We start from the raw sequence: 115,343 nt of genomic DNA on the forward strand, positions 1-115,343 counted from the left end.
GATTATGAAATAAGGAGGTGGAAAAATGAAATCACTAAATTTTCATATAACTTACAAGTTGTTTTTTGGACTTTTATCTTTCTTTACAATTTTTTCATATTATATCTGAAATATAATTTCAGCTCATGAAGTTAATGGAACCTATTTAGGTAATTATGAAATATATACAATAGATTATTTTACAACTTTTACATTGTTATCTAATGTTATTGTACAAGCATGATTTTTATATGCTGCATTGAACCATAAAAATGAAGGTAAAACAAAATTGCTAAGTTATACAGCTGCAAACTCACTTGCAACAATGATTACAGTTACTTTAATAGTTTATAATGCTCTATTAATACCTGTAGAAGGTTTCCCAAGTCATCCGTTTTCTATATTTGTAACTCTTATAGATCATGCACTGGTACCAATTGCATTTATTCTTTATGTAAATATTTTTATGAAAAACAAAGATAAAGTATCTCTTAAAGAATTTTTTATTAAAAAATTTTGAATTCAATTTGTAATGGTTTTATCTTATTGTGTATTTGCAATGGTTAGAGGAGAATTAAGAATTAATTCAGGAGATTATTACTTAAAACAAGGTATTGTTTATCCTTATTTCTTCTTAGATGTACATCACATTGGACCGGGAGGTCTTCCGGGAGTTGTTTGATTCTTTATGGCATTTTTTGCAATTTTAGGTTTATTAGTAGGATTTAGTTTCTTGTATAACTATATAAACAATAAAATTATTGAAAAACCATATTACCAAAAATTAAATAAATAAATAATATACTTTTGATAATTAATATATAATATTAAAAGTGTCAATCGACACATCTTTTGATAGCGTAGTAGTATATGGCCTTTAAAAGAATTTAAATAGAAAGGCAGTGTACTTATGGGATTTGACAATAAAGATAACTTTAGACGTTCAAGAAGCGAAGGTGGATCAAGAGATGGTGGAGATCGCGACCGCGGTGGAGACCGTGGTGGAAGATCTGGTGGATTCGGTGGTCGCGGTGGAGACCGTGGCGGAAGATCTGGTGGATTCGGTGGTCGCGGTGGAGACCGTGGCGGAAGATCTGGTGGATTCGGTGGTCAAGGCGGAAATTCAGGAAGAATTGATAACTTTGAAAAACCTCTATTAGAATTATTAAAAGAAATTAATGAAAAATTAGACATTTTAATAAATAAATAATTATTTAATTAAAAACTTTCAGATATTTTATCTGAAAGTTTTTTTATTATTCATTATTTATCTTGTTTAATTTACTTGTAAAGTTTTTAATAATCAATTATTTATGGTATCTTAAAATAAATGGAGAAAAGATATGAAAAAATTACTTACTTTAATGTCTATAATCTCACTAATAACAGCAACATTAAGTTTTGTCATTTCGTGTGGTATTTTTGGAAAAGGTGAAGAAGGAAACGGAAATGGTGGTAACGAAAATAATGAACAAATAGATAAAGTTTTAGTTGGATATTATTATGACTGAGGAGGTATTGGTCAAGTTAAACCAAGTTTTGAAGAAATTGCCTCTACAAATTACAATATAGTCAACATTTCATTTCTTTATTCAAAAGAAGCTTATTTTATGCCTGTATATGAGCCGATAAACGCAAATGAAGTAAAAGAAGGTATAAAACTTTTACATTCTAAAGGTAAAAAATCACTTATTTCTATGGGTGGTGCAACTGGAAATAAAATGAAGTTTAGAAAAGAACAAAAAGATGAACTTAAAAAAACCATATTAAATGTTGTTGATATGTATGGTTTTCATGGATTGGATATTGATTGAGAAGGTGAATGTCTCTCTGATAGAGAAAGCCAACAAACAACAATTGATGCTCTAATAGAAATTAAAAAAGAAAGACCTGAATTTATAATAACAATGGCACCAGAAATGCCTTATTTAAAAAATTCAACAAAAAATGGAGAGAAAAGTTATATCCCATTCTTAGAAGGTCTTTATGAATACTATGATTGAATTAATCCTCAATTATACAATGGGTGAGCTTTTGGCCCTTATGTTGAAAAAAACGAACAAGTTATTTTAAATCTTCCTGCAGGATATATTTCTAATGATGATATAGAACATAGAGCTGAGTTCTACTACTTAATGACAAAATATTTAACAACGACTTATAGTCCAATTAACGATTTTTACCTAATTGATCCTGATAGATATGTTTTGGGAGCAGCTACCAACGAACCTGCCGGTAGAGGAGCTGCGACTAAAGAATCGATTAAAAAATCATATGATTTGTTATCTAATGAAGGTATATTTACAAAAGGGCTTATGACTTGAGCTTTAAATTACGATTCTTACGAAGGACATTTAGAAGTTAATGGTCAGATAATTAATTGAAAAAAATGAAGTTTTGAGTCTTGGTACAATGATACTCATGGAGAAGAAGCAAATAATTAGTTATAAACAATGATTTGTAAAAACACACCTATTTAATGTATAATTTACTTAATATAAAGATTGGAGAGATTGGTATGGCATTAGACAATAGCGTAAAAAATTTAATTGGTAACCTATTTAGAATAGACAATAACTTAGAATTATTTGCACCTGGTTATTTAGGTTCTAAAAAAACCACTGAAGATAACTTACCTTGATTAGGTTTAAAAAACTTAAATAGAATAGTTTATTTTGCAACAACATTTAACTATTTTTTCTTTGAAACAATGATTGCAGACATCACTATTGCTATGGATGCTAAAAAAAAGGAACCAATAATTATTGAGGTTAGAGATAATTTTACAAATTTGATTGAATTAGAAAAATTAGGTTTTTTACAATCAAAAGTTGAGAACATACCAGCATCACAAATGCTTTTATTAAAAGATCTATACAAATTCATGTTTACAAAATATGAAAAGTTTAATACTCTATTTGAAAATGATCCTAACATTAAAATGTTAGCAAAACACAGTGGTAGTTTATCTGCTCCAGTATTCTTAGAGGAAAAAGAAGTTTATGATTACTACGAAAAAGCTGCAAAGCAAATATTTGGTAAATAGAAATTCCTTTAAAGGAATTTTTTTTAGGTGATAATATGAAAAGAAATGAAGCAATTAGCAAATATAAATGAAATCTACTTGATCTTTATAAAAAAGATGAAGATTTTTTAAATGACTTAGAAATATATATAGAAGCTAATAACAAACTTTTAAGATATAAGAACACTTTAAATAATAAAGATAGTTTTATTAATTTTCTAAAAGAATCAATTAAAGTTGATAGTTATTCATCAAAAATGGGTCACTTTCTAAAGTATTTATATATAGAACAAAAAAACGAAAGATTAAATAATTTAGAGTCAATTTACAATAAGAAATTGCAACATTTTGATGGTAAATTTTCTTGAATAAGCGAAGAGGTTAAAGGAATAGGACAAAGTAAAATTCTGCAATGATTATCTAAAGATGAAGAACTTAAGCATTATTCTAAAAGTTATAAAGAATTTTTTAAACACATAAAATATTTATTACCTCAAAAAGACAGAGAACTAATTTCTAAAGTATCTAACTCAAGCTCGATATTATATGAAATGTATGAAACAATGAGATTTAAGGATAATGAAGAGAAGATTTTGAAATATAATGACAAAGAATATATTGTTAATCAAAAATTTATATCCGATATATATACTTACTCTGATCCTAAAGCAGATCAAGAACTAAGGGCTCTTGCTAGTTTAAAATACAAAGAAGAAATCAATTTAAAAAAACATACCTTTGCAAAAATATATGAATCAATTGTAAAAGAAGAAATTGAATCAAGTAAACTTGTTGGTATGGAGGGCTTTAAGGAAAATTTCTTTGATGAAGATGATTTTTCTTTGAATGATTTTCTGGGCCTTTTAAAATATACTTCAAAAAATTCTGAAGTATATTATAGATATTATGAAATAATAAAAAATTATTTAAATTTAGATAAATTTTATGGAACTGATTCGAGTTTAGAACTTATTAAATTAGAAAAATTAAATTATTCAGTTGAAGAAGCTCAACAAATAATTAAAGAATCATTAAAAGGGCTTGGGGATGAATATTTAAAGAATTTAGAATATTGTTGATCTGATAATAAAGTTGATTATTTTGAAGATGAGAACAAATCTACAGGCGCTTTTACAATTGGAAGTTATAAATATGATTCATTAATATCAATGAACTTTACAGATGATATAGATTCTGTTTCTACATTGGCTCATGAGATGGGGCATGCAGTTCATAATTTATTTGCAAAACAAAATCAGCCAAGACCTTTAAATGGATTCTCAAATATGATTGCAGAAGTTGCTTCTACTTTTAATGAACATTTATTGTTTGATTACTTAATTAAAAATGAAAAAGATGAAAGTAGAAAAATAACTTTAATACAAAATAGGATAGAGTTTATTTTTAATAATTTCTTTTCTGCTGTAGCTGATGCTCAATTTGAATATAATTGCTATGAAGAAATTGAAAAGGGAGGAGTTCTAACTTTAGAAAAAATATCTGATATATTAAAAGAATCCAATAGAAAAATTTTAGGAAAATCAATATTTGATAGATATGACGCAGACAGTTATAAATATAGTTGAATATCGATTTCACATTTATTTGAGCAACCATTTTATATTTTTAAATATGCTGTTTCAATTGCGGTTTCATTTAAACTTTATTCTGAGTTTAAAAATACAAATGATTCAAATAAAATTATAAACTTTCTAAAAGAAGGTGGCAGTTTAGAAATAACTGAATTATTTTCTAAGTATGGATTTGATTGTAAAGATGAAAACTCCTATAAAGAAATAATTAATGAAGTTAAAAGTCTTGTTGATCAATTTGAAGTTTTATTAAATAAAAAAACAACTTAATGAGGTTGTTTTTTTAATATATGTTTTTTAAAAATCTTGTGTGATTTTGTATTATAGAACCTGTAAAAACAATTATTTCTATTGAATAAATATTTATATCTACCAAATCTTGTTCTGAAATTTTATTTTTTCTCTTAAGTAGTTTTGCATACTTCATAATTTCTCTAACAATTAAATTAACTGTTGTAATACTTTCTTTGCTTGAAAAAACTTTTTCAGATAAAAGCTCTATGTATTCATCGTCTTTTAAAATTTTTAAAACATCATTTTTATATAAATTAAAATATTTAATTATTGTCTCGTTTGTTGCTAATAAGGCAAATTCCTGCTTTTTAGCAATATCCTTGCTTTCTATTGAATCAAAAAATGAACAAATTAATTCAATTGATTTAGTTCATCCTAATAGTGAAACATAATCTACTATAAGCTTATGAAATTTAGAAAGTAATCTTGCATTTGTTTTTATTAATTTAAACTTTTGGTTATAAAAATTTGTGTAGTTATCTATTTGTTGAAAAAATTCTTTATAATGATCAAAACTATAAACGTAATTTAATTTAAAATCACCTGGCTTTTTATTAAATTTTATTAGTCAAGAATTAAGTTTTTTTACATTCTTTTCAATATTCTTATTTCAATAAGGAGTTACATTTTTTAAGTTTTTAATATCTTTTTCATTAAGTTTAAATGGCTTAAATGTGCTAATCATTTTATCAAACTTTCTATAAATTGCTATTTTTATTATATATTAATAATATACAAAGAAAAGAGACAACTAATGATTGGAAAGTATGATTTTGACAATGTTAATATTGAAAAAGTTTTATTTTTTTTTGAACCTGCAATACACACAATTAGTGTTTTGCTTGAAGAACAAAAAGTAGAGTTAAAAAGAAACAATATTTTAGATGATTCTTTTTTAAAAGTTTTTAATTTCTTTAAAAATATGGAATTTTTAGATGATTTTAATGAAGGCAAAGATATTATATCTTTTTATTATGATGATTTTTGAAAGCAATTAATAAATATGAATAAAGAACAAGTTGTTGATAGACATAGGTTTTGACCTAATATAATTTCAATACAACAAATAGCTGAGATATTAGATAGATGAATAAAGATTAGTTATGATAATTTAAAAAAAGGTTTGGAAGTATTGAATATACAAGAATGTACTTATGATTTAAAAAGAATAATTGCTAATCATTGTGATAATTTAAAAAGAGTAGAAAATGGATTATTTTTTAATAAGCAAATAAATGAATTGTTAGAAATGTTTAAAAACTCATCACGCTTTAAAACCATTGAAAACTCAGCTGAAATTATTCTTGGTATTTTGGAAGAAAATAACACAAGAAACAATAATATTCATAATATATTTGAGCAAAATTCAGAGGAATACTGAAATACTTTTAATATTCTTACTAGAATATCAATTTTGGCTGGTTTTGCTTTGTTATTAGAACAACCAGAAATTTTGAAACTTTAATTATTTCATACTCAATTTTACAATAAGCCTTATAAAATATTAAATTTATTTTAATATTAAAAAATTATATTAAAATTAGAAGAAAAAATAATATAAATTATTTTTCTAAGCTCTAATTCTATAATTAGAAATATAAAGTAATATATCAATCAAGGTTGGTAGGGTGGGTAGTTGAAAGAAAGGTAAAAAAAAGTGATAAAATTATTAAGCTTAATTGGATCGTTATCTATGGCTTCTTCAGCAATTTTGCCATTAAATCAAATTGTAACAGAACAAAAAAATGTGGAAGTTTTAGAAGAAGATAATGATTATAATAAATATAAAAAAGATGCAATGTATTATATAGATAATGCATTATTACAATTAGGTTCAACTCTATTGTTTAGCCATGCAAATGGAAAACTTGTATATCTTCAAAGGGCATATCCTAGCGTTAGTAAGGCTTTTGATGCTCTAAACAATGTAGAACATACACCTGAGATAGTTGAAGCTAAAAGTAGATTATTAGATGCAGCTAATAAAATTGATCAAGCTGCGAGACTTGGAAATGTAGATGCAATGAATATGTTAATAGGAGAAGCAATAATAAGTTTATCGATTGCTCAAAGAAATATTCCATATCAAGAAAGTGGATATTATAAAAGAGAAGCTATGTATTATTGTGATCAAGCACTACTTCAATTAGGTCAAACCTTATTTTACAACACCGCAAATGGGAAACTTATACATCTGCAAACGGCTTATCCTTATGTTAGCAAGGCTTTTGAGGCTTTAAATAATGTTGAACACACACCTGAAATTTTAGAAGCTAAATATAGCCTTTTAGAGGCTGCTGATAAAATTGATCAAGCAGCAAGACTTGGAAATCCAGATGCAATGAATATGGTGATAGGGGGCGCGATTAGAAGTTTGTCATTAGCACAAATGAATATAGGTTTTTCTGTATTGTAATAATTTTTATTTAATATAAATAAAATATTTTAATAGAGAGTTTTTGTTAATTCAACAACTCTCTTTTTTTCTGTAATAAGCATAACTGAAACTTAAAAAAACATAATTAAGTTATTAATAAAGTATTTTGATGACATAAAAACTCAACATAAATTAAATTAATTGGAGACAATCATATTTTTGAGTATTTGATAGATATGTTTGAGTAATTATAATAACTAACTAAAATTTCTTCAATAATCATTTAGAAAAATCTATATAGTTTGTAAAATCCTATCTTAATAGATACTTTATATTTACCTTTAATTTTGTTATAATACTAACAATTGACTACTAAAGGGAGAACAATATATGCAAGTAAAGAAAATTATAGTTAAAAACTTCTTAAATCCAGGTGAACAAAAGTTTGTATTTAATGAGGATCAAGTTTTAACAAGAGGTATTTTCCATAATCCGAACGAAATTCCTATGATTAATGACTTACTAAATGGTTCATGAATTGAATCAACTTTAAGTTTTGAAAAGTACTATCCAAAGTTTGCTAAAAAACTAAAAGATAAAGACATGGACTTTCAAATTGATGCTCTATTTTATTTGGAAAGTGAAGAATTAGAACAACTTAACACCATCTTAAATGGTTTGGGAGTATTAAAACCATATAAATCAAGAGCTTATTATTACTCAATTAAATGCATATATCCATTTATCTTTCCGATTGTTAGTTTAAAACCTGCAGAATTTACAGATGAAACTCCAATAGGTATTGGAAATCACTATGAAAAATTCTTTAAATCAAGTTTAAATAAAAGAGATATCTTAACTGTTATGGGTATTTCTGCTGTTGGAAGAATTAGAGATAGATACTTTGAATATAAAAATTTAAATGTAAGAGAAGATCAAAAAGTAATCTACAGAAGATATTTAGATGTTATTAAATCAACATATAGATATGACGAAGAATTTATTAAAAAATTAGGACAAGCAATTTACAATATTGATGATGGAGATATTATAAATTATGCTGATGAAGTAGAATTTTTCTTAAGAAATGATAGTTTCAATAACTTCTTAGAAACAATCCCTTTATTAAAAGAAGATGAAATGCTTAAAAATGATTTTGCTAAATTAATATTTGATGTATATTTAGTAGATTTAAAATGAATTTATTCAGTTAGAACTTCAAATGATATTGTTGAAATCAGAAAAAACTTATTTGAAAATTATTGCGAAAAAGCTTTATTTTCAAAAGAATTATTAAATTTCTTTAATACAAAATTAACAGTAGATAAAAAACTATTTGATTACAGTGTTTCAATTAACCACTTCTCAAATAATTTAGATGAAACTATAGTTTACAAAGGTGAACCTCAATTCGAAAAAATATTTGAAAAGGGTGCTATTGAACCTAAATTTGTTGAAGTTAAAGATACTAAGAAAATTAATAATAAAAAAATTAAAACTTTAAAAGAAAATTTAAAGAAAACAAAAGAGCAAGAGAAGAAAGCTGAAAAAGTTAAAAAAGAAAAAGTCAAAAAAGTTATGAAAGATACTAAGAAAACTAAAAAGAAAATAGAAAAAGAAAGTAAAATAAAAAAAATAGATAAATAATGAAGTTATAGTTTATCTATTTTTTTATGGGAGATTTATTATGGCAGAAATAAAAGAAACAGATATATTATCCAACCTTGTTAGTAAGCAACAATTATATAAGGCTGCAAGAAATACAAAAATTTCAAATGAGGATACTCAAAGATTTATTGACTCAATTTTTGGTAATTATTATTTGGATAATGATAATATTAATTTTCTTGTTAAAAACGGTTATAACTTCTTTTCTATTGACGATGAAGAATTATGTTTTTGCTTAAGTGGGATTGTATTTAAAGAATGTTGTAAAGCTAATTTATCGGAAGATAAAAAAGAAAACTACATACCATTTTTAAAAGCTATAATTAGTTATGAAAATTATAGTGAGTATTTAGACTTTTCTTCAAAACTATTTGAAAAAAATTATTCAGCAATGTCTGAAAATGAAAAATGTAATATACCATATTGCGATAAAAAAGCTGTTGAAAATAAGCTTTACAATGTTGATTTTAATGTATGTAAATTAGTTTCTTCAAATAAAAGAAATATTTTTGATAATAACTATCAAATGGGTCACTCATTTTTCAATGAAGTGAAAGACGATCAATTTAGATATTATGGATTTTGTGATCAACATTATATAAAGATTCAAAATATAGAAATGACTAAAAAAAGTTCTGATGAGGATATTTTGACTATCAATTTTACAACTGTTGTTTATAAATTATTCTTAGCAAGAGTTCAAATGGAAGCACTTAAAGAAGAGTATAGGAATTATTTTAATTCAATAAGTCAAGAAGCTATTAAAGCTTTATTTATATATAACTTAAGAAAAGTTTCTAATCATTTAAGTTCATTAATTGATTTATATAATTTCTTTTTAGAATCACTTAAAGGTGATTCTAAAGATTATGAAATTGTTAAATTTAATTTACCTAGAACAAATAACTTTAGAATTAAAGACGTGTTCCAACCGCAAATAACTCCAGAAAATTTTAAAGTTGTTAATTCAATTAATAATTTATTTATTCCAGAAAGTTTTGCAACAATTTCTATGTATAGTGATAAAAATAATTCATTCATCACAATGGTATATGATAGAAAAAATCAAAATATGAAAGAATTCTTTGATCAATATTTGAAAGTTGTTAAATCTAAAATGAAAAGTGAAGCCGCATTTATTTCCAATTGTTCTTTAATACTTGCAGATAATATTATTTTCAATAAAGAATGATTTGATGGTCTAGAAGATCAAGAAAAATTTCTGTACTCTGCATTAAATAAATTTAGATTTGAACACCCTAATATGGGTCAAGAATATTTAAAAATGAAATTCTTTGCAGGATTCAATAAAGGAAATAATTTCTTTTAAAAAATAGGGGTGCTTTAAAATGACAGGTATTTTTAATTCAGATGAAATTTTGAATAAACTTACAAATAAAATATTAGCTCAAGGAGAAAGACATGTACTAATAAATGGTCCTGAGTGATCAGGTAAAAGTACCTTGGTTAATTCTTTTTGTGATAAATTCAAACAAGAGGGTTGAAATGTAATAAGTTTTAATCCAGAACAATTTGACTTTTCGAAAGACTTATTTGAACAATTCATAACAATTATTCTTATGGGTATTAGAAGAAAAGTTGGTCAAAAAGAGTTTTTAAATTTTTTAAAAAGTAGAAATTTAAAAAATATTGTAAGAAAGAAAATTAAGACAAACAATAGAGCTGTTGCTTTTAGATATTTTTTTAATCAAAAACAAATAAATGATGATATAGATAAAAATGAACTATTAAATATACAGACGCTAATTGAAATTAATAATGCTTTAAAAAGATTGCAAATAGATTTACTTATTGTTTTTAATGATTTTGAAAAAACTGATTTAGTTTCTGATTTAAATGAATATAGAGTTATTAGGAAAATAAAAAAATACCTTACCGAAGCAAGAATGATTACAACATTCAACTTTCCAGATATTGAAAATCTTTCCACTGCTTCAAAATTTAATTTAGAAAAAACTTTTGATGGTGTTATAGATCTTTATAAAGAAAAATTAATGTTTACACACCCAAACACACAAGTTAACTACTTTATTAAAAGAATGGATATAAAAAATTTATTTTTAATAAATTCAATTAATGAAAGCATGGAGCTGCCTGAGAAATGATTAAAAAGGAATTTAAAAATTCCAGATACATACGAAAATAGAATTTTATATTATGAAGAAATTTATTTTGTAGTTTGATTCTTGCAATATTTAAGATTAAATAATGATAAACTTTTCAATATAATGCAAGAAGATATCAAGTTATATGATGGAATTAGAAAAAATAAATATAGTCAAGAAGAGTTGGAAGATAATAATAATCTTGGTAATATAAAATACATTAATCTTTTATTAAAAACTAGAGGTTATAAATTTGAAGGTGAATATAAGTTCTATGAAATATTAAAATTAATAAATACACCATTAAAGTGAGAAAATCCAATAATAGTCACTGTTGAATCTAAACCAAATGTGCTTAATATAATTAATGAATATGCATTCATGTTTATATTTAATTGTGTTTTAAGTAATGTTGAGAATATAATAGAAAATAAAAATTCAGAAACTTTATTAATTAATTTTGAACATAATCAAAAAGAATTAAAAACATTTGCATCTTGCTTATATCCAAGAACATTAAAACAAATAAATACATCAAAGGAAAAAGAAATATATGATTTGAGTGTATTTGAAATGGTAAAAGAGTTAATTGAAAAGTTATAATAAAAAAAACACTTATATAGTGTTTTTTTTATTTTTTTTATACTGATTGATCTCAATCAATATCATTTTCCTCTTGTTTATTTTTTTTATAACATTCATCACAAACAAAAATAGCCAATTCATCTCCAATTGATTCATCAAAAACGTAAATTCTTTTTTTGTCCATAAAGTTTAATTCATTACTACAATCTTTATTTTGACATTGTTCTTTCATTTTCTCAACTCCTTATGTATATCTTACTCAATTATTACAAAAAATAAAGGCATAAATTTTTAAAGAGTTAAAAGGTTGATAAAAATATAGAAAAAATGCACTTTAAATGCACTTTTGAAATTATTTTAAAAGTTACTTGTTTTTAAAATAACATAATCAACTTTTTTAATATCGTTTAATGTAGTTCCACCTGAGTAAGAAATAGATGATTGAAGATCTTCTTGCATCTCTTTGTAAGTATCCATTAGTTTTCCTCTTACTTTGATAAGTTCCTTTTTACCTTCGACATATCTTTTTTCACCTTTATTGTATTCGCTTGCACTACCGTAGTATTCCTTGAATAATTCTCCATCAACAGTAACATTTGCTCCAGGTGATTCTTCATGTGCTGCAAATAAACTTCCTACCATGCACATTGTTGCTCCAAATCTAATTGATTTAGCAATGTCTCCATTAACCCTTAAACCTCCATCTGCAATTATTGGTTTATGAGCGGCTTTACTACATCATTTTATTGCTCCAAGTTGTCAACCACCAGTACCAAAACCAGTTTTTAGTTTTGTAATACATACTTTACCAGGTCCAACACCTACCTTAGTAGCATCGGCCCCTCAAAATTCTAAGTCTCTAACTGCATGGGGTGTTCCAACGTTCCCCGCAATAATGAATGTTCTATCTTGCATGTTTTTTCTAATATGTTCTATCATATTTTTAACACTTAATGAGTGTCCGTGAGCGATATCTATTGTTATATAGTTTGGTATTATTTTGTCTTTTGCTAATTTTTCAATTAGTTCATAGTCTTCTTTTTTAACTCCTACACTTATTGATGAAATTAGATTTGCTTCATTCATTTTCTTTGTAAAAGAATATGAATCTACATTAAATCTGTGCATTACATAAAAGTGTCCATCTTTAGCTAGTTTTTCGCATAATTCTTCATTTATTACTGAAGCCATGTTTGCTGGCATTACTGGCATTTTAAATGTATTTTTCCCAAGTTTTACTTCTGTGTTACACTCACTTCTTGAGTTAACCACACACATACTTGGTATAAGTTGTATATCTTCATAATCAAATGCGTACATTTATATTTCTCCTTGTGTCCTATGAGATTATAGCAATAAAAAAACTAAAATTTACAAAAAAAGAAAATAAAAAATAACCCAAAGGTTATTTTAGAATTTTTTGGCAACTTCAATAATTTTGTCAGCTATTTGATCAATTGCCTCATCAGGGTTCATTGTTGAAATAGGTGCTATTTTTGTTCCTGCAAATAAAATTGGTTCATTTACATTTGCTCCAACAAATTCTCAAGTTCCTTTTAAGAATTCTGTATGATTTCCTCATGGATATCAACCAAAAGGTGCTCCTTGTGTTGTTAAAATTTGAACAGTTAAGTGTTCTAAAAGACCTTTTGCGTCTCCTTGTTTAACGTATTTGTATGAGAAAGTTTGATCTGCTAATAAAACGTGATCCAAGTAATTTTTAATTAAACCTGATACGTTAAAGTTGTTCATTGGACTTGATATTATAACTTTATCAACTTCTTTTAGTTGGTTGATATACTTTAAAGCATCTTGTTCATTGAAATATGTTCCAAAGTTTTCTCTTGAAAGTGTTTTGTGAGCCATTTCCTCCTTATTTAAATCCAAATTGATGATTTCATCATTTGGATTTAATGATTTATATTCTTTAACAAATCTATTTGTTAAAGATAATGAAAATGATTTTTCAGCAGGACTAACTGTTCCTGTGATTACTAAAACTTTTTTTGACATTTTTATCTCTCCTTATATCAATTTAATTTTATAGTTAAAATAGTGAAAATTTTTTCATAATTTCAATAAATTAAATATAAAATATTAATTGAATATAGAGGTACAAAATGGAAAAAGTTACAATTATCATAATTGCTGGAGGAAGTGCTAGTGGTAAAACAACTGTTGCACATACAATAGCAAATGAAATCTTTGTCAATAAACCTGTAACCCACTTATCAATGGATAGTTACTACAAAGATTTTAGTGATCTTACTTTTGAAGAAAAACAATTATTAAACTTTGACCATCCAAGTTCTTTAGATATAGAATTATTATGTAAACATTTAGATGATTTAAAGGATTTTAAATCAATTCAAGTTCCTGTTTACGATTTTAAAACTCACTCACAAAAAGGTGAATATATAACAGTTGAGCCTTCAAATGTAGTTATCTTGGATGGAATTCTTTCTCTTCATGTAGAAGAGATTAGAAAAAGAGGAGATATCAAACTTTTTATAAGAACAGATGATGATATCAGATTTATAAGAAGGCTTATGAGAGACGTAAATGATAGAGGAAGAAAACTAGATGATGTTGTAAATCAGTATTTAAATACTGTAAAACCAATGTATAAATTCTTTGTAGAACCATCAATTGACCATGCTGATTTGATCATTCCTTATTATGAAGGTAATAGCATTGCAATTGATATGGTTGCTGCAAAAATAAGTAGTCTTTTGAAGAAGTAAAACCATTAATATAAAGAGAAAATGAGTTTAAAATCTCATTTTTTTGTTTAAATTTTTCTCATATTAAATGTTTTTTTTGTCTAAAATTAAAAAAAATAGAGGCAAAACCTTTATTTAGGGGGTTTTATAGAAAATTGACATTAATTATTCAAATGTGTTATATTTAGTTTAAATGGAATAATGAGGTAAAAATATGGCTGAAAATAATAAGAATTTATCTTATACAGAAGATAGTATTCAAATTTTAGAAGGATTAGAAGCTGTTAGAAAAAGGCCTGGTATGTATATTGGGTCAACAGACTCAAGAGGTCTTCATCACTTGGTTTGAGAAATAGTTGACAACTCAATTGATGAGGCTTTAGCTGGAATATGTACTGAGATAAATGTTTCTATCGAAAAAGATGGATCAATAACTGTAAAAGATAATGGTCGTGGTGTTCCAATTGGTAATTACAAGGGGACAAATCAATCAACTCCTGAAATTATTTTTTCAGTATTACATGCTGGAGGAAAATTTGGTGGTGATGGTTATAAAACATCTGGAGGACTTCACGGTGTTGGGTCATCAGTTGTTAATGCGCTTTCAAGTAAATTTAAAGTTACTATTCACAGAGATGGACTAATTTCAAAAATTAAGTTTGCAAATGGTGGTAAGTTAGTTGAACCATTAAAACAAATTGGAACAAGCAAACAAAATGGTACAATGGTAAATTTCCTACCAGATGAAACGATGTTTTCTACAACAAAATTCTCATTTTCTACAATTAGTGAGAGATTAAAAGAATCAGCTCTTTTAAACTCAGGACTTAAACTAACATTAAAAGATAATAGAAGTGACAAATATGTTGAATACATTTATGAAAATGGTTTAACAGAATTTGTAAATGAACTTAAAGGAGATCAAAAAGCGCTTTGCTCACCAATTCTTTTAAAAGGTAGTGAACAAAGTATTGATGTTGAAATCGCACTAACTTATACAACAGATTTCTCAGAAACTGTTTTAGGTTTTGCAAACAATGTTAAAACTAGTGATGGTGGAACTCACATGACTGGTTTTAGATCAGGTTTAGTAAAGGCTCTTAATGAATATGGAAGAGCTCAAAATATTTTAAAAGAAAAAGACAAAAGACTAGATACTTCAGATATTAAAGAAGGTTTAATTGCCATTGTTACAGTAAAAATACCTGAAAGTTTAATCCAATATGAGGGACAAACTAAGGGTAAATTAGGAACCAGTGAAGCTAGGGTTGCTTGTGAAAAGGTTACAGAGCAAAACATAAGTTTTTGATTGCAAGAAAATAAATTAATTGCCATTTCTATTATAGAAAAAGCTCTTTTGGCTAGAAAAGCAAAAGAAGAAGCTAGAAAAGCTAGACAAGCAGTTAGAGATCAAAAATCAAAATCAAAATCAAGAACAATGCTTGGTAAGTTAACTCCAGCTCAAGGAAGAAATAAGAATGAAAACGAGTTGTTTTTAGTCGAAGGGGATTCAGCTGGAGGAAGTGCTAAATCGGGAAGAGATAGAAAATTTCAAGCAATTTTACCCCTTAGAGGTAAAGTTATTAATGCTGAAAAGACTAAATTAATAGACTTATTAAAAAATGAAGAAATTACAACAATTATTAATGCTATTGGCGCTGGAATTGGAAGTGACTTTGACTTAAGTGACTCAAACTATGGAAAAATAATTCTTATGACCGACGCCGATACTGATGGAGCTCACATACAAACACTACTTTTAACATTCTTCTACCGTTACATGAAAGAGTTAATTGTGAATAAAAACATTTATATTGCAATGCCTCCTTTATTTAAAGTAACAACAAGTTCTAATAAAAAAGAATTTATGTACTTATGAACAGAAGAAGAATTAGCAATTTTTATGAAAAAAACTAAATCAAAAGTTGAAATTCAGAGATACAAAGGGTTAGGAGAAATGAATGCAGACCAACTTTGGGAAACTACCATGGACCCAGAAAATAGAAAACTTATACAAGTTACTATAGACGATGCTCTTGCTGCAGAAAATTCATTTAGAACATTAATGGGTGACAACTCTGAAAAAAGAAAAGAATGAATTGAAGAAAACGTTAAATTTACACTTGAAGAAAACGTTGATTTTATTTAATTTTAAAAAAATTTAGCTAGACAGGTGGTGATGATATGGAACAGAAAGTGCCTTTTGAACAAAAGGTTGATATCATTATAAAAAAATTTGAAGAATATAATAAGATAAATAAAGATATTAAAAGATATGGAGATATTTTTAATACTTTTGTTTTTTCTTATGAAATAAAAGCACCTGAACTATTTTTTGAATTAAAAAGTACTGATTATGATGAAAACAACTTTTCCATGACATCACTTGCAGCTGAACAATGAATAGAAATAAATGTAGAAAATGATAATGAAGTTAACTGATTAATTAAAACTATTAATAAGTTTATTGAAAAAGCTCAAACAACAATGAAAAAAGCTAGAGAGTTTTCAAAACCTCATGTTGGTATTCTTGTATATGATGAATTTACAGATTCATATTATTTAAACCCAACTACAGGTCCAATTCTTTTGAAATCTAAAGAAATATCAAAAGAAATTTCATCAACAAGAATAGATATATTTAATATTTTTATTAATTTGAGATCAGCTGTTATTGAAGAAGATAGAAGAGTTGAATTGTTTGGTCTTTCAGAGTCTGAAGTAATTGAAAAAATAAAAGATTCTCTTAAATCAATAAAATCATCAGCTACAAAAATTATGAAAATTGAAGGGATTCCTCGTTATATGGTTTCTATTGAACAAGAGGGAGATAAAATCTTCTATAATACATATGCAACAGTAGATTTCGGTCTAGAAGCTGCAAATAAAAATAAAGTTAATGAAATTGATTTAGAAGCAGATTTAAACAATTTTGAGGAACTAGAATTAATATATGTGCAAATTAGAAAAGATGAAGAAGTAAGTAAAAACATGGTGGATTTAGCAAGAAGTTTAGTTTCAAGAAATGATCCAAAACTTTATGTTCAGAATTCAACAACAGGTCTTTGAACACTATCAAAAGAAGGTAAAGAAACAATTAAAAACTTAAATATTATTGATTTCATTAATAATGACATCAGTGAAATTGATTTCTCAATTGATTAGGAGGAAAATAAAATGTCAATAAAAGAAGAAAAAGGAATAATTAATTTCCCGCTTGAAGATTTAATGGGTGATAGATTTGGAAGATATGCTAAATATATCATTCAAGAAAGAGCTTTACCTGATGTGAGAGATGGTCTAAAACCAGTTCAAAGACGTATATTGTTTACTATGAATGAAATTAATTTAACCCATGATAGAGCATATAAAAAATCTGCTCGTGTTGTTGGTGATGTTATTGGTAAATACCACCCACATGGTGATACATCTGTTTATGATGCTTTAGTACGTATGAGTCAACCTTGAAAACTAAATATACCTTTAGTTGATATGCACGGTAATAATGGTTCTATTGATGGAGATAGCGCAGCTGCTATGCGTTATACTGAAACAAGGCTTGCTAAAATATCAAGCATTATTTTAGCTGACTTACAAAAAAATACAGTATTATTTGCACCAAACTATGATGATTCAGAAAAGGAACCAACAGTATTACCTGGTTACTTTCCAAACATTTTAGTAAATGGCGCTACGGGTATTGCTGCAGGTTATGCAACAAATATGCCTCCTCACAACATTAATGAAATAATTGATGCAGTTATCGCTACAATTAAAAACCCAAAAATTAAATTAAAAGATATTTTAAAAATTGTTAAAGGTCCGGACTTTCCAACTGGTGGAATTGTTATGGGTCAAGAAGGAATAGAATCAGCATTTGAAACTGGTAAAGGAAGAGTTATTCTTCAATCAAAAATGCATAGAGAAGAAAATAATATTGTTATTGATGAAATTCCTTATGAAGTTGTAAAACAAGATCTTGTAAGGAAAATTGGAGATGTTGTTGATGCAAACCCTCAAATTGAAGTTAAAGAAGTTAGAGATGAAACTGATAGAACTGGTTTAAGAATTGTAATTGAATTGTCTGCAAAAGCAGATTATGAAATAACAAGAAAATTTTTATTAAAAAATACTCCATTACAAGTTTCATATAACTATAACAATGTTGTTATTGTTGACAAGCAACCAAAACAATTGGGTATCATTCCTATGATCTTGGCTTACATTGATCACTACAAAGAAGTTTTTTCAAGAAAAACTAAATTTGAATTAGATAAAGCTGCAAAAAGATTGGAAATTATTGATGGATTAATCAAAGCTATTTCAATTCTTGACAGTGTCATTAAAATAATTAGAGACTCATCAAATAGAAGTGATGCCATAGCTAATTTAATGGAAAAACATTCATTCAGTGAAACACAATCAATTGCTATTGTTGATTTAAGATTGTACAGATTAACTTCAACTGATGTTGTTAAGTTAGAAGAAGAGAAAAAAGAATTAGCTTCTTTAATAGAAGGATATAAATTAATTCTAAATGATGCTCAAGTGTTAGATGATAAAGTAATTGAACAACTTAGTGCAACTAAAAAAGAATTTGGTGTGGCAAGAAGAAGTGAAGTGGTTGCTGAAATTGAAAACATCGAAGTTGAAATTAAGAAAACTATAGTCCAAAAGGATTACACAATTTGAATTTCACAAGATGGTTACTTAAAAGCAATTGAAGATTCACAACTAGGTAAAAATTCTATGGCAGATTTTAAACGAAAACCAAATGATATTTGAATTTCACAAGTGCCTGCTTCAAGTTTGGATCATATATTACTTGTATCGAGTGCTGGAACATATTATTCAATACCTGTTTATAAAATAATTCCAAGTAAATGAAAAGAAACGGGAATGCATATAAATAAAGTTGCAACAATTACTGGTAATGAAAGAATCCTTGCCGCATTTGTAGTTAAGGAATTTAAAAATGCAAAACAAGAAGTATTGCTAGCAACTAAAAAAGGTATGATAAAACGTACACCTATAGAAGATTTAGAAACAAAAATGTTTTCTAAACCATTTAGAATTATTAAATTGCAAGCAGAAGATGAACTTGTATCAGCTTCACTTGTAACTTCACAAACAAAAACAGTTACAATGCTTACAAGAACTGGATTTGCTGTTAGATATGATATCTCAGAAATTCCTTCAGCAGGACCAAATGCAAAAGGTGTTAAATCAACTGTTGTTAAAGATGAAGATATTGTTGCAGGTAAAGCTTTTGCGAGTGGAGATATATTAATAATTACAAATAAAGGTAATGTTAAAAAAATTCAACAAGATCTTGTTCCGATTATGGCAAGACCAAAGCGTGGTGTTAGATTATATCCATGAAATAAAAAACGTGATGAATTTGCAACATTCCTATATAATGTTCAAACAAAAGATATTTTAAATATCTTGGATGAAGAAGATAATTTAACACAGTTAAATGTTAAAAATTTTAAATTTGCTGAACTTGAAGATGTACCTGAAGATTTAGATATGGCTGAAATCATAACTACAACTTTAGAAAAGTCATTTATTATTAAAAACGGAGATACTCCAATTCCACCAAGAAGTGGTGAAGATGATGAAGTGAAATCTGTTGAAGTTAAAAAAGAAACAATTTCTAAAAAGCCGGTTGTTGAAAAACAATCTAAAGTAAGTATTAATGATGAAGAAACAAGCGAACTTAAAATAGATGTTGAAGATTTAATTTAAAAACACCTAAGGTGTTTTTTTTCTTTCTTTATGGTTAAATTATATTGAAATGAGGATAATATGATTATTCAAATTATTGGATCAAATGATATTGATAATGAAAATCTAGGAAAATACTTAGCAAAGAAGTATGGATTTGAAATATATGGTATTGATTTTTTTATTAAAGAGACTAAAGAAGAAGTTATATCAAATTATTTAGATTTTGTTTTTAAAGATAATGATTGTATAGTTGTTGGGATGATGTCAAATTTAATTAATTCTTCTTTTTATAAAAGAAGATATTTAATTTGATTAGATAAAAATGATGAAAATAAAATAAATAATAAAGATAAAATGAATTATTACAATGAAATATTTAAAGAATACAAAATCTGTAAATCAAATAAAATAATAATAAAGGCAGACATAAATCTAAGAGATCAAGAACAACTTCTCTTAAATATAATGGAGAAAAAAGATTATGAGTACATACAAAGGAAAAATAAGTAGATTTATTTATAAAGGTGAAAATGGTTTTGCTATTGCGATTTTTATTTTATTTAACAATGAAAAAAAATCTATAACTCTTACTGGACCAATTGGTTTAATGAGAATGGGAATAGTTTATGAAATAACAGGTGAAGAAGTTGATGATATAAAAAGAAATCAAAAAAACTTTGCAGTTAAAAGTTTTTCACAAGTTAAACATTTTGATAAAGAGGGATTAATAAAATATTTAAGTTCCCCAACATTCCCAACTGTAGGTAAAAAATTAGCAGAAAATATTGTTAATCACTTTGGCGAAGATTTATTTAAAAAAATAATTGAAAATAAAAGTGAATTATTTTTAATTTCAGAAATGACAGAAGCTAAAGCTCAAATAATTTATGATGTAGTAGTTGAAAAATTTGGAAACAACAAAGTTTTAGATATGTTTGTTGAGAATAATTTAAAAATGGAGTTCTTGAATTTGCTTCAACAAGAAATAGAAGATATGAATATTATTGAGCAAATATTAAATGATGATTTTTATACTTGAGCTAATGAAAATAAATTACAACCTTTTTCAGAAATAGATAGAGTTGCCGTTGCTTTTGGTATGAACGAATTTGATGAAAAAAGAATTTCTTGATATGCTTGTGAGTTTGTGAAAGAAATTTTATTTAAGGAAGGAAATACTTACACTTCTCTAGAAGAACTTACAAAAAAATTAAGACAACAATTTCCAAATCTAGAAGGAGATCTTTATAAGAAGCTTGTTTATGCAAAGAATGAAAAGATACTTTACTTTAAAAATGAAAAAATTTATACAAAAGAAAGTTATGAAGATGAGCAATACATTGCAAAAGAATTATTTGATCTCGCAAGCAAATCACATTATATTAAACGAGAATTTGATTTTGATTTAAAAATAAAAGAAGTAGAAAAATTTATATCTTCTAGAAATGGAATTGAAAATTTTAAATATAATGAGGAACAAGTTGAAGCCATTAAAAATTTCATAGATAATGATATTTCAATTATTACTGGAGGACCAGGAACTGGTAAGACAACTGTTATTACTGGAATTGTTAAAATGTATGAACTTGTCTATAATGATTCCAATTTTGCAATTACAGCACCAACCGGAAGAGCTGCAGGAAAAATTAAAGATGATTCAGGTTATAAAACCTCTACAATACATAGACTATTACAATATTCAGGAAATGATGTTTTTGAAGCAAATGAGTCTAAACCAATTTATAGAAATCTTGTAGTTATAGATGAATGTTCAATGATTGATAATCATTTATTCGCTTCTTTATTAAAGGGTGTAAAAGGTATCAATAAAATTTTATTGGTTGGAGATGTTGAACAACTTCCAAGTGTAAGTTATGGTAATTTATATGAAGATTTAATTGAGTCTAAACAATTTAAAACAACTCGGTTAATTAAAAATAATAGACAAAAAACAAATGAAGGTGAACTAAATTCAATTATTGAACTTTCAAATGCAATAAAAAATGAAGAAGTAAAAGAGTTTGATTTTGCAAATTCTACAAATGTAAATTTCGTATTTTCAAATGACTTTAATCAATCAATTAACATCTTAAAAGAAACTTATTTAAATATTAATCCTTCAAATATTGAAGAACAATTAAATAACATACAAATAATTGCTCCAATGTATAAAGAAGCTTTGGGAATTGATAATATCAATTCTATTATCCAAAATCTAGTAAATCCAACAAATTCAAAAGTATATAAAAGATATGATGCAGAATTTAGAGTTAACGATAAGGTTATGTATATTGAAAATGACCCAACATTTGAACTTTCAAATGGTGATGTGGGTTACATCAAAGAATTAAACTTTATCGGAGATAAATTTAAAACAGCTAAAATCATATTTAATGAAAGAGAAATTGAAATGGGTTTAAGTTCATTCAATAAAGTGAAATTAAATTATGCTTGTTCGATTCACAAGACTCAAGGTAGTGAATATAAAAACACAATATTGGTTCTAGATGGAACAAATAGGGTAAGCAACTTTGTTTTAAACAAAAAAATGCTATACACTGCAATAACAAGAGCCAAAGAAAGATTAATCATTATTTCTGACAGCAATTTATTTGTTAAATCATGTTATAAAAATGCAAAACAAAGATTAACAACTTTAAAAGAAACAATTTCATTATTGAATAATATTTAAATTATATATATAATAATTTTTAGTGGGGTAAAATATAATGAAACATAGAAATACGTATACATTTGCAATAGTGATTACAGTTCTGCTTGTAATTGCATTTATAGTTGCAGGAACAGTTGGAAAAACTGTTGATGTAGAAGCGATTTTACAATATAAAATGCAAAATGCTTCTTGAAAAGAAATTGAAGGTATGGATCAATTAGCTAAAAATGTTAATTCACCACTTTCACTTGCTTTCTTCTTATTTGGAGTTGGAGGAATTGGAGAATTAGCGGGAACACCTGGTTGATTTGGACTAATGGTATTTACAGTAACATCAGTAATAATAATTCCGGCTTTATTAATCTTTTTTGTAGCTCTTTTATCTGTTTTATCTGTTTTATTTGGAGTTGAATTTGTAAGAAGAGATGCAGAAGTTAATAAAATTAAAATGATAGGTAAATGAGGTATGTATGCTGGATTTGCAGCAACTTTCTTATTTGCTTTGATTGGAGTTGTATTATTCTGTTCAATAGAACAATCTTTAAAACAAGACTTAAATTTTAAATTTAATAATTATGATGCATTTGGAATTATGACATTCCTTACTTTCTTATCAAATGGTACTGTTTTTGGTGGAGTTAAATCAGAATTATTATCTAACGAGCATGTAATTTCATCATTGAATGCAGGTATTACTTTCTTGGTTGTTTTACTACCTATGGCAGCAATTGTAATGATGGCTTTTGCCTCAATGTACATTGGTGTATTTATTTCAAAAAGAGAAAGTAAAACATCAAGATTCTTTAACTGATTGAAAAATATTAGAATCGATTCATTAAGAGACTATATTAGTTTAAATATTAAAAATCCATGAATTTGAATTTTATCATTAACATTTATTGCAACAGTTATAATACCTGGGTTTGTTCATCCATACCAAACAACAACACAAATTCTAATTTCAGCAATAAATTTAGTATCAATACCATTGGTGTTTTCTCCAATGATAGTTGGTTACTTTATGGCAAAAGGAATCAAAAGATTCAACTACAACATGTTAATGTTTGTTCAAATAATAATATTAATGGGAGCAACATGAATATTCCAATTAAATTCATGAATTTTCTTAAAGGATTCAATGTTCTGAAATTCATGAATGAGTGCATTTATACCATTTAGTACTTGTACATTATCATTGGTATCAGCATTTGGATTTATTAAATTCTCAGACAAATAATACGAAAGTATTATTTTTTTTGTCTAAATTAAATTAATTGACTTAAAATATAGTTGTTAGGAGTTAGAGAGATGATACTAAAGAATACAAAAATTGTTTTAGAGAATAACATCATTGAAAATGGATGAATTGAAATCGAAGACAAAAAAATAATATCAATTAATGAAGGAACAGCTGATAAAGATGGCGTTGATCTTGAAGGTAATTGATTGATGCCTGGATTCATAGATTGTCATGTTCATGGTGGATATGGAGTTGACTTTGAAAGTGGAAAAATTGAAGCTTTTGAACAATTTTCAAAAAAAGTAACTCAAGAAGGAATCACAAGCTATGTACAAGGCAGTGTAACAAACTCTAAAGAAAATAATGAGAGATACCTAGGGGAGTTCTCAAAATTTATGAAAAATGATATGATTGGGGCAAAATGCTTGGGTATACACCTAGAAGGTCCTTTTATATCTAAAGAAAAAAAAGGTGCCCATGAATTGTCTCTTTTAGAAGACCCAAATATTGAATCACTAAAAAAACTTATTAAATATTCTGATGACAATATAAGAATTGTTACTTATGCAGCTGACTTGCAAGATGGAAGTTTTACTAAATTTATGTTAGAAAACAATATATTACCTAGTGTTGGACATACAAATATGAGTTTTTCACAATGTGAAAAAGATTATGAATTGGGTTTTAGACATGTAACCCATCTATTTAATGGGATGAGTGGGGTAAGTCAATATGAACCAGGACTTGCTTCATTTGCTTTATATAAAGATGATATTTTATGTGAAGTAATCACAGATGGAATTCATATTGAAAAAGACACTTTAAAGTTAATTTATAAGATTAAAGGTCCTGAAAATATTTGTATTATAACCGATGCTATGAACGCAAAGGGTTTGGATGATGGTGAATACAAATTAGGAAATCTAGAAGTTATTAAAAAAGGTATGAAAGTATTTCTAAAAGAAAGTGGTGTTTTGGCCGGAGCTGGAGCAACTTTTGATCATAATATCAGAACTATGATCGAAGCCAATCCTGAAATAAAAATGACGGATTTAATAAAAATGACTTCAATAAATATAGCAAAGCAATTAAATATTTTTAATAAAACAGGAAGCATTGAGGTGGGTAAATCTGCTGATTTGGTAGTTTTAAATAAAGAAATGTCAGTAATAAAAACATTTGTAGAAGGAAAGAGTGTATATGAAAGATAAAATTAACCCAAGAAGTTTTACAATGACAAAATTCTTGTTGACTTTAGGATTAATTTTAAATTATACTATTTCATTGGTTTCCTTTATTGATGTTTTTAAAGGAAATGAAACAAATTTACTATTATCAACAAAATCATTTTTGATAATTCAAATAATGTTATTAATTTTTTCTCTTATTTGTTTTTTTGTTTTTTTTCTTGTTAGAAGAGATATAAACAAGAAAATAGAATACAAGTACAATAACAAGGAAAAGAAATTAATTTATATAATTTGTCTTTTAATAACTTTAATTTTTTTAATAACATTTATAAATATATTAATGTTCACATTTTTATTTGAAAAGATAGAAATAATGATAATTATATTATTAGTAACACAAATGATATTTGGTATTACTATTTCTATTTTAGAGAGTTTCTCAAGACTTTCTGAACAAGTTATAGTTAATCAAATTTGATTTAAAGATGAGAGTAAAAACGAAGTTAAAAAGTCAAAGACTAAAGTCTTGGATAAAAAGGAAGACTTTAATCCATTTATGCAGGAGGAAGACAATGATTAAAATTGGAACAATAGGAACATCTTCTATAACAGAACAATTTGTTGAAGCTGCAATTAAAAATCCCAACTGCAAAGTTACTTGCTGTTATTCTAGAGATAAGTCTAGAGCTCAAAATTTAATTAGAAACAATAAACTTTACGCAAAAGCAGTTGATAACTTTGAACAAATGCTAGATGAAGTAGATGCAATCTATATTGCTTCTCCAAACGGGTTACATTATGAACAAGCGAAATACTTTTTGACACAACAAAAACATGTTTTGTTAGAAAAACCATTAACTTTATCTTTTAATGAAGCTTTAGAGTTATTTGAAATTGCAAAAAGGAATAATGTTTTTTTAATGGAAGCATATAAGACTTTCCACACACCTCAATTCGGACACTTATTTCAATTTGTAAAGGATTATCAACCATTTATTGCTAACTTAAATTTGAATAAGTATTCATCAAGAATGGAAAAAATAAAAATGGGACATTATGATTCTGTTTTTGATTTCAACTTAGGTAAGGGTTCTACATATGATTTATTAATTTATCCAGTAGAATTAAGCATTGCTCTATTTGGACCTGTTGTTGAAGTAAAATCTATGGGACAAAAAATATTGAATGGTAGTGGAATGAATGATTGTGTAATTTTAAGACACGAAAGTGATGTACTTACAAATATTGTTTGTAGTAAGGCAAGTAATGGAAGAGTTCAAAGTGAATTGCTTTCAGATCTTGCAACATTAACTTTTAAAAATGTTATACAATTAGAAGAGATAAGTTTTTACAACACTAACTCTAATGAACAACAGTTACTTCACAAAACAAATGCAGATAAAGATTTGTTTGAATTTGAATTAACAGTATTTTTAAAAATGATCTATGAAAATGATTTCAATTTAAGAGATTATTTATTGGACATTAGTTGTGAAACAGTTAGAGTATTAAATATTGTTGAAAAAAATCAAGAAAAATCAGGAGATAACTAAAATGAATTTAAATAAATATATTGACCACACTTTATTAAAAGCAGATGCTAAAAAAAGTGAAATTGAAAAAATATGTGCTGAGGCAAAAGAATTTGATTTTGCAACTGTGTGTATTAATCCAGGGCAAATTACTTTTGCTAAATCTTTATTAGAGGGAACAAATGTAGGAATTACAACAGTTGTTGGATTTCCTTTAGGTGCAACTACAAGTGAAGTTAAAGCATTCGAAACTAAACAAGCAATTGAAAATGGAGCTACAGAAATTGATATGGTAATCAATATTGGTGCTGTAAAGGATGCTAACTGAGATTTAGTTTTAAATGATATGAAAGCTGTTAAATCGTCTGCTCCTAATAACTGTGTAAAAGTTATTTTAGAAAACTGTTTGTTAACAAAAGAAGAAATTACTAAATGTTGTGAACTGGCTCTTGAAGCAAAATTAGAATTTGTCAAAACTTCTACAGGCTTTTCAACTGGAGGAGCTACTTTTGAAGATGTTGCTTTAATGAAATCAATTGTTAAAGATAATGCAAAAGTTAAAGCTGCTGGTGGGGTTAGAACTTATGATGATGCAATCAAAATGATTGAAAATGGAGCGGATCGTTTAGGAACAAGTGGCGGGGTTGCTATTGTTAAAGGTGAAGAACACAAAAATGGTTACTAGATAATGAAAAGGTTGCTTTAAAAAAGTGCCTTTTTTTGGTATAATATAAATAATGTATTTATGCTAAGGAGCAAATTTTCATGAAAAGACACGGTTTTGAAATTGATGATTATAATTTACCTGCATCAGTTAGAAAAAGAATAGATGATTTAGTCGATTTAAACATTAACCCATCAACAATAAATTTAATTACAGCTGAATTTTCTGCTTCAAGCGATGATGTTAAAGAAAATATCGGAAGATATATAGCAAGACTTCTAGAAATAGAAGATTTTGTTATTCAACAATCTCATGATAGAAGCCAACAAATTGGAGCTGGTTTAAACTTAAAGCACCAAATGGGTGCTAAAAATCGTCAAACCAATTTGCTTAGAATTCAACAAATATTTTTAAAGAATGATCAGGAAAATGAAAGAGTGAACAAGACAAAACAAAGAGCTCAAGAAATTAATGCTTCATCTGAACCTTTATTGGATTTTAAACAAGCTATGGTTATTAATAATGATGAGGAATTGAGTGAAACGGTCAAACTTCAACAACTTGCGAATAAAAGAAGAAAAATTGAACTTGCAATCATAGAAGAACAAGAAAAAATAAAAGTTGCTCAAAGACAATATAAGAAAGCTAAATTAGAAGATGATGATATAACCCAAGAGTTAAAACTTAATGTGGTTAAGTTCGCAAATAAAAGATTAAAGGAAATATCAGAAGCTATTCAAACTTACAAAACAGTTGATAAAATTCCTGATGAAATTATAGATAACAAATCAAACAAAAAAGATTTTTTAAATGAAAATGATAAAACTAATTTTGAAAAACTTCAAAATGATATTAAAAATTTGAATGAGAAAAAAAGTAAAACAGGAAGTACTCAAACATTAGAAATAGATTTAGAAACTTTCTTTGATGTTCCAGGATTTGGTCCTGAAGATAGTTATGAAGCCATAGAATATCCTAAATATTCAAAAAATGTAGAAAAGGCAAGTAAAAAAGTTCAAGATTCAAAAAAAATTAAGACCAAAAATGTCAAAGAAAAAAGTCAAAAAGATGTAAAAAAAAATAGCCAATCAGAATTAGGAGAAAATAAGATCGCATCTAAAAATTCTGAAGCTGAAAAAATAATCAAAAAGATAAAGAAAAAATCCAAAGCAAAAGACAGACAAATTGAAAAAATAAATAAAGAAAAAGAAGATATAAAAAAAGAACTTACAAAATTAAAACAAGAAAAGAAAATCCAAGAACTTAGAGAATTAGAAAACAAGAAGAAAAAACTTAATGAAAATTTTGAAGAAAATGTAAAAAAAGAAAAAAGAAAAATAGAAACAACTTATCAAATTTTAGAAAAAAAATGAAAAGCTGGAACTGTTTCCCAATCTTTAAATTCAAAACAAAAAGCATTTAATGCTGTAAAGACAATAAAAGAAAAATCAGAAAAAATTGAATCAAAAAATGATAAAAATATTAAAATCGAACAACCCAAAGTGATAGAAAAATCGAAATCAGTTGAGCAACCAAAACTAATTAAAGAAGTAAAAGTTACTAAAGAATCAAATCAAGAAAAAATAAAAGTGACTGAAAAACCTAAAGTTATAGAAAAACCAAAACAAGTTGAGCAACCCAAAAAAGTCGAAGAATCAAAATTTGTAGAACAAACAAAGCAAGAAAAGATTTCATTTTTAAATAAAGGAACAATTTCAGCTGAAGTCAGAAAGCAGAATATTTTTGAAGAAGATGAAAAAAGGATTTCTTATTTAGAAAGAAAAAAAGCTTTAAATATAATAACTTTTGAAGAACTTAACGAACTTGAAGTAAAGAAAAAAAGAAATAATCATGTCTCTAGTAAAGTGGACTTAAGAAAATTTAAATTAATTAAAAAATATTAACAATAAGAAAACTCATAATTTGTTTTCTTTTTTTATTATAATCACTATAAAGAGAGATAAAAATATGAAAATCAAATTAGTTCATCCAAACTTAAATTACAAAACTAATATTTTAGATTCTTTAGAACAATTAAATATAATTGATAAACCAAATGGACCTATACCTGGTTCTTCAAATATAAATGGTTACAGTACTATAGAAGAGTGATTAGAATTTATAAACACAAAAGACACAGAAACTGTATTAGTACCGTTTTTACAATACATTGCCTTAAATGAACAAAATGATGTTGTGGGCTTCTTAAATATAAGACTCTCTCTAAATGAACATTTAATAAATTATGGTGGTCACATAGGTTATTGTGTTACTCCAAAGTTTAGAAATCAAGGAATAGCAGATCAGTTGTTAAAAGAAGCAATTAAAATTTGCAAAGAACATGATATAAGCGATATATTAATAACTTGTAAGGAAAGCAATTTATATTCAGAAAAAGTAATAATAAAAAATAATGGAATTCTAGAAGATATAAGAAATGACGGTTGTTATAACTTTAAAAGATATTGAATAAAATCATAAGTCTCATTTTGTAAATAAAATATGAGGCTTTTCTTTTATGCTAAAATAACGATATATAAGGTGGTTTAAACATGGAAACAAAACAATTTAAAGGGTTTGATGTATCTTGATACACTAAAAATAAATTAAAAAGTTTTCTTAAAAAATTAGGATCAAGTTTTGGTTTTGTAATAGTTTTAATGCCGCTATTTGGAATAATTTATTCAATAGGGAATGCATTTCAAGTCAAAGTAATGCAAGATATTGGTAAAATACTCTTTGCAAATATTGGTATTTGATTCGCATTGGCTATAATAATTGGTTTCACTTCAAATAAGGGATCAGCTGTTTTAGCTGGAGTAATTTCATATTTAGTTTTTAATGTTTTTATAGCTTCTTTTATCTCTGATGGAGATAAAACATATTTTAATATTTGATTTTGAAAAAAATTACAAAGCTCAGCGTATTTAAGTGATTTATTTTTTGGTGGAATAAAAACTTTTAATTCTGGGGTTTTGGGTGGTATTTTAATAGGGACTTATGTAACATTAATATTTAATAGATTTAAAGATACAAATTTGCCAAAAGGTTTAGAGTTCTTTGCAAAAGAAAGATTTGCAATAATTTTAAGCATTATTTGTTCAATTGGTTTTGCATCAATTTTTATAATAATTTGACCTCTAATAGGTTATGCATTGATTTTTTTGGGAAATGGTGTTGCAAAATCACCAATAGGTATAGATTCATTTATTTTTAGAATAGTACAAAGAATGTTGATTCCTTTTGGTTCTAGTTTGCTATGGCAATCTCCTATGTGATATTCACAAGTTGGAGGGAGTTTAATAGAATATCAACAAGACTTATTAATTCAATATTTACTAAGAACACAAAGTGATCAATTAAGTGCTGAACAAGTAATTAATTTAATTGGTTTAGCTAAAGTTACTGGGCAAGAAAATATTACAGAGAATATTTTAAAAGTATTAGGTTCTGAATTTGACAGAAATATAATAGATAATTGATTTAAAAATACTACAGATATATTCTCAGCAACAGGAGATCAACTTATTTGAAGTGCAATTGTTGGAAATTCTTACATTACAGCTGATGATTGTTGAAATGTTGGTTTCAGAGTAAGTAGATTTATTTCTGGAGGGTATGTTAACTCGATTTTTGTACTACCAACACTAAGTTTTACAATGTTATTTTTAACTCCAAAAGGTGAGAGAAGAAGTAAAATGGGTATGTATATAACGGCAGCACTAAGTGCAATGTTAATAGGAGTAACTGAACCAGTTGAATATTTATTTTGTTATTCAATGCCATTATTTTATTTTGTGATATATTGTCCTTTTAATGGAATTATTGCAGCAATAACTTCATTGAGTAAAGTAAAAATAGGAACATCATTTTCTACTGGTATTTTTGATCTTACTTTAAGTGGTGTAATACCAACAATAAAAGGTTCTGATACAAAGATATATTTAATTCCAGTAATTGGTGTAATCTCTTCAATTACAATATTTACAATAGCTTTCTTTTGATTTAGATTTTTTGAAAGAAAAGAAAAAGCAATGAATATAGCAGCTATAAATTTAAGAGACTCATTGCACTTATTGATTGATGAACTTGGAGGTATTAAGAATATTAATAAATTTGATTTAATAGAAAATAATTTAAAGATATCATTTAAAAGAAATCCTGAAGCATCTAAATTACTTAATAATTTTGATTTAATCAAAAAAACAGAAGGGGAGTTCAATCTTGCAATAAGAGATGATAAATTAGAATTATTAAATTTAACAAAAGAAGTTATTCTATACAAACAAAAAAAGGATTAACAATCCTTTTTTTAAATATTTTTATCTATTATTTTTAAAATTTTAAATGCAACTTCGCTTTTTCTTAATTTTTCAAATTCAATAACTTCATTACCTTTTGCTAATAAAATCTTTACTTGATTATAATTAGATTCCATTGCTTCTGTTAAATTGACAACAAGCATATCTAAATTTTTTTCTTTTATCTTATTTCAAGCCTTTTCAAGATTAAAATCATTTGCCAATGAAAAACCAACTAAAAATTGCTTTTTCTTTTTATTTCCCAGTTCTTTTAAAACATCAATAGCAGGAGTTAGGTTAATTTTTAAATTTTCTTCAGTACTTGATCTTTTATCTATTTTTTTATCTTTATAATTTTCAACTTCAAAGTCATATAATGCAGCTGAACAAATAACAACATCTGAATTATCAAAATTTTTAATCATTTTATCTAACATTTCTTGATTTGTTTTTACATAATAATTGTTATGATCTTCTAAAATGGGAATTAATGTGTCTCCAAAGACTGTTTTAAGGCTCTTTGAGTTGTTTTTTAATATATTTATTAATTCCATACCCATTTTGCCACTACTTGCGTTTGTAATGTATCTTACTTTATCTATATAACTTCTTGTTTTACCTAAGTTTATTAATACTGTTTTTTTACTTAAGTTTTCAAATTTGTATAAGTGACTTTCAACTATTTCAACAACTTCAATTGGCTCTAAAGCTCTACCAATACCTTCATGACCACTTGCTAATCTCCCAAATTTTGGTTCAATTCATTCTACTCTTTGTGTTTCTAAAAGAATTTTCTTATTTTTTTCTAAAATTGGATTTAAATACATATTTGTATTCATGCTTGGGAAAAGAATTGTTTCATAGTTTGAAACTGAAAAAATTAAACTCGCCATATCATCAGCAATTCCACTAGATATTTTTCCAATATAGTTATAACTTGCAGGATAAACAATGTTTAAAGTGCTTTCAAAAGCTAATTTAATATGATCTCCATAATGATGATTATCATAAAAATCATGATCAAAAATATTTTCTAAGTAATCTAATCCACTAAAATCTACAAATTTTTTAGCATTTTTAGTTAAAATTAACCTAACTTCATACTTTTTAATTAATAATTCATATAATTCTCTTGATTTACTAGCAGCAATTCCACCAGTTACTATTAAATTTATTTTTTTCTTCATAATTTATCTTACTTTCAAAGTTATTATCTTACTTTTTAACTTATTTTTTTAACTTTTTTTAATTTTTTTGTCTTTTTTATTGCAACAAATTAAATAAGTATCTATAATTATTTTTGACTAGGAGTTGAAATAATGGCAAGTGTTGTTGTACGCGAAGGTGAACCAATCGAAAAAGCATTAAAACGTTTTCAAAAAGTAGCTGCTTCTAATAAATCTGAAGCAAGAAGACGTGAATATCACTTAAGTAAAAAAGAAAAACGTATTTACAAACAAAAACAAAACAGAAAATTTGGATAATTCCAATTTTTTTTTTAACTTTTTATGTATTTTTTTGTTTATTATTAACAATTAATATATAATATATTTGTTTAGATAGTATTTAAGGGGGCAATTATGGCAGCAAAAGGTACACCAAAAAACTCAAAAACAAACGCAATTCAAAGTTTAAGAACAACAGGATCAAGTAAGAAGATGACAAGTGGTAAAGCATTTGAAAGACCTAAGTTACTTTTCAATGAAAGTGTTTCTAAAGTTGAATTGTTAAGACAATCAAACTACTTGTCTTCAACTAAAAAAACTAAAACTGGAAGAGATCTAAGTGCATTACCTCCAGGAGTTAGAAAATCAATTGAAGAAAAAGAAAGAATTGCAGCTGCGTTAAGTTTTGGTACAAGTAACGATATTGAAGATATCAGAAAAAGATTCTTGATAGAGAAAAAACCTCTAACAAAAGCAAGAGCAACTGAAATTAGAGAAGAAAGAATGAGATTCTTTCAAAACAATATTGAAAAATCAAAATCAGGTAAAAGTAAATTAAACTCATTAAATTATGGTTCTGATAAAGATCCGATAAGAAAAATGAGAGAAGAAGAAATGGCTAGAAATAGTAAAAAAGTTCAAGATTCTGTAGCTGCAACTAAAATTAAGGCAACTGGGAAATCAAAAATTACTAAAGCTGCTTCAACTGCTAAAACTACTACTAAAAAAACTACATCAGCTGCTAAAAAGCCAGCTGCTAAAAAAACTACAGCAAAAAAATAATTATATAAAAGAAACCAAATTTGGGTTCTTTTTTTTATTTTAATCGATTAATTGTTTGAGGTGATTTTATGTATTATTTGAAATCAAAAATAAAGGACTTTAATGGTGAATATATAACTGTAGAAATTAATGGAATTGGTTATAAGGGTATTAAGATGTTCAAAGAAGAATTGTTAATAGATCAAGAAATATTAATGTATACTATCAAATATGAAAATGATTATATAAACGAAATATTATTTTTCTTAGAAATAAAAGCAAGAGAAATATGTGAAATAATTTTGAATATTAAAAATATTGGAATAACTACAATAAAAAAACTGTTTACAAATCTTAATTATAAAGAGGTTATAAAAATTTGTAAGGAACAAGATATTAACCGGTTAATGGTTTCTACAAAATTATCTGAATCAATCTGCAAAAAAGTTATTCAAGAAGTTAGAAGTAAATTATTTAAAGTAAAATATAATTCAAAGCAAATGAATATTATAAACACATTAAACAAACTTGGATATAAAATATCAGACATTTATAAATCAATTAATAAAATTGATTTTACTTTAAGTGAAGACTTAATTCTAGAAAGAGCCATTTTAAATTTAAATTCATATGGAAAATAATATTTTTAGACCTTCATGTCTTGATGAATTTATAGGACAAAAAAATATAATTGATAACTTAAATGTCTTTGTTCAGTCAGCTAAAAAGAGGCAAAAGAATTTAGATCATATATTAATATATGGTGCATCTGGTCTTGGTAAAACAAGCCTGGGGCTCCTAGTTTCTAAAATAATGAATAAGAAAATATATATTTTAAATGGACCCAGTCTTCAAAAACCAAGTGACATAATCTCTCCATTAACTGCAATCAAAGAAAATGAAATATTATTCATAGACGAAATTCATTCTGTTTCAAAAGAAGTATTTGAAATACTTTATCCCGTACTTGAAGATAACAAGTTGAATATAATTATTGGAAAAGATTATAATTCTAAGGTTGTTAACATTAAAATACCAAATTTTAGCTTGATAGGTGCAACCACGGAGATTAACAAACTCGCAACACCTTTTATTAATAGATTTCCAATATCATTTCATTTCAGGCATTACAATGAAATTGAAATTTCTGAAATTATAAAAATAAATTGTAAGAAATTGAATGTTAATTTAAAAGAGGAAGTTATAAATTTTATTTCAAAGTTTTGTCAAAACACTCCTAGAATAGCAATTAATTTGTTAAAAAGAATTTATGATTACATAATCATTTCTGATATAAAAGAATTGAACATAAATCTAATTAAAGATATTTTTAATAAAATGGAAATATACGATTCAGGTCTAAATAGTCAAGAAGTATTGTATTTGAAATTAGTAAATGAACATAATTATTTAGGAATAGAAACTATACAACAAGTTTTAGGTTTATCTCAACAAATTATAATTAAAAACATTGAACCCATATTAATTAGGAATTTTTTAATTGAAAAAACAATTAAAGGAAGAAGGATAACTTCTAAAGGAAAAGAATGACTTAAAAATAATTTGTAAAAACATTTACTTTATTTTTTAGCTAATTAAAGCAACCATAATGGTAAAATCATATTTAAGAGGGAAAAATATGAAAATAGCAGCTTTTAATATTATAGATAGTATAGAAGAATCTGATATAAATGATTTCAAACAATCAGTGGAGTTCTTTCAAGGCAAAGGATTTAATGTTTTAGTTCCAAATGATTCCTACACAGAAAACAAAGAGCAAGAAATTAAAGAGGACTTTGAAAGACTTATCGATAGAAAGCCGTTAATAGCAATTCCAACATTTTGTAAAAAGAATGAAATTAACTTTATAAAAAAAGTTAATTGAAAAAAAATATCAAAGTCACAAACTATTTTTTGTGGTAATTCTTTTGTAACTCCTTTTTTAAATTCGATTATAAAATTTACCAACAATACAGTTTTGTATGGTCCAAACTTTATAAGTAACTTTAATTTAGATTCTAAAGAAACTATTTACATTGATCTAATTCAAAAATCTACAAAACAAAATAAGTTAGAAGAACTAAACACTCAGAGTGCAAAGTTTTTTGGTAAAAAAGTAGTAAAGGGAAATTTAGTTGGAGGAGAAATAAATTCATATATAGAAATGTATTCAACTGGATACATCAATAAGGTATCTAAAAAAGATGTTCTATTGATTGATGGTATATTTGAAACCAAAAAAGATGTAGAAGAAGTAATTGAAAAATTAACTAAATTAAAAATAATAAATAAATTAAAAGCAATAATTATTTGTGAATCTGTAATGGAAAATCAAGAATTATTAGAAAGTTTCTTGCTTGGGTTTAAGAAAATAGCAAAAGCAAATTTGGTTGCGGGTATAAAAGGTATGATGTCTGAAGATATTGAAATAGTTAAATTGAATAGGGAAGTAATTATAGATTTTAAAAATAATAAAATTACACAATAGCATTAACTTTAGATAGAACGTTGGGAAGTCTTGAATAAAGTTTATTATAAAAATTTAATATGATGAAGTCACTTAATAATTTTAATCACTTCTATAATTTTTCTTTTTTGAGGATTATATTTATGTGTATTTAAGGAATTTTGATATATAAAAGAAAAACCAAATGGTTTTAAACTCAAATATTTTGTTAATTTTGATGTATTAATGAGTTTCTTTTCTGTGCAAGTAAACATAATGACTATATTTTGGTTAATATTTTATGTAATAAATCACAATAAAAGAAAATATGGAATATCGAGCGACAATTTTAGAATGGTTATAATGAATTGGAACTTAATAGTATTTATAATATTTTGATCAGGAATTATATATTATTTAAATTTAAGTGAAGATGATGTATTACAATACACAAAGGGTCAAGCAATATGCACATTGGTCACTCATTTTATAGCTCCTTTAAGTTTATTATTGTTATATTTTTTTACAATGGGAAATGAACTTTATAAATACAGTGATTTATATAAGAAAAGTGGTATCTATTTAACAATACTCTATCCTTTTTTGTATATGATTTATATATATTTAAGAGGTGAGATGTATATGAAAGATGGTTGAATTGAACCTGCTTGACCGTATCCTTTTTTAGATTTTTCAAATCCGTTTATAGGAACTTCAACAATTCTTTATATGTTATTGCTTACTGTAGTATTTACAGTTTGAATTATCTTACATCATGTATTTTTACTATTTTTAAATAATACTTTATTTAAGTCTTTTCATAAAAAAATAAAGCATAATCAATAAACCTATAAAAACTTAAAAAAATAGTGTATAATATTGATAAATACATTTTGGAGGGATTTAAAAATGGAGAAAAAAATTTATAATTTAAAAAAATCTAGTTTAGGAAAAGTTACATTTTCAGATGGTACATCATTTTGTTTAATTCAAGGAAAAGGTGACAATGGTCAAACTTTTAGAGATGTTTTAATAGTTAGATCAGCTGAAGAAGCTATTAAAAAATTTCCACAATGATCATCAGAAGTTGTTTATTCAAATATAGCTGATAAATTAGGAACACACAACAAAATTATAGATTGATTAATTGAAAACTGAATGGAAAATGGTATCATTTCATTTAAAAATGAAATGTATGAGAACTTTGGATTTGATGAATTCAAAAATATGGACCCAATTACTTTCATTAAATCAGAACCTGAAATGGTTGCATTAACTTTGGTTCACATTGCAGCCAGATATACAAATGGTTACTTAAAAATGCCAATTAATGATATTGAAATTTCATTAAGATTTATCAAAAACGTATTAACTATTAACTTCTGAGAAGAAGGAAATCCAAAAACTGAAATTCCTCAAATGTAAGAGATTAAATAATCTCTTTTTTTATTTGCTATAATTTAGTTGGTGATAAATATGAAAAAGATGCTCAATCTGATAGCTACCATTACTATGGTAAGTTCTTCAACTTTAGCTGTTACTGCCTGTGGCAATACTGGAGTTGTAACAGGTTTTTATGAAACTGATTATAATAAAGCGTTTAGTTTAGCATTTTATAACGAAGATGGTAATTTTGAAATGCTACCTAATTTAAACAAAAAGGAAAACACAACAGATAACATTGAAATAAATGATTTATTAAAGAGTGATGGAATTAATTTAAAGATAGATTGTGAAAAATATGAATGCGTTTCAAAAAATTCTTTTAAAGGCAAAAGTATATTAAAAACACAATACAAAGAACAAGACCATGAAACACAATATGCTTTTGATGATTTAGCACAGTGATTCTTAATTTCACCAGAATCTAATCAAGATGTTTTCTATGATTATTCAAGTTTGGAGATGAATTTAAATCATTCAAGTACAAATTATTACTTCAATAATAAAAAAGAAGGGGATGAATTAATACTTTGATCCCAACAAAATTCAATGATTATTAAAGATAACAGTAAAACATTAGAAAATATTTTTTTGATGTTTGATAGTGATATAAAACTTGATTTGAATACATTAACTTATTTTTTAGGTGCAAATAGCAACTCAAAAATTGAAAAAAATACTTTAAATTTGATTTTTGAAGTAGATAAAGAAAGTGAAATTGATGAAGAGATTTTTAAAGTACAAAACTTCTTTGAACATTACCAAAGTGATCTAAATTTTTCTAAAAAAGAAGAGGGAAATAAATTTGAATCAAATAATTTAAAAAACTTTTTAATGGGGAATGATCTAATTGAAAATATTACTATAGAGTTCACCATTGATGGTGACAGGGGTGTTGAATAATGAAAAAGTTTCTTACAATACTTTCTAGTTTTTTAATTGCACCATCATTTTCTACACTGACTGTTGCGTGTGACCCTATAGAATCTATTCCTTCAAAAAGTTATCAAGGAACAACAAAGGAAATAAATGTATTATTCAATAACGATAATGGAGATGTTATAAAACCTTATGACTTGAATTATTTATTTTTTATAAACGATTCATGAGAACACTTTGGATTTGAATCATCTTTATCTTCAAATAAGATTGATAATCCAAATATAGTAAGTGATGATAATGAATTTATAAATATTTTAAATGAAATTTATAAATCAAAAACTCCAAATGATTTTACAGGAATGACAATTGTTGTTGAGAATATATTTGTAAATTCAATTGATGTAAAAGTTGATGGAGAGAATTACGAAACAACATTGCAATCAGATCTTGCTTTAACAATTAAAAAAGGTTGAAAAGAACAAGGGAAAATATTAGCTTCTATTAATAATTCCCCAAATCCTCTCAATAAAGAAGAAACCTTTTCCTTTATTAATAAAATAATTGAAGGTATAGGTTTTGGATTAAAAGTTAGTGATAAAAAGATAGATGGGGCATATCAAATAATTGGAAATATTGAAAATAATCAAAAAGAGAGATTTATTTCAAGATTATCATCTAGCACTTTATCTAAAATGAATTTAAACTTAGATGGCAAAATTATTTTTTCTGGAAATAAGACAATGACAATTGATGGGGTTGAATATAAATTTGTATAAAAAAAAATAATGTCTAAGCATTATTTTTTTTGAATAAATCACTATTTTTATAAATTATAGAGATAAGTTCAATTTTTCCTCTTAACTCTTCACTTATCATAATACCTTTGTTGAAAACTATTATTTTTGATCTCTCATTTAAGTTTTCTACATCAATATCTTCCATTTCTTTTTCATCAATTTCCTCACCAATTACATTAGAAAAGAAGTGTTCGATAATTTCGCTAGCTTCTTTCTTTTTATCAAAGTCCGCATCACTTTCAAGTATCTTCATTTCTTCTTCATAAAATTCACTGTGTTTTGGATTTTCTAAATTCCATCTTCTTATTTTATCCAAACTCTTTTGTAAGTTGTTATCCAGAATATAAATTAGGTCTTCATATTCTATATCTTCAATAGCGGTATCTTCTCCAAGTTTGCTCGCCAATATTTCTATTACATTTAGAGACTTTTCTAAGTTTTTTGTAATATTGTTGATTTGCATTTTCATAATTAATTCAGTAATTTTCTCTTGAATATTATCAGGATTTTTTTGAATTGTTTCAATGAGTTCCAATTGCGCTGCGTCTCCAGCGCTTTTTAAATCCTCTTTTCCATCAACATTCAAACTGTATTTTGAAATAAATTTTTTTATTTCATTGTAGTTACTAATACTTTCAATGTCAGCTTTTACTTTGTTTAAAATGTAAGATGTAACATTAACATCTGGTTTAAAATCACCAAAACCTTGATCGTTATCTTCTAAAAAACCATTTCTAAAAATATCAATTTTCTCATTAATAAATTTTTTAAATCAATCTGTTGAAATTTCATCAATGTATTGTTTAAAATTCTTCTTGTTTTGCATTTAAATCACCTTTAGAAATATAATATCTTATATTCACTCATTTTTGTACTTAAAAATATGATATTATCTAACTAAAGTAGGTATTAATATGAAAAGAAATTCAATACAAATTATTGATGATGGATTCTTTTTATTAAATGAAAATCAAAATTTTAGATTTGACAGAGAAACTTCTAAAAAAATATTAGAAAACATTCAATTCCCAATTATTGTATTAGACACAGAGTTTTTTAATCACTCTCATGATAATGGAAATAATGACAAAAAATTGTATAGTGATTCTAATAAGGACTTAGTTTATGTTATTCAATATTCATTTGCCAAATCATTAAAAGAGATTTCTAATAGAGATAATAAAAAGGCTATCAAATCAATTACAATTAAGCGTAACTTTAATGATAAAACTTATGATTTTTTTGATCAATATTCAAAAATGATTATTTCTTTTTTGAATATGTGCAGAAACAAAGAGATAAGAACCATTGTTTGTGCTGGAGCTAGCAATGATATTAAAATAATTAATCAATGAATTAATGAAAACAAAAAGCTATTTGCACGAAAAACTTTAAAAATGGCTTTTTATAATAAAGAAACAAAAGAGTTAAATGCCAATTACTTTGACATATATGATATCTTAGAAAAAACATTTTCATTTTCAAACACAACTAAAACGGGTGAAGAATTTTGAAAAAGAGAGAACTTGCCAAAAGGTAAACAAAGTGATGAAATGATAGCTTTAACTGGAACCAAAAAATTCTTTGACTGATTTGAAGAGATAAATCAAAACCTTTTAAAAGACGAAAAAGAAGATATTTATACAATGTGTTGTAATGCTTATTCATTTTTTTCAAAAGATGTAAACGCAAAAATTGATTTTGAAACATACAAAAATATGAACAAAAATGTTAAAAGGGTTATTGATCATTGTTATAATGATGTGCTTAAGGTTTTAGAATTTTTATCATTTGTATATGAATTTACTCATGTACCTTATTCAAAAAATAGTTACATTAAGAAATATTAAACTTATCAAAAACATATAATTCAATAAAATTGGTATAATTATATTATCAATTAGAGGTGAGAAGATGGCAAATAAAAAAGGTAACAATTTTTTACTATTAAACTACTTCAAACCCTCAATTTATCTTGAAAGTTATAGCAAGGTTAACTTAGCTTCTCTAAAAAATAGTGGTATAAAACTTGTTATGTGTGATATGGATAACACACTAATAGGATGAAATGAAAGAATACCTTCTCCAGATGTAATAAACTTTATTAAAAATGTTTATTCTCAAAATATGGAGTTTGTACTTTTTTCAAACAACATTAGAAGTAGGGTTGAGAACTTTGCCAAAAAAGCAGGGATTAAAAATTACTTTTGAGATTGCAAAAAACCACTTCTTGGTAAAATGAAAGTTGTTAAAAGACTTTTTAATTACAAAGAAGAAGAAATGATTTTAATAGGTGATCAACTTGTAACCGATGTATTAGTTGCCAATAGAGCTCATATAAAGAGTATCTTAGTATCACCTTTAAGTAGAAACAAAGAAGAGAGTAAAACGGTTCAATTCTTTGAAAAATTTATATCAAAAAAACTATCACAAAAGAACATCTTACATGAAGGGTTCTATAACGAAGGGGAAATAGGGGGCAATTATGAAATTCTCTAATAACGATAAAATAAATGAAATTGAAAAACAAATAGAAGAACTTGAAGATCAAGCTTTACAAATGAATGCAGCAGCAGAACCGGTTATAAAAGTTAAGCAGAAAAATAAAGTTACTTTAACAGAGGCTAAACCAGGGGTGGGAAATACTACAAACTTTAATTCAACAGGTCCTAAAAAGTGTATTGGTTGTGGAAGAGAACTTCAAACTGTTGATGACAGACTACCTGGATTTAGTTTAAATATTGAAAAACAAGATTTGTGTTTAAGATGTTTTAAAATAAAATATTACAACAAACTTGTTGAACAAGAAATAAATGACCAAGACTTTATTAATATTATTGATGAAATTAATTCAACAAGTAAAAAAATTAGATATTACTATGTTGTAGATATTTTTGATTTACCAGGAAGTAGATTAACTTGATTGGAACAATTAATTTCCAAAAAAGAAGTTATTATTGTTGTGAATAAAATAGATTTATTCCCTAAATCAGTTAAAAAAACAAAAATATTTAATTATGTTAAAAAGTTCTTTTCAGATTCACCAATACGTGATTCAAAAATATTACTTACAAGTTCAATTAAGCAAGATTATGTTTATGCACTTGTAAATGAACTTAAATCAGTTGAATATGATCAATATATTGTTGGTATTTCAAATGCTGGTAAATCAAGTTTGATGAATGCATGTTTAAAATTAAATCAGCAAATACCTTCAATTGTTACTTCTAAATATGTAAATACTACTTTAGATAAAATCAAAATTAACTTTACAGAAAAAAACTTTGTATATGACACACCAGGACTTGTAAAGCACAATCACATCGCTATAGCAACAGCTCCTAGTTACTGAGACTTCTTCTTTTTCCAAAAAGAAATTAAACAAGTTACTTATCAATTAAATCAAGGTCAATCAATATTTTATGGAGGACTTGCTTGATTTACATTTGAAGAGGGTCAAGCTTATAACGAAAAGAATGGTAAAGAGGCTAAAACAGGTTTCCATTTATATGTAAACAAGCAATTACCATTGCATAGAACAAAAGCTGAAAATGCACAAAGATACTTTAAAAAGAATCGTCACTCACTAGCTCCAAGATTATTGGACAAAGATATAGATTTTGAAACTCATACATTTAGTTATGATAAAGAAAAGAAAGTGGATATCCACATTTCTGGATTAGGCTGAATTAATTTTAAATCTTATGATGGTATGAAATTATCAGTTACTGTTCCAAAAACTGAATATGGTGTAAAAGTAAGCGAATTAGAAGCTCTAATTTAATACGCAAAAGCAATCATAAGGGTTGCTTTTTTTTTTTTTTTTTGTAAAAATAAAAATATACGGGGATGAGTATGAAGAAATTAGTTATAGGTTTACTTTGCATAGCAACCACAATGCCTTTTTTGGCATATACAGTTTCTTGCGGTGATAATTACAAAAATTACGGTATTGATTTAGCTTCAATTAAAGACTATGATTGAAGTTCTGAAGAACCATATTATAAAGGTCATGAAAATAATCTAAAATGAGATTTACCAAATGAAGCACAAGAAAGTGTTTTAAAAGTTAGTGAAGTCAACAATTATTTGGACTATAAAAACTTTAACACAGGTTTTAAAACTTACAATGAAGTTTTAAAACAATCACCAACTGGTGTTCCATTGAACTCAAAATTTTTGCCTAATGGTAGCAGAAAGAAAAATATGATGGAAATAAGTCGACAAGAAATTTTTGATGAGGTAAACAGTATCTTGGACTGAAATTACAATAACGATATTGATGCCAAGTACAATAAGTCAAGAATTGATTTACAAAAAACCACAAAAACAGCATCTAAGTGAGTTGAATCACAAGATCCGACTGTAAAAGAAATGAATATGCCAGTTATTATTAATAGCACCTCTAAAGAAAACACAATAATTGGTAAAAAAAGATCTTACAATAGGAGTTTTAATAATTATCAATACAATGATGTTATGGTTAGTTGAGCTGGTGCTATTGATGAAGGTATAATTGTGCCTCCTGGTAAAAATGAAGTTGAAAAGGCTCATATTAATGGGACAAAAATATTAGGTAATATATTTTTGGATGGTTATCACGGACTTAAAAAATCACACTTAAGAGATTTTTTAAAACAAGACTCTCAAGGCAACTACTTGATTATAGATGTTTTAATAAATATGGTTGTTGATTTAGGCTTTGACGGTTGGTTTTGAAATAATGAACCAAATGGATATTTTCAAGATGGTTATATACTAAAATATTCTATTGTAATAGAAATGATGAAGCAATGGAATGATAAAATAAAAAAATCTAACGATCCAAAAGTTAATGAATTAATTTTATTTACATATAAAAATAATGGAAGTTTGGAAATTGATAAAAATGGAAATCCAATAAGTAGCGAATCAACAGAGTTACAAAAGAATAGTGATAAATTTTTAAGTGATTTTGGAGTTACACCAAATAACTCAGAAAAATATTTAGATAAAGAAAATAAGTGAGATGAATCTAAAGAAATATATAACATGTATAACCTAGGTGGTTGAATTAATAGTGAGATATTCTATAACAAAGATAGAATTGGTAGAAGAGATTTGAGAGATTTAGTTTATTACCACTTAGATGAAAATTGTAACAAATATGAAGATAACATAGCTAAAGAAAAAGCTGATAAGAATGAAAATAAATGAAAATATGATACTTCAAAAACTATAAATTCTTTAGCAATTTTTGCTTCTCACACTTCAAGCGATCTTGCCGAAATGGAAATGAATGAAATTGGAAAAGATAGAAATTCTGATACCTATGGACTTGCAAAACAAAATTATTATGATGACATGATATATACGGGTCACAACAGACAACTATCAGATGAAGATTTTGGTTCAGTCTCATATGATCCAAAAACTTTTCACAAAGACAGTAGTTATGGTGTTGGAAACATAGTTCAAGAGAAAACGGTTTTAAATGACTTTAATGAATCATTTTTTACAAATTTTTCAACTGGTAATGGAGATAAATTTGTCACTTTAAATAATAGTGATGGTTATCAAAAAAGAATAGTTGAAGATAATTATACTTGAAGTAACACGAACATTGCAGATGTGCAACCAACATATAAATGAATGGTTAATATTTTGGAAAATAATGGGAAAATCTCTTCAGTGGATTCAGAAAAGATATCTGGATATTATGACTATAAAGATCCATATCTAAAAGGAAATTCAATAGCTTTAGGAAGCGGGATCGAAAAAGATGGGTCCATAGCTAAAGCCGAATTTGAAAAAGATGCAACTTATGATTGAATGATAATGGGAACTAATTATACAAAAAATCAATCATTGGATATTTCTATGATTATAAAAAGTGATAGTGATGATATTAGTCCTTCAATAATTATTGAAGGCATAGATGGTAATGCAAAAAGTTTGGCAACCAATTCAAAAGATCTTGGTGATGGTTGAAAAGAAATTAGTGCTACATTAGAACCAAATGAAACAGTTGCAAAAATAGGTCTTAGATTTAAAGCAACTAATTCTAAAATGAAAGTAAATGTGGGTCAATTTTCAATTAATAAAAATAAATTAACAAAGGAAAATGATTTAACAAAAAGCATAGAAGCAAAATCAGAATTAGTTATTGAAAGAAACAATGAATATAAAAATATAAGAATAAACTTTAAAGATTTATTCAAAGAAAATGACATTTATTCTTATTACGAAGTTTATTATGAAGATAAAAATAACCTTTACAGAGTTGGTGAAACTAATTCAAACAATTATTTTGTAAAAAATATACCAATCGAGACAAATAATTTGTATATTAAAATTCAAAACAATGCTACAAATAAAATGGAGTGGGTTAAATTGAAGATTGGAGTATAAAACAATGTTAGAAATTAAAAATTTAACAAAAACAATAGGTAAAAATAAAATAATAAAAAATATTAATATAAAAATTAAAAAAGGTGAATGTGTAGGAATACTTGGTTCAAATGGAGCTGGTAAAACTACTCTAATGGAACTTATCGTTGGACAAATAAAACCAACAAGTGGTGAAATTCTTATAGATGGTGAAAAGAATACTTATAAAAAAGTTGGAATTCAATTTCAAGAGGGTAGTTGACCAATGGGGGTTAATTCAAAAATTTTAATTAAATTCTTTAAATCTAATTGATTTAAAGAAACAGACGAAATCACTAAAGAACTTATTAAAATTTTTGAAATAGAAGAAATACTTAAAAAGGATTTGAATAACCTTAGTGGAGGTCAAAAACAAAGAATAAATACATTTTTGGCTGTAATTAACAATCCCGAATATATATTTTTAGATGAGATGGTAACTGGTTTAGATTTAAAGATGCAACTAAAATTATTAGCTTTCTTTAAAAAATTAAAAAGTGAAGGAAAAACTATCATTGTAATTTCACATATTCCAGAAGAAGTTGAAGAACTTTGTGACAGAGTAATAATTTTAAAAAAAGGCGAAATATACATTGATAAAACAACTAGTGAGATTATTAAAACTAATGGCAGTGTAAGAAAACTTTTAATTGACTATTATGATAGTGAGGACAAAGAATATGCAAAAAAAATACAGCGATAAATTTCTAAAATTTAATAAGAATTTTGCAAATAATTTTTTATTAATTTCTGGATCAGTTTTAAAAAATTTCAGAACATATGTATATTTATTCTTTATTCCAATTTGTTTCATGGCTGTTTTTTCTTGATTTACTGGTGGAAGTGATTCAAATTTTAGACCACCTCAATTATTTTTATTTATGATGATTCCAACTTATGCAATAGTATTTTTAGTCAATATTTCTATTTCGGAATGAAAAAATTCAGTATTTTTAAAAAGAATACACAGTGCTGGTATTTCAAAAATTGAGTTTCTAGCTAGTATATGAATATTTAATTTTATAGCTGGATTTATAGCTTTTCTTTTTGGATTACTTACAATTTATATACTTGGTTTCTTTTATGTAAAACCAGCTGAGGAATCTATATCAACAATGTTGGGATTAATTAGCTTTTCTGAGTGATTAGGGATATTATATGCAATAAGTTTAAATATAATTATTTCAATATCGATTGGCACAATTATTAGCGGACTTGTTAGAAGTGTATCTTTATCACAAAGTATAAGCATCATAGTTATAATGGCTTGCATAGTTTTTTCAGATAATCTTTTATCAATAAGTTTGATGTCAGTTAATGAGGGACTTGTTATTTTTAGTTACTTTTTCCCTCAAAAACATACTGTTTGAATTGGTTTGATTTCAGCATCTTCAGGACAAGTTGGTTGAGTTGTTGAAAATCCAGATAGACTAGTAATTAGTTTTGATTTTAATTTACTTTTAGTTTCATTTACAGGACTTTTTTATACAATGATATTAATTATAGCTGCTTACTTTTCTTTTGGTTGAAATAACAAAAAATAATAAACATTTTTAATTAAAATCTATAATTTGGTTAATAAAAGTGTTATATTTATATTAAATATGTTTATGGAGGTTCTAGATGAAATTGGTATTGGCTATTGAAATTGGTGTAAATTCATCAAAAGTTGGACTAGTTAATCAATATGGGGATTTACAAGCTAAATTTTCTGTTGATCATGACATAAATAATCTTATTTCAAACTTATATAACAAAATAATAGATGGTTTAGAAGCTATTGGAATAAATTATGAAGAAGAAATTGACAAAATAGGTCTAGCAATGGGTGGTTACATTGACCACATGTTGGGAATAGTTAGATATTCCGCTAATTTAGACTTAAAAAACTACAACATAAAACAAATTGCAGAAGAGTTATTCAAGAAACCTATTTTTGTAATAAATGATGCTAATGCAAGTGCTTTAGGAGAATTTTGAACTGGTGTTGCAAAACAATATGACTCAATTATCTTTTACTGATTAGATGGTGGTATTGGTGGGGCTATAATTACAGAAGGTAAATTAGCTCCAGGATCAAGAGGTTTTGCAGGAGAATTTGGTCATGGTGGAGGAGTATTTCAAAACAAATACCCTTGTCCTTGTGGTCTTGAAGGGTGTATTGAACCAATGTCTTCAATGCCTGGAATTGAAAATCATTTTAGAACTACATTTAAAAGTAAGAAAAATCATCCAGCAAGCGATTTCTTCAATAACCCCGAAACAGTTACTTTTAAAGAAATTGTTGAGGCCTATGAAGAAAAAGGTTATCCTTATGAAATAACTGATTTATTATCAGAAGCTTTAGAACCATTGGTAATGCACATGGCATCAATGATTAACGCATTGGACCCAGAAGCAATTATTCTAGCTGGTGGTTTAACAGATTTAGATAGTAAATTAATTGAAATAATTGAAACAAACATTAAAAAATACATAATTGAAATGTTTGCAGAAGAATTAACTATTGAAATTGCTGAATTAGGAAATGATTCAACAATGATCGGTAGTGCTTATTACGCATTAAATGATTGAAAAATATTCTAATTTTCAATCATTTTTTTATGAAAGGATATTATTATGGAAAAGTTATTAAAAAGAATTAATGAACTTGCAGCAATCAAAAAACAAAGAGATTTAACCACTGATGAGTTAGAAGAAAGAGTTAAGTTGAGAGAAGAATACATAAAGTTATTTAGAGCAGGTTTTGAACAACAATTGGAAAATACAGTTTTTATTGATGAAGATGGAAATGAAATAAAAAGAAAAACTAAAAATTAACTTTTAGTTTTTTTTCTTTTTTTAAAGTTTTTTAACTCTTATAGGTGTAAAATTATATTTGGAATTTAAGGGGAAAGAAAATATGAAAAAATTATTAGGACTTTTAGCAGCTACAGGTTTAGTTGCAACTACAAGTGCTACAGTTGTAGCTTGTGGTGAAAAACAAGAAACAAGTACAACAAGTGTTACATTAAAAGATGGTTCACTAGAAGCAAACATTAAATTAGTTAATGCAGAAATGCTTGATGGTGGAACAATTACGGTTACTGGTAATGTTGGAAATTTAAATGTAGACTTAAACAACAAAACAGTTAAAGATGGTAAATTCTTGACAACTATTTCAATAGAACAAGCAAATTTACCAAAATTAGAAGATATTAATGAAGTATTAACATTTACTTACGTTGCACCAATCGAAGGTGGAGCAACAAAAAGCGAAACAATTACTTTTGAAGTTAATGTTAAAGTTATAGCTAAAAAAGATCAATTAAGTACAGTTATCACAACTACTGATTTAGGTGAATTAGAAGATAACAGTCAAGAAACAATTACAGAAGCAATTAATGCCAAAAATGTAAATGCATCAGGTAAATACGAATTGTCTAACATAACTCAAAAAGGCGCTATTGCTACAGGTATTGGTACTTTTGAAGGTAAAGTTAATTTATCATTCACAGTTCAAAGTGAAGAAAACAAAACATATGACATAAGTTTAGACAAAACTTCAGTAAATTTAGATTTAAATGGAAATGTTAGTTCAACAATTAAAATAGAGAACTTTTCAGAATTAAAAGATGTTAAAGTTGAATCAAATAATGCAACTATTGCATCAGTTAACCATGCAAACGGGACAATTACAGTTAATGCAAAGGCAGAAGGAACAGCAAACATTACAGTTTCTGCTTCAAATGGTAAGTCAACACAAACAATATCAATTACTGTTGCAGACACAAGAACATATGACATAAGTTTAGACAAAAATTCAGTAAATTTAGATTTAAATGGAAATGTTAGTTCAACAATTAAAATAGAGAACTTTTCAGAATTAAAAGATGTTAAAGTTGAATCAAACAATGCAACTATTGCATCAGTTAACCATGCAAACGGGACAATTACAGTTAATGCTAAAGCAGAAGGAACAGCAAACATTATAGTTTCTGCTTCAAATGGTAAGTCAACACAAACAATATCAATTACTGTTGCAGACACAAGAACATATGACATAAGTTTAGACAAAACTTCAGTAAATTTAGATTTAAATGGAAATGTTAGTTCAACAATTAAAATAGAGAACTTTTCAGAATTAAAAGATGTTAAAGTTGAATCAAAAAATGCAGCTATTGTATCAGTTAACCATGCAAACGGGACAATTACAGTTAATGCTAAAGCAGAAGGAACAGCAAACATTACAGTTTCTGCTTCAAATGGTAAGTCAACACAAACAATATCAATTACTGTTGCAGACACAAGAACATATGACATAAGTTTAGACAAAACTTCAGTAAATTTAGATTTAAATGGAAATGTTAGTTCAACAATTAAAATAGAGAACTTTTCAGAATTAAAAGATGTTAAAGTTGAATCAAAAAATGCAGCTATTGTATCAGTTAACCATGCAAACGGGACAATTACAGTTAATGCTAAAGCAGAAGGAACAGCAAACATTACAGTTTCTGCTTCAAATGGTAAATCAGTAGCTGAGGTTTCAGTTACAATTGTAGATACAACTCCAACTGAACCAGAAGAAACTTTATAATAAAAAATTTACAAAAAACCTTATCAATAAGGTTTTTTTTATTTTTAGAGATATAATAATTTTGAATATAGACGAGGTTTTAAAATAAATGAATAAGAACAACAAAAATTTAAATGCTTTAAGAATGTTAGGAATTGAAGCTGTTAACAAAGCTAATTCAGGCCACCCTGGAATAGTTTTAGGAGCAAGTCCAATAGTATTTACACTTTTTACTAAGTTAATGAACTTAAATCCAAAAAATCCATCTTGATTTAATAGAGATAGATTTGTTTTAAGTGCAGGACATGGTAGTGCACTTTTATATAGTGCTTTACACTTATCTGGTTTTGATCTTTCAATAGAAGATATGAAAAAATTTAGACAATTAAACTCAAAAACACCAGGGCACCCAGAATTTGGTCACACACAAGGTGTTGAAGCAACAACTGGACCTTTAGGTCAAGGTTTTGCTATGGGGGTAGGTATGGCACTTGCTGAAAGTCATTTAGCAGGTAAATACAATACTGAAGAATTTGAAATTGTAGATCACTTTACATATGTGTTGTGTGGAGATGGAGATTTACAAGAAGGTGTTTGTCAAGAAGCAATAAGTTTTGCTGGAAGATATAAACTAAATAAATTAATAGTTTTGCATGATTCAAATGATATTCAATTAGATGCTCCAGTTAATGTTGCACAAAGCGAAGACATTCAAGCTAAATTTAAAGCTGCTGGATGAAACACATTATTAGTAACCAATGGTGAAGATTTAGATGAAATTGAAAAAGCTATTCATACAGCTCAAAATAGTGATAAACCAACTTATATTGAAGTAAAAACAATTATTGGTATTGGAGCAACTAACCAAGGAACTACAAAGGTTCATGGAGCTCCTTTGGGAAATGATATTTCGGCTGTAAAAGAATACTTCAACTGAACCGAAGAAGAATTTACAATTCCAAGTGATGTTTATGAATTTTGAAAAGTAAATGTTTCAAATAGAGGATTTGCTCAAAACGATCAATGAAATAAAATGTTTGAACTTTATGAAAAAGAAAATCCAGAACTTGCAAAACAATTGTTAAATTCTATTAATAAAGAATGAAATATTGATTTAAAAGAGTTAGAAACTTTAAATAAAGGCACAGAACAAGCAACAAGAGTAAGCAGTGGAGAAGTTTTCAACTTATTGAGTAAAAACATTCCTGCAATCATTGGTGGAAGTGCTGACTTATGTGAGTCAACAAAAATCAAAGGTGCTGATGGAAATTATGACTTTGATAATACTCAAGCAAGAAATATTATGTATGGAGTTAGAGAATTTGCTATGAGTGCAATAAATAATGGTATTGCACTTCACGGAGGGTTACTTCCAGTTGCATCAGGATTCTTTGTGTTTGCTGATTACTTAAAACCAGCTTTAAGAATGAGTGCAATAATGAACTTACAAACTCTAAGTGTATTCACTCATGATTCAGTTGCAGTTGGAGAAGATGGTCCAACTCACCAACCAATTGAACAACTTTCAATGTTAAGAAGTATTCCTAACATGAGTGTTTATAGACCTTGTGATATGGCAGAAACAATTGCAAGTTACTACAATGCATTAAATGATAAAAAACATCCAAGTGCAATTATAGCAACTCGTCAAAATTTAAAAGAATTAGACCACTCAAAAAACATTGTTGATGATGTTAAAAAGGGAGCTTATTTAATAAGCGAAACAAAAGAAGCTAATATAACATTAATAGCTACAGGAAGTGAAGTTTCACTTGCATTAGATGTTAAAACTAATTTAGAAAAAAACGGACAAAAAGTAAACGTTGTTTCAATGCCAAATATGAATTTATTCTTAAAACAATCAAAAGAATATCAAGATTCAATAATAAATAAAAACACACAAAGATTTTCTATAGAATTAGGTTCAACTTATGGTTGACATAGATTCTTAGGAGATAATGGAAAAGCATTTGGAATTGATACATTTGGTTACTCTGCACCAGCACAAGATGTTATTGAAGAAATCAAATTTACTTCAAATGAAATTTCAAAAGAGATTTTAACTCAAATCAAATAATAAAAAATATGTTAATATTAAAAAAGTAATTGTTAAAGGAGAATTTATTATGGAAATTGCATGATGAGGAGCACTGTTAATTGCAATAGGTGCAGCTGTAGTTGGTGGTATTATTGGTTTTATAATTACAAGAAAAGTTATCCAAAAACAACTAAGAGATAATCCGCCAATTAACGAAAATCAAATTAGAGCTATGTATAGAAGTATGGGAAGAAAACCAACTGAAACAGATATCAAAAAAACAATGAATGCAGTAAAAAGAGGAAAATAATTTTTAAAGTAATAAATAAAAAAATTTTATTCGACAAAAATTATTTTTTTTTTTTTTTTTACAAATTTCATATATAATCATTTAGGAATTTAACAACAACTTATCAACTATAAAAGAAATACAGAAAAAATAAATAGGTAGGTGGACATAACATGATACAAGTATTCACTTGTGATGAATTTAAAAGAGTAAATGCATTCTTAATGCATAATAAAGACAAAAAAGCTATCTTGTTTGATACAGGATACTTTGCATATAAAGATATAATTAAATTTGTAGAAGAAAATCAAATTCAAATTACAGATATTTTTATAACACATGGACACTTCGCTCATTTCTATGGAATAAATGAGATATGTAAAAGTCAAAACAATCCTAATGTTTTTGTGGGAAAAGAGGATTTATTAAATCTATTTGATCCAACAAAAAACATGAGCGACTTTTTTGAAGGTGTTGAAAAATATATAGCAAGCCCAATAAAAAATTTAAAAGTTATTTCAGCAGAAACAACTGTTGAGCTAAATGGATATAATGTAAATATTTATAAGAAAGATTCTCATACTGAGGGTTCATTGATGTTTTCAATCCCTGAGAGAAAACTAATCTTTACAGGAGATTTTATTCTGAAAGATGAAAGTTATTTAATTGATGGAATTATGCAATTACAAGATGAGAAAGAAAAAAATGCTAAGCAAATATTTAATTGATTAATTAGCAGTTTTGATGAAGATTATTCTATTTTTTCAGGACACTATCATTTTGGTTTCAAAATCAAAAATATTCTTGAAGACAAAGAAGCTGAATTATTAAGAAAATATATTGAAAAAAAATAGGCTATAAATTAAAAACTCTCTTATGGGAGTTTTTTTAATAAAATTTATTTTCATGAAAAATAAAAGCACTACTCATTTGCAGTGCTTTTATTTTTATTATTTTCTTTTTTAGTTTTTTCTGTTTTAGCTGTTTTTACTTTAGTTTCACTTTTAGATTTTCTTTCTTTTAAGAAGGCTGGTTCAGTACCCTTTATTAAACGTTGAATGTTTTGTCAGTGTCTTGCCAATAATATAATCATAGAAATTGTTGTTATTAAATTAATAATTAGGAAACTATCGAAAACTCCCGATTCATTTATAGTGTGGTATTTATTAAATCAAACAGCAGAGTAACTTCCAGTTGCATAAATTGTTGCAAACCCAGATCCATCAATATCAAATGAACTTAATCCCGAAATTTGAGGAACTCACATTAATATTGCTGTAACTATTGCAGCAAAGATTGACCCAATACTTACTTTTCTTGTAACAAGAACAAGTGTTAGTCAAGTTGCAAACATTACAAGTCCCATTAAGTAATTTATTGTAAACATTAAACCAATGAAACAACTAACAGCTTTTCCGCCTTTGAATTTGTAGTATATTGGTCAACAGTGACCAATTAGTGCAAATAATCCAGGAACCAATAATAATGTTCCTTGGAAAATAGGGGTAGGTATTTGACTTAACCCTAAAGCTATAGAACTTGCTAGAATAATTTTTAAGGCATCAAATATCATGATAGCAACCCCTCATTTTTTACCTATTATTCTACTTGCGTTTGTTGCTCCAGCATTTTTACTTCCTTCATCTCTTACATCTTTTTTTGTTTTTAATTTAACAATTGTAATTGAGAAAGAAAAACTACCTATTAAGTAAGCTATAACAGAAGCAATTGCCGTTCCAGCCAACATCTCTCATCAGTTCATATCTTAGTACTCCTTTGTTTAAAACACATTAATAATCATACTATAAAGTTGTAGCAATATGCAAGAAAATAGGTTAAAATAAATTAATAACACTTCGTGAAAAGTCAATTATAATGGGGGTTTTTAACAATGAAACTAATTGAGAAAATAAATTTGAAAAAAATAATATTCAGTTTATATAAGAAAGACTTAAGTGGATTAATTAATAATAATGAATTTAAATTGGATAATGATCAAAAAGATGAATTAATTGCTTTAGGTCAAACTGATGAATGCAAAACTTTATTTGAAGGTATTAATAACTTTTTTGAAAAAAACATAAACAGTGAACAATTGGAATTAAGTCTTATGCTAACATTGATCTTACAAAGATACAATTACTTTTATAAGACAGAAATACTTTGAAACGAATATTGTAGTAAATATGAAAACTTAGTTGAAAAAGATCCGGGACAGTTCTTTTTAACTTATATAAGTGATTTTTTTGATGCTCAAATCAATTTGTATAATAAAAGTTATTCAGATATAGTTGAAGATTTTAATATAGAAAAATGAAATGAAAAATTTTCAAAAGATATTAATAAACTTGTTAATAACATTGATAATTCAAAAGATTTTCAAGATAAGCTACAAAATTGTGAAAAAATGATATTCTTCTTACAAGATACCAAGAATATTTACTCGAGTTTAGAATCTGTTGGGGTCGAAAATGAAAAGCAACAATTTTTAGCTCACACTAATGAATTAAAAATAATATTTCAATCATTAAATCACTTAGTAAATGAAATATTAAAACAGTTAATAGCTGTTTAAAAGAGGTAATGATATGTTTGAAAAATATGCAAAAATGTCTAAAAATGAATTAGAAAAAGAACTTTTAAGAATTGAAGATAGTTACAAAGAGCTTTTAAATGAGGAAAAGAAAATAGATAGAAAAATAAAAAGAAACCTATGATTGTGATTTATTTTTCCATTCTTTGGTTTGTTTATCTATGGTATTCATTTGAAAAAAAGAAGAGAAAGCGATAAAAATTATTACACAATCAAAGCAAAGAAAAAAGATCTTATTTATGTTGAATTAGAAATTCAGTTCTTAAAATCAAAAATAGAAAAAATGTAATATTAATTGCATTTTTTTTGACCATAAATAGAGGGTCAACTCACATCAGAAACTTGTCAAAAATATGATAAAATATTTAAAAGGTGCAGAAATATGAAGAAAAGTTTATTAAGTTTAAATGAAAATTTAGAACATCAAGTTGATTATATTTACTATAATCAAAGTCTTGATATGTGTGTGCACAAAACTATAGCTATGGATTCAAGAGATAATAAATTCAAATGCATTGATTGTTTTGTTATTTTTGCTATTAAAACTAAAAAGCAAGTATTAAGTTTTAATAAAAGATTAATCAAAGAATTTAATTTTGAAAAAGCAGAAATTACTTTGAAAAAGAAAATTAAAAAACAAAGACTTGAGGAAGACGATGAAGAATAATACATTAACTTTTTTCTATAACAATATGACCATGATAATGATGAATCTAGAAGATTCTGTGGGGCTAATTGCTGATTTTGAAAATTGAAGTCAAAAAGAAGATAAGCAAATTGAAAAGTTAAAAACTTTATCAAAAGAAAGCAATCTAAGTTCAACTTTATTTGTTGTTACAAGCAGAGAAATGAATTACGGACTTTGAAATGCTCAAAATATAATAAAAAAAGCAGAACAAAACAATATTGACTATGTCATCTTTTATCACACAAATGCAATGATGAATCAAATGACAGATGAAGCTTTATTTAAAAACATCGAAGACTTCTTGAGTATTAGAAAAATGATTGTTACAAAAGACTATATTGATTCTAATTATTCAAAATTTTCAACAAAATTTATAGAAGATAACTGAAAAGAAAATTCAATCGTTATAGATTCAATAACAACAAATGATTTAGAACAAAACTTGAACTTATTGAAAGAAAGTAATTTTAAAGAATTTGAAAAAATAAATGGTTTATCTTACAAATTTGATGCACGTGTCAGCGAAGGAAAAAAACTTGGAAGAACAATAGGTTTCCCAACAATTAATTTAATAACAGAAGAAAGAATAGTTTTAAAAGATGGCGTTTATGCTTGTGAAGTTTACATTGATCACTTAAAAGAAACTTTCTTAGGAGCAGGATGTTATTGAAAAAATGAACTCAATCAAGATGTTTTTGAAATATTCTTAATAGATTTTGATCAAGAAATTTATGGATGAAAAGTATCTGTAAAACCACTTGAAAAATTAAGAGAAAACATAAAAGTTAATGGTTTAGATAAATTAAAAGAATTATTAGCAAATGATGTAAGACAAACTTTAAAATATAAGATTTAAAAACAACATAAAAATTTATGTTGTTTTTTTATGCTAAAATACAAGTGAAAAGAGTGAGGTTATTATGGAAAAACCAAAATTTTATTTAGGAAGTCACGTTGGTATGAATTCTGCAAATGATTATTTAATAGGAAGTGCACAAGAAGCTATTAATAATGGAGCAAATACCTTGATGTTCTTTACAGGTGCTCCACAAAACACAAGAAGAACCGAAACAAGTAGATTAAACATAGATAAATTTAAATCAATGCTAATAGAAAATGAAATAGATATAAATAAAGTTATTTGTCATGGACCCTACACAATAAACCTTGCAAATACAGTTAAACAAGAAACTTTTGATCTTGGTGTAAGACTTTTAAAAGAAGAATTATTAAGACTTGAAGAAATTGGAGTGCACACTGTAGTATTGCACCCAGGGGCGGCTGTGGGGGCACCTAGAGAGCTTGCTTTAAAAAGTATTGCAAAAGGACTTAATATGGTTTACAAAGAGCTTCCTAACACGCCCGTGAGAGTTGCTTTAGAGACAATGTCAGGAAAAGGTACTGAGGTTTGTATAACTTTTGAAGAAATAAAAACAGTACTTGATTTAGTGGAAGCAAAAGATAAAGTAGGGGTTTGTTTTGATACTTGTCATATGCACGATTCTGGCTATGATGTAAAAAACAACTTTGAAAAAGTTGTAGAAGAATTCGATAAAGTGGTCGGTTTAGATAAATTAATGGCAATACACTTAAATGATAGTAAAAATCCAATTTCTAACCACAAAGATCGTCATGAAAACATTGGTTATGGTTATATTGGTTTTGAAGCACTTGCAAATGTTGTTCATAACCCTTTATTTAAAGATTTGCCAATAATTTTAGAAACACCATATATCGATGGAAAACTAAGTCCTTATAAAGTTGAAATTGAAATGATTAAAAATAATAAGTTTACAAATCCTTTCAAAGATAAAGAATTAATATAAAAAACTGCTAAATAGCAGTTTTTATTTATTATATAAATCCAATCTCAATCTTAAAACTTTATCTAAAACTCTGATGTTTTTGTCTATTTCTTTAATGTTTTCTCTATAGTTTGCTTGCATGTATTCATCTTGTATATCTATCAATATTGAAATTTGAGTTAAAAGTTCCACTCAAATAGCTTCATTTTCAATATATTGCTCCATTTCATTTAAGTCAATATTTGAATCATTAAGAATCGTTTCTAATTTAAACTTGTATTTTTTAATACAAAATTGATCAAACAAGTCTATTATCTTTTGATCTTCATACATCTTATTAAAGTTCATTAAAACCTTTAAACACATATCATTAATTTCTTTATTTGTCACTTCTGGTCTTTGGTTATCTCCTAAAAGGTGAAACAACGTTTTCATATTGACTCCATCATCAAAAAAATCATCTTTCATAGGTAAAATTTCTCCTTACATTAATAATATATTAATGTAAAATAATAGAGAATTAAGGTGAAAAGATGAAAAAATTACTTACAATATTAACTGGACTTTCAGTTACTATTACTCCAGCAACACAAATAGTTAGCTGTAAAATTACTGTTGATAATACATATAGAAATCCTTCTGATATACAGAAGTTTTGAAATCATAAGATGTTTAGCACAATAAGTGTTGATCCAAAAACAATAGACATTTTAAGTTTTGAAAATGATTTAAAGGCATTAATTTCAAATAATTTTAAAAACCAAAATGAAGTAAATGAAATACTTGGATTAAATTTACCTTGAAAAAGCGATGATCAATCAACAAGAGATGGTGAAAAAATTATTTTTGAATATTATTCATCTCAAAGCGGTCAAGCAAGCACAAAAATTAATGACTTAAGCGACTATCTAACAAGTAATTTAAACGAAAAAAACCCAGCAACAACAATTTATTTCAAATATAAAATAGGTGAAGAAGCATTGAATGGAAGCGCTTTAAAACTAAATGTTACAACTTCACCTAAAATGGCCAAAGGAGTATTTAGTGGGGTTGAATTGTCCAAAGAAACTTTAAGGGTTAGTCCAATATATTCAAATGATTTGAAAATAAGAATTGGTTCTAATAAATCGGTTGATCGTGATTTTTTAGAAAAAAATTCAGATGTAACAATACAATTACTAAAAGGCATTTTAAATACAATAAAGATGGAAACAGGAACAACTCTTTTAAATGATTTACAATGAGTTAAAAACCAAAATCCTCATTCACAAAATGAAATACCATATTTATGAAAATTAATAACTCCAGAAGAACAGATGTATAAATTATTAATGAATGAAAGTAATGAATCATTGGTTAATTTTGTTAATAAAGTGGTTATTGAAAATGGAACATCGAATGACTTAAATTCATTTTTAGGATTATCAAATGATATTAGATTTCAATTAGGTTAAATAGATCTTTAAAAATTAAATAAACGAAAGGCGAAAGAAGATAATGGAAAAAAAAATAAGCGAACTAAAAAATAGAAGAAGAAAAGCGATTCAAATCTTATATCGTCTTTTTTTATTGGATGAAAACACAAACAAAATAAAACAAGAAGTATTAGATGGTTTTCAATTAGAAACGTTTGATGAAGAATTAAATGATTATATTTTGGATTTATTAGAAAATACAGAAGAATATAAAGATATTATTTCTGAATTACTTCCTGAAACATGAAATTGAACTAGATTGCCAAAAGTAATTCAATCAATTCTAATTAATGCAATATATGAAATTAGAAAAGAAATTACGCCAAAAGCTGTAGTGATAAACGAGAGTATAGAATTAACAAGAGAATATTTACCAAGTTTTGAAACTAGTTTCGTAAACGGATTATTAGATAATGTGAAAATAGAAAACTAAGGGGATTAAAAAAATGAGTATATCAAACTTTACAAATTTTAAAAGTGAACTTAAAGATCATTTACAGTCATTAAAAAGTGAAATAAAAGTTTTAGTTTATAAGGAATTTAGAAATTATATTTTTAAAACAAAATTAAATGCACAACAGGAATTTTCAAAAAGTTTTTTAACTAAAGCTTTTTGTGAACTTGCTACATATTGTTACTTACAAAACTTTAATGCTAAACTTTTTAATTCAAAAAACTATAGTTTAATAAAAGATTATTTAAAAAATTCTGAAGACCAATTTATAAACAAGGATTTTAAAAAAGTTGTAATAGTAAGTGCAAGTAAGTTATCAAAAGATAATGCTGAATTAAATCAATTTATAAATACTTTAACAAACAAATTAAAGGTTAATGTATCAATTAGAAATTTAGATTGATACAACAATGAACATTTCTTAAGAGAAGTTAAATTAGATAAAAAAGTAAGTGAGTATCAAGAAGAATTATTCAAAATGATGAAAACTTATGACAAAGAACTATTTGATTTAATCAGTGAAGAAAAGTTCAGATCAACTAGATTAAGTTTTAAAGAAGATTGAAATGTATTTTTAGAAAAAAAAGTTGCATATAGTTTAGAAAAATTTATTTTTACACCGATTAATTATGATGAAGATAACTATGACAAAAAAATGAACAAGTTATCTGAATTAGTTGCTCATGATACAATTTTTATATTTGTAAACAACATTGAAGTTGAATCAAAATATAAAACAACTTTATTAAATGACTTAAGTTTCTTTTCAGACATAATTAAGTTTGATAGTCCAATTTTTACAATTGATAACAATGATTTTTTTAGTTTATTAAACCCATTATCTTTAAGTAACTTTAGAAATTTTCATGACTTAGCAAGTTTCTTAATTGAAAAACCAGCTAGATCAAATTCAAAAAATTTAACAGTTGATAATTCAAAATCAGATGATACATTGAATTGATATTGAAATAAAATATTGGATGACGATAATAAACAAGAAGAGATGAAAGAAATCTTGGGAGAAGAAAAAGATTTAGAGAAGACAGTTACTTTTAATGATCATTCAAATTTAGACGAAATCCTTAAAGAACATAATTCACACGAATTAACAAAAGACTTTGAAAATCTTTTAGCAGAAATAACTCAAGAGCATAAGTTATTAGACCTCGAAACTTCTAAGAAAGCAAGTAAAGAGTTTGAAAGATTCATTGCATTATTTGATAAAGAAATAAATAGTGTGGAATTATCTTCGAGCGACTTTGATAAAGACAAATATTTATATTTCAGAGATGCAATTAATCAAAAAAATATCGAAGAGGTTATGGATTTCTTATCAAATAAAATTGATAGCTTAACTGAAATGTTACAAAATAAAAAAATGTCAAAACAAGATGCAATGAACTATTACACATTGTATATTAAAATAAAAAGTTGTCTAAACGAGATTGATTTCTTAAGAATTAAATAATTTTCTTTATGAAAAAGAGGTGATTAATATGACAGAAATGATTTTTAAAATATCAGACTTTGCAGATATTTTAAAAGATTACGTTGAAGAATCAAATGCATTCAAAAACGTAAACATAAAAGGTGAAGTGGCTAACCTCACACACAACAAAAGTGGTCATATTTATTTTTCACTTAAAGATAGTCAGGCAAAAGTAGATTGTGCAATATGAAAAACTAATGCACATAAATTTACAGATCTAAACATCAAAGAGGGAACCGAAATAATAGGAAAGGGTTCCCTTTCATACTATAAACCAACTGGTAAATTAACTTTTACAGTTTATGATGTTAGAGTTGATGGGGTTGGTGAATTAGCATTACTTTATGATAAGCGTTTTAAGGAATTACAAGAAAAAGGTTGATTTCTTGATGAGTTTAAAAAACCAATTCCAAAATTTCCAAACAACATCGGAATAGTAACTGCAGCAACAGGTGATGCAATAAGAGATTTAATTACAACAATAAAAAGAAGGTATCCTCCTGTAAATATATTTTTATTTCCTTCATTGGTTCAAGGAGATGGTGCTGCAAAAGATATTGCTAAAAAAATTAAACAAGCAAATGAATTTTCTATTAAGTTAGATACTTTGATAGTTGGAAGAGGTGGAGGAAGTTATGAAGACCTATGATCTTTCAATGAAATGGAAGTGCTTAGTGCAATAAGAGAAAGCAAAATACCAATCATTAGTGGAGTTGGTCATGAACCAGATATAACTTTAACAGATTATGTTTCTGACTTCAGAGCTTCAACACCAACAGCGGCAGGAGAAAAATCTACTCCAGATAGTGAGAATGTTTTACAAGCTCTTTCAAATAAAAATCAAGATTTTGCTAAAGCATTAAAAAATAAAATTGAAAAAATACACATGGAAGTTGATAATTTATCTTTAAGACTCAATTCAAATATTGAAAGTAAAGTTTCTATGTTAAAAAGAAATTTTGAAAATATTTCAGATAATTTAAATTCAGTTATTACAAATAAAATTCATTTAATAAATAATAACTTTGAAAATAAATTACAAACTTGAAAAGGAGTTCTAAAAAATAAATTAGATAAAAATATTAATGAATTAAAAGTTTTTGAAGAAAAAATTGAACTACAGAGTCCATTGTTACCACTTGAAAAAGGTTACTCAATCCTAAAACAAGATGATAAAGTTATTAGATCTAAAGATGAAGTAAGTGAAAATAAATTAATAACAGCCATTTTAAAAGATGGTGAAATAAATGTTAAATTAGAAAAGGGAAGTGAATAATATGAGTGCAAAAAACTTTAACGAATTATTAGATGAAATAAAAAATATTTCAAATAAATTAAATGATTCTTCAACATCAATGGAAGAATCAATTGAATTATTTAAAAGCGGAACAGAAATGATTAAAGAGGCAAAAGAACAATTAACTAAACTTGAAGGTGAAGTTAAAAAAGTTTTAGACAATAGCGAAACTACAAACTTTTAATATAAAAAAATGGAATTACTATTCCATTTTTTTATGCTTTTGCTATTTTATTTGCATCTTCATCTATTATTAAATTAAAGTAGGGGTGCAATGTTAATAAAGTTGAAGGAACAACTTCAGTAACTGGACCATTTAATATTTGATCAATCACTTCAGCTTTACCTTCACCATTTGCAATCATAATAATATTTCTAGTCGCCATAATTTCTCTTGGACCCATTGTAACAAATTCATCATAAAATTTAGTTTCATCTAACTTAGGAACACTTATGTTGTCTTCTAGATCTTTCATTTTTATTGTTCTAGTTCTATCACCAAATTTTGTAGTTCCTGACATATTTCCACAAAAGTGTCCATCAATTCCTATACCTAAAAGTACAAGATCAAGACCACCATCTTTTTCTAATTGAGTAATGTGTTCTTTTCAATTTAAGTAATTCATTCTGTGTATATTTTCTTCGTTTATGTTTCCTGGAATATAGAAAATTTTATTTAAATCTTCAATTGTCATACCTGTTTCTAAATTATCTCTGTAAGGTATTTCATCAAAATTATAAAAATGAACTTTATTAATTGATTTAATATCTTTTAAACTTTCTATAAGTTGTTTATAAAATAATAGTGGACTTTTTCCTCCTGTAATTGCAACATTTATTCTATCTTTGTGTGCATTATCATCAATGATTTGCATAAATAAAGAAAGTGCTTCTTTTGTCATTTCTTCATAATCTTTTGTTTTAATTAATCTCATCGAATCATTCCTTTCTGCTTATTATTATTTTATTCCTATATAATTAATCTTAACTTTCCAAAATGGAAAGTTAAATTATTTTGTTATAATTTTAAAAAGAGGTAATAAACATGCAAAGAAAAAGCATAAGAACAATAATGATTTGAAATATATTAATGTCTTTAATTACCTTAACTTCATTTGAGTTATTTATTTATTTAAATATAATTACTTTAGTTTCAATTTATCTTTGCACGTCTTTTATTGCCGCTAAGTTTATTAACCTATATATAAAAGATGTTAAAAACATAAATAATAAATCAGTATTTAAAAAATCAAATTCATTTAATGAAATTAGCAATTTATTAATTTTGATACTGCCAATATGTTTTTTGAATCAGGGATATAACTCCATTTTTACAAATGATTACTCAGAAATTATTTTGAAGATGAATTCATATTCAATATCTTTTGTATTTTTCCTTTTCTTATTAAGTAATATTTTTTTTAATTTAATATTAGACTCTGTTAAACAAGTGATTATAATATTTAAAAAAATGATAAATAAAATAGTTTATTTATATAAAAAGTACTTATTTAAAGTGAATTATTTTATTATTGAACTAATAGTTTTTAAAGAATTTAATAAATTATGAGGAATTTTTTCAAAAATCTTTTTATCATTTCAAAAAGTAAAGATATATAAAATGAATTTTCACAGATCTGTAAAAAGGGTAAATTATCATTCTAGACTTCTAATTGTATAAAAAATTAGAAGGAGAAACATTTATGAAAAAATCAAAAAATTTTGATACTTATACCAAATTATTTTTATCTGGAGTTTTTATTGTTACTATATTCGATTTAGCTTTAGTACTATCAATTTCTATTAGAAGTGTAATTTATGCAATAGAAGGCAAGTGGCTTATAATTGCAATACAAGCATTACCATTAGTTTTCTTTTCAACATTATTAATATTTGAAACTAAACTACTAATAAAATTCTTTAAAAACCTGAAAAAGGCAAAACAAGAAGATGAATTTGAAAAGTATATCAGAGCACACGATTTAACTATTAAAGATAATATGAAAGGTTATAAAAAAGAAATGATATTTGTGTACTTATCGTCTTCATTTATAGTTTTATTCGGAGGAATCGGCGTGATTCCTTTGGTATTTCTTTTAAAAGGTGAAAAAGCTTATAAAATTTGATCAAAAGATAAATAATTGTAAAACCCAAATAATTGGGTTTTTTTATTCTCAATATTGTAAAATATGAATGGTGAGACATATGAAATTAGCACAATTAAGCAATTTTAAAGATCTTTATAAACAAAGAGATAATGAAAACTTAACTGAACTAGCACAAGATATAAGAGATTTTCTAAATGATTTTGTTAATAAAAACAAAGGGCATATAGGAAGTAATCTTGGAGTTGTTGAGTTAACATTATCTATTTTGTCATATTTTGATCTAGATAAATCAATTGTTCTTTTCGATACAGGTCACCAGTCACACGTTTATAAATTACTAATTCATGGAGTTGATAAATTTAGAACTATTAAACAATTCAATGGTTTAAGTAACTTTCAAGAAATTAGTGAATCAGATTATGACTGAATAAGCACAGGACACAGTTCAACTTCAATTGCATATCAATTTGGCTACGCAATAGCTAGTGATAAAGATAATATTATCTCTGTAATTGGAGATGCTGCTTTTTTTGGTTCTTACACTTTACCTGGTTTAATTAACTTACAAAATACAAATAAGAAAACAATAACTATTTTAAATGATAATAATGAAGCTATTGGTGATAATTCACTTGCTATAAAAGATATTAAAATGTACGTAGAATCATTAGGATTAAAATACATTAAATGTAATGACGGACATGACTTTGAAGAATTATTTAAATCTTTATCTGAAGCAGATAACTCAAATGAACATGTATTTATTCATTGCATAACAAAAAAAGCTAAAGGTTATGTTGGAGAAAATGAATTATTTCAAAATCATTCAATTGAAAATGAAATTAATAAAAGTTATTCTAAATTAGTTGCAGAAGAATTTGAAAATCAATTTACAAAAGAAGATTATTTAATTTGTCCTGCAATGTTGAATTCATCAAATTTTACAAATTTGAAAAATAAGTTTGACAAAAATGTAATAGATGTTGGAATAAATGAAGAGTTTAGTATTTTAGTTGCAAGTGCAATTTCAAATTCAAATAAAAAGACATTTGTTTCTATATATTCAACTTTCTTTCAAAGAGTTTTCGATCAATTAGCTCATGATGTGTTTAGAAACAATTTACCTATGACATTTTTAATCGATAGGGGAGGTTTAAATTATAGTGGGGGAGTTAGTCATCATGGAATTTATGATATTTCACTTATAAATAATTTTTCAAACGCAATAATTTGTCAACCTTATAGTTTAAATGACTTAAAAGTATTAACTAAACAATCCTATTTAAATAAAGATAAGCAATTTTTCTTAAGATACGAAAATTTATCTGCAGTTGAAGATGGTTTTAATGAAAAGTTTGAAATTGGACAATGACGAGAGTTAATTTATAAAAAGAATAACACTTTAACACTGATCAGTTATGGAAATATATTAAATGATTTTAAAAAATATATTGAAGAAAATAATTTGAGCATAAATTTAATTAATGCTCGTTATATTAATCCAATCGATAAAGAAATTATAACCAAACACAAAGAAAATAATATTTTTGTTTATGAACAAGTTGTTAATAAAAATAACTTGTATTCAAATATTATTAATGAATTTAAAGATATAAATATAACAAGCTTTGCTTTTGATAGAAATGTTATTAAACACGGTAAAAAAGATTTGTTACTAAAAGAAATAAATATGGATGTAGAATCTGTTATGAAGAAAATATTTGAGGGACAAAGAAATGCAAAGGATAGTAGATAGAAATTACTTTTTAGATAAACTTTCAAAAGATAGAGAAATCAATGACTTAATTTCAAAACAATCAGATAAAGAAAATCTAAGTTTTTTTGAAAACTTAAAAGAATTAAGAAGAATACTTCACTTAAAAAACCAAACAGATAGAAAAATAATAAATGAATATAATAAATTGATAGTAATACCAACAGGAACAGAAGAAACTTTAATAAGAGAACTGAATCAATTTAACAAAGAAATGTATAAAGATTTGCCAGAACATTATACATTAGATTTTGGAGTAGAGTTAAGCAAAGAAAATAAACCAGTAAATAAAAGACAAACTAATTTAAAAACAGATTACAAAAAAAATATTTTAAATTTATCAAACCCATACATTCAAGAGTCATCTGTTGTTTTAGATGAAACAAGTGATGTTTTAAATAAAACTTCAATAGATCCTTTTTTAGAGAAAACTATTCAAGATTTTGAAACTTTATTGTTAAATCAACCCGTTGATAATAAAGACAAAGAAAGTTATATTGATAAAATTTTAGAAGAAGAGAATTATACTTCCGAAGTTTTAAAAGATGATGAAGAAATTTATGTAGAATCTATAGAACAAAAAGAAAAAATGATTTCTGACATAAGAGATTCGTTGACTAATGGTAACTATGGTAAATTAAACTTAAACAAACCAATTTCACTTTCTACAACAAAATATATGAAAAAGCTTGAATCACTAAAAAAAGGATTTGTAAAAACTTACGGAAGTGAATTATTTAAAAAAATAAGCGAATGAGTACAGCAAGAAGATGCTTTGTATGAAAATGTTGAAAGAAGTAGAAAGATTTCTAGTTTAAGAAAGCAAAAATTAAGCTTTAATAAAAAAAGAAAATTTAATGTTAAAACAAAAAGAAAATTTTAAGGAGATAATTTTATATGAAACAAAGACTTGATCAAATTTTATTAGAGTTAGAGTTAACTGAAAACAGAAATAAAGCAAGAGGTCTTATAATAGATGGAAAAATTTTAGTTAATGAAGAAAAGGTAACTAAACCAGGAACGTTATTTGATCAAGAAAAAGTAAAAATAAAATTATTAAATCAGGAAAATGAATTTGTAAGTAGAGCTGGTAAAAAACTTCACAAAGCAATTAAACATTGAAATATTAACTTGCAAGACAAAGTGTGTTTAGATATTGGTTCATCTACAGGAGGTTTTACTGATTGTTGTTTACAACACGGAGCAAGTTTTGTTTATGCAGTAGACGTGGGAACAAATCAATTGGATTGAAAAATTAGAAGTAATGAAAAAGTTAAATCTATGGAAAAAACAAATTTTAGAAATGTGACAAAAAATTTCTTTGATAAAGAAATTAATTTCTTTTGCTGCGATGTTAGTTTTATTTCTGTTAGCAAAATTCTACTACCACTAAAAGATATTGTTGATGAAAATGTTAATGGAGTAATTTTAATAAAACCTCAATTCGAATCAGATAAAGAAGATGTCAAGAATGGAAAAATAAATTCAAAAGAAGGGCATATAAAATCAATTAATAGAGTTATAGAATTTTGCAATGAAAATAATTTTTCTGTTAATGATGTTAATTGATCTCCAATACTTGGTAATAAAAAGAAAAATATTGAATACCTTTGTTACATAAAAAAAAGTAATATAGTTGAAAATATTTTTGCAAAAGAAACAATTTCAAAACTTGTAAATGATTGTTGAGAATACTTTGAGAATTACAATGAAGAATAAAAAAGTAATTTTTCTTCTAGATATGGATGCTTTTTTCGCAAGTTGTCACATGGCAGAAGATCCAAACTTAAGGAACAAGAATTTGGTTGTGGCGTCACCAAACAGAAGAGCAATCATTACAACAGCAAGTTATAATGCAAGAAAATTTGGAATTAGAGCTGGAACTCCAGTATTTCAAGCAAAAGAAATGTGTCCTGATTTATATGTGGTAAACTCTGATTTTAGTTTATATATAAAGTATTCAGAGCAGGTTTTTGATATTATTTATAATAACTTCACAAAAGATTTTGAAGTTGCTTCAATCGATGAGTGTTACATAGATATGACTAAAGTCTGAAAGAAATTTGGTTCTGTAAAGCGTACAGCACAATCTTTGATTGATATGATTTATGAACAAACAGGTTTGACAAGTTCAATTGGTATTAGTACAAATAAATTTTTGGCTAAAAGTTGTGTAGACTTCAATAAACCAAAAGGAATTTCTTTTTTACTTGAAAATGAAATAGAAGAAAAACTTTGACCATTACCAATAAAAGAAATGTATATGATTGGTTCTGCAACAGAAAAAATACTAAATGATAATAATATTTTTACAATAAAAGATTTAGCACTATCTGATTTAAATAAAATTATAGATTTACTCGGAAAGAGGGGACTTACTCTTTGATATTGAGCAAACGGAAAAGGTGATGATCAGGTTTCAAGAGAAGCAAGCGAATTTAAATCTATTGGTAATGAATTAACTTTGAACTTCACAACAACAAATTATGAAGAGCTTGAAGAAATAATATATGAGGTTAGTATGAAGATTGCCGACAGAGCAAAGAAAAGATATTTGCAAGGAACTACAGTTACAATAGTTGTTAAATATCTTGATGATTCAAAGACAGAAATTTATAATAACAAAGATAGAAAAAAGCATTTAACAAAACAAGAATCATTTCAAACTCCAACAAATGATCCAGAAATAATTTATTCTATAGCTAAACAATGTTTTTATGAATTATGAAAAGGCCAACCAATATTATTATTGGGAGTTAGATTAAGTAATCTATCAAATCAAATTGAGCAATCAAAACAACTTTCAATTGATGAAATAGATTTAAATGAAGGAATAGATTATAATGAAATTGAACAAATAATTTATAATCTAAATTTAAAATTCGGTAAAGATAAAATTTTTACAGGAGATAAATTAGTTAAGTATATGGATAAAAATATAGTTCAATCAAAATTTTTAAAAAATGATGATGTACATATTTCAAATCAGCAAATAGTTGATAAATGAAAAAACAAATAGGGGAGTTATATTATGGAATATAGAATTGATGATTTGATTTTGGAATTACATTCAGTTCACAAACAATTAAATGAATATCTATTTTCAAATTCCCTATCAGAAGTTAAAATTGCAATTGAAACAAGCAAAAGAAGAAATAGTTTAACTTTAGGACACTTTGATCCATCAAGTGATTGATCAGACAAAAAAAATCAAATTTCTATTTGAACTTTAACCCTAAATGGAGATTATATAAGAACAATTGGTGTGTTAGTGCACGAAATGGTTCATCAATATAATCATGAGAGAGGCATTAAAGATGTAGAAAATAATCAAAGGCATAACAAGAAATTTAAAGAAATAGCTGAAAATAAAGCTATGTTATTAGTAAATTCAACAAAATCTAATAGAGGTTTTTCAAACACAAAACCAAACAAAGAATTAATCTATTACATTGATAATGTATTAGATTTTAATAAAGATGTATTTAAAAAAATGATTCACAAAGATGCTCTTGAACATGAACCAAAAGGTTACAATAAGACAAGTAGATATATATGTAATTGTGGTACAGTAATAAACAACTCAAGAAAAGAATCATTAAATATAAAATGCATGGATTGCAATAACATCTTTAAAAAAGTAAAATAGTGTATATTGCAATATGCACTTTATAAAAAATATTGTATATATTTATTAACTTGCTTGTTAGCAATGTTAAAATTATTTTAGTAAATATATTTAGATTTCGGAGGTTCTAATGGCAGGATTTGCACCAAAGTTTTGTCCAACCCACCTACAAATACATGTCTGTGAGTTACAAAACGTATTTAACAAAAATAAAACAATTGAAGATGATCTTGGGGCAAAAGTTAGAAGACTGCATGGAACTCAAACAGAAGAAGAGTTAGCCCAACAAGAATCAAAAAGAAAGCATCAGCCAGGTACTTTAGGAGATATTTTAGCAAAAGCAAGGCAAAAAATAGATCAAGAAAAAGAAACTATCGCACAAAATGATCCAGATAATAAAGTAGCTTCTGGTGAAGAAATAAATGATAGAATGGCTGCTTTAAGGGCTAAAATGATGGGCGGAAGCACCCCATCCCCTTCCAACGACCAACAATTCAAACAACAAGAATCAACAGGATTACAAAAAGTTATACAAAATGCTCAAGAACACCAAAAAGAAAACCCACAAGAGGTATTTAAAGCCCCTGAAAGGTCAACTATGGGTGAAAATAAGTATAAAGACTTGCCTAGAGGTAACAAACCTTCAGCAGTATTAAAAGATTTAGATTTAGATTTAATTACTGCAGATGACGTTGTTGGAGAACCAACTTCTAAAAAAGAAGATAAATTAAAACTTAAAAAAACAAAAGAAGAACGAAAAGAAAATGCTGAAAAGTTGTTTAGTCAAGAAGAAACTCAAGAATTAATTCAATTAGCAGTAAAAGAGGCTTTAAAACAAGTTGGAATAATTGGTGAAAATGAAAAACCAAAGAAAACAACAACAAAAGCAAAAAGCAAAAATGTAACTACATCTTCTAAGAGAGCCAAATCAGAAGATGAAGATAATCAAAAAATAAGCGAAGAAAAGAAACCAAAAATTAAAAAAGAGGAAATATAAATATTTCCTCTTTTTATTTAATAAACTATAAATTCATGACCATTGAAGTCCCCTTCAATGCTTTCTATAAAACACTTTGCTGCATTTTTTACAGGTACTGGTTTAACTCCGATGAAATATTCTCCATAATCTTTCATAGATTCATCAAATACAGATGGACTTACACAATTAATCCTAATATCTTTTTTAAAATCTATTGCAGCTCCTTTTACAAATGAAGCTACAGCACCGTTTGTCATCGATAACATTGAACCCATCTTTATTGGTTGGTCTTTAATAACTCCAGTTGTCAAAGTAAAACTACCCTTTTCATTCAGATAATTTTGTCCAATAAGAACTAAATTTAATTGTCCAAGCAGTTTATTTTGAACAGAATAAAGAACATCTTCATTTGTAAGATCTTCAATAGGTTTCATAGCAGCACTTCCTGCTGCAGAAATCACATGATCCACACTTCCCAATTTTTCAAACATTTCTTTTATGCTATCGATAGAACTCATATCAACCCTTAAGTCCCCTGAGTTTCTCCCAGCAGTTATGACTTCATAACTATCTTCTTTTAATTTTAGTTCGTTTTGGATTGCAGAACCTAAAGTACCACTGGCTCCAACTAAAAGTATTTTCATAAGTATTACCTCAATTTTCTAACAAAATAATTATATATAAAAAAATCTTTATAAATAAAATGATTAAACATCAAAATATATAATAGTTATATTTAAATCAATATTACTCTTTTTTTTCAGTTTTTAAAAAACTAAACTTATTATTTTTATCTAAAAAATTAAAAGCTATAAATATTAATAAATTTATTATAAAAAAGAATGTATTTAAACCGAAATTAACCCCTCAAGAAGTTTTTCATAAGACGAAAGTAAATAAATAGATTAGAATTAATCAAATAACGTTTGCAGTGCAAATAATTGAATATGCATACTTTAATTTTTTTGCTTTTCCAAATAAATTAATTATAGAAAAAGAAATCATGAACAAAGCAACAATATTTATAAATATAAATTGAAATATTTCCGTTATAGATCACATTAGAATACCAATCCTCCATAGTTTTTATAATTAAATTCCCCTTCTTCAAAGTTTGCAGTTTTATATCCTTCTTTTTTAAAAAAATCTAATAAATCAGGTAATCACTCTGTTGCATAATCTCTTGTGTGAGCAACCAATATTTGTCCCTTTTTTAAGTGACTTTTATATTGTTTTAATATCTTATCTTTACCACATATAGACTCATCATAATCACAACCCAAATATCCCCTTACAAAATAATCAATTTCCAATTGTTTTTGTAAATAACCCATTCCTCTATGATATTGCAAATAAGGCATTCTTACTGGTATATCTGATATTTGTTTTTCAATTCCATTTATTTTATAAATTTTTACAATCATATCACTTGTTTTATGAAATTCTTCATAAGCTTCCTTGGTATTTAAAAGATAATTATTATGATAATAAGAATGATTACCTAAGCTATGACCTTCATCTATCATTCTGTCAACTATTTTCTTTGTTTTTCCACCATCTTCAAAGTATTTTGCATAGTTTATACCCGTTCCAAAAAAAGTTGCCTTATAATTGTATTCCTTTAATATGTCCATTATATTTTCATCAGTAGGACTTGGACCATCATCAAAAGTGATCATTACAACTTTTTCGTTTGTACTAATTCTATTAACTTCATAGTTAACTTTTAAACTAGATAAATTAAAAGCAAAACAAAAAATCAAAGTAAATAAAAAAAATATATTCACAAATTTAAATCTAGATTTATTCATATTTTTTCCCCTCTATTATATTAACTTAAAAAAATAAAAAAATAAAAAAACAAGACTAAAGTCTTGTTTCAATTTTTATTCGAAATGTAAATTTGTAGCTAATGATTCTAAATCATTTAAGTCTTTTTCAACTGATTTGATTTTGTTTCTAGCCATTTCATATGAATCTCTACCTGTAAAGATATGCATTGGAATTTCGTCTCTGTTAGAAAGATCAACTAATAATTGCGCATATTTTTCTGGATTTCCATCTTGGTATCCATTTCAAGATTTTACGGTATTAACTCATTCGTCTCTTCCAGCAGTGTAATCTTCAATAATTGAATTTCCAGTTACTAAAGAGTCATTTGTTAAGAAATTAGTTCTAAATCCACCAGGTTTAATACTTGATATAGTTATTCCTAATGGTCTTAATTCATTACTAATACTTTCAGCAAATCCGTCTAAAGCAAATTTGCAAGCGGCATATAGTGAATTGTAAGGAACTGTTGCATAACCTCATCCTGATGAAGTTACATAAATATGTCCGCTTTTTTGACTTCTCATTGTTGGTAATACGGCTCTAATTACATTTAAAGTACCTAGCAAGTTGTCGTTGATGTATTTTTGAGCTTCTTGTGAAGATGTTTCTTCAAAAGTTCACATTTGACCGTATCCAGCATTGTTTAATAAGATATCAATTGAACCAAATTTAGCAACTCCTTCTTCCACTGCTTTTTTAATACTACTTTCATTTGTAATATCAACATTAACAGCTAATAAATTAGGGTGTCCACTGAATTTAGCTTCTAATTTTTCTTTGTTTCTTGATGTTGCAATTACTTGATGTCCATTTTCAAGTAATTTTTCTGTAACAACTAGACCAAGCCCTTGGCTTGCTCCAGTTACCATTCAAACTTTGTTTTTCATTTTATTTACCTCCTTCTTTATAAGAATAAAACATTATAGTAGGTATAAGGCAAGTAAAAAAGTAATTTTTTTTAAAAAAAATTACTTTATGTTCTTTTCTCGTAAAACTTCATCAAAATTGATTGGATTTCAGTCATCCACTTGACCAGTTTCTAATATTTTTTTGTAATGAGTCTCTTTTAAAGTTAATAAATCTAATTGTTCTTCTAGACTTAAAATCTTATTTTTTAATAGTTGCTTTTGCTTCATGATGATTTCAAATCTACTTTCAATAGTTGAATCACCAACCATACATAAATCTATGTACTCTTTAACGTTATTAATTTCCATACCAGCATTTCTTAGTATAAAAACCATTTTAAATCATTGTAAATCATCAATTAAAGCATATCTATAATTGTTATCTTCTCTTTTCATGAAGGGAAATAGTCCTTTTGAATCATAGAATCTAAATGTTTGTTCACTAACTTCAAATATATTTGAAAGTTCTTTAACTCCAAGTTTTTCCATTTTTTTTATCCTCTCTTATTTTTTCAATTAAATTATCAATATTTTTATAAAACATCTCTTTATTTAAGTTATTTTCTAATACAAAATCAAATTTGTATTTTCTTAATTTCTTTCTTTGAAATTCTGTAATAGAATCAATTTCTTCGATTTTTCTGTTATCTCTTTTATTAACTATATCAATTCTTTGTTTATGATCTTTTATTAAAAGAATGGTTTTGTCGAATTTAACTTTGATACCACTTATCACAGCTGCTTCAACAAATATTAGTTTAGCATTTTTTTCTTCTTTTATCTTCTTATTAATTTCATTCGAAATTAATGGTCACGCTATTTTTGTAAATTTATTATTTAATTTATGATTACCAAATAATGCAGTTCTTAGTTTTGATCTATCTATTTTTCCATTTTCCAAAACTCCTGGTATTTTTTTTGAGATAAATTTTATAATTTTTTCATCATATAAAATATCTTTAGATACCTTGTCAGCTTCAATAATTTTAAAATCAGGATTTTTAACTAAATGTTCTAGCATTGTAGATTTACCACTTCCAATAAACCCACTTACCCCTATTATTTTCATTACAATACACCTCTTTTATACAAAAAAATCATTTAAGAATAAATGATTTTTTATATTATATTTAATTATAGATTATTTTATCAACATAACTTGTAATTATTGGTTTAATTGGTGACATTTCCTTGATTACTTCTGCACAAATTTCTCTATACTTTTTGTAATCTCTGTTATTTTTAGCCATTTCTAAACGAGTTAGTACATTAATTCTTTGATCAATGTTTTTTCAACTAGAAGAAACTCTATTTTTCAAGCAATATCCAACTTTTGGTAATAATTCTTCATTTCTAAATGCTATTGCAAATATTTGCTCTAATTTAATTTCAGCCGCCAATAAATCTCATGTTTTTATTGCAAATTTATAACCTTCAATTAATTCTTCTAAATCACTTTTGTATCTTCCAAATAAATTAATTCTTGGATTAATCATCAATTGTTCAATTAATTCAACAAATTTTCTATCTGTTTCAGTTATTAAATTCATTTGAGTTTCTATTTCCAAAGACACTGAATTTCAATCTATGTTTTGAGTTACAGTAAGTTGTTCAACTCTTTCAATTGTTTGTTTGTATAAAATTGAATCTGTATTCTTTGAATCTTCAAGCATTTTTGTAAGATTTTTAAAGAATAATGTACATTTTCTTCCTAGATTTTGTAAATATTCTTGATTATCTTGCTTTTTATCTTTTAATTTAGGTTTTTCTACTGGAGTTTCAATAATTTCTTCTTCTTTAGTTTTGGCAATTTTTATTTTTGGTTTTTCAACCTTTTCATAATTTTCAACTAAATGAGCTCCGGTTTGTAAATCTATATCTCTTAATACTATTAAGTTAATTGTTCATCAACTACATTCACCACAAATTGTCCCAACAAATCCAGTAACCAAAGCGATGAATGGAATAATAATTGGTAATAATAATCAACCAATTAATTCAGCTGTTCTTCCAGATTGCATTGCAGCAGCAGCTCCTGCTAATTTTGAAAATAAACCAAATGATAATCAATATATTTGACCAAATTGACCTGCTAATTTAGGTAAAATTTCTGAAGTTATTGCTTGATCAATTGAAATAAAACTAGTTGGGATAAACTTTATAACTATACCCATTAAAAATGGTGATGCAGAAAGAAATGAAAGGAATGAAGCGAATATCAAAAGAACTAACATTGTTCAAGCTAAAACCATTGTCAATTGATAACTTCTAATAGGTCTTACAATTCTTGCAACACCCTTTTTAGTTTTTGCCTTATAACCAACCAAATGTATAGTTAATCTAAGTAACATTAAGATAAAAGTTAAACCACTTAAAGCCAGTGGTATTCAATAAATTAATATATTAGATGACGCTACAAATAATTCTTTTCCATTAAATAAAAAGAAAGCAAGGAATTTTTTATACCCTTTTGTAGCAATTGCAATATTTACTAAATCAAAGTTTGTTTTAGAGATTATTGGTGAAAACATCATTGTTAATGAATAAGTCATCATAACAACAGAAAAAACTATCAATGAAATTATCATAAATAGTGATTTTTTATTATTTTTTAATAACTTTATTTTGCCCATTTGTCTAATCCCCATAAAACCAAATATATTATATAATATTTTCAGCTTAATTATTCTTTAACTTTTACAAAAAAATGCTTATTTAAAGGTTTTTTATATAAAAAAAGTGAAATTAATATTTCACTAATACTTAATAAATTGATCAAAATCAGATTTTAAATCCCTATAAGTTAAACAGTCATTGATTAACTTAACTTGATTTTCAACTAACTCAAATGTAGAAAATTTAAATCTTTGTTCTCCAGATAAATAAATACCATCTTCTTCGATTTTGTGTTCTGGAGTTAAACAGTAAGGCATTATTTCTTTATTTATAATACTTTCATTAAAATATTTAAATAAAGGTCTGTATTCACCTCTTCCAGGTCCAAGATTAACTAAACCTAGAGCTATCCTTGGATCAATTATAAATAAACTTAATATATTTATTTTAGTTCTATCATCAATAAAATTAGCAATAGTTTTATTTGTTAATAAGAAAGTTTCTCTATCTAAATCATTAATTCTAAAGAATTTAAAGAATGTATTATTAACAACATTGTGGAAATAAACATCTAAAAACTTATAATTTTGATTAATTAGAATATCTCTTGGAATATTAATAGTTTTTTGATATTCTTGTAAATCAAAGTTAATTGGAGAATTTTCAACATATTCATAAAGACTTTCAAATGTTCTTTTACTGAAAATGTAATCATACATTTCAAACAATACATAACTAACGACATTTAATATTATTATTCTATATTCTTCTTCTACTTCAAAGTTCAAAGCATCAAAAACTCTGTATTTTTTATTAGAATCTGGTATCACATATTTGTATTCCCCATTTATTATAGTCACTAAGAAATAAAAGTATTTTAGAAATAACACTTCTTTTCCTGTCATTTCTACAAATTCATTATCCTTTTTAATTCTCTTATCAACAATAGCTTTTGCAACTTTAGAAATTTGATTAAATTGTTTTGAAATTTTATTTACGTCAAAACCTTCATAGTCTTTAAATAAAACTTCTATAAAAGGAACATTTTCAACTTCAATTTCTTCAACTTCATCACTTACAAAGTCGATGTACTTAAAACAAAATGAACCATCTTCATTTTTTGTTTTTCAGTTATCAAGAAACTCACTTGGAAGTATTAAATTTCTTTTCATTTTCTTTTTCATAAATTCACCTTTTTAATCGTTTTCTATTAATCACAATTGCTTTGTTGGAGAAATTGGAGTTGCTGTTATTATTGTCTTTTGGAACTTATCAACAACAAAATAAACTTCATTTTTTGGTGTTTTGATATATATGTTTCTAGAAGTTTCAAAACTAGAAGTAGATTTTTCAATCATTTTTAGTATCTTTTCTTTTAGTTTAAATTCTTCTTCATCTGCAAGATTTAAACGTTGTCTAATTCTTTGGATTGAATGAGTCGAAAACCCATATTCATGTTTATAGTAGTAACTCATTCAAATCACCTCAAATATAATTATAATGAATTTTTGCTTTACATTAAAGTCAAAAAAATAATATATGAAATAAAAAAACTCCCTAAGGAGTTCTGATATATCACTATTTTGAGATAACCAAGAAGTTACCTGATCATCTTTCAGCAAAAGTACCTTTTTTCATACATATCATAACTAAATCTCATAATAAAGTTACTATTAATAGGTAAAATAGGCCAGCTAACAATCTAAAACCAAATAATTTTAATTGTTCTTTTGTTGAATATTCCATATCCATAACCTTCATACCAATTGATGGTTTTGCTTTACAGAAATTAATAATTAAGAATATTCAGTAAATACCAAAAGTAATACCAATTAAAGCATTATTAACTAAGCCCGCAACAAACCTTCTTCAAAATCCTGCATTCATATTTTCTTTCTTCCTTTTCTATATTAATAAATATAACATTTTTTAGTGTTATATCAAGAGAAATTAGAAAAATTTTTTTAGATATTTTAACTTCTTTTAATAATTATTTTGAAGTAAAAATTTTTTTAATTCTGATCCACTTCTATATTTTGCTTCGTTGTTTTTAGAAATTAATCTGTGACAAGGTATTAAAAGCAATATAGGATTTTTAGACATACAAGTTGCTATAAAACGCGTGAAAGAAGCCTTATTAATATGTTTTGCAAATTCAGAATAACTCATATATTGACCATAATTTAATTTAGAAAGTTCAAATAAAATATCTATTTGTTTATCTGTTAAGTTCACTAAGTTTAAATCTTTAAAATCAAGATTTATAGGTTCTTTTAATTCAAATTTTTTTAATAAATTAATATATTTTTCAAATTCTTTTCCACCAATAACATTCCTTACTTTATATGATTTATAAAAGTCATGAATATTATCCTTTTCAAATCCTACATAACTTAATTTATCTTCTATTAATCCAATTTTAATAACCTTATCTTTAAATAAAACTATTTTAAATACTCTTATTACCTTTTCTTCCATCATTTATCACCTAAATAAATTATATTAAAAAAGCACAACCTAAGTTGTGCTTCATTATAATTAAAATATTTTTGAATATTATAAAAACTAATTATCTCCGTGATTTTTATCTTTATTTTTCTTATCTTTTCGATCTTTAAGTTCTTTTAAGAAAGCGTCAATTTCTTCTTGAGGTTCATAAATACTTGGATCTATTTCGTATTTTCTACCTTGCATAGCTTCTGCAATCATAGTTTGATATTCGTTATTTGCTTTTGCAATTTTTTCTCTATCAATTTTAGGATTAAGCGCTAATACAGCAACTATTGAAATTGAAGCCACAATTAATGAAATAAAGAAAAATCATAATAATATTTTTATTGGCAATAAATTAAATCCCTCTGACATTATATTTATAAGATTATTTACACCTGCATTATTAGCAGAAATTCAATTATCAAGTGCTTCTTGAGTTTGAACACCTGCCACTGAAACTGCAAAAGTTCTTTGTAATAATTCAGAATGAACGTCACTACCAAATATGAAACCTAAAGGTTTTGCCAAATTAAATATCATCATAAATATAAACATAACTGGAATTACCAAATTAATTCCAGGAATTATAAATTTTTGACGATAAGTTTTAGGAGGTTGAACTATTGTATAAATAATTCATGACATCATAGCAATTATAAGTATCAAATAAATATAATTTGTTCCACCAGTAACTATTCCTAAAAAATTACCTAAACTTCAATAAACTCCAGCTCTATCCTTTAAATACTCATTTCATTTAGAAACAAAATCAGTTGATCACCCATTATCAACACTAATCATTTCTTTTGTTATAAAGAATCTAAATGTTGTTAATAATATAGATATCAAAACAAACATAATTGCACAAACGCCAAGAGCTATACCTAATGATAATTTCAGTCATTTAGTATATTTTGGTTTTGAATTATAAGGATAAAACCTAACATCTTGTAATGGATGTGGGGGCACACTTCCCATGAAAGGATTACCTTGTGCGCTTTGTGCTCCAGCAAAACCCTCAAATCCAGTTTGCTGAGTATTTGGTTTTTCTTTTGTTTTATCCACTACTTCTGGTTCGGGTTTTGAACTTGTTGTAGATTTCAAATATTTCTGTTTTAATTCGTCAGTAATTTTTGAGTTTTCTTTCACAAATTCATCTGTTAATTCAAAACTTTGGTCAGTTAATGAATCTCTTGATATTTGTAAATTATTAAAACAATAAGTTTGTAAAAAAGTGATATCACTAAGCACTTCATCTGTTTTTTTGCCATCTGGTTTGATAAATTTGATTTTTTCTTTAGTGATATTTACTAAAGCTTTTCCAAAAACCGGACCCCATTTTTGATCTTTGAAAGTACAATTTTCATCTATTTCCAAAAGCAATAAGTCATTAACCAATTCTATAACTTGTTTTTTAAGTTCAGAATCATTTAATAATTCAACTCTTAGTTTTTCATTTTTTATTAAGTTTGCTAATAAAAATATAGAATCTTGATATATTTTGTTAGCTTCCATTCTTTAACCTCTATTCTCTTTAAAAATTAAACATTTTTAAAAGTTCTATTTCAGGAATTATTTTATTATCATAAATTCCACCTTTTATATTTTTTTCAAGTAAATATAACACTTTGATTTTATCATTTATTTGATTAATATTTAGTTTATTTTGTTCTAGTAACTTTGATACTCTATAAGGATTAACTACTAAAATTGAAGCTATCTCTGAATTATTCATTCTTTTTTCCTTAAATAAAAGTACATTTCTTAAAGTTACAAGATTACTTGCCAATAAAGCTAAAAACGAAAATATATCATTGTTCATTTCCATATAACTCGATCATTGTTTTAAGAATGTATTAACATCATTTGAAATAAAGCAATTTGCAATTTCAAATGTATCAAAGTTGTTGTATTTAGTTGTTATTTCATTAACAAGATCAACTGTTAATTCCTTCTTTAAAGAGAGAATTTTGTTAATCTCGTTTGTAAAAACTTGCATATCATTAGGTAATCTTTCAATAAATAAATCTAAAGCATCTTTTTGATAACTTATATGATCATTTTCTAACTTTTTGATAACAATTTGCTTTTTTTGCTCAACTGTTGGTTCATCTAATTTTAAAATCTTAGATTTTTCTTCAGTTAATTTTGCTATTTTAAGTTTTTTAGAAAACTTATCTGAGTTAACTGTCATTATTATTTCTACTTCTTTATTTTCTGAATTAAGAATTTGTTCTACCAATTTAACATCATAACTTTTATGTAACTTAACTTTACTTTCATTAACAAATCAACAATCATTAATAACTATTATTTTTTTTGTTGAAAATATAGAGTAAGTATTTATTTCTTCTATTATTGATGAAATCGGATCATCAATTAATGAATAGTCAAAAATTTCATAATCACCATTTATATTGGCTTTCTGAATTAGTTTTTCTACTTGTTTTTTAATTAAAAAGTTATCATTAGAATATATAAAGAACATATTTTTCACCTATCTATATTAATTTAACATTAAAAAAAGAGAAAAAAATTAAATTCTTTTGAATTAACTAGGTTTTTACTATATACTTTATTTGTATATTAAATATCTTGTTTAAAGGGGTGAAGTCAAATGGCAAATATTAAATCACAAGAAAAACGTATTTTAACTAATGAAAAATCACGTTTAGCAAACAAAGCTTTTAGAAGTTCAGTTAAAACAGCAATCAAAAAAGCTTTAACTGCAAAAACAGAAGGTTCAAAAGATAAAGAAGTTCTAATTAATGAAGCAGTTAGTTTATTAGATAAATCAGTTACAAAAGGAATTTTCAAAGCTAACAAAGCTGCAAGAGAAAAATCAAGATTAATGAAATAGTTAATTAAATAGATAATAGAAAAAACTCTTTCTAAAAAGAGTTTTTTTGTATTTTAATTGTCTTTTCGCTATTAACTTTATATTTATAACTTGAGTCCCCATTAGTTACATAGGTCTTACATTTATATTTATTAAGAGTATCTAATGTTTCTTTGCTTGGGAAATCTAAAGTATTTGATTTGTGTCCTGATATAAAACAAGTTTTTGGTTGAATTACTTTCATGAAAACTTCAGAAGTACTGGTTTTGCTTCCGTGATGTCCAACTTGTAAAAAGTCCACACCCCCTTTTACCTTATTCAAAAATAATTCATCTTTGATTAATCTGTATTCTCTAAGTTTTGTTGTGTCACCTGTAAATAATATTTTTTTATTTTTTACTTCTATTAAAGAAACTTGTGAATTATCATTTTCATCTGAATTTCCTAATTCTATAAAATTGGTTATATTTAAATCCTTATAATTAAAAGTCTCTTTTAAATGATAGTTATAAAATACATTTTTTAATTTGTATGTATTTGCTACATTTCCTAATTGATCAAAATGATCTTGATGGTTATGACTAATAAAAACTGCTTCAATTTTTCTAACACCACTATAAACTAGGTATTGTTCTAAACTTGATTTACTAAAACCATTTCCTCTTCCAGCATCAAATAAAATTGTTTTGCCTTTATATTGAAATAAAAAACTGTTTCCATTCCCCACATTTAACATAGTAACCGAAGGACTTATTTTAGTAAACTGATTTGATTGCAATATCCAAAAACAATTTAAAGTAAATATAAATATAATTAACTTTTTAATTTTAGTTTTATCAAAACTAAATGAAGTTATTAATTTAAATAGAACAAAATAACTTATTAAGTAGATAAAATTAAAACTTCCACAAATAGTTGTTAAATTCAAATATGTAAGACCTTTAGAGTAAAAGTAAAATAATTTATATATTAAATTTAATATATAACTTGAAAACGGAATAAAGAAAAATAAACTAGTTATAAAGCTAAACGTTACTAACGGAATCAATAAAACTTCAAATAAAGAACTAAATCAATAAATTTTGTAATTATAAAATATTTGAACAGGAGTAAATACAGCATTAACTATTAAAAAATTATATATAACATTTGTTGCGGGCTTTTTATTTTTATATTTTTTCAAAAAAATAAAAGCAATAACAGAAAATATAAATCCAATATTAAATATGAATAATGGATTTATAAATAAGCAAGCAATTCACAAAATAGATAATTTTGTGATTTTTGAAAATTTAAATTTTTTATTTTGTTCAACTCAACCAATGATCAGTAGAATACAAGATTTCAATAAAAAAAGTTTAAAGTTTAATAGATAACAATAATAGAAAAGAAAAGTTATTGGAATTATTCGATACTTTTTATAATTTTTTCACTTAGCAAATACTTTTTTATTTAAAATCCCACTCAATAAGTAAACATTCATTCCACTCAAATTAATTAAATAACCTAAAGAATATGAATTTAAATTTTTATAAATCAAACTATTAGTTTTTTGTTGAAAAAACATCAACTTAGTAAGATTATTTGTAGAATTCACAATTTTAAAGAAAAAATACTGTAGAGATTTTATATTTTTGATTTCAATTACAGCATCTATAATTTTGTATTTAACATTTTTGTTAAGAAGATATGAATTAAAATCAAATTCTCAAAAGTTACCTTTAATACTGACTTTTTCAAACTCCCCTACCAGAGATACAACCTCCCCTACCGATAACTTAAACTCCCCTACCGGTACATAGTAGAGCGAACCAAACTGTCTTATAAGGAAATAATTCGAATTTACCTCTACTACCTTATAAAAATTTAAATTGAAGAACTTATTTATATCAAACTTATAAAATAATAAGAATCAAATCAAAAATAAGCTAACAAATATTAAAAAAGGATAAGACCTTTTAATTTCTATAGTAAAAATTATTAAAATTATTAAGTAAATTGCAGAACATAAATAAATATTTTCCACTTCCCTACTTAGAGCTATACAAATAAAAGCTATGAATGTAATTGTAAAATAATTCTTATTAGTAAATCAACTTAGGAATCGCTTTACTATAGAACTCTGCATTAAATGTTCCTTTATAAATATTTTTTAACTCATTCATACAATCTTCATATGATTTTTTTTGATCATTAAATATATCAACACTTTTGATTGATACATTCTCACTTACACCTCTAACCAAAAAGAAATCTATATCAACATCAAATCTAGATGTCCTTACAACTTCAATATGTTCCTTAGGATAAAAATATATTGTATTGCTCTTATTTAAATTTGTATTTGATTCGATATCAAATAAAGTTTCTAAATATTGAAAGCCGCTAGTTTCTAATAATTCTTTAGAATTATTTGTTCCTATATCATTTTTGATTTTGACAGGAAGTAATGTTTTATTCTCTAATTGAATGTCATATTTCACTTTAAAATAAATGTAGTTTTGATCTACTTCCTCCACTTTTATTTCATCATGATTTGTTATGTTGGCTATAAAAAGTATAGTCAAACCAATTAAAAGTGAAAATAATAATATTGTAATGTACTTGATTTTTTTCATATGATACCTCAAATACATTTATCGATTAAAAAAATAAAAGTATTAACTTTTATTTTTTTAAATCATTAAGTTTTTCAACTAAAAGATTATGTTGCTTTTTATAATCTTCATATTTATTTTTTTCTTCTTCAACTTTTTCTACTGCTGCACGTTTAACAAAGTTATCATTAGATAACATCTTTTCACTTCTTTCGATTTCTTTTGAAAGTAAAGTTATTTTTTCTTGAGTCTCCATTAAAACTTTTTCTTTATCAAAGAAATCTTTATTAGGAATATCTAAAAAATAATCATTTACAGGAAGTGAAGTAAAATCATTTTCTTCTATAGAATTAATTGATAAATTACAATTAACAATTTTTTCAATAAATAATTTTATATATTCTATTTCATTATTTAACTCACTTTTAAAAGCTGATTTTGAAATATTTAGATGAGCATTTAAACTTATTGAGTTCTTAATTATTTGGTTTGCTCTAAACTCTCTTAAGCTAGTTATAATATCAAATATATGTTTAATTGAATCAGTTTTTGAATTATATTCTTTTTCTAATCATCTTTCTTTTAAAATTGATGATTCTAAATCAAATGATTGATATATCTCTTCGGTTACAAACGGCATAAATGGATGTAACATAATTAAAATGTTTTTTAAAACAAATCCAAGAGTTAATTTACTAAACTCTTTTTGTTCATTTGTAACTAAATCATTTTCTCCAATTTGTGCTTTTGCCAGTTCGATATATCATGAACAATAGTCATCTCAAATAAAATTATATAAAACTTTTCCTGCAATTGTAAATTCATATTTATCAATTGCTTCTTTAACTTGCTTTTGAGTATTGGTTAACTTATTTAAAATTCATAAGTCTACTTGATTATTTAATAAGTCAGCTTTTTCAAAAGCAGCATTAAATTCACTGTTAGTAGGAATTTTTTCAATATTCATCATAACAAATCTTGATGCATTTCAAATTTTGTTAATAAAGTTTCAAGTACTTGTCAACTTCTCTTCACTATATCTTAAGTCTTGGCCTGGTGATGAATTAGTTAGCAAGAAGTAACGTAATGAGTCAGCTCCATAGTTTTCGATCACATCCATTGGATCAACACCATTTCCAAGTGATTTAGACATTTTTCTACCTTGCTCATCACGAATAAGTCCATGAATTAAAACATCATTAAATGGTTTTGAGTTTGTAAATTCCAAACTTTGGAAAACCATTCTAGCAACTCAAAAGAATATAATGTCATAACCAGTTACCATTGTAGAAACAGGGAAGTATCTTTTCATCATCTCTGATTCACTTTCTGAAGTTCAATCCATTGTTGCAAATGGTCAAAAAGCACTTGAAAATCAAGTGTCAAGAACATCAGGGTCACGAGTTCAATTATTTTCATCACTTGGAGGGTTTATTCCCACATAAACCTCTTTAGTTTCATTGTGATATCAAGCAGGTATTTGATGACCTCATCACAATTGTCTTGAAATTGTTCAATCATGAGAGTTTTCCATTCATTTATTTAATGTATCATTAAATCTATTTGGAAAAAAGTTAATAGCATCACTTGATTCTTGTAAATCAAGAACTTGTTTTGCAAGAGGTTCCATTTTAACAAATCATTGATCTGAAATAAATGGTTCAACAATGGCATTACTTCTTTCTGAGTAACCAACTTGGTGAGTGATTTCTTCTTTTTTAATAAAAGTTCCCTCTTTTGTTAACTTTTCAATTAATTGTTTTCTTGCTTCAAATCTATCTAAACCATTAAACTCTAATGCCTTTTCATTCATAGTTGCATCATCGTTCATAACAACTATTTGTTCTAATTTATGTTTTAAACCAAGTTCAAAGTCATTGATATCATGAGCTGGAGTACACTTCATAACTCCTGTTCCAAATTCAATTTCAACATACTCATCTGCTATAACAGGTATTTCTTGTCCATTTGAGGGGTTTATAACTATTTTTCCGACAAATTTGCTATATCTATCATCATTTGGGTTAACAACCAAACAAACGTCTCCAAACATAGTCTCAGGGCGTGTTGTAGCTACTTCTAAGAACTGTGATCGATTTTCTTTTAAAGAATACTTGAAATGATACATTCCACCTTGAGTTTCTTTATATATAACCTCTATATTTGAAAGAGCTGTTTTTTGTTTTGGATCTCAATTTATTATTCTTTTTCCCTTATAAATCAAACCTTTTTTATACATATCAACAAATACATAGTTAACTATTTTATTCAATTGTTCTGAATAAGTAAATTTCTCTTTTGAGTAATCTAAACTTAAACCAAGTTTAGCTCATTGACTTCTAATAGTTGAAGCATATTCTTCTTTTCATTCTCATACCTTTTCAATAAACTTCTCTCTTCCCAAATCATATCTAGAAATACCTTGTTCTCTTAAACGTTCTTCAACTTTTGCTTGTGTAGCAATTCCAGCATGATCCATTCCAGGTATTCAAACTGTATCAAAACCATTTATTTTTTTAAATCTAATAAGTAAATCTTGTAGGGATCCATCTCAAGCATGTCCTAAGTGAAGTTTACCAGTAACATTTGGAGGCGGAATAACTATTGAGTAGGCTGGTTTTTTAGAATCCAACTCAGCTTTAAATAATTCTTGTTTTATTCACATCTCATACTTATTTTTTTCAACATCTAAATGACTATATTTTTTTTCCAACTCTTTCATTTCAATTTCTCCTTTTAATAAAAAAATCCTATTTTTTAATTACTAAATTAAAAAATAGGAACGAATTGTTTGTCAATACGCGGTACCATCCTAATTGGCCATTTAAAGCCCACTCAATTTATAAAATTTTAAATACTTATACAACATTCAAAAGTGATAATTTCTAGTTCACACCACCCACTAGATCTCTGATAATTAACAACAATTTACTCCTTATAAGTTTATTTACTTTTTTATTATAGCAAAGCAAAGCAAAAAAATAGCACAAAAGTGCTATTTAATCTTTAAAGTTCCGACTCAATAAAGATTTATTATTATTATTATTATTATTATTTTACTAATTCATACTATTTTAGATATCTACACTTGTTTTAACTAAGTAAAAATTATTGAACTAGGTTAAAGTGTGGTGGTGTAGTTGATTTTTTAACTTGTTTTCAAAAATCAGAAAATCTGAATGCAAGAATTGCATATAAGTTATTAGATCTTTCGTTTTGATAAGAAATTTCTTTTAATTCATTTTCAATAACCATTTCTTCAAATAAAACTTTTTCTAATTTAGCTTCTTTATTTTTTAGAGCTTTTGATATTTTATTAAAGTTTCTATTAATTCTTTTATAATATTTATTCATTGAAATTTTGAAGATCAAATAAATAAACAACATTATTACTGATGAAAAAATAGCAGTTGTCAATAATAGTGATGTAAAAAAGGCGATTTCCTTATTATTGTTTAAAACAACTTCAAAAGCACTTCTATTAGTTAATTCATCATATATTCTCATAAAATCTATTCTTAAATCTATATCAAACTTAGATATTTCAACAATAACAAATATTAAAAATGGTGTCATAGATAATGTAGATTTTATAAATGCATAGATATTAGCTTTCCTCAACATTCATTTTAATGAGTTTACATTTTCTTCACTAACATCCAATTTAGTAATGTATTCTTTATATCCCTTAACATATTTAATAACAATGGCTAACATGGCAACAATACCAATTAACATTTTTATTAAAATTAAATATTCTGATTTGTATAATGTATTTCTAATATAATCCACTGAAGGCAAAATGAAAAAAACTGCAAATAACATTAAAATTGCACCATAAATTATGAAGTTAGTATAATCAATTCTTCTTGCCTTTAATCTCATAACTTTTTTCCTTATTAATTAATATTATAAGACTTTAAATTTATATTGCAAATCACAATTTAAAAAAGGACCTTTAAAAGGTCTTTTTTTAAATATTAAAGAAGTCCAAAAATATGTGATCATATATTCTTTCAAGTCAGAATAGATTTTTTACTTTTCTTTTTGAAAATTCTAAAGATGAGCTAGATTCTAATAGATCATAATAGTTTGCCCATATTTTTTTATAATCTTCTAATATGTTTTCATTTAATTTTTGAAGTTTTTCAACCTCTTTTTGATTTAAATCCTTTTTATTAGTAAAAACAAAAATTCCATTTTTTGAAGTTAAATCATTTTTACTGAAAACCGCATTTAAACAATGTTCTGAAAATTTTGCTTCCTCAAATAAAGATTCATTTGAAAAATATTGATTTTTAATTACATTTAAATAATTAGAATCAACACCATCATTTTTTTCTGTTAGTTTTTGAAATGAATTCAAGAATGAAGGAACCAAAAGAACGTTAAGCATAGACATTGAAATTGCTTCCAATATTTTGTGTTCCTCTAAGAAACCCTTTAATTCATAATTAATAAATATAACAGTTATAAAGTTTGCTCCAATAATATAAATTCAAAACCAAATGGGTGTGAACTCCATTGCTCTTTTCGCTTTAAATTTATGACTTTCTAATTTAACATCATATTCAAAAACATCTATACACCTGAAAAATTTGTTTTTTGCAAATCAGTTAGTGTAAGTAAATTTTAATAATAAGAATAAACATATTGAAATAATTGAATATGAAATTCATTCAACATCTTTAATGAATAGGTTCAAAACAAATAAAATAAAAGATATACCAAATAAAATTTGCTCAAATAAGAATCAAAACAACATTATATAATTGGTTTTAAAAAATTTACCAATTATTTTGTTATGCTTCTTTAGTAAATCAATACTATTTTGCTTTTGTTTTTGTTTGCTCATTGTTTGCTCAATTATTTCTAATATTACTTGTTTTTGAACCTATATATAAATAAAGACTTCCTAAACCAATGATAATTCCAACAATAATAATAATTGCCATAAACATTCAGAATAATCCATTATTCAATAATGTTTCTCCCATTTTATCAGACAATGCTTGTTTGTTATGTATTTCTAAAAAGAAATATGGGTAAGCTTGGTGTTTACGCGCTAAAACAGAATCACCACCATACGCCCTATAAATCATTTCACCTTTTAATAAAGATCCAATTAGGTATATAACCGGATAAATTGCCAGGAATAAAAAATCTCTTGAAATAAATTTCTTAAAGTTAAATTCTAATTCTTGTTTCATAAATAATAAGAAATAAACAACTGCAGCAATTGGCCCAAATGTATGTACTACCATTTGTTCAACTCATCAAAGAGCTCCAAATTCTTTACCTGTTGCTAATACTTGAGGTAATAACATACCATTAAATATCAAAGCAGTTACAGTAATGTAAGTTACAACACTTAATGAAAAAGCCTTTTGTAATAATTTGATTTGACCTTCTTTGTTATGATTTAAGAATCCAACAAACATTCAAACAGCTATTAATATATTTGATTGAATTGTAAAGAAACTAAAGAAGTTAATTACATAACCAAAGTAGTCATATCCCAAAATTTCTACTTTACCATCTTCTCCTATTGTATTTCCATAAATTGTTCAAATACTTGGTGAAGTTGTTCCATCAGAGTTTTTAATATCTTCAGAAATATTGACCATACCTTTTATCAACATTTCTAAAAGAAAAATAGTTATCAATAAAGAAAGAGTTAATTTATATCATAATCTTCAATCTTTAAGGTTTTGCTTTGTTATAAACATTATTTTCTCCTCTTTTTCTATATAAAAAAATTATAGACTAAAATATTCTATAATTTATTATTTTTTAATTGCTTCTTTTTCTGTAAGATCAGATAATTTCTCTATTTTATTTGAAATTATAAAATAGAATAGACCTCAGTCTAAGGCACTTTTCTTTCTTACTTTAGGTATTTCTTTTCATTCTTTATTAGAGTTTAGAAATGTAAATCCACCAGCTAGAGAAAATAAAGTGAAAATTGTAATAATTAAAGTTAAAACAGCAAGTCCCAATCATAAAAATGATATTTTATCTTCTAATCTATCAATCATTAATAGCGAAACAAAAACACCACTTAAAACTAATGAGATAAGGAATAAAACCATTGAGCAAACAGCAATTTTAAAAACACTTTGCTTAATTTTTTGAATTTTATTGTCCATATTTTTTCCTCATTTTCTAGTTAAATTTATTATAGACTATTTTAAAGCACTTGTCATTTTTTATACAACCTCAGGTTGTATAAAAAATGTGGGGTATTATTATTGATTGTTGAATTAAATAAAATATTAAGTTACTTGATTAAATTAATTATAATACTGGATTTCATTATTTACAATAAGAAAATAATGAAATTTTTAAGTTTTCTCAATAATCATATCATTATCTATAAAACCTAAATTATATTGATCTTTTTTATCAAGCTAAATGAAGATATTTATTTACTAAATAAAATAATTAAAAAAAACAAGAAACTAGTCAGTTTTGACTTATTTCTTGTAGAATAATTATTTTATATACTTTTTATAATTAGTAAGTTTTATACTATAATTACCTTATTTAATTATTAAGGTTTGGTCGATTTCAAGGTAATATACTTTCTTTCCATCCTGCTTTTGGATCATTTGAAACAAAAATTGTAACTCCATGATCACTATTTTCTCTTGCAGGTCGATAAGTATCAACAAGATCATGTAGACCTCCAGAAAAATGATTTGCAATAGTATCCATTAGAGTGTTAATTAAATAGTCTTTGTATTGTGACTTTCATAAATCAAATGTTCCAAATATTGAATTAAAAACTGAAAGTAAAACTTGTTTATCATTCTCAGCTATAAATGTATCATAATGTGCTCACATTACATTTAGTAATTGGTGATTTATATTTAATGCAAATCAAAAATCAGATGGAGATTTAAATGCAAAACCAAGTTTTGAAAGTCTTCTATTATCTTCTTCAGGTGGTAATTGTCTTTTTGCTTTCTCAAAGTCTTGCAGAACTTCTCTCTCTGTTTTTATATTAAATAAATTAAAATGATCTCCATAACTAATATCAAAACCAGTGTTTGAATTTTTTTGAAGAGCTGTTGCTTTAACTTTAAAATAAATTTGCATTCTAATTGATCCATTTTGAACTATAGCATGATAACTAACATTCATTTCTAATTTATTGGCTTTATGATTAACTTTGAAATTATCTGATTGTAAAATAAATGAATGGGTTTCTGAAAGATAATTTGTAGAAAAAACTTTGTTTGTTCATTCCACTGATAAAGACTGAGCATATCTTTCTTTTGTTGGAAGTGTGAAATAATAATACATTTCTGCTTCAGGTAAACTAAAATAATCAAAATCACTTTTTATTGTATCAATATCTCCATATCTATCGTATTTTGGCATGCCAATAGTTGAACGTCAACCATCATCATCTATTTTCTTTTGATTATTTCAATTCATAGCTTCACTTCAAGGTTGACAATAAGCTGGTATACCAGGTAAATTTTCTGGCAAGTTTCTTCATGAATCAAATATACCATACTGTATTTCCATTCCAGTATATTTTTCATTAACTGTTATAAAAAAACCACTTATACTTTTGTTTTCATATTTTAGAGACTCAGTCATAAATGTTTTTGTAATTAACTCCTTAACATGCTCATCATCTTCTTCTGCGAAACCAGGTATTGTATAATCTAAAAATTTTTGAACTCTATTAAAATTATATCTTCCCGTATCTTCTCTTGTAGCTCAATCATAGTGAGCATTAACAAGCCATTGATCCACATACATAGTTTTTTTAGGTCATCCAATTTCATTTACACCACTGTCGTAACTATTAAGAAGCTCATCTCCACATGATCTTGCTTCTTTTAATAATTTATTATTGATACTAGAATTATTAGTATTATTATCTGAGATGCTGCTTGCAATAGATAAAGGCACGGTGGCTCCTATTATTGCTATCCCAAATAGATTTAAAATACTTTTCATATCTTTCCTTTCTTTCAACTACCCACCCTACCAACCTTAATTGATATATTCCTATATTTTTAATTATAAAATCAAAAATATATAAATAATTTTTAAAAAATATAATTATATATTTTTATTTAAGAAAAAAAGAAAAGTATTTATAAACTTTTCTTTTTTAAAAAAATATTAAATTAATTTATTTAAAAATTAATCACAACAAATATATGTTTTTACATAAACAAAGTTAACTTGGAAAGATCCAGTTACACCTCTACTTTTACCCTCTTCTGTTGCATAAAAAACTGTTGATAATGCAATTCTTGTACCAGGCTCCATAAAAATTAAATCTCTTTGTGTAAAAGGTGTTCCATCAGAAATTTTTGTTGGTAATTTTGGTGCTCCTAAAGTTTCTGGGTGAACAAATGTTGGATACTCTTTATAATCACCAATTCCTTTTCAAATACTTCATCATAATTGTCAAATAATTTCTTCAACTGTTCAAACTAGATAAACTAATTCATTTGTAAATCTATTTTCAAAAATTGCTAAATCTAATGATTGATGTGTAATTGTGTAAATATAGTACATTTCTCCATAGATACCTTTTTCAATACCTGATTCAGTTGGAGCTATTCTAACATTAACATATGTTTTTCCAGCGCCATATTGCCCCATTACATCATCATCATTTAATTCCCTATTTTCATTTATGTTAAAAGCTGATAAAACTTCAACATCATCAATACCTACATCAATACCAGATGCTTTCTTAATCATGCTTGCAGCATTTCCTCTTGCTGAAATATAAAAATTATATAAAACATCTTGATAATAGTTATAAGTACGCTCTATTTTAGTTGCATTTAAAGCACTTATATCATACTCTTGATTAACTCTGTTGTTTACATTTATTATAGTTTGACTTAATGGCAAAATTGCTGATGAAGTCAAAGATAACGATCCAATTAAACTTAATAATTTTAGCATAGTATTAAGTTTTCCTTTCTTTCAACTACCCACCCTACCAACCTTAATTGATAAATATATTTATATATTTAATTATAAGTTTAAAAATGTGTAAAATATTTTTTGAAAAAATAAAAAATAAACCCCCTTACACTGAGTTATCTCATAAGAGGATTTATAATAATTAATATATTATTTCAAGTTTATTGTTTCTTTACTAAATCAATTTCAGAAATCATTAACTTAGTTTTATTTATGTTGTATTTTAATTTTATATTAAAAATATGTACAGTATTTCCATCACTTACAGTGTATTCAAAATCATTTATTGAATTTTTCTTTGTAGAAACACTTATGTTTTTAAATAAATTATTTGCTTCTTGAGTTAAAGCATTAATTTCTTCATTATCTTTATCTGCTCATTGTTTGAAAACAGAATTACTTTGTTCAACTATTTCTTTTGATTGTTCTAAGAATTTAAAGAATTGTTCTAAAACAGACCCTTCTTTCAATGACCCATCTTCGTTATAACCTAAAACTTCAAACATTTTAGAAGGGTTTTCTAATGCTCTTTTTACTGTATCATCTTTTCTTAATCGTTTAATTAATTCACCAATTTCATTAAATTCAATTTTTGACTTATTAGTTTTAGTAAAAGAATTAGAGAAGTCATTTATTAATTCTTGTACGCTTTTGTTGGTAATGTATTCATCTCCTCTTGGTTTTGGTTGATTGAATCTACTTTCTCCATCACTTGATTTTATTGTGAAATTTGATTCTTTTGAACTGATTTTATTCATAGGAGTTTTTAATATATTCATTATTGAGAAACCAAGTTTATCATTATTGTTGTTTCATAAATAACCCATTCAATCATTTTTGAATTTTTCTGTATCTTTATTATTTTTGATTGCATCTATAAATGGTTTTATTGTATCTGGCAGCATTGATGTAAATCCGAATAGTAAACTATTTACTAAACCAATCATTTTGCCACCATTTTCATTGCCAAGACCAGAATTCACATAACTTCTTACTAGTGAATTAACATATATTTTACCTAATACAAATGTTGCATCAATATAGTCTTGTCCCATTTGTTTTCTAAGTAATTTTTGAACTACATCCATTAATCCGTCATTTACTTTTTCTGTGAAATCTTGTCTTCTTACAAAATTTGTTGAATTTGTAGCTAATAATATACCAACAAAGTTTTTAAATGAAACACCTGTTGTATCATTATTTACCATGAATTCTAGTTTTCTAAATGTTTCTTTAACATCAATTGAGTTAGAACTAAAATTTGCAGTTCTCTTTTCTTCAATTTTAGCTAAAGTAAGTAAACCTGATGTCATATCATCATAGCTAAATTGATCAATATAAGCTAACAACGTTCTTACAAATCTAATAACTTCAGCAATTGAATCTATATTTTCTTCTAAATTTACATTTAATTCAGCTTCTTTATCCATTAATTTTTTAATATTGTCTGCTAAAGTTGTAGTTGCTTCATCATAGTTATCTTCAATCTGTCCTTTATTTTCTGATTCTAATCATCAATCAGAACTTCTGTTATTAATCATTTTATCCACAGCATTTGAAAGACCAATCATACTTGATTTTAAAGCTGTTTGGTAATCCATATCTTTATAAACATCAGTGCTGAAAGCATTTTCAAGTAATTGTAATTTATCTTCAGATAAAACTTTACCTAATGTTTCTAGTATTTCTGGAGAAATAATTTGTTCAATCATTTCTGGGTTACTTACAACAAGACCCAACAATCCTTGTAGAGAACTTGGATCAGATAACATTTCAAGAATTGTTGGCACAGTTTCTTTAAGTGTTTTTACAATACCTTCGTTTGGAGCGCTAGGATCTATTACATAATCTTGATAAACATTATCAGATAACTTAACATCTCCTGATAATATTCCACTCACATTGAAATATTTTTTAGCAATATCACTGTACTTGTCCTTTTCAAAAGCACCTTCTGAGGAGTGAAAATCATTTAGACCTAAATCTTTTAGAGTCTTATTCTTAACTTGGCTTTCAAACATAAATTTAGAACTAAAGTGAGTTTCTTTGTCTGAAAGTGTATTCTGATTAATATAAAGTGTTTTTGCAAATTGAGACATTAACTTAGAAATAGTGTCTTGTCTTTCGGCAGATTCAAAGTTATTTTCCTTTGAAGGCTCTTGCGTATCTTTATCTGTATTTTTTTTACCGCCACAAGCAGCAACACTACCAACAGTAGAAACCGACATTGTAACTGCTCCTAATAAACTTAATAATTTTTTCATTTTAATACCATCCTTTTTTAATTGAATTACATAATTATTCGTTTAAATTTAAAATATAAATTTAGTTAATACGAATAATAAATTAACCTAACTCATCTTTTTAGATAGTTAAGCTTATTAAGAATATATTCCTTTAAATATTTTTATCAATTAAATTGAAGATCTTGAAAGACTTGACTTTTTACTTTTAATTTATAACGAGTATAAAAATATTTTTAAAAATATTTTTATACCTAATATTTATTGACTATTTTAGAGTTATAAAAACTACTGAAAATTTAAAAAAAAAAAAAAAAAGTATTTATTCAATAATTAGGGAGCTTTTAAAAAAATAGAAGCCCTTTATTTATGGCATTAAATAAACTTTGTGCTTTATAATATAAAAATCATTTTAAATAAAAAAATAATTTTTATATTATAAAGCAAAGTTTTTTTATTTATTGATTAATTTTTTTAAAAAATAATTTTTAAAAAAATTAAAATAAAAATGTAAAAACTTTCTTTATGATATCTTACAAAGAAAGTTTTTTATATATTGCATTTTTAATTATATTATTATTTAACCAAGCTAATTTCTGAAACTAATAACTTAGTTTTATTTTTATTATATTTTAATTTTATATTAAATATTTTTTTTATATTCCCGTCAGTTATATTATATTCAAAGTCATTTATTGAATTTCTTTTAATTGAAACTTTAATAGATTTAAACAATTCCTCAGCTTCAATTTCCAAATCACTAATTCTTTTATTTTCTTCGTCTATTCATATAGATAATAATTCACCAGTCTTTTCATTTAATTCTTTAGTTTCATTTAAAAATTTAAAGAATTGTTCTAAAACCGAACCATCTTTTAGTGATCCATCTTCGTTGTATCCGAAAATAAATAACATTTCTGATGGATTATTTAAAGCTTTTTGTAGAGTGTCATCCCTTTTTAATCTTGCAATTAATTCAGCTATTTCATCAAAATTTACTTTTGAACTACTTATTGTTGAAAAAGATGATGAAAACTCATCCACAATTTCTTTAATTGTTTTTTTGGTTAAGAATTCTGCCCCTCTAGATTTTGGTTGGTTAAATCGATTACCATCGTTATACTTTTTGAAAGAAAATTTAGATGATTCTAAACTAATATCCTTGATTGGTTTTGTTAATAAGTTACGTAATGAAAAACCAAGTTTTTCATTACTATTATTTCATAAATAACCCATTCAATCATTTTTAAATTTTTCTGTATCTTTATTATTTTTGATTGCATCTATAAATGGTTTTATTGTATCTGGCAGCATTGATGTAAATCCGAATAGTAAACTATTTACTAAACCAATCATTTTGCCACCATTTTCATTGCCAAGACCAGAATTTAAGAAACTTCTTATTACTGTATTAAAGTATAATTTTCCTAAAATTGAAGCATCTATATAGTCTGCTCCCATTGCTTTTCTCGCTATTTTTTGAACTACATCAACAAGTCCACCGTTAACATTTTCATTAAAGTCGATATCTTTAACGAAATTTGTTGAATTTGTTGAAAATAATGCTCCAACAAAATTTTTAAGAACCACACCTGTTGTATCATTATTTACCATGAATTCTAGTTTTCTAAATGTTTCTTTAACATCGATTGAGTTAGAACTAAAATTTAAAGTTCTTTTTTCTTCAATTTTAGCTAAAGTAAGTAGTTCAGAAGTCATTTCTTCATAACTAAATTGATCTAAGTAAGCTAATAATGTTCTTGCAAACCTTATAACTTCAGCAATAGCATCAATATCTTCAATTAAATCTAGTTTTAATTCAGCTTCTTTATCCATTAATTTTTTAATGTTATCTGCCAAACTTTTTGTTGCTTCATCATAATTTTCATCAATCATTGACTTACTATCTGAGTCTAATCATCATTTAGAATCAGTTCTATTAACAAATTTATCCAATGCATTTGAAAGACCGATCACACTTGAATCTAAAGCAGTTTGATAATCCATCTCTTTATAAACATCAGAAGAAAAAGCATTCTCAAGTAATTGTAATTTTTCTGTTGTTAATACTTTACCTAAAGTTTGTATTATTTCTGGAGAAATAATTTGTTCAATCATTCCAGGGTTGCTAGCAACAATGCCCAATAATCCTTGTAATGAACTTGGGTCTGAAAACATTCCAAGAATAGTTGGTAGAGTCGTTTTAATAGTTTCCACTATACCCTCTTCTTTTACGGACGGATCAAGTACAGAATCTTGATAAATTTCATCAGATATTTTTAAATCACTTGAAAGTATTTGATTTACATCAAAATATTTTTTAGCAACATCTCGAAATTTATAATTATCTTCGACTTCTTCAGAAATATCAAAATCAGTTAGTCCTAAATTTTTTAAGTATTCTCCATTTACTTTATTTTCCATCATATACTTAGAACTGAAGTGTGTTTCTTTATCTGATAATTCTGTTTGATTTATATAAAGAGTTTTTGCATACTGAGACATCAACTTAGAAATAGTGTCTTGTCTTTCCACAGACTCAAAATCAATTTCTTTTGATGGTTGTGTTGGGTCGTTTGTAGGTTTATTGCCACAAGCTGCAACACTACCCAAAGTAGAAGCAGAAATTGTTACTGCCCCCAATAAACTTAATAATTTTTTCATTTTTTCATCATCCTTTTAGTAATTTAATTACTTATTTATTCATTTATCTTCAATATCTTTAAAGATGAATTTCATCGCTAATTCATGTCCAACTTTGGTTGGGTGAACAAAATCTAGAAAAAAGTAATTATCTTCTTTTCCTTCATTACCCTTTTTTATAATTGCTTTGACTTCCAAATTTTTTGGATCAATACCAGATGATAAATCTGGCATAGATGAATCACAAAGTTCATCTATTACATTATTGTTTGAATTTTCTTTTTTAAATTCATTTAAAATTTCTTTAAATCTACCGTATAGATCGAAATGTAATATTGAATCACCATAAACTTTATTTGCCTTGTTTATGATTTTAGTTATTTCACAATCAAAATCATTACCTAGCATTTTGATTATGTCCTTGTCTGATTTTGACTTATTTTTGTATTTTGGTATCAAAGTCATATCGGGAGGTGTTAAAAATACTATTTTTTTAGCTCCATTGTTTAATAGTGTATACAATGAGTTTTTAATATTTTTTAATGCATCTTGCATTATGTCAAATCTTTTGTTAACATCTTTAACATTATCAATGATAGCAAACATATCATTACCCCCAATTTCAACAACAAATAAATCATTTTCATGAATTATTTGTTGTTGCACAAGGGCCTGAGATTGCTTATAGATACCTGTATTACCCATCAACAATGCACCAAGCCCGCCTTGATCATAGGCTGTAGCTCCTCCAATTGAATAATTTTTACCTCAAACTTTTTTATTTTCCCTATCTATATCCTCTGCATGAACTAAATTTGATGAACTAAATTCTTTATCTGTAAAATTTAATTTTCTATTAATTAATGTTACAGTTGTTGGTCCATTGCTAAATCCACCATTATACATTCCAGATAATTTAACATCAACTTTTAATTCATCTTTTGCTATCATTACAAGTCCACCTTGATCACTTAGTGAATCACCAAGAGTAAAAAAATTTGAAAAACCCATATGTTTACTTTTATCGTCACTTGTATCTTTTGCATTTCTTGTATCAAAATTTTTTCCAATGTTTTTATCAAAGTTAAAATTAATTTCATCAGGATTTGGAGTACACGACAAAACAGCAAGTGATGAAGTTGTTATAAAACTTAAAGACGCAACTATTGCTAAAATATTTTTCATTATTTATATCCACCTTTTTTATAATTAATAATTCAAAAAGTTAATAGCGTCGAGTAAATAGGAAGAATTATAACTAAAAATGTAAATAGCATAATTACTCCTGTCCTATAAACATTTAATGTATCAGTTAAAAATGGGGATGACAATTCATCATATGTTACTTTTATTTTATTCATATTAGTTTCATTTAAATTTTTATTTTTAAATATACTGTGACCCATAATATTAAAGCCAAATTTTATATTTTCAATTTGTCTATTTAAAAATCAAACTTTATTGTTTATTATCATTGTCCCTAGAGATTCCTTTACTTTTAACCCAGATAATCCAGGACCTTCATATTGCATAAATGAGTCATAAACATCTTGTTTAATTATTGTTTGATCTCTTCAAACTTGTTTGTAAAATGATTTAGAAAATGCCTCTGCCAATCCGCCACTCCTAAACATTCATTCTAATCCAGAATGAACATATGAATAACTTAGAAATTTTGTTGCAACTGCTTTATCAAATTTGATTAAATCAATTCCTAAATCATATAGATCAACATCTCTTTTATTTTTAATATCATCTGCTCATCTATTTTCAAATCACTCTACTGAAAAATTTGTATATTCTTCTCTTTTTACTACTATATTTTTGTCTTCATATGTATTAAGTGTTGAAATTGCATCACTTACATAAGCGCTTTTAACCGCTGAATTCATAGCATTTTCATAAACAGCAGAATCTTGACCATCAATAACATACATACCTTTAGGCATTATTATTTTTATTTGTCTTTCTATACTTTTTATAAATTTTTGGGATTCCATTCCTATTCCAGGAATCACCATTAAAAAACTTAACAAAAATAAAAACGAAGCTATACAAGAAGAAATAATAATTTTCAATTTTAATTTTCTTTCTAAAAAATTCTTAAATTTTTCCTTCATCTTTTTTTCCTTTACTACTTTATTACAGTTTATGAAGTCACATCATGAAAAATTAGTGACTTGATTAAGTTTAATTAAATACATAATTAATTTCACCCAACCTTTTCTTCAGAAGGTTAAGCTTATTAAGAATATATTCCTTTAAATATTTTTATCAATTAAATTGAAGATCTTGAAAGACTTGACTTTTTTCTTTTAATTTATAACGAGTATAAAAATATTTTTAAAAATATTTTTATACTCCATTTTTATTAACTAATTTTAAGTTCAAAAAATTAATCAAAATTCAAAAAAAAAAAAAAAATGTATAAATTCAATAATTTGGATTTAGTTTAAGATAAAAGTTATTTATTTATGGTGTTAAATAAGCTTTGTGCTTTATAATATAAAAATTATTTTAAATAAAAAAATGTTTTTACAATTATGCAACTATTAAAAAAATATTTTTTGCTAAATAGATTTCTATTTAACACCAATTAAAAATGATAATATTATCTTGTAATTAACAATTAATTTTAATAGAAAAGAAAAAGAAATATGAAAATTGCAGTTTTAACAGACTCATCATACAAGTTAGAGTCAAATATTAGCAACGTTTTTATCGTTCCTCTATCAATTAATATATCAGCAGAAAAATCAATAAAAGATGATAAATCTTTAAGTGATGAGGAGTTTTTAAAAATAATAAATAAAAACATCAAGACAAGTCAAACAGCATTTGGGCAATTAGAAGAAACTATTGAAAATATCTTGAAAGCTTATGATCAAGTTATAATTTGTGGAATAGCCAAAGTTCTTTCTGGTCAATACAATAGTTATTTGTTGATGCAAAGAGAAGAAAAATTTAAAAACAAAATATTTGTTATTGATAGTGATGGAGTAAGTATAATTTTAGAAAAACAAATTAAAGACATAATTACTTTAATCGACCAAGGAAAGACTTGTTTAGAAATAAAAAAATTCATTGAAGAAGATAAAAAAAATTATGAATGTTTTATAATTCCAAAAAAATGAACAACAATGGTGGCAAGTGGACGAATTAGCAAGTTTAAAGGTTTTATAGCTTCTACCTTAAAAGTGGCCGTTGTTTTAAAAGTAGCTGATGAAAAAATAGTTTTAGATAGCAAACAAAGAAGTTTCTTTATAGGTATAAAGTATATATTAACAGAACTTAAATCGAAAGTTCCTAATCTAAAAACAATTGATGTTGCTTGCGGTTTATTTGATCAAAATACAATTGATAAAGTTAAATCTTTAATTTCTGAAAGTGGTTTAAAAATTAATTTATGATCAAACCTAACTAGAACAATAATGATTAACACAGGAGAAGAAACATTTGCTTTTTGTGCATGAAAATAAAAAATTGAAGTTTAACTTCAATTTTTTATTTATCTTTTTTTTTGCATTTTTTTAACTTTGTTAGTATATCCCTTTTTACCAATAAAAGGAAAAACAATACTTGTTTTTTTAACATAGTTTTGATAATCATCGTTATCTTTAAATTTTTTATAAGCATTTCTTTCAAGGATTGGTACTCCTGATAAAAATAATAATAAACAAATTATGTAAACTGGAGATAAAAATCATAGTAGTTGTAAATAAATTTTACTATCACTATTATTTTTCATAATAAAGTTTGTCAAAAAAGCTGAGGTTAGGAATAATCAAAAAACCATTTCACCAAAATAATTCGGATGACGTGATATTTTTCATAAACCAGTATCAATAAATTCTTTTTTCTTTTCTTTAGTATTGTAAAATTTATTTTTTTGCTCATCTCCTATTGTTTCGAAAATAAGTCCAAGCAAAGCAATTAAAATAAATGCATAACTAATATAATTTGTATCATCAAAATACTCTTTTGGAATTGTCAATGCAAAACTTGCAGGCATAACAATTAAGAAAACCGATGTTCCTTGAAGTAATCAAAAACCTAAAAATTTAATAAATGAGTTTCTAATATTGTCAAATCTTTTGTCATGTTTTATTTTTATAATTCTTTTAAATAAATATCCACCCAATCTTATAGATCAAAGAAATACAAGTGAATAAATTAATATTTGTATAATTGAAAACTGTTGCTTTCAAGCTAATATAATTGTTGTTGATAAAAGAAATGTTAAAGCATAGGTTATGTCAGTAAAAACATCTGATTTAAATATGAATGCTATAACAAAGAAAAATAAATTTAATACAATACACAATGCAAATAAGTACGCTATAAAAATATAATCAATGTTCATAATATTCTCCTTTTCATAAAAGTATTATATATTTTTTTATTTAAATTAACCATCAAAATGAAATCTAATAAAAAAAGTAAATCTTATTGATTTACTTTTTTCTTTGATTTTCTTTTTTGTTTTTCTTTTATAATATCTAATTCAACTAATTCTTGAGCAAGAATTCTATTTCTTCTTCAAGGATCGGGTTTGTAGTGATAAGTTGCATAAACAACTCCATCTAAGATTAGCATAAATATTACAGGAAACAGCGCAATAGCAAATGCACCAGGAATTAAATATCAATTTGTTGAATTATATTTAGTTACTTCAGTTAAGTTTAAAATTTTATCATTAAATCCTGGAATGAATATTGCTATTAAGTTTAAACATATTGCCAACATGCTTGCAAGTCATAATGGTTTATTAACAATTAAGTCTAACTTTTTATCAGCTTTTCAATTTGAAAGTTTTATTGTGTTTGCATAGAAACAAGGAGCACAAGTAATAGCAACAAACATTGTAGTTCTTCCATAATCTCCAATTTCAATTTTATCTTCAACATGAATAGATGAATCTCTTAAAGCTTGATGTCATGTACCATTGTATTCTTGATTTCTAAGTATTACTCTTAACTCTTCTTGAGTCATAAACATCATTCCAAAGTAGTAAGCTCCAATTGAAGCAATTGTTGTGAATAATATTATTTTAAATAAGGTAAAGCCTAGACCTTTAAATAATGAATTTTTACCTTTTATAGGTTTTATTTTCATTAAACTTGGGTCATTAGCGCCCATACCCATTGCAAGAGCTATAATAGATTCAACAATTAGGTTCATTCATAATATATTTGTGGCTTCCAATGGAGAAACCGAATTTATTACAGAAAGTATAAATATTGAAAGTACATTCGCTAAGTTAACACCAATTACAAAAGCAATAGCTCTTTTAATTTTTTGATAAACATTTCTACCTTCATTCACACCTTTAATGATAGTTTCAAAGTTATCATCTGTCAAAATAATATCACTAGCTTGTTTTGCGACATCAGTTCCAGTAATACCCATAGCAACCCCGATATCAGCTTTACTTAAACTTGGAGCATCATTTACACCATCACCTGTCATTGATGTAATATTCCCTTTTTGTTTTAAAGCATCAACAATTCTAACTTTATGTTCTGGATTTACTCTGGCAAATACTTTGATTTGCTCTATAACTCTTAACAGTTGTTTATCATCTAATTGATTTAGTGTATCACTGCTCATTACTTCATATTCAGAATGAGCTAAATCTAATTCTTTTGCAATTGCAAGAGCAGTTACGGCATGATCTCCTGTAATCATAACAACTTCAATTCCTGCATCATGAGCTAATTGAACTGCATTAACTGCAGTTTCTCTAACAGGGTCAATCATACCAACTGCTCCCAAAAAGACTAAGTCATGTTCTAAATCATCTTTATCTTCGAGTTTGTCATAATTTAAGTGATAAGCAAATGCAAGGACCCTTAAAGCATCTTTTGAAAGGTTATTAGACATTTCAAGCAATACTTTCTTGTCTTCGTCTGTAATGTCTCTCAAGACATTATCAATCATTATTTTGCTACATCTTTGTAATAGTTGATCAATGGCTCCTTTTGTAAATGCAGTATTGACTCCATTTACATTATTAACAGTTGTCATCATTTTTCTTTCACTGTCAAAAGGCATTTCATCAATTCTTGTTCAAACATCTCTTGAATCTTGTTCATCATATCCAATTATTTCAGCATAATCTACAAGAGCAAGTTCTGTTGGATCTCCAATTCTTTCATTACCCTCTGTAACTGAATCGTTACATAAAACTAATGCCTTTAAGAATAAATCCATATGATTGTCATTTTTTTCTTTTGCGTATTCTTTTGATTCTAGAATTTTATTGTCCATAATCATTTTCTTAACTGTCATTTTATTTTGTGTTAAAGTTCCAGTTTTGTCAGTACAAATAAAGTTAACATTACCTAAAGTTTCAACTGCTTGTAATTTTTTAATAATAACATTTTGTTTAACCATCTTTTTAGTACTTATACTTAAAGTAATTGAAACAACAGCTGCTAAACATTCAGGAATAACACCAATAGCTAAGGTAATTGCAACCATTAAGTAATTTGCTCATGCATCTTTTGATCCACTAAAGAATAATGTTGTAAAAATTAAAATTGCAAGAACAAAACTCAAACCACTCACCCAGTAAGTAAATGAGTTTAGTTTTCTTTCTAATGGCGTTGACTCTTCTTCGTTCTCATTAATTGATTTTGCAATTTTACCGATTTCAGTATTTTCACCAGTTTTAATAACAACCCCAATTGCTCTTCCTGATGTAATGAAAGTAGACATAAAAGCAATATTTTTCATTTCAGCTAAAATCGTAGTTGTTTCTTTCATTGGTAAATGAGTTTTTTCAACAGGCAATGATTCACCAGTCAAGTTAGCTTCATCTATTGTTAAATCATTTGATTCAACAATTCTAAGCTCAGCTGGAATGTATTTTCCAGCTTCAAGAACAACAATATCTCCTGGAACCAATTCACTTGCATCTATTTCTTGTTGCATATCATTTCTAATAACAACAGCTTTTGGTTTTGAAAGAGATTTTAAAGCATCCATAGATTTTCTTGCCTTAATTGTTTGAACCGTTTCTAAAACAGCATCAATTAAAACAATAGATAAAATAACTGCTGCATCTATAAATTCTGATGCTTCAACATGTCCACCATTTGATATTATTGGAGCAACTATTGAAATAACTGCTGCACCCATTAATACAAGTAAAATTGGCTCTATTAATGTTTTTAGAAAGATTAAATATCAAGGCGTCATTTTTCCTTGAGGTAGTTCATTTAATCCATATTGTGTTTTTTTTAATTCTACTTGTTCAGTAGTTAATCCTTGTTTGATATTAGTCTCTAATTGTTTTTCGAGTTCTGGTTCAGAACTTAACAGATTTTCGTCCATATATACTTCCACTTCTTTTTTATTAATAAAATTATAACAAAAATATATTTTTTTTGTTTAATAGTTTTAAAACATAATTTTTTTTAATCACCTATTTAATTAAGGTATAGGTTTAAAAAAACACCTGTTAGGTGTTTTTTTAAACCTCTCTTGTTTCACACACTTTTTTAAATCATTCATAAGATTTTTTAATTGTTCTGTCTTTTGTGCCATTACCGTAGTTATCTTGATCTACATAGATAAAACCATATCTTTTTGTCATTTCACTTGTACCGTGAGATATAATATCCATTAAACTTCACGCAGTATAGCCAATACATTCAACACCATCTTCAATAGCACATTGCATTTGTTGTAAGTGATCTTTGATATATTCAATTCTATAATCATCTTTAATTTGTTCATCAGATGGTTTTTCATCGAATCCAACACCATTTTCTAAAATAAATAATGGTTTTTGATATCTGTCATAAAGTCTGTTCATAAGTATTCTCAATCCAACTGGATCAATTTGTCAACCTCACTCATTTTCTTTTAGATATTTATTTTTACCTGTTTTTGCAAGGTTACCTTCAGTAAGACCGCCTTCATTTTCAGTTACAACTCCACTCATATAATAACTAAAACCAACAAAGTCACAAGTGTTTTCTTTCATAATTTTTTTATCTTCATCAGAGATTTTTAAATCTAAGTTAAATTTTTTGAAAAGGTTTAAAGTATATTTTGGATATTCTCCCCTATGTAATACATCAAAAAAAGAATAAATTTTAAGTTGTTGATCTTTTTCCGCTTTTAAAACTAGACTAGGATCTGCATTTTCATAATAACTCAACATAGTAGCTACCATTGAACCAAATAAAAAATTAGAATTAATCCCTCTTCCTATTTTAATCACTTTTGCGTTGGCTAAAAAAATATTATGAAGAGCTATCATTGATAATCCCAAAATTTGAGGATGTTCATCATCTCTAAGTCCCGCTCCCGCTCACACACTATAGTTTGCAGCATTAATTTCATTGAAAGGAACTCAATATTTTACTTTGTCTTTATATCTTTCCAAAACTGTTTTTGCAAATTTTAAATACAAATCTATTAACATAGGATTTTTTCATCCACCATATTTTTCTACTAAGTTGTATGGCATTTCATAATGTGAGATTGTAATTATAGGTTCAATTTTATATTTAATCAATTCATCAATTAAATTATCATAGAACTTTAAACCTTTTTCATTAGGTTCTGCTTCATCTCCATTAGGAAAGATTCTTGTTCAAGCAATTGAAGTTCTAAAACAATTATTTTTCATATCCGCAATTAATTTTACATCTTCTTTATATCTATTAAAAAAATCAACTCCAAACTTTTTAGGGTAAACATATGTTCCATCATCTTTCAATGCCTCTTCTAACTTTTCTTTTGTCATTTTTCTTTCTGTGTTGATGTCTTTACGATCTAAGTTTGGATTATATCTTCTTAATTCTGCAATAGATAATCCCTTTCCATCTACATCAAATGATCCTTCTGCTTGATTTGCAGAAATAGAACAACCCAATAATAATTCATTGCTAAGTTTTTTCATTTTATGCTCCTTTTAATATTTTTATTTTATTTTTAGTTTCGCTATTTAATTCAGATATTTTTACATAATTTTGTTTTTTTGAATTTTTAATAGTTTTTCTATTTGTTTTATCTATTAATTGATTAATATTTTCTTTAAGTTCTAATTTTAATTTTAAAACTTTCTCCCCAACTTCTTTTCAATCAAAATCATATTCATTCTTTAATATTTTTTTAGTTCTATTTTCAAAGAATTTAATTTTTGATAACAATAAAGTCGATGTAAAACTAATACTAATAGTTAAAATCATACTCAAGAAACCTCACAAAAAGTTTCCACCAGCTCATGTATTTATATTAATACCCTCAGGTGCCTTTTGAACAAAACCAATTATCCCAAGTATTCCAAAAGGTGCTGCTGTAGTTCAAACACCCGATGCAGTGTATAGCAAACAACCAAAGTAGGTTCCTATCACAGCACCCACCATTGGATAAACATATTTAACACCAACAGAATAAATACAAGGTTCAGTAACACCGGCTACAAACCCAGAAACTGCATTACTATAAGCAACTTGTCTTACTTTTTTACAATTTTTATTTTTTAATCCAAATGCAAATGTTGCAACGGCTGTTGAGACATTTGAGAAAATTAATAATCCCAAGATTAAACTTCCGTCATTTTTTACAATGTCTTGCATTAAAATTGGTGTTATAGTTCTGTGTATGCCAAATATTACCATCGGAGAATAAAGAGCTCCTATTATTGGTGTAAAAATATATTTAGTTATTTGATGAGTCATCAAATAGTTAAAAGCTATTGATAAATAACTTGTAAACAATAATCCTATTGGAGCAATAAATATTATTCCTATAAGTATTGTTGAAACAATTACAATTGTTGGTTCTATCAACATTCTAAAGTTTCCAAATTTGGCTTTTTGTAGTCCTTGTTGTATTAAAGATCCAATGTATGCAACCAAAACCATTGGTATAACCATTCCTTCAAAAGAAATCTTTCAAGGAAAATAAAAATCTCCAAATATTTTTCAACCAGGCATCGCATTTATAATGGTTTGTCCTGGTTCAAGTTGTATATCACTTAATGAAGTTAAGAACGGATTACACAATGCAGCACCAACAACTATTCCGTATATCGGATTTGCATTCATACATTTAAATGTAGATCAAGATACACCAATTACAACAAAATAAGTTAATCCTCTTGAAATTGTCTTATTAAAATCATCTCATTGTTGAAGTCATTCAGCTTCTTTTATAGAATTTGAAGCTAAAAAGACGGGCATTCTTAACATTTCTCAAAAACCAATTGTTACCAAAACAATTAGTAAAGGAGAAAATATTTGTGAAACAAACGTTAAGAATGATCTTCTTTGTTTTTTAGTACTTAAATCTGCAATCACTTCTTTATCTTTTAAATCTTTTGCTATTTCAATATTATTTTGAATTACAAATACTTTAAATAGTTTTGCAACACTTGGACCAATAATAACTTGATATTCACCTGACGACAAAACTACGCCTTGAACAAAAGAAATTTTTTTAATTTCATCACTTTTAAATAATTCTTTATTTTTAACTATAAATCTTAATCTTGTCATGCAGTTGTATATTTTTTCTATATTTTCTACACCCCCAACAAGATTGGTTAGATTTTCAATATCTTCTTTTTTAAATTCCATTACATCCCCCCACTTATATTTTACAAATACAATACAAAATATAAAGAAAAATGAACTAGTTTGAAAAAAATGAACTAGTTCATTTTACTTGTGAGTATATAATCTATGTATTTTCACATATAGATTAATTTAAAATTTCTATCTATAAAATTTCTTTCAAATTTTTCATTATCAAAATATATAACAGTTATATCTTTATCTTTAAAATAATCTTTTCAATTTAAAGAAACAAAAACTATAATATCTTTATTATCATTATATATATACTCAAATAATTTAGTAAGAAATGAGTTATCACGTCCAGAAAAAATAAAAACATTATAACTATCTTTATAATTTAGTTTTCTTATTATTTCCACATCTTTTTCAAGATTAATAACTTTATTATCTATATTGTTTTTATTCAAAACATCCTCTAAAAAAATTGTGGAATAAACAGTTTGGTAACAAGAAAATACATTTACTTTTTTGCTAATTATTTTTTTGATAAAAAATTCAATTTGTTTATCATTGGAATTCACTCAATTTTTTAAATTATCATTAATTTCAAAGAAATTTTGCTCGTTATTCTTATTTAACAAATCAATAGTGTTATTAATTTTAAAATTATTTTCATATTCAATCCTTAGTCTCATCTGCAACTCTCTAAAACCACTCACTAAAGCGGCTTTAGAAAAAGCTGTAATAGTACTTTTTGAACAATGACATTTATGTGCAAGTTCATTTTGCGTTAGAAAAATACCTTTTGAAAAATCTTCCAATATTTGTCTTGCTATAATTTTAAATACTGTATTTCTATTTTCTTTACCTAAATTATCTATTCTTATATAAATTGTTTTCATTCCTTTTTAATCCCTTTAATTAAATTATCTACTATAAATTAAAAAAGTATTTCACAAATGTAAAATACTTTCATTTATTATATTTCTTTTGTTTTCATAAAGTTTTGAAATCATTTATAAGATTTCTTTAAAAACCTATCTCCAGTACCCCTATGATAATCGTCATAATCCACGAAAATCATTCCATAACGTTTTGACATTTCATTTGATCCTGCAGAAACAACATCGATCGGAGTTCACATTGTATAACCAAATAAGTTAACACCATCCTTAATAGCTTCACTCATTTGTTCAAAGTGTTGACCTAAATATTCAATTCTATAATCATCTTCAACTGTGTTGTTATCATTTAAAACTTCAGAAACACCAATACCGTTTTCTGAAATAAATAATGGTACACGATACATATCTCATAACTGATTTAAGCAGTATCTTAATCCCATTGGATCAATTTGTCAACCTCACTCAGTTGCTTTTAAGAATGGGTTTTTTCCAACCTTCAAAATATTACCTTCTGTCATTTGTCCAGTTTCTTTAGAAACAGTTCCAGACATATAATAACTAAAAGAAATAAATTCAACTGGAAATTTTTTTAATAATTCATCATCACCAGCTTCTTTGTTAATTTCAACTCCGTATTCTTTAAACATTCTTAATGCATAACCTGGGTATTCACCCTTTACCATAACATCGTAATAGAAGAATTTTTTCATGTGTTCCATTCTTTGATTTTCTAAAACATTTATAGGATTACAATCAATTGGATATGAAGTAGTGTCAGCAACCATACAACCCACTTTTATGTGAGGGTATTTTTTTGAATATTCAACAACTTTAGCTTGTGCAACAAATTGTTTGTGCAAATCTCCATAAGATGAAAGAATTTTCTGCATAACACCGCCTTCTTGTTCTTTATCACTAAATTGTCTAGTTATAAGAACACCTAAATTAATTTCATTAAAAGGTAGTCAATATTTAACATAACCATTAAATTCATCCATTAAAAGTTTTGCAAACCTTAAATAACAATCAGACAATTCTTTATCCCTTCAAGTCAAACCCTTTTGAATTACTCAGAATGGTAAATCAAAGTGATTAATAGTTAACATAACTTCTAAACCTTGGGCTTTACATTCTTCAAAAACATTTTTATAAAAAGACATACCAGTTGCATTGGGCTTTTCGTCATTTCCATTCGGAAAAATTCTGGTTCAAGCAACTGACATTCTAAAAACTTTAAGTCCAGCTTCTTTAAATAATCTAATATCTTCTTTATATCTATTATAAAAATCATTACCAAATCTTTTTGGATAATGAAGTCCTTTTTTATTATCAATAGAATCTAGAATATCTTGTTTTGTAAGTTTTCTAGAAGCTTCAATATCTGTCCTATCTTTTAATTCTACATAGGGAATCATTTCTAATAATGATAATGTTTTTCCATCAACATCATATGCTCCTTCAATTTGATTTGCAGCAGTTGCTCCTCCTCAAAGAAAATTTTTAGGAAATTCTAATTTTTTTGCCATTATATATTTTCTCCATTTTTTTCAATTAATTCTTTATACCAAAAGAAACTATCTTTTCTGATTCTTCTCATGTCTTTTTCATCGAATTCATCTCTATTTACATAAATAAAACCATATCTTTTCGAAATTCCTTCATGAGTTGATACCAAGTCAATTGCACTTCAAGGCATATAACCAATCATTTCAACACCTTCTTGAATAGCTTCTGACATAAATTTAATGTGTCTTTTATAGTATTCAATTCTATAATCATCATGTATTTTTTCATCTTCAGTTAAAACGTCTTTAGCTCCTATACCATTTTCAGTAATCATAATCGGTAATTGATATCTATCATAAACTTCTTTTAATGTATTCTTAAATCCAATAGGATCAATTTCTCAACCAAATTGTGTTTTTTCTAAATTAGGATTGTAAACAGATTTTCCAACTCCAGGAACTACCATTCCTTTTTGTTGATCCTTATTTTTATCTAAAGATTTTTTATAATCTTCCATGGTTGCAGTTTCCACTGTCATTGTTGAATAGTAATTGAAAGCTATAAAGTCCGGTTTTGAATTTTTAAGAACTTCTTTTTCTTCTTCTGTAACCATTATTTCTTCTCCAATAGATTTTAAAGCAATCTTAAAGTAATTACTGTAATCACCTCTACAAACAATATCTAGAAATGCTCAATTTCTTAATTGATCAAATTTTATCTTCGCATCATAATCCTCTGGTTTACTACTTGCTGGATATACAGATGAAATATTTGGAGCAGGCCCTATCTTTCCATCAGGCAACATTTTTCTAAACAATATAATTGCTCTTGCTTGAGCAACATTTAAATTGTGCATAATTTGTCATTTACTTGCTTTTGATTTTTCAGAAATAACACCAATCGTTTGACCAACTAAAGCAAACATATTTAATTCATTTATTGTAAGTCATCATTTAACTTTTGAACCATAATTTTCAAATAACACTTTTGAATATATTTCAAATAATTTTGAAAATTCTGAACTATCAAGCCCTCCAACCTCATCTATAAAGTTTGGTGTATCAAAGTGAAACATAGTAACCACTGGTTCAATTTTATATTTTATTAACTCATCAATCAAGTCGCTATAAAATTTGATACCCTCTTGATTAACATCTCCTTTTACGTTTTTAATAATTCTTGGTCATGAAATTGAAAATCTATAAGATTTAAAACCCATTTCAGCCATAATAGAAACATCTTCTTTTCAATTATTATAATGATCAGATGCAACTTTAAAACCAGTTATTCCTTTTGGATAAGTCTCTCTTTCATCAAATCTATCCATAATTGATGGTACTTTTCCCCCTTGATTAATACCACCTTCAATTTGATAGGCACTAGTAGAAGCGCCTCATAAAAAATCTTTTGGAAATTTGTTCATATATTTTCTCCTTTTTTATAACGCAATCAAAAATATTTTTGAATGCTTAGTCATTATTTATTAATATTTATTAATATTTATTAATATCTTTTTAGTTAAATGCCATAGTTGATAAGTAATGAAGAAGTATCTTTTTTATATTCTTCTTTATAATTTTCAATTTCAAATTTTGCCTTTTTATTTATATAATCCAAAATTTTATAAATTCTGTCGAGTTTTTCTTTTTTTATACTTTCTATTTTTTCAAAGTCAATTAAAGAATATAATTCATCCTTATGTTTTTCTAAATCAGCAAAATCCTGTTTAGCTAAATTATCTATATATTCTTTCGCAAAAAGTGCTTTTTCAGTATTATTTTTTTTGATTCATACCTGACCTTTTTTAAACATTTTTTCAATTAGCCTTTCTCGTCTCTCTTTTTTAGTTTCGATTTCAGCTAAAACCTTAATGTATTTTTGAATGAATTTTTTCTCTTGATTTCTCAAAAACTTTATTTCTTCTTTTGTATATAAATTTTTTAATTCAGTTCTTGCTTTAATTATTTCCGGCTTTAGATTTAAATCAATTTCTTTATTTTTAAATAAAAAGTCAATTAATTTAATAGTTGTTCTGTTTATTAAAGTCTTTTCCTCTATTCTCTCTTTATAAAACAACATTGTAAGACCAACTCCAATACCAATTGTTATTCCAACACCCATTAGATAAAGCAATCCATTTTGCAGCGGTTCTATTCTTGCAACACCACCAAGCATTGGATCTACAAAGAATCCTAAAGCTTCAAAGATTCCAATTCCTGTTTGAGCTCTATTTGAAACGTGTAATCAATTCAATAAAGCCCCTCCAATAAATGCCGCAATAACACCACAAATTAAAGGTCGCTTTTTAGGAAGGTTAATTCCATAAAGAATAGGTTCTGTTATACCTAAAATACCCATAGGAATCATTCCATAAGCTTGTTTTTTTAGAAGTTGATTTCTTGTTATAATAGCAACACCCACAAGCGCTCCTAACTGAGCTCAAACAGATAAACTTCCAGCTATACCAAGATAACTTCATCCTCCATTTGCCATACCTTCAATTCTGATTGCAATTCCTAAAGTTCCATGTAATCCGAAAATTACACAAATTTGTCATAGTGCAACATAAGCTCCAACACCTACTCCAAATGGAATATTTCCAACATAAATCATAAGTGCACCAAATAAAACTTCAATTAGCATTCATGCAGGGGTAAGGATAAAGAACCCAAACATTCCTGAAAATAGGAATAAAATAAACGGTCTAAACATTAACTCCAATGCCGATGGCATTCATCTAACAACTCATTTGTCAATTTTGGCAGAAATATAAATTATTGGTAAAATCACAAATACCTTTGTACCTAACGGAATAAGACTAAATATTTTAGTTATATTGTTAAAGGCTTCATTAGAAGTATGTATATCTTCTATATGAATTCATGTATAACTTAGACCTATTCCACTAGCTCCACCATCTGCAAAAATTATTGGTGCCGATAATATCAAGCCAATTCCAATACCATATATTGGATTCAATTTAAATCTATCGGCTGCAACATATGCAATTGCAACTCCAGTAAAGTAACTTGTGCATCTACCCATTATAAATATAGCTACTCATATCGTTGCTAACTCCGGATCAAATAAACTAACTTGTCTTGGATCTAATGGTTCTCTAGAAGTTACAATTGATGGCATAACTCCTGATAAAACAAGTATAGCCATAAGCGCTTGTATAAGACCTGCTCCCGTCATAATCGGAATCATTCTTACCATGGTTCCACCAAGCACTCCTATAAATCTTGCAGCAGCACTTTTTGTTTGTTTTTGCACTTGATAGTTTGATTCTAAGAATTCATTTTGTAACATTATTTCATCTTTTACTTTATAAACATCTTGACCAATTACAACTTGTAATTCAGAACCATTTCAAAGCAACTGTTTACAAATTGGCATTTTTTTAATAGCATCCTCATTTACTAAACTCTTATCTTTTACCGTAAATCTAAGTCGTGTCATACAATTATAAACTTGTTGATAATTGGCTTTGCTTCCAACAAATTTATTTAAATCAAATGCTATGGATTGATATTTATTTTTTACATTAAAAAAGTCTTCCAATGACTCAATATTTTTAACTTCCTTTTTGTATTCAACAGTACAAATAAGTTCACCTTGTTTGTAATCACCTTCTTTAAAATTTTTTATTAAAACATCTTTATCAAAAACCAAAGGTGTTTCATTTGAAATTTTTTTATCTTTTAACATTTCCAAATCAACCGAAAACAATTTATCTCCCTTTGATAGGTTTGTGTTCGGCTTTAATCTTGTCTTAAAAGGTTCCCCCTTTAGATTAACGGTTTCAATGCCACAGTGAATTAATATACCAAGATCATCAATTTCAAGTCCGTATGCGTGCTTTGTATCAAAAACCATGATAACCTTAGCTCTATCAAACGGCATTGAAAAATCATTTTTGTTTGGTATTATCAAAATCCCATCACCTAGTAGTTTTTGTGCAAAAGCAGAATCAGAACACTTATCTAGACTCTTAACTTCACAATCTACTGGTGCATAAATCTTTATTTCCATTACCTATCTCCTTTATAGTAATATTTTCCATATTTTTTAAATAATTAAAATAAATTTTCCAGTAAAAGAAAACACTTTCCTAAAAAGAAAGTGTCTATTTTATTTATTTAGTAAGTAAAGCCCACCATAACATGCAGCCTTATTTTTAAGCATAGAAATATC

108 protein-coding genes (1 of these 108 only partly in view) are annotated in these 115,343 nt (G+C 26.0%); 65 read left to right on the forward strand and 43 right to left on the reverse strand.

Features of this window, described 5'->3' with window-relative positions:
- Window positions 1-25 precede the first annotated feature (25 nt).
- The 5 genes from SMONO_RS01925 to SMONO_RS01945 all read left to right on the forward strand — a co-directional run bounded on the left by SMONO_RS01925 (window position 26) and on the right by SMONO_RS01945 (window position 4,866).
- Window positions 26-775, forward strand: a complete 750-nt coding sequence (locus SMONO_RS01925) for a Pr6Pr family membrane protein (RefSeq protein WP_101780673.1) — start codon at window positions 26-28, stop codon at window positions 773-775.
- Window positions 776-889: 114 nt separating this feature from the next.
- A complete protein-coding gene (locus SMONO_RS01930) occupies window positions 890-1,189 on the forward strand; it encodes a hypothetical protein (protein ID WP_211277587.1) in 300 nt (99 codons plus the stop codon).
- 133 nt (window positions 1,190-1,322) lie between these two features.
- Entirely contained in the window at window positions 1,323-2,423 is a 1,101-nt protein-coding gene (locus SMONO_RS01935; protein WP_101780674.1) for a glycosyl hydrolase family 18 protein, read from the forward strand.
- Window positions 2,424-2,497: 74 nt separating this feature from the next.
- The gene (locus SMONO_RS01940; RefSeq protein WP_101780675.1) at window positions 2,498-3,025 is read left to right on the forward strand and encodes a hypothetical protein; all 528 of its coding nucleotides are present in this window, start codon (window positions 2,498-2,500) and stop codon (window positions 3,023-3,025) included.
- Window positions 3,026-3,060: 35 nt separating this feature from the next.
- Window positions 3,061-4,866 (forward strand): M3 family metallopeptidase, encoded by a 1,806-nt coding sequence (locus SMONO_RS01945; protein ID WP_101780676.1) that lies wholly within the window; start codon window positions 3,061-3,063, stop codon window positions 4,864-4,866.
- A gap of 13 nt (window positions 4,867-4,879) precedes the next feature.
- Here SMONO_RS01945 and SMONO_RS01950 read toward each other — a convergent pair whose 3' ends face one another.
- A complete protein-coding gene (locus SMONO_RS01950; RefSeq protein ID WP_101780677.1) occupies window positions 4,880-5,575 on the reverse strand; it encodes a hypothetical protein in 696 nt (231 codons plus the stop codon).
- A gap of 69 nt (window positions 5,576-5,644) precedes the next feature.
- Here SMONO_RS01950 and SMONO_RS01955 point away from each other — a divergent pair, with 69 nt between their 5' ends.
- The 5 genes from SMONO_RS01955 to SMONO_RS01975 all read left to right on the forward strand — a co-directional run bounded on the left by SMONO_RS01955 (window position 5,645) and on the right by SMONO_RS01975 (window position 11,664).
- Window positions 5,645-6,355, forward strand: coding sequence for a hypothetical protein (locus SMONO_RS01955; RefSeq protein WP_101780678.1), 711 nt, complete (start codon window positions 5,645-5,647; stop codon window positions 6,353-6,355).
- Between the two features lie 228 nt (window positions 6,356-6,583).
- On the forward strand, window positions 6,584-7,306 hold the full coding sequence (locus SMONO_RS01960; RefSeq protein WP_158637892.1) for a hypothetical protein: 723 nt from the start codon (window positions 6,584-6,586) through the stop codon (window positions 7,304-7,306).
- A 351-nt stretch (window positions 7,307-7,657) separates the two neighbouring features.
- Window positions 7,658-8,914 (forward strand): hypothetical protein, encoded by a 1,257-nt coding sequence (locus tag SMONO_RS01965; RefSeq protein WP_101780680.1) that lies wholly within the window; start codon window positions 7,658-7,660, stop codon window positions 8,912-8,914.
- 40 nt (window positions 8,915-8,954) lie between these two features.
- On the forward strand, window positions 8,955-10,265 hold the full coding sequence (locus SMONO_RS01970) for a hypothetical protein (protein ID WP_101780681.1): 1,311 nt from the start codon (window positions 8,955-8,957) through the stop codon (window positions 10,263-10,265).
- 19 nt (window positions 10,266-10,284) lie between these two features.
- Window positions 10,285-11,664, forward strand: a complete 1,380-nt coding sequence (locus SMONO_RS01975; protein ID WP_101780682.1) for a P-loop NTPase family protein — start codon at window positions 10,285-10,287, stop codon at window positions 11,662-11,664.
- Window positions 11,665-11,701: 37 nt separating this feature from the next.
- Here the strand turns inward: SMONO_RS01975 and SMONO_RS04250 are convergent, their stop codons facing one another.
- From SMONO_RS04250 to SMONO_RS01985, 3 genes are all read right to left on the reverse strand, one after another.
- Window positions 11,702-11,878, reverse strand: a complete 177-nt coding sequence (locus tag SMONO_RS04250) for a hypothetical protein (RefSeq protein WP_158637893.1) — start codon at window positions 11,876-11,878, stop codon at window positions 11,702-11,704.
- Between the two features lie 125 nt (window positions 11,879-12,003).
- Entirely contained in the window at window positions 12,004-12,966 is a 963-nt protein-coding gene (locus tag SMONO_RS01980) for a GMP reductase (RefSeq protein WP_101780683.1), read from the reverse strand.
- A gap of 90 nt (window positions 12,967-13,056) precedes the next feature.
- Window positions 13,057-13,659: an FMN-dependent NADH-azoreductase gene (locus SMONO_RS01985; RefSeq protein WP_101780684.1), complete on the reverse strand. Its 603-nt coding sequence runs from the start codon at window positions 13,657-13,659 to the stop codon at window positions 13,057-13,059.
- A gap of 107 nt (window positions 13,660-13,766) precedes the next feature.
- Between SMONO_RS01985 and udk the strand changes: the two genes are divergently transcribed.
- The 14 genes from udk to SMONO_RS02055 all read left to right on the forward strand — a co-directional run bounded on the left by udk (window position 13,767) and on the right by SMONO_RS02055 (window position 31,703).
- Window positions 13,767-14,390 carry a uridine kinase gene (udk, locus tag SMONO_RS01990; protein ID WP_101780685.1) on the forward strand — a complete coding sequence of 208 codons (624 nt, stop codon included), beginning with the start codon at window positions 13,767-13,769 and terminating at the stop codon, window positions 14,388-14,390.
- A gap of 193 nt (window positions 14,391-14,583) precedes the next feature.
- Complete coding sequence (parE, locus tag SMONO_RS01995) at window positions 14,584-16,518, forward strand: DNA topoisomerase IV subunit B (protein ID WP_101780686.1); 1,935 nt, start codon at window positions 14,584-14,586, stop codon at window positions 16,516-16,518.
- A 35-nt stretch (window positions 16,519-16,553) separates the two neighbouring features.
- A complete protein-coding gene (locus SMONO_RS02000) occupies window positions 16,554-17,534 on the forward strand; it encodes a hypothetical protein (RefSeq protein WP_101780687.1) in 981 nt (326 codons plus the stop codon).
- Window positions 17,535-17,552: 18 nt separating this feature from the next.
- A complete protein-coding gene (parC, locus tag SMONO_RS02005) occupies window positions 17,553-20,120 on the forward strand; it encodes a DNA topoisomerase IV subunit A (protein ID WP_425443423.1) in 2,568 nt (855 codons plus the stop codon).
- A 60-nt stretch (window positions 20,121-20,180) separates the two neighbouring features.
- Window positions 20,181-20,612 carry a hypothetical protein gene (locus SMONO_RS02010; protein ID WP_158637894.1) on the forward strand — a complete coding sequence of 144 codons (432 nt, stop codon included), beginning with the start codon at window positions 20,181-20,183 and terminating at the stop codon, window positions 20,610-20,612.
- Window positions 20,584-22,794, forward strand: coding sequence for an SF1B family DNA helicase RecD2 (gene recD2, locus SMONO_RS02015; protein WP_101780690.1), 2,211 nt, complete (start codon window positions 20,584-20,586; stop codon window positions 22,792-22,794). Before SMONO_RS02010 ends, recD2 begins: the two co-directional genes overlap by 29 nt.
- A 37-nt stretch (window positions 22,795-22,831) precedes the next feature.
- A complete protein-coding gene (gene scm1 / locus SMONO_RS02020) occupies window positions 22,832-24,013 on the forward strand; it encodes a motility-associated protein Scm1 (protein WP_101780691.1) in 1,182 nt (393 codons plus the stop codon).
- A 71-nt stretch (window positions 24,014-24,084) separates the two neighbouring features.
- Complete coding sequence (nagA, locus tag SMONO_RS02025; protein WP_101780692.1) at window positions 24,085-25,227, forward strand: N-acetylglucosamine-6-phosphate deacetylase; 1,143 nt, start codon at window positions 24,085-24,087, stop codon at window positions 25,225-25,227.
- A complete protein-coding gene (locus tag SMONO_RS02030; RefSeq protein WP_101780693.1) occupies window positions 25,217-25,786 on the forward strand; it encodes a hypothetical protein in 570 nt (189 codons plus the stop codon). Before nagA ends, SMONO_RS02030 begins: the two co-directional genes overlap by 11 nt.
- Window positions 25,779-26,759, forward strand: a complete 981-nt coding sequence (locus tag SMONO_RS02035) for a Gfo/Idh/MocA family protein (protein WP_158637895.1) — start codon at window positions 25,779-25,781, stop codon at window positions 26,757-26,759. The genes SMONO_RS02030 and SMONO_RS02035 overlap by 8 nt, the downstream gene beginning before the upstream one ends.
- Before the next feature lies 1 nt (window position 26,760).
- On the forward strand, window positions 26,761-27,423 hold the full coding sequence (deoC, locus tag SMONO_RS02040) for a deoxyribose-phosphate aldolase (protein WP_101780695.1): 663 nt from the start codon (window positions 26,761-26,763) through the stop codon (window positions 27,421-27,423).
- Between the two features lie 80 nt (window positions 27,424-27,503).
- Window positions 27,504-29,306, forward strand: a complete 1,803-nt coding sequence (locus tag SMONO_RS02045) for a hypothetical protein (RefSeq protein WP_101780696.1) — start codon at window positions 27,504-27,506, stop codon at window positions 29,304-29,306.
- Window positions 29,307-29,370: 64 nt separating this feature from the next.
- Window positions 29,371-29,883, forward strand: coding sequence for a GNAT family N-acetyltransferase (locus SMONO_RS02050; protein ID WP_101780697.1), 513 nt, complete (start codon window positions 29,371-29,373; stop codon window positions 29,881-29,883).
- A gap of 71 nt (window positions 29,884-29,954) precedes the next feature.
- Complete coding sequence (locus SMONO_RS02055) at window positions 29,955-31,703, forward strand: PTS transporter subunit EIIC (protein ID WP_101780698.1); 1,749 nt, start codon at window positions 29,955-29,957, stop codon at window positions 31,701-31,703.
- An 11-nt stretch (window positions 31,704-31,714) separates the two neighbouring features.
- Here SMONO_RS02055 and coaBC read toward each other — a convergent pair whose 3' ends face one another.
- On the reverse strand, window positions 31,715-32,890 hold the full coding sequence (coaBC, locus tag SMONO_RS02060) for a bifunctional phosphopantothenoylcysteine decarboxylase/phosphopantothenate--cysteine ligase CoaBC (protein WP_101780699.1): 1,176 nt from the start codon (window positions 32,888-32,890) through the stop codon (window positions 31,715-31,717).
- Between the two features lie 132 nt (window positions 32,891-33,022).
- On the opposite strand from coaBC, the gene rpsU reads away from it, so the two are divergent.
- From rpsU to SMONO_RS02105, 9 genes are all read left to right on the forward strand, one after another.
- Complete coding sequence (rpsU, locus tag SMONO_RS02065) at window positions 33,023-33,187, forward strand: 30S ribosomal protein S21 (RefSeq protein WP_101780700.1); 165 nt, start codon at window positions 33,023-33,025, stop codon at window positions 33,185-33,187.
- Between the two features lie 96 nt (window positions 33,188-33,283).
- Entirely contained in the window at window positions 33,284-33,931 is a 648-nt protein-coding gene (locus SMONO_RS04310) for a hypothetical protein (protein WP_101780701.1), read from the forward strand.
- Between the two features lie 68 nt (window positions 33,932-33,999).
- On the forward strand, window positions 34,000-34,551 hold the full coding sequence (locus tag SMONO_RS02075; RefSeq protein ID WP_101780702.1) for a Holliday junction ATP-dependent DNA helicase RuvA: 552 nt from the start codon (window positions 34,000-34,002) through the stop codon (window positions 34,549-34,551).
- Window positions 34,541-35,479 (forward strand): Holliday junction branch migration DNA helicase RuvB, encoded by a 939-nt coding sequence (gene ruvB / locus SMONO_RS02080; protein ID WP_211277588.1) that lies wholly within the window; start codon window positions 34,541-34,543, stop codon window positions 35,477-35,479. The genes SMONO_RS02075 and ruvB overlap by 11 nt, the downstream gene beginning before the upstream one ends.
- 70 nt (window positions 35,480-35,549) lie before the next feature.
- On the forward strand, window positions 35,550-36,398 hold the full coding sequence (locus tag SMONO_RS02085; protein WP_158637896.1) for a S66 peptidase family protein: 849 nt from the start codon (window positions 35,550-35,552) through the stop codon (window positions 36,396-36,398).
- 321 nt (window positions 36,399-36,719) lie between these two features.
- The gene (locus SMONO_RS04295; protein ID WP_169918212.1) at window positions 36,720-37,202 is read left to right on the forward strand and encodes a hypothetical protein; all 483 of its coding nucleotides are present in this window, start codon (window positions 36,720-36,722) and stop codon (window positions 37,200-37,202) included.
- Between the two features lie 63 nt (window positions 37,203-37,265).
- The gene (locus SMONO_RS02095) at window positions 37,266-37,781 is read left to right on the forward strand and encodes a hypothetical protein (RefSeq protein WP_101780705.1); all 516 of its coding nucleotides are present in this window, start codon (window positions 37,266-37,268) and stop codon (window positions 37,779-37,781) included.
- Between the two features lie 51 nt (window positions 37,782-37,832).
- A complete protein-coding gene (locus tag SMONO_RS02100) occupies window positions 37,833-38,702 on the forward strand; it encodes a hypothetical protein (RefSeq protein ID WP_101780706.1) in 870 nt (289 codons plus the stop codon).
- Window positions 38,702-39,457, forward strand: coding sequence for a hypothetical protein (locus tag SMONO_RS02105; RefSeq protein ID WP_101780707.1), 756 nt, complete (start codon window positions 38,702-38,704; stop codon window positions 39,455-39,457). Before SMONO_RS02100 ends, SMONO_RS02105 begins: the two co-directional genes overlap by 1 nt.
- Window positions 39,458-39,470: 13 nt before the next feature.
- On the opposite strand, the gene SMONO_RS02110 is transcribed toward SMONO_RS02105, so the two are convergent.
- A complete protein-coding gene (locus SMONO_RS02110; protein ID WP_101780708.1) occupies window positions 39,471-40,304 on the reverse strand; it encodes a hypothetical protein in 834 nt (277 codons plus the stop codon).
- Window positions 40,305-40,392: 88 nt separating this feature from the next.
- On the opposite strand from SMONO_RS02110, the gene SMONO_RS02115 reads away from it, so the two are divergent.
- From SMONO_RS02115 to SMONO_RS02170, 12 genes are all read left to right on the forward strand, one after another.
- Complete coding sequence (locus tag SMONO_RS02115; protein WP_101780709.1) at window positions 40,393-41,328, forward strand: hypothetical protein; 936 nt, start codon at window positions 40,393-40,395, stop codon at window positions 41,326-41,328.
- 64 nt (window positions 41,329-41,392) lie between these two features.
- Complete coding sequence (locus tag SMONO_RS02120) at window positions 41,393-41,977, forward strand: YqeG family HAD IIIA-type phosphatase (protein WP_101780710.1); 585 nt, start codon at window positions 41,393-41,395, stop codon at window positions 41,975-41,977.
- A complete protein-coding gene (yqeH, locus tag SMONO_RS02125; protein ID WP_101780711.1) occupies window positions 41,964-43,262 on the forward strand; it encodes a ribosome biogenesis GTPase YqeH in 1,299 nt (432 codons plus the stop codon). Before SMONO_RS02120 ends, yqeH begins: the two co-directional genes overlap by 14 nt.
- 71 nt (window positions 43,263-43,333) lie before the next feature.
- Window positions 43,334-45,868 carry an endo-beta-N-acetylglucosaminidase gene (locus tag SMONO_RS02130; protein ID WP_158637897.1) on the forward strand — a complete coding sequence of 845 codons (2,535 nt, stop codon included), beginning with the start codon at window positions 43,334-43,336 and terminating at the stop codon, window positions 45,866-45,868.
- 4 nt (window positions 45,869-45,872) lie between these two features.
- Window positions 45,873-46,589 carry an ATP-binding cassette domain-containing protein gene (locus tag SMONO_RS02135; RefSeq protein ID WP_101780713.1) on the forward strand — a complete coding sequence of 239 codons (717 nt, stop codon included), beginning with the start codon at window positions 45,873-45,875 and terminating at the stop codon, window positions 46,587-46,589.
- Entirely contained in the window at window positions 46,567-47,430 is an 864-nt protein-coding gene (locus SMONO_RS02140) for a hypothetical protein (protein ID WP_101780714.1), read from the forward strand. Before SMONO_RS02135 ends, SMONO_RS02140 begins: the two co-directional genes overlap by 23 nt.
- Before the next feature lie 79 nt (window positions 47,431-47,509).
- Window positions 47,510-48,472 (forward strand): ROK family protein, encoded by a 963-nt coding sequence (locus tag SMONO_RS02145; protein WP_101780715.1) that lies wholly within the window; start codon window positions 47,510-47,512, stop codon window positions 48,470-48,472.
- Between the two features lie 33 nt (window positions 48,473-48,505).
- Entirely contained in the window at window positions 48,506-48,706 is a 201-nt protein-coding gene (locus SMONO_RS02150) for a DUF896 domain-containing protein (RefSeq protein ID WP_101780716.1), read from the forward strand.
- A gap of 82 nt (window positions 48,707-48,788) precedes the next feature.
- Window positions 48,789-50,462, forward strand: coding sequence for an Ig-like domain-containing protein (locus SMONO_RS02155; protein ID WP_101780717.1), 1,674 nt, complete (start codon window positions 48,789-48,791; stop codon window positions 50,460-50,462).
- 88 nt (window positions 50,463-50,550) lie between these two features.
- Window positions 50,551-52,518, forward strand: coding sequence for a transketolase (tkt, locus tag SMONO_RS02160; RefSeq protein WP_101780718.1), 1,968 nt, complete (start codon window positions 50,551-50,553; stop codon window positions 52,516-52,518).
- A 49-nt stretch (window positions 52,519-52,567) separates the two neighbouring features.
- On the forward strand, window positions 52,568-52,789 hold the full coding sequence (locus tag SMONO_RS02165; RefSeq protein ID WP_169918213.1) for a YneF family protein: 222 nt from the start codon (window positions 52,568-52,570) through the stop codon (window positions 52,787-52,789).
- 152 nt (window positions 52,790-52,941) lie between these two features.
- Window positions 52,942-53,622, forward strand: coding sequence for an MBL fold metallo-hydrolase (locus SMONO_RS02170; RefSeq protein ID WP_101780719.1), 681 nt, complete (start codon window positions 52,942-52,944; stop codon window positions 53,620-53,622).
- Between the two features lie 68 nt (window positions 53,623-53,690).
- On the opposite strand, the gene plsY is transcribed toward SMONO_RS02170, so the two are convergent.
- Window positions 53,691-54,530 carry a glycerol-3-phosphate 1-O-acyltransferase PlsY gene (gene plsY, locus SMONO_RS02175; protein ID WP_101780720.1) on the reverse strand — a complete coding sequence of 280 codons (840 nt, stop codon included), beginning with the start codon at window positions 54,528-54,530 and terminating at the stop codon, window positions 53,691-53,693.
- Window positions 54,531-54,659: 129 nt separating this feature from the next.
- Between plsY and SMONO_RS02180 the strand changes: the two genes are divergently transcribed.
- The 5 genes from SMONO_RS02180 to SMONO_RS02200 all read left to right on the forward strand — a co-directional run bounded on the left by SMONO_RS02180 (window position 54,660) and on the right by SMONO_RS02200 (window position 57,875).
- Window positions 54,660-55,343, forward strand: a complete 684-nt coding sequence (locus SMONO_RS02180) for a hypothetical protein (RefSeq protein ID WP_101780721.1) — start codon at window positions 54,660-54,662, stop codon at window positions 55,341-55,343.
- 13 nt (window positions 55,344-55,356) lie between these two features.
- Window positions 55,357-55,650, forward strand: a complete 294-nt coding sequence (locus SMONO_RS02185) for a hypothetical protein (protein ID WP_101780722.1) — start codon at window positions 55,357-55,359, stop codon at window positions 55,648-55,650.
- Between the two features lie 93 nt (window positions 55,651-55,743).
- Window positions 55,744-56,028, forward strand: coding sequence for a hypothetical protein (locus SMONO_RS02190; protein WP_101780723.1), 285 nt, complete (start codon window positions 55,744-55,746; stop codon window positions 56,026-56,028).
- On the forward strand, window positions 56,018-56,905 hold the full coding sequence (locus tag SMONO_RS02195) for a riboflavin kinase (protein WP_101780724.1): 888 nt from the start codon (window positions 56,018-56,020) through the stop codon (window positions 56,903-56,905). The genes SMONO_RS02190 and SMONO_RS02195 overlap by 11 nt, the downstream gene beginning before the upstream one ends.
- A gap of 64 nt (window positions 56,906-56,969) precedes the next feature.
- Window positions 56,970-57,875, forward strand: a complete 906-nt coding sequence (locus SMONO_RS02200; protein WP_101780725.1) for a deoxyribonuclease IV — start codon at window positions 56,970-56,972, stop codon at window positions 57,873-57,875.
- A gap of 21 nt (window positions 57,876-57,896) precedes the next feature.
- Here the strand turns inward: SMONO_RS02200 and SMONO_RS02205 are convergent, their stop codons facing one another.
- Complete coding sequence (locus tag SMONO_RS02205; protein ID WP_101780726.1) at window positions 57,897-58,322, reverse strand: hypothetical protein; 426 nt, start codon at window positions 58,320-58,322, stop codon at window positions 57,897-57,899.
- A 65-nt stretch (window positions 58,323-58,387) separates the two neighbouring features.
- Here SMONO_RS02205 and SMONO_RS02210 point away from each other — a divergent pair, with 65 nt between their 5' ends.
- Genes SMONO_RS02210 through xseB form a run of 5 tightly spaced genes read left to right on the forward strand, consistent with a single transcriptional unit; the run spans window position 58,388 to window position 62,753 of the window.
- Window positions 58,388-59,308 (forward strand): lipoprotein, encoded by a 921-nt coding sequence (locus SMONO_RS02210; RefSeq protein WP_101780727.1) that lies wholly within the window; start codon window positions 58,388-58,390, stop codon window positions 59,306-59,308.
- Between the two features lie 43 nt (window positions 59,309-59,351).
- Window positions 59,352-59,762: a transcription antitermination factor NusB gene (nusB, locus tag SMONO_RS02215; protein ID WP_101780728.1), complete on the forward strand. Its 411-nt coding sequence runs from the start codon at window positions 59,352-59,354 to the stop codon at window positions 59,760-59,762.
- 13 nt (window positions 59,763-59,775) lie between these two features.
- Window positions 59,776-61,251 (forward strand): hypothetical protein, encoded by a 1,476-nt coding sequence (locus SMONO_RS02220; RefSeq protein WP_101780729.1) that lies wholly within the window; start codon window positions 59,776-59,778, stop codon window positions 61,249-61,251.
- A gap of 28 nt (window positions 61,252-61,279) precedes the next feature.
- The gene (gene xseA, locus SMONO_RS02225) at window positions 61,280-62,548 is read left to right on the forward strand and encodes an exodeoxyribonuclease VII large subunit (protein WP_101780730.1); all 1,269 of its coding nucleotides are present in this window, start codon (window positions 61,280-61,282) and stop codon (window positions 62,546-62,548) included.
- A 1-nt stretch (window position 62,549) separates the two neighbouring features.
- A complete protein-coding gene (gene xseB / locus SMONO_RS02230) occupies window positions 62,550-62,753 on the forward strand; it encodes an exodeoxyribonuclease VII small subunit (protein WP_101780731.1) in 204 nt (67 codons plus the stop codon).
- Between the two features lie 31 nt (window positions 62,754-62,784).
- Here xseB and SMONO_RS02235 read toward each other — a convergent pair whose 3' ends face one another.
- Window positions 62,785-63,504, reverse strand: coding sequence for a glucosamine-6-phosphate deaminase (locus SMONO_RS02235; protein WP_101780732.1), 720 nt, complete (start codon window positions 63,502-63,504; stop codon window positions 62,785-62,787).
- Window positions 63,505-63,614: 110 nt separating this feature from the next.
- Between SMONO_RS02235 and SMONO_RS02240 the strand changes: the two genes are divergently transcribed.
- The 8 genes from SMONO_RS02240 to SMONO_RS02275 all read left to right on the forward strand — a co-directional run bounded on the left by SMONO_RS02240 (window position 63,615) and on the right by SMONO_RS02275 (window position 71,076).
- The gene (locus SMONO_RS02240; protein ID WP_101780733.1) at window positions 63,615-64,250 is read left to right on the forward strand and encodes a hypothetical protein; all 636 of its coding nucleotides are present in this window, start codon (window positions 63,615-63,617) and stop codon (window positions 64,248-64,250) included.
- A gap of 22 nt (window positions 64,251-64,272) precedes the next feature.
- Entirely contained in the window at window positions 64,273-64,710 is a 438-nt protein-coding gene (locus SMONO_RS02245; protein WP_101780734.1) for a hypothetical protein, read from the forward strand.
- A 64-nt stretch (window positions 64,711-64,774) separates the two neighbouring features.
- Window positions 64,775-66,433, forward strand: coding sequence for a 1-deoxy-D-xylulose-5-phosphate synthase N-terminal domain-containing protein (locus SMONO_RS02250; protein WP_158637898.1), 1,659 nt, complete (start codon window positions 64,775-64,777; stop codon window positions 66,431-66,433).
- Window positions 66,414-67,334, forward strand: a complete 921-nt coding sequence (locus SMONO_RS02255) for a hypothetical protein (protein WP_101780736.1) — start codon at window positions 66,414-66,416, stop codon at window positions 67,332-67,334. Before SMONO_RS02250 ends, SMONO_RS02255 begins: the two co-directional genes overlap by 20 nt.
- 14 nt (window positions 67,335-67,348) lie before the next feature.
- Window positions 67,349-68,170 (forward strand): TlyA family RNA methyltransferase, encoded by an 822-nt coding sequence (locus SMONO_RS02260; protein WP_101780737.1) that lies wholly within the window; start codon window positions 67,349-67,351, stop codon window positions 68,168-68,170.
- On the forward strand, window positions 68,160-69,470 hold the full coding sequence (locus SMONO_RS02265; protein ID WP_158637899.1) for a Y-family DNA polymerase: 1,311 nt from the start codon (window positions 68,160-68,162) through the stop codon (window positions 69,468-69,470). Before SMONO_RS02260 ends, SMONO_RS02265 begins: the two co-directional genes overlap by 11 nt.
- A gap of 12 nt (window positions 69,471-69,482) precedes the next feature.
- Window positions 69,483-70,100: a SprT-like domain-containing protein gene (locus SMONO_RS02270; RefSeq protein WP_101780739.1), complete on the forward strand. Its 618-nt coding sequence runs from the start codon at window positions 69,483-69,485 to the stop codon at window positions 70,098-70,100.
- Window positions 70,101-70,209: 109 nt separating this feature from the next.
- The gene (locus tag SMONO_RS02275) at window positions 70,210-71,076 is read left to right on the forward strand and encodes a hypothetical protein (protein WP_101780740.1); all 867 of its coding nucleotides are present in this window, start codon (window positions 70,210-70,212) and stop codon (window positions 71,074-71,076) included.
- Window positions 71,077-71,093: 17 nt separating this feature from the next.
- Here the strand turns inward: SMONO_RS02275 and SMONO_RS02280 are convergent, their stop codons facing one another.
- The 12 genes from SMONO_RS02280 to holA all read right to left on the reverse strand — a co-directional run bounded on the left by SMONO_RS02280 (window position 71,094) and on the right by holA (window position 81,396).
- Complete coding sequence (locus tag SMONO_RS02280; RefSeq protein WP_101780741.1) at window positions 71,094-71,702, reverse strand: short chain dehydrogenase; 609 nt, start codon at window positions 71,700-71,702, stop codon at window positions 71,094-71,096.
- Window positions 71,703-72,119: 417 nt separating this feature from the next.
- On the reverse strand, window positions 72,120-72,869 hold the full coding sequence (locus SMONO_RS02290; RefSeq protein ID WP_101780743.1) for a polysaccharide deacetylase family protein: 750 nt from the start codon (window positions 72,867-72,869) through the stop codon (window positions 72,120-72,122).
- Window positions 72,870-72,944: 75 nt separating this feature from the next.
- Window positions 72,945-73,778, reverse strand: coding sequence for an SDR family oxidoreductase (locus SMONO_RS02295; protein ID WP_101780744.1), 834 nt, complete (start codon window positions 73,776-73,778; stop codon window positions 72,945-72,947).
- An 81-nt stretch (window positions 73,779-73,859) separates the two neighbouring features.
- The gene (locus tag SMONO_RS02300) at window positions 73,860-74,288 is read right to left on the reverse strand and encodes a MerR family transcriptional regulator (protein WP_101780745.1); all 429 of its coding nucleotides are present in this window, start codon (window positions 74,286-74,288) and stop codon (window positions 73,860-73,862) included.
- Complete coding sequence (coaE, locus tag SMONO_RS02305; protein WP_101780746.1) at window positions 74,269-74,868, reverse strand: dephospho-CoA kinase; 600 nt, start codon at window positions 74,866-74,868, stop codon at window positions 74,269-74,271. Before coaE ends, SMONO_RS02300 begins: the two co-directional genes overlap by 20 nt.
- Before the next feature lie 61 nt (window positions 74,869-74,929).
- On the reverse strand, window positions 74,930-76,432 hold the full coding sequence (locus SMONO_RS02310; protein WP_101780747.1) for an MFS transporter: 1,503 nt from the start codon (window positions 76,430-76,432) through the stop codon (window positions 74,930-74,932).
- Window positions 76,433-76,555: 123 nt separating this feature from the next.
- On the reverse strand, window positions 76,556-77,599 hold the full coding sequence (locus SMONO_RS02315; protein ID WP_101780748.1) for a hypothetical protein: 1,044 nt from the start codon (window positions 77,597-77,599) through the stop codon (window positions 76,556-76,558).
- A gap of 12 nt (window positions 77,600-77,611) precedes the next feature.
- Window positions 77,612-77,890: a hypothetical protein gene (locus SMONO_RS02320; protein WP_101780749.1), complete on the reverse strand. Its 279-nt coding sequence runs from the start codon at window positions 77,888-77,890 to the stop codon at window positions 77,612-77,614.
- Window positions 77,891-77,993: 103 nt separating this feature from the next.
- Window positions 77,994-78,302, reverse strand: a complete 309-nt coding sequence (locus SMONO_RS02325; protein WP_101780750.1) for an RDD family protein — start codon at window positions 78,300-78,302, stop codon at window positions 77,994-77,996.
- A 96-nt stretch (window positions 78,303-78,398) separates the two neighbouring features.
- A complete protein-coding gene (locus SMONO_RS02330; RefSeq protein WP_158637900.1) occupies window positions 78,399-78,893 on the reverse strand; it encodes a methylated-DNA--[protein]-cysteine S-methyltransferase in 495 nt (164 codons plus the stop codon).
- Window positions 78,894-78,980: 87 nt separating this feature from the next.
- Window positions 78,981-80,423, reverse strand: a complete 1,443-nt coding sequence (locus tag SMONO_RS02335; protein ID WP_101780752.1) for a hypothetical protein — start codon at window positions 80,421-80,423, stop codon at window positions 78,981-78,983.
- A gap of 19 nt (window positions 80,424-80,442) precedes the next feature.
- The gene (gene holA, locus SMONO_RS02340) at window positions 80,443-81,396 is read right to left on the reverse strand and encodes a DNA polymerase III subunit delta (RefSeq protein ID WP_101780753.1); all 954 of its coding nucleotides are present in this window, start codon (window positions 81,394-81,396) and stop codon (window positions 80,443-80,445) included.
- A 129-nt stretch (window positions 81,397-81,525) separates the two neighbouring features.
- Between holA and rpsT the strand changes: the two genes are divergently transcribed.
- Window positions 81,526-81,768: a 30S ribosomal protein S20 gene (rpsT, locus tag SMONO_RS02345; RefSeq protein ID WP_101780754.1), complete on the forward strand. Its 243-nt coding sequence runs from the start codon at window positions 81,526-81,528 to the stop codon at window positions 81,766-81,768.
- A 31-nt stretch (window positions 81,769-81,799) separates the two neighbouring features.
- Here the strand turns inward: rpsT and SMONO_RS02350 are convergent, their stop codons facing one another.
- The 13 genes from SMONO_RS02350 to SMONO_RS02410 form a co-directional block, all read right to left on the reverse strand.
- Window positions 81,800-83,875, reverse strand: a complete 2,076-nt coding sequence (locus tag SMONO_RS02350) for a ComEC/Rec2 family competence protein (protein ID WP_101780755.1) — start codon at window positions 83,873-83,875, stop codon at window positions 81,800-81,802.
- Complete coding sequence (locus SMONO_RS02355) at window positions 83,832-84,365, reverse strand: hypothetical protein (protein ID WP_101780756.1); 534 nt, start codon at window positions 84,363-84,365, stop codon at window positions 83,832-83,834. Before SMONO_RS02355 ends, SMONO_RS02350 begins: the two co-directional genes overlap by 44 nt.
- Before the next feature lie 49 nt (window positions 84,366-84,414).
- Complete coding sequence (locus tag SMONO_RS02360; protein ID WP_101780757.1) at window positions 84,415-87,066, reverse strand: valine--tRNA ligase; 2,652 nt, start codon at window positions 87,064-87,066, stop codon at window positions 84,415-84,417.
- 386 nt (window positions 87,067-87,452) lie between these two features.
- Complete coding sequence (locus SMONO_RS02365; RefSeq protein ID WP_101780758.1) at window positions 87,453-88,229, reverse strand: hypothetical protein; 777 nt, start codon at window positions 88,227-88,229, stop codon at window positions 87,453-87,455.
- 88 nt (window positions 88,230-88,317) lie between these two features.
- Window positions 88,318-89,199 (reverse strand): hypothetical protein, encoded by an 882-nt coding sequence (locus SMONO_RS02370; protein WP_101780759.1) that lies wholly within the window; start codon window positions 89,197-89,199, stop codon window positions 88,318-88,320.
- Entirely contained in the window at window positions 89,171-90,073 is a 903-nt protein-coding gene (locus SMONO_RS02375) for a Pr6Pr family membrane protein (RefSeq protein ID WP_101780760.1), read from the reverse strand. Before SMONO_RS02375 ends, SMONO_RS02370 begins: the two co-directional genes overlap by 29 nt.
- A 57-nt stretch (window positions 90,074-90,130) precedes the next feature.
- Complete coding sequence (locus SMONO_RS02380) at window positions 90,131-90,493, reverse strand: hypothetical protein (protein WP_101780761.1); 363 nt, start codon at window positions 90,491-90,493, stop codon at window positions 90,131-90,133.
- A gap of 397 nt (window positions 90,494-90,890) precedes the next feature.
- Window positions 90,891-92,321, reverse strand: a complete 1,431-nt coding sequence (locus tag SMONO_RS02385) for a hypothetical protein (RefSeq protein ID WP_101780762.1) — start codon at window positions 92,319-92,321, stop codon at window positions 90,891-90,893.
- 189 nt (window positions 92,322-92,510) lie between these two features.
- Window positions 92,511-93,290, reverse strand: a complete 780-nt coding sequence (locus SMONO_RS02390) for a hypothetical protein (RefSeq protein ID WP_101780763.1) — start codon at window positions 93,288-93,290, stop codon at window positions 92,511-92,513.
- A gap of 182 nt (window positions 93,291-93,472) precedes the next feature.
- On the reverse strand, window positions 93,473-95,575 hold the full coding sequence (locus SMONO_RS02395) for a hypothetical protein (RefSeq protein ID WP_101780764.1): 2,103 nt from the start codon (window positions 95,573-95,575) through the stop codon (window positions 93,473-93,475).
- Between the two features lie 555 nt (window positions 95,576-96,130).
- Window positions 96,131-98,218, reverse strand: coding sequence for a hypothetical protein (locus SMONO_RS02400; protein ID WP_101780765.1), 2,088 nt, complete (start codon window positions 98,216-98,218; stop codon window positions 96,131-96,133).
- Window positions 98,219-98,245: 27 nt separating this feature from the next.
- Complete coding sequence (locus SMONO_RS02405; protein ID WP_101780766.1) at window positions 98,246-99,382, reverse strand: SGNH/GDSL hydrolase family protein; 1,137 nt, start codon at window positions 99,380-99,382, stop codon at window positions 98,246-98,248.
- Window positions 99,382-100,197, reverse strand: coding sequence for a hypothetical protein (locus SMONO_RS02410; RefSeq protein ID WP_211277577.1), 816 nt, complete (start codon window positions 100,195-100,197; stop codon window positions 99,382-99,384). Before SMONO_RS02410 ends, SMONO_RS02405 begins: the two co-directional genes overlap by 1 nt.
- Before the next feature lie 657 nt (window positions 100,198-100,854).
- Between SMONO_RS02410 and SMONO_RS02415 the strand changes: the two genes are divergently transcribed.
- Complete coding sequence (locus tag SMONO_RS02415; RefSeq protein ID WP_101780768.1) at window positions 100,855-101,676, forward strand: DegV family protein; 822 nt, start codon at window positions 100,855-100,857, stop codon at window positions 101,674-101,676.
- 29 nt (window positions 101,677-101,705) lie between these two features.
- Here the strand turns inward: SMONO_RS02415 and SMONO_RS02420 are convergent, their stop codons facing one another.
- The 9 genes from SMONO_RS02420 to SMONO_RS02460 all read right to left on the reverse strand — a co-directional run.
- Entirely contained in the window at window positions 101,706-102,560 is an 855-nt protein-coding gene (locus SMONO_RS02420) for a DUF1295 domain-containing protein (RefSeq protein ID WP_101780769.1), read from the reverse strand.
- Window positions 102,561-102,643: 83 nt separating this feature from the next.
- On the reverse strand, window positions 102,644-105,535 hold the full coding sequence (locus SMONO_RS02425) for a cation-translocating P-type ATPase (RefSeq protein WP_101780770.1): 2,892 nt from the start codon (window positions 105,533-105,535) through the stop codon (window positions 102,644-102,646).
- Between the two features lie 139 nt (window positions 105,536-105,674).
- Entirely contained in the window at window positions 105,675-107,114 is a 1,440-nt protein-coding gene (locus SMONO_RS02430) for a glycoside hydrolase family 1 protein (RefSeq protein ID WP_101780771.1), read from the reverse strand.
- Between the two features lies 1 nt (window position 107,115).
- Window positions 107,116-108,795, reverse strand: a complete 1,680-nt coding sequence (locus SMONO_RS02435; RefSeq protein ID WP_101780772.1) for a PTS transporter subunit EIIC — start codon at window positions 108,793-108,795, stop codon at window positions 107,116-107,118.
- A gap of 74 nt (window positions 108,796-108,869) precedes the next feature.
- Window positions 108,870-109,637, reverse strand: coding sequence for a MurR/RpiR family transcriptional regulator (locus SMONO_RS02440; RefSeq protein ID WP_101780773.1), 768 nt, complete (start codon window positions 109,635-109,637; stop codon window positions 108,870-108,872).
- Window positions 109,638-109,714: 77 nt separating this feature from the next.
- On the reverse strand, window positions 109,715-111,166 hold the full coding sequence (locus SMONO_RS02445; RefSeq protein WP_101780774.1) for a glycoside hydrolase family 1 protein: 1,452 nt from the start codon (window positions 111,164-111,166) through the stop codon (window positions 109,715-109,717).
- Window positions 111,166-112,569, reverse strand: a complete 1,404-nt coding sequence (locus SMONO_RS02450; protein WP_101780775.1) for a glycoside hydrolase family 1 protein — start codon at window positions 112,567-112,569, stop codon at window positions 111,166-111,168. The genes SMONO_RS02445 and SMONO_RS02450 overlap by 1 nt, the downstream gene beginning before the upstream one ends.
- Before the next feature lie 95 nt (window positions 112,570-112,664).
- Window positions 112,665-115,181, reverse strand: a complete 2,517-nt coding sequence (locus SMONO_RS02455) for a PTS glucose transporter subunit IIABC (RefSeq protein WP_101780776.1) — start codon at window positions 115,179-115,181, stop codon at window positions 112,665-112,667.
- Between the two features lie 99 nt (window positions 115,182-115,280).
- On the reverse strand, window positions 115,281-115,343 hold the final stretch of the coding sequence (locus SMONO_RS02460) for an ROK family protein (RefSeq protein WP_101780777.1). 858 nt of this gene lie beyond the right edge of the window; only the last 63 of its 921 coding nucleotides appear in the window; its start codon lies off the right edge, out of view; it ends in the stop codon at window positions 115,281-115,283.

It is taken from the genome of Spiroplasma monobiae MQ-1, from assembly GCF_002865545.1.
Taxonomy (GTDB): domain Bacteria; phylum Bacillota_I; class Bacilli_A; order Mycoplasmatales; family Mycoplasmataceae; genus Spiroplasma_A; species Spiroplasma_A monobiae.